The sequence below is a fragment of the Candidatus Zixiibacteriota bacterium genome (assembly GCA_040752595.1).
GTDB lineage: Bacteria > Zixibacteria > MSB-5A5 > WJJR01 > WJJR01 > JACQFV01.
In genome coordinates this window covers 57,672-159,086 of sequence record JBFMGX010000015.1, presented here as the reverse complement: position 1 = coordinate 159,086, position 101,415 = coordinate 57,672, and the positions used below count along the sequence as shown (strand labels likewise).

General features: G+C 62.0%; 73 protein-coding genes and 1 pseudogene (1 of these 74 cut by a window edge). 30 read left to right on the top strand and 44 right to left on the bottom strand.

Annotated features, from left to right (window positions below; translation table 11 throughout):
* From AB1792_05570 to AB1792_05520, 11 genes are all read right to left on the bottom strand, one after another.
* Nucleotides 1-3,139 (bottom strand): hypothetical protein (locus AB1792_05570; GenBank protein ID MEW5701680.1); only part of this gene is annotated, 3,139 nt, incomplete at its 3' end.
* Between the two features lie 242 nt (nucleotides 3,140-3,381).
* Nucleotides 3,382-4,068, bottom strand: a complete 687-nt coding sequence (locus AB1792_05565) for a class I SAM-dependent methyltransferase (GenBank protein ID MEW5701679.1) — start codon at nucleotides 4,066-4,068, stop codon at nucleotides 3,382-3,384.
* Nucleotides 4,069-4,260: 192 nt separating this feature from the next.
* The gene (locus AB1792_05560) at nucleotides 4,261-5,130 is read right to left on the bottom strand and encodes a DUF3473 domain-containing protein (protein ID MEW5701678.1); all 870 of its coding nucleotides are present in this window, start codon (nucleotides 5,128-5,130) and stop codon (nucleotides 4,261-4,263) included.
* Nucleotides 5,127-6,530: an aminotransferase class V-fold PLP-dependent enzyme gene (locus tag AB1792_05555; protein ID MEW5701677.1), complete on the bottom strand. Its 1,404-nt coding sequence runs from the start codon at nucleotides 6,528-6,530 to the stop codon at nucleotides 5,127-5,129. Before AB1792_05555 ends, AB1792_05560 begins: the two co-directional genes overlap by 4 nt.
* 308 nt (nucleotides 6,531-6,838) lie before the next feature.
* Nucleotides 6,839-7,729 (bottom strand): hypothetical protein, encoded by an 891-nt coding sequence (locus tag AB1792_05550; GenBank protein MEW5701676.1) that lies wholly within the window; start codon nucleotides 7,727-7,729, stop codon nucleotides 6,839-6,841.
* A 97-nt stretch (nucleotides 7,730-7,826) separates the two neighbouring features.
* Nucleotides 7,827-19,487 carry a PKD domain-containing protein gene (locus AB1792_05545; GenBank protein MEW5701675.1) on the bottom strand — a complete coding sequence of 3,887 codons (11,661 nt, stop codon included), beginning with the start codon at nucleotides 19,485-19,487 and terminating at the stop codon, nucleotides 7,827-7,829.
* Between the two features lie 1,146 nt (nucleotides 19,488-20,633).
* On the bottom strand, nucleotides 20,634-21,542 hold the full coding sequence (locus AB1792_05540) for a zf-HC2 domain-containing protein (GenBank protein ID MEW5701674.1): 909 nt from the start codon (nucleotides 21,540-21,542) through the stop codon (nucleotides 20,634-20,636).
* Between the two features lie 259 nt (nucleotides 21,543-21,801).
* Nucleotides 21,802-22,365 carry a sigma-70 family RNA polymerase sigma factor gene (locus AB1792_05535; protein ID MEW5701673.1) on the bottom strand — a complete coding sequence of 188 codons (564 nt, stop codon included), beginning with the start codon at nucleotides 22,363-22,365 and terminating at the stop codon, nucleotides 21,802-21,804.
* A gap of 383 nt (nucleotides 22,366-22,748) precedes the next feature.
* Nucleotides 22,749-23,390: an MBL fold metallo-hydrolase gene (locus tag AB1792_05530; protein MEW5701672.1), complete on the bottom strand. Its 642-nt coding sequence runs from the start codon at nucleotides 23,388-23,390 to the stop codon at nucleotides 22,749-22,751.
* A gap of 262 nt (nucleotides 23,391-23,652) precedes the next feature.
* Nucleotides 23,653-25,017 carry a dipeptidase gene (locus AB1792_05525; GenBank protein ID MEW5701671.1) on the bottom strand — a complete coding sequence of 455 codons (1,365 nt, stop codon included), beginning with the start codon at nucleotides 25,015-25,017 and terminating at the stop codon, nucleotides 23,653-23,655.
* A 224-nt stretch (nucleotides 25,018-25,241) separates the two neighbouring features.
* Nucleotides 25,242-26,114, bottom strand: a complete 873-nt coding sequence (locus AB1792_05520; GenBank protein ID MEW5701670.1) for a DMT family transporter — start codon at nucleotides 26,112-26,114, stop codon at nucleotides 25,242-25,244.
* Nucleotides 26,115-26,347: 233 nt separating this feature from the next.
* On the opposite strand from AB1792_05520, the gene AB1792_05515 reads away from it, so the two are divergent.
* Nucleotides 26,348-27,103, top strand: coding sequence for an SDR family NAD(P)-dependent oxidoreductase (locus AB1792_05515; protein ID MEW5701669.1), 756 nt, complete (start codon nucleotides 26,348-26,350; stop codon nucleotides 27,101-27,103).
* Nucleotides 27,104-27,228: 125 nt separating this feature from the next.
* On the opposite strand, the gene AB1792_05510 is transcribed toward AB1792_05515, so the two are convergent.
* The 7 genes and pseudogenes from AB1792_05510 to AB1792_05480 all read right to left on the bottom strand — a co-directional run bounded on the left by AB1792_05510 (nucleotide 27,229) and on the right by AB1792_05480 (nucleotide 39,944).
* A complete protein-coding gene (locus AB1792_05510) occupies nucleotides 27,229-29,955 on the bottom strand; it encodes a DNA methyltransferase (protein ID MEW5701668.1) in 2,727 nt (908 codons plus the stop codon).
* A gap of 24 nt (nucleotides 29,956-29,979) precedes the next feature.
* Nucleotides 29,980-31,917, bottom strand: a complete 1,938-nt coding sequence (gene gyrB, locus AB1792_05505) for a DNA topoisomerase (ATP-hydrolyzing) subunit B (GenBank protein ID MEW5701667.1) — start codon at nucleotides 31,915-31,917, stop codon at nucleotides 29,980-29,982.
* A 146-nt stretch (nucleotides 31,918-32,063) separates the two neighbouring features.
* Entirely contained in the window at nucleotides 32,064-32,402 is a 339-nt protein-coding gene (locus tag AB1792_05500) for a DUF721 domain-containing protein (protein MEW5701666.1), read from the bottom strand.
* 156 nt (nucleotides 32,403-32,558) lie between these two features.
* Nucleotides 32,559-33,674 (bottom strand): DNA polymerase III subunit beta, encoded by a 1,116-nt coding sequence (gene dnaN, locus AB1792_05495; GenBank protein MEW5701665.1) that lies wholly within the window; start codon nucleotides 33,672-33,674, stop codon nucleotides 32,559-32,561.
* A gap of 343 nt (nucleotides 33,675-34,017) precedes the next feature.
* Nucleotides 34,018-35,433 (bottom strand): chromosomal replication initiator protein DnaA, encoded by a 1,416-nt coding sequence (gene dnaA / locus AB1792_05490; GenBank protein ID MEW5701664.1) that lies wholly within the window; start codon nucleotides 35,431-35,433, stop codon nucleotides 34,018-34,020.
* A gap of 933 nt (nucleotides 35,434-36,366) precedes the next feature.
* The gene (locus AB1792_05485) at nucleotides 36,367-37,101 is read right to left on the bottom strand and encodes a class I SAM-dependent methyltransferase (GenBank protein ID MEW5701663.1); all 735 of its coding nucleotides are present in this window, start codon (nucleotides 37,099-37,101) and stop codon (nucleotides 36,367-36,369) included.
* Between the two features lie 141 nt (nucleotides 37,102-37,242).
* Nucleotides 37,243-39,944, bottom strand: a pseudogene (locus AB1792_05480) (protein kinase).
* 222 nt (nucleotides 39,945-40,166) lie between these two features.
* On the opposite strand from AB1792_05480, the gene AB1792_05475 reads away from it, so the two are divergent.
* Together AB1792_05475 and AB1792_05470 are read left to right on the top strand one after the other, a co-directional pair.
* Nucleotides 40,167-42,077: an APC family permease gene (locus AB1792_05475; protein ID MEW5701662.1), complete on the top strand. Its 1,911-nt coding sequence runs from the start codon at nucleotides 40,167-40,169 to the stop codon at nucleotides 42,075-42,077.
* Between the two features lie 2 nt (nucleotides 42,078-42,079).
* Nucleotides 42,080-43,189, top strand: coding sequence for a hypothetical protein (locus AB1792_05470; GenBank protein MEW5701661.1), 1,110 nt, complete (start codon nucleotides 42,080-42,082; stop codon nucleotides 43,187-43,189).
* Between the two features lie 64 nt (nucleotides 43,190-43,253).
* Here the strand turns inward: AB1792_05470 and AB1792_05465 are convergent, their stop codons facing one another.
* The 4 genes from AB1792_05465 to AB1792_05450 form a co-directional block, all read right to left on the bottom strand.
* Nucleotides 43,254-45,323, bottom strand: a complete 2,070-nt coding sequence (locus AB1792_05465) for a glycosyltransferase family 39 protein (protein MEW5701660.1) — start codon at nucleotides 45,321-45,323, stop codon at nucleotides 43,254-43,256.
* A 195-nt stretch (nucleotides 45,324-45,518) separates the two neighbouring features.
* Nucleotides 45,519-46,835, bottom strand: a complete 1,317-nt coding sequence (locus AB1792_05460) for a vanadium-dependent haloperoxidase (GenBank protein MEW5701659.1) — start codon at nucleotides 46,833-46,835, stop codon at nucleotides 45,519-45,521.
* A gap of 187 nt (nucleotides 46,836-47,022) precedes the next feature.
* Nucleotides 47,023-48,132, bottom strand: coding sequence for a quinolinate synthase NadA (gene nadA, locus AB1792_05455; GenBank protein ID MEW5701658.1), 1,110 nt, complete (start codon nucleotides 48,130-48,132; stop codon nucleotides 47,023-47,025).
* A 226-nt stretch (nucleotides 48,133-48,358) separates the two neighbouring features.
* Nucleotides 48,359-48,877, bottom strand: coding sequence for an iron-sulfur cluster assembly scaffold protein (locus AB1792_05450; protein MEW5701657.1), 519 nt, complete (start codon nucleotides 48,875-48,877; stop codon nucleotides 48,359-48,361).
* A gap of 30 nt (nucleotides 48,878-48,907) precedes the next feature.
* Here AB1792_05450 and AB1792_05445 point away from each other — a divergent pair, with 30 nt between their 5' ends.
* Nucleotides 48,908-49,558, top strand: coding sequence for a hypothetical protein (locus AB1792_05445; protein ID MEW5701656.1), 651 nt, complete (start codon nucleotides 48,908-48,910; stop codon nucleotides 49,556-49,558).
* Between the two features lie 105 nt (nucleotides 49,559-49,663).
* On the opposite strand, the gene AB1792_05440 is transcribed toward AB1792_05445, so the two are convergent.
* From AB1792_05440 to AB1792_05405, 8 genes are all read right to left on the bottom strand, one after another.
* Nucleotides 49,664-51,157 (bottom strand): NADH-quinone oxidoreductase subunit N, encoded by a 1,494-nt coding sequence (locus AB1792_05440; protein ID MEW5701655.1) that lies wholly within the window; start codon nucleotides 51,155-51,157, stop codon nucleotides 49,664-49,666.
* A gap of 160 nt (nucleotides 51,158-51,317) precedes the next feature.
* Nucleotides 51,318-51,644 carry a GIY-YIG nuclease family protein gene (locus AB1792_05435; GenBank protein MEW5701654.1) on the bottom strand — a complete coding sequence of 109 codons (327 nt, stop codon included), beginning with the start codon at nucleotides 51,642-51,644 and terminating at the stop codon, nucleotides 51,318-51,320.
* Between the two features lie 174 nt (nucleotides 51,645-51,818).
* Nucleotides 51,819-53,291, bottom strand: coding sequence for an NADH-quinone oxidoreductase subunit M (locus AB1792_05430; GenBank protein ID MEW5701653.1), 1,473 nt, complete (start codon nucleotides 53,289-53,291; stop codon nucleotides 51,819-51,821).
* A gap of 159 nt (nucleotides 53,292-53,450) precedes the next feature.
* Nucleotides 53,451-55,367, bottom strand: coding sequence for an NADH-quinone oxidoreductase subunit L (gene nuoL, locus AB1792_05425; protein ID MEW5701652.1), 1,917 nt, complete (start codon nucleotides 55,365-55,367; stop codon nucleotides 53,451-53,453).
* Between the two features lie 96 nt (nucleotides 55,368-55,463).
* Nucleotides 55,464-55,778 carry an NADH-quinone oxidoreductase subunit NuoK gene (gene nuoK, locus AB1792_05420; GenBank protein MEW5701651.1) on the bottom strand — a complete coding sequence of 105 codons (315 nt, stop codon included), beginning with the start codon at nucleotides 55,776-55,778 and terminating at the stop codon, nucleotides 55,464-55,466.
* Nucleotides 55,779-55,793: 15 nt separating this feature from the next.
* On the bottom strand, nucleotides 55,794-56,324 hold the full coding sequence (locus AB1792_05415) for an NADH-quinone oxidoreductase subunit J (protein ID MEW5701650.1): 531 nt from the start codon (nucleotides 56,322-56,324) through the stop codon (nucleotides 55,794-55,796).
* Between the two features lie 168 nt (nucleotides 56,325-56,492).
* Entirely contained in the window at nucleotides 56,493-57,530 is a 1,038-nt protein-coding gene (gene nuoH, locus AB1792_05410) for an NADH-quinone oxidoreductase subunit NuoH (GenBank protein MEW5701649.1), read from the bottom strand.
* 262 nt (nucleotides 57,531-57,792) lie between these two features.
* Nucleotides 57,793-58,185 (bottom strand): NADH-quinone oxidoreductase subunit A, encoded by a 393-nt coding sequence (locus AB1792_05405; GenBank protein MEW5701648.1) that lies wholly within the window; start codon nucleotides 58,183-58,185, stop codon nucleotides 57,793-57,795.
* Between the two features lie 269 nt (nucleotides 58,186-58,454).
* On the opposite strand from AB1792_05405, the gene AB1792_05400 reads away from it, so the two are divergent.
* A complete protein-coding gene (locus AB1792_05400) occupies nucleotides 58,455-59,528 on the top strand; it encodes an Mrp/NBP35 family ATP-binding protein (protein MEW5701647.1) in 1,074 nt (357 codons plus the stop codon).
* Nucleotides 59,529-59,929: 401 nt separating this feature from the next.
* The gene (locus tag AB1792_05395; GenBank protein ID MEW5701646.1) at nucleotides 59,930-60,250 is read left to right on the top strand and encodes a DUF971 domain-containing protein; all 321 of its coding nucleotides are present in this window, start codon (nucleotides 59,930-59,932) and stop codon (nucleotides 60,248-60,250) included.
* A gap of 91 nt (nucleotides 60,251-60,341) precedes the next feature.
* Here the strand turns inward: AB1792_05395 and alr are convergent, their stop codons facing one another.
* Nucleotides 60,342-61,553: an alanine racemase gene (gene alr / locus AB1792_05390; GenBank protein MEW5701645.1), complete on the bottom strand. Its 1,212-nt coding sequence runs from the start codon at nucleotides 61,551-61,553 to the stop codon at nucleotides 60,342-60,344.
* A gap of 479 nt (nucleotides 61,554-62,032) precedes the next feature.
* Here alr and nth point away from each other — a divergent pair, with 479 nt between their 5' ends.
* From nth to AB1792_05365, 5 genes are all read left to right on the top strand, one after another.
* Nucleotides 62,033-62,689: an endonuclease III gene (nth, locus tag AB1792_05385; GenBank protein ID MEW5701644.1), complete on the top strand. Its 657-nt coding sequence runs from the start codon at nucleotides 62,033-62,035 to the stop codon at nucleotides 62,687-62,689.
* A gap of 132 nt (nucleotides 62,690-62,821) precedes the next feature.
* Nucleotides 62,822-64,840, top strand: a complete 2,019-nt coding sequence (locus tag AB1792_05380) for a HEAT repeat domain-containing protein (protein MEW5701643.1) — start codon at nucleotides 62,822-62,824, stop codon at nucleotides 64,838-64,840.
* Nucleotides 64,837-65,658, top strand: coding sequence for a hypothetical protein (locus AB1792_05375; protein ID MEW5701642.1), 822 nt, complete (start codon nucleotides 64,837-64,839; stop codon nucleotides 65,656-65,658). The genes AB1792_05380 and AB1792_05375 overlap by 4 nt, the downstream gene beginning before the upstream one ends.
* Before the next feature lie 207 nt (nucleotides 65,659-65,865).
* Nucleotides 65,866-67,506 (top strand): site-specific DNA-methyltransferase, encoded by a 1,641-nt coding sequence (locus tag AB1792_05370; protein ID MEW5701641.1) that lies wholly within the window; start codon nucleotides 65,866-65,868, stop codon nucleotides 67,504-67,506.
* A gap of 42 nt (nucleotides 67,507-67,548) precedes the next feature.
* On the top strand, nucleotides 67,549-68,031 hold the full coding sequence (locus tag AB1792_05365) for an adenosine-specific kinase (protein ID MEW5701640.1): 483 nt from the start codon (nucleotides 67,549-67,551) through the stop codon (nucleotides 68,029-68,031).
* A 138-nt stretch (nucleotides 68,032-68,169) separates the two neighbouring features.
* Here the strand turns inward: AB1792_05365 and AB1792_05360 are convergent, their stop codons facing one another.
* Together AB1792_05360 and AB1792_05355 are read right to left on the bottom strand one after the other, a co-directional pair.
* Nucleotides 68,170-70,131, bottom strand: a complete 1,962-nt coding sequence (locus tag AB1792_05360) for a S8 family peptidase (GenBank protein ID MEW5701639.1) — start codon at nucleotides 70,129-70,131, stop codon at nucleotides 68,170-68,172.
* 223 nt (nucleotides 70,132-70,354) lie between these two features.
* The gene (locus AB1792_05355; GenBank protein ID MEW5701638.1) at nucleotides 70,355-72,553 is read right to left on the bottom strand and encodes a S8 family serine peptidase; all 2,199 of its coding nucleotides are present in this window, start codon (nucleotides 72,551-72,553) and stop codon (nucleotides 70,355-70,357) included.
* A 705-nt stretch (nucleotides 72,554-73,258) separates the two neighbouring features.
* On the opposite strand from AB1792_05355, the gene AB1792_05350 reads away from it, so the two are divergent.
* From AB1792_05350 to AB1792_05310, 9 genes are all read left to right on the top strand, one after another.
* Nucleotides 73,259-73,780 carry an Rrf2 family transcriptional regulator gene (locus tag AB1792_05350; protein MEW5701637.1) on the top strand — a complete coding sequence of 174 codons (522 nt, stop codon included), beginning with the start codon at nucleotides 73,259-73,261 and terminating at the stop codon, nucleotides 73,778-73,780.
* Between the two features lie 55 nt (nucleotides 73,781-73,835).
* Nucleotides 73,836-74,609, top strand: a complete 774-nt coding sequence (sufC, locus tag AB1792_05345) for a Fe-S cluster assembly ATPase SufC (protein ID MEW5701636.1) — start codon at nucleotides 73,836-73,838, stop codon at nucleotides 74,607-74,609.
* A gap of 255 nt (nucleotides 74,610-74,864) precedes the next feature.
* A complete protein-coding gene (sufB, locus tag AB1792_05340) occupies nucleotides 74,865-76,313 on the top strand; it encodes a Fe-S cluster assembly protein SufB (protein MEW5701635.1) in 1,449 nt (482 codons plus the stop codon).
* Nucleotides 76,313-77,668, top strand: a complete 1,356-nt coding sequence (sufD, locus tag AB1792_05335; GenBank protein MEW5701634.1) for a Fe-S cluster assembly protein SufD — start codon at nucleotides 76,313-76,315, stop codon at nucleotides 77,666-77,668. The genes sufB and sufD overlap by 1 nt, the downstream gene beginning before the upstream one ends.
* A 2-nt stretch (nucleotides 77,669-77,670) precedes the next feature.
* Nucleotides 77,671-77,994 carry a non-heme iron oxygenase ferredoxin subunit gene (locus AB1792_05330; protein MEW5701633.1) on the top strand — a complete coding sequence of 108 codons (324 nt, stop codon included), beginning with the start codon at nucleotides 77,671-77,673 and terminating at the stop codon, nucleotides 77,992-77,994.
* Nucleotides 77,991-79,268: a cysteine desulfurase gene (locus tag AB1792_05325; GenBank protein ID MEW5701632.1), complete on the top strand. Its 1,278-nt coding sequence runs from the start codon at nucleotides 77,991-77,993 to the stop codon at nucleotides 79,266-79,268. The genes AB1792_05330 and AB1792_05325 overlap by 4 nt, the downstream gene beginning before the upstream one ends.
* 173 nt (nucleotides 79,269-79,441) lie before the next feature.
* A complete protein-coding gene (gene sufU, locus AB1792_05320; protein MEW5701631.1) occupies nucleotides 79,442-79,945 on the top strand; it encodes a Fe-S cluster assembly sulfur transfer protein SufU in 504 nt (167 codons plus the stop codon).
* Nucleotides 79,946-79,948: 3 nt separating this feature from the next.
* A complete protein-coding gene (locus AB1792_05315) occupies nucleotides 79,949-80,260 on the top strand; it encodes a metal-sulfur cluster assembly factor (protein ID MEW5701630.1) in 312 nt (103 codons plus the stop codon).
* Nucleotides 80,261-80,434: 174 nt separating this feature from the next.
* On the top strand, nucleotides 80,435-80,959 hold the full coding sequence (locus AB1792_05310) for a BrxA/BrxB family bacilliredoxin (protein MEW5701629.1): 525 nt from the start codon (nucleotides 80,435-80,437) through the stop codon (nucleotides 80,957-80,959).
* A gap of 58 nt (nucleotides 80,960-81,017) precedes the next feature.
* Here the strand turns inward: AB1792_05310 and AB1792_05305 are convergent, their stop codons facing one another.
* From AB1792_05305 to AB1792_05280, 6 genes are all read right to left on the bottom strand, one after another.
* Nucleotides 81,018-81,674: a hypothetical protein gene (locus AB1792_05305; protein ID MEW5701628.1), complete on the bottom strand. Its 657-nt coding sequence runs from the start codon at nucleotides 81,672-81,674 to the stop codon at nucleotides 81,018-81,020.
* Nucleotides 81,631-82,203, bottom strand: coding sequence for an archaeosortase/exosortase family protein (locus tag AB1792_05300; GenBank protein MEW5701627.1), 573 nt, complete (start codon nucleotides 82,201-82,203; stop codon nucleotides 81,631-81,633). The genes AB1792_05305 and AB1792_05300 overlap by 44 nt, the downstream gene beginning before the upstream one ends.
* Nucleotides 82,204-82,414: 211 nt before the next feature.
* Nucleotides 82,415-83,290, bottom strand: a complete 876-nt coding sequence (locus AB1792_05295) for a hypothetical protein (protein MEW5701626.1) — start codon at nucleotides 83,288-83,290, stop codon at nucleotides 82,415-82,417.
* Nucleotides 83,291-83,331: 41 nt separating this feature from the next.
* Nucleotides 83,332-83,976 (bottom strand): hypothetical protein, encoded by a 645-nt coding sequence (locus tag AB1792_05290; GenBank protein MEW5701625.1) that lies wholly within the window; start codon nucleotides 83,974-83,976, stop codon nucleotides 83,332-83,334.
* 236 nt (nucleotides 83,977-84,212) lie between these two features.
* A complete protein-coding gene (locus tag AB1792_05285; GenBank protein ID MEW5701624.1) occupies nucleotides 84,213-84,473 on the bottom strand; it encodes a hypothetical protein in 261 nt (86 codons plus the stop codon).
* Nucleotides 84,474-84,917: 444 nt separating this feature from the next.
* A complete protein-coding gene (locus tag AB1792_05280; GenBank protein ID MEW5701623.1) occupies nucleotides 84,918-86,369 on the bottom strand; it encodes a fibronectin type III domain-containing protein in 1,452 nt (483 codons plus the stop codon).
* A gap of 451 nt (nucleotides 86,370-86,820) precedes the next feature.
* On the opposite strand from AB1792_05280, the gene AB1792_05275 reads away from it, so the two are divergent.
* Together AB1792_05275 and AB1792_05270 are read left to right on the top strand one after the other, a co-directional pair.
* A complete protein-coding gene (locus AB1792_05275) occupies nucleotides 86,821-87,231 on the top strand; it encodes a hypothetical protein (protein ID MEW5701622.1) in 411 nt (136 codons plus the stop codon).
* Nucleotides 87,232-87,233: 2 nt separating this feature from the next.
* Complete coding sequence (locus AB1792_05270; GenBank protein MEW5701621.1) at nucleotides 87,234-88,097, top strand: class I SAM-dependent methyltransferase; 864 nt, start codon at nucleotides 87,234-87,236, stop codon at nucleotides 88,095-88,097.
* Nucleotides 88,098-88,530: 433 nt separating this feature from the next.
* Here AB1792_05270 and lon read toward each other — a convergent pair whose 3' ends face one another.
* The 5 genes from lon to AB1792_05245 all read right to left on the bottom strand — a co-directional run bounded on the left by lon (nucleotide 88,531) and on the right by AB1792_05245 (nucleotide 95,580).
* On the bottom strand, nucleotides 88,531-91,023 hold the full coding sequence (lon, locus tag AB1792_05265) for an endopeptidase La (protein MEW5701620.1): 2,493 nt from the start codon (nucleotides 91,021-91,023) through the stop codon (nucleotides 88,531-88,533).
* Nucleotides 91,024-91,078: 55 nt separating this feature from the next.
* Nucleotides 91,079-91,531 carry an Hsp20/alpha crystallin family protein gene (locus tag AB1792_05260; protein MEW5701619.1) on the bottom strand — a complete coding sequence of 151 codons (453 nt, stop codon included), beginning with the start codon at nucleotides 91,529-91,531 and terminating at the stop codon, nucleotides 91,079-91,081.
* Nucleotides 91,532-91,773: 242 nt separating this feature from the next.
* Nucleotides 91,774-93,834 carry a tetratricopeptide repeat protein gene (locus tag AB1792_05255; GenBank protein MEW5701618.1) on the bottom strand — a complete coding sequence of 687 codons (2,061 nt, stop codon included), beginning with the start codon at nucleotides 93,832-93,834 and terminating at the stop codon, nucleotides 91,774-91,776.
* Between the two features lie 142 nt (nucleotides 93,835-93,976).
* Nucleotides 93,977-95,026 carry a DUF933 domain-containing protein gene (locus tag AB1792_05250; protein ID MEW5701617.1) on the bottom strand — a complete coding sequence of 350 codons (1,050 nt, stop codon included), beginning with the start codon at nucleotides 95,024-95,026 and terminating at the stop codon, nucleotides 93,977-93,979.
* A 140-nt stretch (nucleotides 95,027-95,166) separates the two neighbouring features.
* Nucleotides 95,167-95,580 (bottom strand): hypothetical protein, encoded by a 414-nt coding sequence (locus tag AB1792_05245; protein ID MEW5701616.1) that lies wholly within the window; start codon nucleotides 95,578-95,580, stop codon nucleotides 95,167-95,169.
* Between the two features lie 381 nt (nucleotides 95,581-95,961).
* Between AB1792_05245 and AB1792_05240 the strand changes: the two genes are divergently transcribed.
* The 8 genes from AB1792_05240 to yidC all read left to right on the top strand — a co-directional run.
* On the top strand, nucleotides 95,962-97,299 hold the full coding sequence (locus AB1792_05240; GenBank protein ID MEW5701615.1) for a TIGR00366 family protein: 1,338 nt from the start codon (nucleotides 95,962-95,964) through the stop codon (nucleotides 97,297-97,299).
* Between the two features lie 63 nt (nucleotides 97,300-97,362).
* Complete coding sequence (locus tag AB1792_05235) at nucleotides 97,363-98,274, top strand: NAD(P)/FAD-dependent oxidoreductase (GenBank protein MEW5701614.1); 912 nt, start codon at nucleotides 97,363-97,365, stop codon at nucleotides 98,272-98,274.
* A complete protein-coding gene (locus tag AB1792_05230; GenBank protein ID MEW5701613.1) occupies nucleotides 98,271-99,230 on the top strand; it encodes a radical SAM protein in 960 nt (319 codons plus the stop codon). Before AB1792_05235 ends, AB1792_05230 begins: the two co-directional genes overlap by 4 nt.
* Nucleotides 99,223-99,927, top strand: a complete 705-nt coding sequence (locus AB1792_05225) for a hypothetical protein (protein MEW5701612.1) — start codon at nucleotides 99,223-99,225, stop codon at nucleotides 99,925-99,927. Before AB1792_05230 ends, AB1792_05225 begins: the two co-directional genes overlap by 8 nt.
* A gap of 236 nt (nucleotides 99,928-100,163) precedes the next feature.
* Nucleotides 100,164-100,313, top strand: a complete 150-nt coding sequence (gene rpmH / locus AB1792_05220) for a 50S ribosomal protein L34 (GenBank protein MEW5701611.1) — start codon at nucleotides 100,164-100,166, stop codon at nucleotides 100,311-100,313.
* The gene (gene rnpA / locus AB1792_05215) at nucleotides 100,310-100,729 is read left to right on the top strand and encodes a ribonuclease P protein component (protein MEW5701610.1); all 420 of its coding nucleotides are present in this window, start codon (nucleotides 100,310-100,312) and stop codon (nucleotides 100,727-100,729) included. The genes rpmH and rnpA overlap by 4 nt, the downstream gene beginning before the upstream one ends.
* Nucleotides 100,726-100,977, top strand: a complete 252-nt coding sequence (gene yidD / locus AB1792_05210) for a membrane protein insertion efficiency factor YidD (protein ID MEW5701609.1) — start codon at nucleotides 100,726-100,728, stop codon at nucleotides 100,975-100,977. Before rnpA ends, yidD begins: the two co-directional genes overlap by 4 nt.
* Before the next feature lie 35 nt (nucleotides 100,978-101,012).
* Nucleotides 101,013-101,415, top strand: the 5' end (the start) of a protein-coding gene (gene yidC, locus AB1792_05205; protein MEW5701608.1) for a membrane protein insertase YidC. 1,349 nt of this gene lie beyond the right edge of the window; only the first 403 of its 1,752 coding nucleotides appear in the window; it begins with the start codon at nucleotides 101,013-101,015; its stop codon lies beyond the right edge, outside the window.

The following is a 101,415-nucleotide window of genomic DNA, read 5'->3' as shown; positions in this document are numbered from 1 at the left end:
TGACGACATCCGACACGTTCGACCGGATCCCGTCGCACTTCGGATCACCGTGGCAGTCACAGGCACAGCCGAAGGCGGCCGTCGGCGGCGTCTCGGCGATCAGGCGGATGATGTTCTCGAGGTCCGCCGGACGCGAACGGCCGTTGGCCTCCACACGGAACCACTGCGTCGTGCCCGCCAGATGCGGCGGCGCCAGGTACTCCAGCAGGAGATAGTCACCCACCGATACGTGGAGATCGCCGTCGAGATCGTGATGCGCCTTGATCCGCACCAGATAGACCACGACAACGTGCTCGGTGTCGATGATCCCGGCCACCGGCGGCGGCGCCAGCCATTCGGTTACGATGAACTGGCAGGACTCAACCACAGGCGTCAGCAGTTCATTCCAGAAGAGCACCGGGCTGATCGCGGGCCCGTGCCAATCGTCCCAATCCAAGGCGGGACGCGACGAATCCGCGTTCGCGAATAGTTGGTCAAGATAGGCATAGCGCAGGCTATCGAGAATCAGTTTCAAGCGGTCGGGTGTGTCATACCCGCCGGGTTGACAGGTCGGCCAGCCGTCGCAGGTCGGCGCAAACCGGCAGGTCGCCGAGCCATTGCAGGTCGGTTGACCGGCGCACGATGGCGCCCCCGGACAGGTTTGCACGCCGTTGCAGGTCGCCTGCGTGTTGCAGGTTGCCGTGTTGGCGCAGGTCGCCGTGCCGTTGCAGGTCGGCCATGGCGCACAGGTCGCCGACATCTTGCACGTCGGCGATCCCTCGCAAGTCGCCGCGAACGTATTGCACGTGGCGCTCTGCGGACACGTCGGATTCCCCTGACACGTGTGCGCCGCGGTGCAAGTAATGGTCCCGGCGCAGGTCGTAGTCCCAGCGCACGATACCACTCCTGCACAGGTGGCACCGCCGCAAGACGCAAACGGCGCGCACGTGACCACACCCGCGCACGATAGGTTCGGGAAGCAGGTCAGGTTTGCCGGACATGATGCCGCTCCCCAGCAGGTCGGGTTCCCCGGGATTGTCGGAGGCGGGCACTGCACCGCCAGACATGTCGCCGTACCGCCGCAACTCGGGGATGGCGCCTGGGTGGCGATGCACAACTGGCCGCCGCAAGATGCCGAACCAAACCACGTCGGGCAGATCACCGGTGAACAACTCGGATAGCTGTTGTACGTCGGCGGAATGCAACTGGCGGGCGGACAGGTAAACCCGCTCGAGACCGTGAAGCAATACAGACCGCCCTGGCAACTGATGGAACCCTGCGTGGTGGCGCAATCGGCGCCGGGACACGAGTACGCTCCCTGCATGGTCGGACAGCGTCCCGCCGGACAACTTGGCGAACCCGCCGAAGTTGGACAATGACCACCCGGACAACTGACCGCACTCTGGCTGGTCGGCGGGCAGGGCATCCCCGGGCAACTGTAATTGCATAGCGTCGGTTGACACGACGGCGCGGAAATCGTCGGCTGGTCTTCTTCACATGTCGATGTCCCCGGGCATGTCTGCGTTCCCTGGCAGGTCGAGAAGCCGATGCAGGTGTTCGTCGTATTCCCACACGTCGGCGTACCCTGACAGGAGACGGCCCCGGGGCAGGTCGCGCGATACGAACACGTCGGCTGGCGATTGCACGTCAGCTCCGACGTGCACGTGGGACTGTAGCACGTCTGGCTCGCCGCACAGGTCTGGCTGCCGCACGTGTGATTTGCCGGGCAGGTCGCCGAGCCATGGCACGACGCCCCGCCGACCATGGTCGGTTGGTTGCACTCCGGTCCCTGGTAGGTCGGCGGCGGTTCACAGGTCGGCGCCCCCGGGCAGGTGGAAGACCCCCGGCAGGTCGCCCAACCGACGCATGTTTCGGTCTCGCACGTCTCAGTACCGGAGCAGCTCGGATAGTGTGGGCAGGTCGGATTCGGCGAACATGTCGCCTCCGATCCGGCACACGACGGCTCGGCCGTGCAGGTCACCGAACGACATGTCTCAATGGCGGCACATGTCGCATGCATGCAGGTGTAATACCCGCTGCAGGTCGCCGACCCCTGGCATGAGGAGCCCCCCGCACAGGTCGCTGACCCTGGGCAGCTTTGCTCTCCCGGGCAAGTCGGTGTGCTCGGCATGGTTGGTGCCGACGCATCGCATGGACAGAATCCGAAGCTCCCGGGAATTGGTTCCGCCGTGGAGGGGAAACATCCCACCAACGACCACACAAGGCAGACGTTGCCGATCATACTGCGGACTTCGACGGCGCATGTGCTGCCGGGACATGCCGCCCCCACACGCTGAGCGCCGATGCACAGCCCCAATTGCCCCAATTCATCCGGAGTGCCGCTGGCACAGCTCAATTGATAGACGCAGACCGGCTCGGGTTCACACGGGTCACCGAACAAGATGTCAAGGAAACAGAGAAACGCCGAGGGCGGTGCGCTGATGGGATCGCTCGGATGAAAGAGCGGCACCGGCCCGCCGGCCGGCGAATACGGGGTGCCGTTCTGCGGCAACGAACTGAGTGGGCCGGAACGAACCTGCCACGGATCACGATTCACCAGCGGTCCGCCCGGATATCCGTCGATCGCGACAAACACATCAAAGAAGCTCTCCGGTGCGCTCTGGAAATTTCCCCCCATGTCGACGATCGGATTGAGGATCAGACCCTGCGTCGGCGGTGGGCTTTTCAGCGTCACAGTGATCGGGCCGGCGCTGGTCAGATTGAGCTCCAGGATCTCGATGGGAATCGGATCGAAGGGAACGTATGGCGGGCCGTTACGCCGTTGGATCAGCGTTCCCTGCAACGTCTGCGGGGGATCAGGATTCTGGCAGGCCGGATCATTCGGATTCGGCGAGATCACCAAGACCGACATCGCTTGAAAGCAGTCCTCCACTGGATCGAGAGCGCCGGCCGGTGTCGTTCGAACCGGCGAACGGTTGACCGCCCCTCCACCCGGAGCCTGGGCCAGTCCGACCGGAAGCTGTCGGTCTTGCTGGTCAAATCGCTCAATCGAGGTCTTCAGGCTGTTCTGGAACAACGGCGATGGCGATGGGTCCGCATTACCCGCCAGCGCAGACTCCGTCGGAGCGACGGCTGCCAGGAACACACCGATCAGCGTCCCCACCAACCACCGACACTGGAACACGGCCGCCTTACGCATGGAACACCTCCCGATCACATGGTGGAATCTTCAGTTTTGCGTTCTCACGCTTGCGCGCGAATGGTAGGCAAATGCGAGATGCGGCAGATACAAGACAATATCTGCCTTGCTTAGAGAATGGCACGAGGATCGGCCGTTGTCAAGCGGTAATTTGGTGTATTTTCGTTGTCATTCCCCGCCCAACCGCTAACGCGTTGGTGGCCATACGCTTAGGATGACGGGAAAAGACGACCGGGCGATTCTCAGGTCCAGAACGTCACCACATGATCCATCCCGCCCCCGGGGATGGCGGCGATTTCGATCCGCTCGAAGCCGCTGTTGCGGCCCAGTGCCACGATCTCGTGCCGATGATAGAAGAAGACAGGGCAGCGCTTGAAGCGATATCGGAGCCGCCGCAGCCGTGTCCGAAACCAATGGTGGCTGGGAAACGAGGCGATGACAGAACCATCCGTCAACGACCGCATCTTCCGCAGCATCGCTTCCGCGTCGCTTTGATAGTCGAAGAACCCCATCGCCACGACCAGATCGAAACGCTCATCACAGGACCACGTCGCGAAGTCCGCACAGATCAGGTCGATGTCGACATCCCGAACCGCCGTCAACTGTTGCCGGGCCAGCTCCAGCATCGGCGCCGACATGTCGACGCCGACCAACCGTTCCGCGCCGGCACCTGCCAATCCGGCGAGATACCGCCCCGATCCACAACCGACATCCAGCACCCGTCCGGCGCCGATCGTCTCCGCGTGCTCCAGCGTCATCATGTACCGACGCATGATGTCCGACCGAAACCGCCGATTGAGACGGCGCATCAGCCAATTCTGGTCCGAAGTCCGGTACAACCGATCGAACGCACCGGCTTTGCGCTCAAAATACCCGCGTGTCAGATCCACGCGTCCGTCAGCATTCTTCCTGTTGTCTACCATCGTCATACTCTAACAGGATGCCAAATGAGGACCATCCATGTCATTCTGAGCCCCGCCGCCCTTTGGCGGGGCGAAGAATCTGCTTTTGGTTTCATGGGGCGAAACAGCAGATCCTTCGTCCGCCGCGGCGGACTCAGGATAACAATGGTGGGACCGATCCACGTCTTCTGCGTTTTTCAGCATCCTAGAGACACCCGCTCAGGTCGTGAGATACCCCTGTTCCGCCAGCACCTCGGCCATCGTGCCGAATCTGCCGACCTGCAACAGTTTTCCCAGACGCTTCTGTCCCTCGCCCAGGCGCACATAGTGACGAAACCGTCTGGCCAAGGTCAGGTTCTCCAGCCGCAGTGCCTCCGATCCGATCTCAAAGGGGTGGATATAGAACACCGTCGGCACGCCGCGACGCGCCTGGCGCCGATAGTACCACTGTGTCCACGACAACGGGTACAGCCGGAAATAACCGCCGCCGCCGATGGGAATCGCCACGGGACCCAATCGGATCACCGGCAGGGGAAACTCGATCAGCCCGTTCGGCCAGCGAAAGACGCGCCGCGGAATGCCCGTCATGCCGTACACGTCGTGCACCTTCGTCGGCACGATGCTGGAGTCATAGGTGAACCCAGCGGCGACCAACTCATCGAGAACCCAGCGGTTCTCCCGCACGAGGGAGAAATTCGGCGCCCGGAATCCGCGCACCCGTTGCCCGCCGGCATCCTCGAGATGTCCCTTCGCCTGATAAACAGCCGCGCGGAACGCCTCTGGGCTTTGCCCTGTCAACCGCTCGTGGCGCAGGGAATGGCAACCGATTTCGTGTCCGGCGTCCGCGACCCGCCGCACCAAGGCCGGGGCAGTGTGTCCGATCCGCCCCAAGAAGAAGAATGTCGCCCGACTGTCATGATCAGCGAGCAAGGGAAGGATGACATCCAGGTTGCGGGCGATCTCGGCGTCGTTGCGCTCGGGGCGCAGTTCATCGGCCGGGACCGGAACGCTCTGTGCATGCGATTCGGCGAATCCCTCCACGTCGATGGAGAGGGCCAGGACGCGGCTTGTCTGGTTCCCGGCGATCACAGCGCGAAATAGCGGGAGAAATCGGGGGCGTACCCCCGGGGCGCATACTCTCCCCGCTCCCGGTCGATCACGTAGTCTCCGCGTACGCGACCGGCCATGATGTCCTCAAGCGCCGAAATCAGCCGGTCGATCTCCGTAGTCGTATTGTACAGCCCGAAACTGATGCGCACGGTCCCCGGCAGACGGCTGCGGTCGCGCGCCAGAATCTGGCGCTCCGTCTCTTTCGCCTCCTCATCCCCGACATGCAACAGGCACTTCACATACGTGTGGGCGCAGAAACACCCGGATCGCACGCCGATCCCGTGCTCATAGTTGAGGATCGCCGCCAACAGACTGTGGGGAATGCCGTCGACGGCCAAGGAGATTACGCCGAGACGCTCCGCAGCGCTTCCGGGATCGCGATCACCGTAGATGTGCAGACCACGGATCGAGCTCAATCGTCTCAGCGCATGAGCGGTCAACTCGGCTTCATGGGCGATGATCCGCTCCCACCCCACGCCCTGCAGAAGATCGATCGCCGCCGCCAGGGCCACGACGCCGACGATGTCCGGTGTCCCGGCCTCCTCTTTTTCGGGGAGATCGGTCCAGTACGCTTCCTCCAGCGTGACGATGTCGACCGTTCCACCGCCCACCGTGTCGGGGTCGCCACGCTCGAACGTCGGCCGCCGTCCGATCAACGTGCCCACGCCGTACGGCGCGTACAGTTTGTGGGCCGAGAAAACGAGATAATCGATGCACTCCGGGTCGGAGGCGCTACCCATGCTGATCGGACGATGAGGCGCCAGTTGCGCCGCATCAACCAAGAACTCCGCGCCCACGCGGTGCGCCCCGACGGCGAACCGCGCCAGGTCGTTGACGTACCCCGACACATTCGAAGCCCCGGTGATCGCCACCAGCCGAATCCGGCGCCCGAGACGGTTCAACTTCTCCTCAAAGTCCGCTGCCGACAACCGCCCGTCGTCTTCCAGTCCGATGTGCTCGACCTGCGCCACCCGTCGCCACGGCAACTCGTTGGAATGATGTTCCATCAGGGACGTCAACACGACGTCGCCGGGGCGCAGCTCCAGACGGTTCGCGAGCTTGTTGATCGCCTCCGTCGTGTTCTTGGTGAAGATGACGACGTGATCGGTCAGATCGGCCTGCACGAACGACGCGATCTTCGCCCGCGCCTGCTCATAGACCCATGAGGAGAGCTGCGACTTGAAACCGGTTCCGCGGTGGACGTTGGCGTACCAGCGAAGGAACGCGTCGACCTTCGATGCAATCGGCCGGAATGTCGGCGTGGACGCGGCGTTGTCGAAGTTGACGTATTCGACGTGCCGCCCATCCAGCAGCGGCACTTGCGCGTCGACGCCGATCGACTCTCTGCGGAGCTGCGACAAGTCCATCGAATGCACCATGTCGGCCTCCCCCGGAATCGAATATACCGACCCACGGAAGGGCGAGTCCATCCCCGTTGCCCTTATCACTTTCACCGCCGAAGGGGCGAAAGACCATGGCCCACGGCGTCAGTCGTCGGTTCCACGCTCGACCGACCGTCGCGCCGCCCGCGGGCAACAAGGGGCTTAAGCCCCTTGTTTACCAATCTCGGCACGTGGTCCTACATCAGGTGCCGGCCACGGCACAACGGGACCGACCTCAAAACACGAAGCCGCCCCGCGCTCCCAAAGCGGGACGGCTTCCCGTCACTCCGTGACGAATCACCGACTTAGAAATTGCCGGTCAGGCTGAAGCGGTGATTCTCATTCAAGAAGTCCTGCTGCTCGGAGACATAGGCATAGTCGAGCATGAACTGACGGAACCGCAGACCCGCACCGATCGAGAAGGCGCCGTCATCAACGCCGCCGCGAATCGCCGTGCCGTAGTCCGATCCGTCGAAGTTGTAGGCATACTCACCGCCGAGACGGAACTTGATGTGATCCCGGTGCTGCGTCTTCTGAATCTCCATGGGGAAGGTGAATCCTTCCAGCACCTCGGGCATCACCGCGATGCCGACCCGGAGATTGTACGGCACATGATCCTCACCAACCTTCAGCCCCAGCGACTGCGCCATCAGGCCGAATGTGGCCTGCTTGTCGATGTCCCACTGGAACCCGAGATCGCCGCCCACGCCGGTCGCTTCCGCCACCTTGTTGTTGGCGATCACCAAGCTGCCGCCATAGCGGAACTTGGCCGTCGAGTTGGCATACGACAGGAGGAAGTAGTTGTCCATGTAGTCTTCGGTAGTGCCGTCGCTCAAGCCGACATCCTTGATGCCGGCGTTGACCCACGAACCGGCCACCGAGCCCCATTTGAACGACCCGGCCAGCGCCAGATAGTTGAACTGGCGATCGACCGCCATGTCCGCGGACAGCATGCTGGAAAATCCCCACTTGCAGATCTTCCGCAGTCCCGCCGGATTGAAGAAGCCGGCCGTGGCGTCACTGGTGGCCGCCACGTACGCATTGCCCATACCATAAGCCCGGGCGCCCACGCCGGTCCGCAAGAACGGCAGCGCGTGGTTGTCGTCCGAGGCGCCGGCCAGCGCCGACAGTCCCACCACGAAAACCAACGCCGTGCCGAGGACCATCGCCCACCGTTTGCCCCACGTGTGGTTCATTGTCCCTTCTCCCTTTGACATTCCCAGACTCTTGTCCTCGTTATCGGTTTGGGCTCGCCCCGCCTGAAGAAGACGGGGCGAACCGCCTGTTTCGTGGTTACCTGCGCTTCACCACTACCTTGACGACTTCGTTCATCGTCGCGGCCTTGGTGCTGCTGGTCGAGAAGTGCACGAGGTAGACGCCTTCGGCCACGAAGTCGCCGTTGTCGGTCCGGCCGTTCCAGCGCGCGTGGCCCATGGTCCCGGACACGTCGACGTCGAGGTTGGCCACCTCGTCGCCGGCGAGGTCATAGACCTTGGCCGTCACGTTGGCGCTGGAGGTCACGCTGGCCGCAGCGGGCGTACCGCTCGCCTGACCGCCACCGACCTTGATGTCGAAGCCGATGCCTTCACCCGCCCACGGATCGAACGGGTTCCGGTTGTCGGGCGGAGTCGTTGTGACTCCCACTTCGGACTCGCCGACGCCGACCACGCAATCCCAGACCGTGTACAGCTCTTCCACGATCTCGGTGTGATTGCCGACCAGGTCGGGCACACCGTCGAAGTCGTGATCGTAGACGTAGTACTCGCAATAGCAGTCGTCGTTGTACCAGCTCTCACGATAGCCGTCGTAGATCACGATCTTCAACCGGCGGCCCTCGGCGAAGTGCCCGTTCAGACGGAACCGGAACTCGCCCGTAGCCGCGTTGAACTCGTGATCGCGCGGCGAGAAGACCGTCGTGTCGCCGAGGTCGATGAAGCCGTCCGAAGACTCGGTGAAGATCAACCGGCTCTTCGGGATCACCGCGAACTCGGAACCGGTGATGTCATACACGTCGACGTACACCGAATCCCAGTTCACACCCGCGCCACCCGGATCGACGATGCGGATGTTGAAGGTCGGGTTGGTGCACAGATCGGCGCCGCCCACGATCACGTTCGGCTCACTGGCATCGACGGCGAACGTGTAGGTGTTCTCGGCGCAGAAGCCCGACTTGTTGAAGGCCAGGACCGTCAGCGTATGCGTGCCGGCCGTCAGACGCGGCGCCGTGATGTTCCACTTCGTCGACAGGATCCCCGTGACCCTGTCCCACGAGGAGGTGTAGAACCCGTTCGTGGGATTCGTGGCGTCGGCGTAGATCACGTTGTTGCCGTCCAGCGTCACGGTGATCGCACTCGCGTCGATGTCGCGGTTGCTGTTGCCGAACTCGACGTTCGACTTGACCTTGGTGTAGATGTTCGGCAGAGGCGGCAGGATGTCGGTCGCCGCATCCACCCACTGCTTGGCACCCGCCGGCTCGACCGTCAGCGCGCCGGTGTTGCACACGCGGCCCGCCGAGACGACGGCGTAGATGCCGTGCAGGTCGGTGGTGGCGAAGAACGCCTTACCGTCCTTGATCGTGCTGTCGGCGATCATGCCCCACTGGGTGTTCCACTCATTGCCGTCCCACCACGCGATCGTCAGGTCCTTCGACTGCAATCCAGCCGCTGCGACCGCCGCCGCGTCATAGGAAATCTCAACGTGCGCGTAGACGCCATAGCGGAACCCGTCCTCCAATTCCTCGGTCAGACGGATCGCGGTCACCATCCGCGTGCCCGGCTTCACCGGCCACGCCTGGTAGTGCTGCTGCGCCAGGTTGACCGTCGGAATCCGCGCCGGGAAGGTGATCACGCCGTTGTCCGCATACAGGGCATCCGGCTCGAGGCAGACCTTCGCGCCCACGCCGAGGTCGCGCTTGCTGCAGCGCGCCTCGCCATCGGCCTTGAGCGGCCAGACGTTGACGTCACCGCGCTTCAGATGCGTCACCTTGCTGGTGCCGGTGCCGGTGATGAACGACTCCCAGAACCAGCCCGTACCGCCCAGCTTCACCGCGTTCGAACCGGCGAAGCGTCCGGAAGTGAAGTCCGGAACATCCGGATCGGGCACCCACATCGTGATCTTCTCAACGGTGAGGTCGCCGTGCAGATCCGCCCAGACCGCCATCATGAAGTTGTTGTACTGCTTGGAGGTCGTCTTCAGATCCACGTTGACCAGACCGAAGTTGTCGAACCGCTGATCCTCAAACCAGATCTCCGCATCCGACTGTGAGGCCTGCGAGATGGAAATGGCGCAGCCGCTGATCGTCACGTGCAGGATCGGCTGAATGTCGAAGTCTTCATTACCATTGGTATCGGTCGGCACCACCCGCATCTCGAAGTTCCCCGAGAGCAGGCAGGGGTTCCACGCCGTCTTCCACCACATGCCGGTGGTATCGGCGCCGATCGCACTCGAAATCCCGATCCCCGTCCACGCCGTCTGATCGGTGCTGCCTTCCGGACGATACTGGAATTGGACGTAATCCACATCCTTGTCGCAGGACCGTCCATAGATCCAGTACGTGTGCTCCGGACAGTTGTCGCACATGGCGTACGATTCGCCAAAGCCGGCGATCCACGCCAACGGCGGCACCTCATCGATGATGCAGATGCGGCGGCCCGGTGATTGATAGGTGTTGCCCACCTCGTCAATTACCACCGTCCACGCGCAGTACTCGCCCGCCGGGACGCCGGTCGGATTCCACAGCGCGAAGGCGTTGTCCTGACCATCCGTCAATACGACCTGCTTGCCCCAGACGATGCCGACATCGTTGCCGCCGCCGCCGGCCAGCGCGCCGATCTGAGTACCCAGCGCCGCCAGGTTGGCACCCCAGCTACTGCCGATGTCGAGCGTCAGACCGCCGGTCAATGGCGCCAGGGTCGAATACCCGGCGCTGTCGCCCGGATTGACGACCGTGCTGATGACCGCACCGGACGTTGTCAACGCCGGCAGCATGGTGCTGAGGCTGCTGAGGTCATTGTTGGCGTTCTCGTCAGTGACCAGCACGAGGATCTTCAGCGCACCTGCACGCCACGGATACCACTCGAGCGCGTGCAACAGCGCCCGTAGTCCGTTCTCCGTGCCACCGAAGCTCGTCCCCACCGCGGCCGCCATCGCGCCGAAGGTCGCCGCGTCGGTCGTGAACTCACCCGTGCCCGGGCCGCCCGTGACAATCTGGCCGCCCGTCGTGATGACCGAGGCCGTATCGCCATAGCCGATCACACCCAAACGGTAGTCGGCGCCTCCCAGACCCTGGACGAAGATCGAGGTATTGTCCTGGATCGCCTGCTGGTCATCGCCCATCGAACCGGAACCGTCGATCACCCAGACGATATCGGCTGCGCCGCCACCGACGCCGCACGAACCGCCGACAAAGAACTGCAGGTACTTCGCGCCCGAGTTCTCCCACGGCTGCTTGCCGTAGCAGGAATGATCGTCGATCGCGTTGGCGGTGAACTTCACCACCGTGGCCGTGTCCCCTGACAGGACAATGTCATGGCATGTGCCGAAGGTCTCGTCGCCGTCGATGTCCACGATCTCGGAGTATGGATCAGTCACGTCGATCATGACGTCGTACGGAACCGAGTGGCACACGTTGCCGGCCTTGTCATAGACCCACGCGACCACCGTGTAGCGACCATCGGAACAGCAGTCGAGTACTTCCTCAGGATACAGTGCCTGGAGCGTGTCGCACCAGTTGGTGAACCAGTCGGTGCACAGCGAGCCGTACACGTCGGCCCCGATCCGGACCCAGCCGAGCCGCGGATCAAGGTTGTCCTCAATCGTGACACCCGGGACCGTCGCATCGCGGAAGCCCCAGACGATCGAGTCGATGCCGACGCCGTTGGCGATCGACGAGATGCTCGCGCGATCGACGCACAGGTCGGTGCGCTCACCGACAAAGGTGAACGTCTCGCCGTTGACCGTGCGCTGGTAGCTCGGGTTCGGCGTCATCAGATTGAACGCCAGGCACCCCTTGGCCACCGTCACCGGGCAACGCGGCCCATCCACGCCGTCAACAGTGCCACCGAAGCTCTTGCCGAACAGCCAGTACTGGCCCTCGGCCACGCTGTCGAGATCCCAAGCGGTCGAGAACGCGTCGCCGGCGGCCACCGATGAGCCGATGTACGTCAGCGTGCCGTTCGTCTGCGCGGTCGACGCGAAGAACTGCACCGAGTCGACACCCGAGACCGACAGCTTGCGGGCCTCGATCACGTTGTTGCTCGGCGTCACGTACTCGCCAAAGTCAGGACCGGTGATCGCCACCGAATCCGGCCCGGCCACATCCAGAATCCACAACGGCACTGTCTGTACCGCGGAATGACCGAATACGTCGTACGCGGTCACGTAGACGTAGCCGTGCCACGACTTGCAGTTGTTCAGCGTCACGCCCGACGAATCCAACGGGTCGAAGCAGAACTCGCCCAGCGCAGCACCTTCGCCGAAGGTGTCATTGCCATCGGCCGTGCCGTAGAGGACCTCGACGACGTCGTCGCATTCCTCGGTCGCCTCGCTGTTGAAGCAGACCGAGTCATGTGCCTTGATCGTCGAGCCCGGATCCGGCACCACCGTGAAGTCGGTCACGCTGTGATCGACCCGCACGGTCATGTGGTGCGCGAACGACTCGTTGAACGTGAAGTCCTCGAAATCGCTGTCGGAGTCGTTGAGTGTCTCGTCCTCCGACCACGTGCCGTCGCTCCGCTGGAAGTACGCGCGGACCTTGTAGAGGCCCTCGACGAATTCGGGCGCAAAGGCCGCGAAGTAGTAGGTGATTGAACCGTCAGTGTTGATGACGCTGCTGTCCGGATCACCCTCGTCACCGAACTCCCATTGGTACTGATCATAGAGATCGGAGATACCCGGGGGCAGATAGACCAGATACATCTCATCGATGTACTGCGGATCGGCCACGGTCACCGTGAATGTCGCCGCCGTATCGATCGACGGATAGCCGCAGACCACCGGACCATCGACCGACAGAACAACCTCGTCCGCCGGATTGGTGATGCTCACGTACCACCAGATCGACGTGCCGGTGTTGCAGGCGCAGTCGAACACCTCGGCCCGAACCCGATACGTACCCGTCGCCCAGCCGGTGGTGTTCCAATCCGCCGTGAACAGACTGTCGATGATCTGATCCGGCGTGGCGTAGGTGCCGAACATCTTCACCGTGCCGTTCGAGTTGTACACATAGATCAGCACGCTGTCGACGCCGCAATTGTAGACCGGGCCGTATCCGGGCGGGCTGTTCTCGTTGTCGCGCGCGAACGCCGAGATCGTCACCGTCTCACCGGCCACGATCGGCGTCGGGTCGCCCGCACTGCCGTCCGAACCGTCCGAACCAACCTGAATGATCCGACCCCACGGATTCGTGTTGTCAAACCGCTTCCAGACCTTGACCGACTCGGCCGTCTTGCCGGCCTTGTTCGTCGCCTTGGCCCAGATGTAGTAGTCGCCGGACAGGGACGTCAAAGCGCCCGAGGTCCAGTGATAGTTGAACACGCCGTTGGTCGTGTAGTTGTCCGATCCGATCAACGTCGCCGTGCCGCTGGTCACCGACTGATAGTAGAACTCCACCAGAGTCACGGGGTTGATCGCGCTGGATGTCGTCGTCGCCTCCAGCTCGATCGGGCAACCCATGAACGGCGGCTCCGCCTCCGTCGGATACGTCAGCGTCACCGTCGGCGCGCTGCAGTCGAGGTAGACACGACGCGCCCAGGTCCGGGTTTGCCGGTTGAGCGAGTAGTCGACCGCCCAGCACGTCAGCTCGTAGGCGCCGTCTCCCAGACCGAGCGCATATGGGAACCAGCGGACCGTGAAGTCGTTCGGCGTGTCGTCGTGGCTGGTGATCCCGACCGAATCGAATGGAATCCACTCGGTCGCACCCTCCGCCCGGTAGGCGAAGATGACCTTGTTGGCCTGCTCATTGAGCAGCCCCGCGGCCGTCACACTAATGCCGCCGTCACCGACGCCATCCCAGCAGAACACATAGTCCTCAAGCGGGCTGATGATGACCGCCTCGGTCGTGTCGGTGTCCAAGAGCCAGAGCGTGATGCAATCCTCGGTCCAGTTGCCGCACGAGTCGTACGCCTTGACCTGCAGGATCATCTTCTGCGCCCCGGCGGTCACCTGCGCAAACGGCGCATCGGCGGGATTGAACGTGATCTTGTCGTAGGCGTGTGTCCCCTCGTTGATCTCGAGCACGAATCCGGCCGAACCGCCGAAACCGCCCAGCGATTGCGACGGAACGTAAGCGGCGGTGTCGAGGCACTTGCAGCTATCCGAGGCGCCGTCATACAGCGTCCAGATCACCCGCGCGATGTCGTCGACCTGCGCCGACGGGTAGACCCACGGCTGCACGGTCAGGTCCTGACCGTACTGTGCCCATGCCCACCCGCGCGGATCGCTCATCGTGCACGACACGTTCGGCTGAATCACCTCTTCACCGTTGATCTCAGTCCAGACGGTGTCGATCGCCACTTCCGGCGCCGCGTTGTCGATGAAGTAGGTGTTCATGTCGCAACTGGTCGAGTCGAACGTCAGCGCGTCAAACTCGCCGTTGCCGTTGTAGTCGTAGGAGTACAACCCCGTGATCGTCTTGGCGATCACCCGGAAGTCGTAGTCCACCTGGTCCACGAACGCGGTCGTATTGACCGAATCCCAGCGCCAGACCGTCGAATTGGTCCCGCCCGGGGTCGCGCTGACGCCGAAGAACCCGTTGCCCAGTGAGGTCCAGCTCGTGAAGTAGTCCGGATCGGTGGAGCGCTTGTAATACAGAATCACGCTCTCCAGATCGTCGATGTTCGCCAAATCCAGATCCAAGTCGGCGACGAACGTGACGCGTCCGTGCAGCTTGGTCTTGCCGTCCCCGTAGCACTCATCCGGCGTCCACAGGCACAGCGGCGGAATCGTGGTGTCGACGCAGACGTGGACGCACGGCGTGATGTACTTGTTGCCCATCTCGTCATAGACGATCGCCCGCAGGTAGATCATCCCGCCGCCCTCGGCGAGGATCTCGTCGGTCAGATCGTCCTTGTTGTACCACTCCGTGCAACCCCACCGGGCGCCGGCGCCGTGGTACAGCGAATCGCCGTTCTGGATGGCAAACGTGTGCCACTCGTGGCCGGGGGCGTTCTCGCACGGCGTCGTGTCGATAACCGGCACGTAGACGAGCACCGAGCATTCCGGCGTGATCGTCGTGTCACGGCAGATGATCGAATCCAACCCCGGACCGTAGTAATCCGGGAAGGTGTCGCATTTGAGGTTGTCGCCGTTGCCGGTCGTGTCGTTGCAACTCTGCCAGATGCCGACCCAGGTCGTGTCGATCAGATCGCCGATGCAGCAATCCAGCGCCCACTGATAGTCAACCTTCAGCACGCTGTCCGGATCGATGCAGTTCTCCAGCGGATTGATCTGGACACAGATGTCGACCTTGTCCAGGGTCGACCGCGAGCGACGGATGCACTTCCCGTCGACCGGGTTGGAGATGATCGCGCACGGCGCGATCGAATCCGGCACGCACAGCGTGTCGTGGTCGCTGCCGACGTGGCCGCAGACATCCCACCAGTACACGTGCAGGATGTGATCGCCCTTGGCCAGACCCGACGCGTTCAGGTTGAACGCGAAGGTCGTGTCGTAGATCTTCTCCTGATAGAGGTATTGAGCGCCGTCGACGTTCACCATGATCGTGTAGGGATCCAGACTCGGGTTGCTGAATCTCAGCACCACCGGGTTGACAGGCCCCCACACCTCGAAGCCGGCATGGCCGCAATAGGTCTGTTGGACCTGGATGCCGCCGTTGACGCTTGAGACCTCGCCCGCGATCACCTGCGTCGACCAGTCGAACCAGTACTGGCCGTTCGGGCAATCCACGGCGCGCGCCCACGCCGAATCCGGGGTCAACGTCTTTCCGTTCCAGTCGACCGTGGTGATCGCCACCTCGATCTTCTTGACGGTGTCGGGCCCCACCTGCGAGTTCAAGGTCGCCGCGTAAAGCAGCATCTTGAAGCAGATGTCGTGGGGCGACTGTCCGGCGCTGCCGATCTGGAACCAGTTTCCCGGCTGATCGCCGGCCAGACCCGGATTGACATCGGCGATACGCCCCCAGGCCGTCACGCCCACCACGTCATCGCTGTTCGAGTCGAGCGGACAGACGTAGATCGTCAGGCCGCTGGAATCGCAGTTCAGCGTCCCCGGCGGCGGCTGGAACACGCACGCGTACGCCGGCGCCCTGTCCGAACAGCAGGTGATCAGGTTCGTATCCAGGTTCTTCTGGACGAAATCACAACTGTCGTAGGTGTAGACGTTGAACTTGTAGCAGGCCTTCTCGACCAGCCCGAAGCGGGCCAGGGCCGCCTCGCTTGCGTCCTTTGTCGACCAGTAGAACCAGGAGGTGTCGTAGTCCGACTTGGTGCTGAACTGGACCGTGTCCAGAGGATACAGCGCCGGATCGTCATCACCTTCCAAGCTCCACATTATGACGTACTGCTTCGCCCAGGTCACATACTTGTTGCCCGGGTTGTGACGGCCGACCTTCCACTTCACCTGGATGTCGCCGCCCACCTGCGACGAGCAGGCCAGCGCCGACACCGGCTCGATCCGGATGATCGAGTCGCGCGTCTCCACCGCGGCGGACACGTTGCCGCACGTGTCGACGGAACGCACGCCGAAGCGGTAGATCGAATCCGGCTTGGCGATGTGCAGCCATTTCGTGAAGGTGTTCCACTCGCGCGGGCCCGGTTCGAACACCGAGTCAACAATGTAGTTGTAGTCGATCGCCGTGTCGGCGTCGTAGCGATCCCAATAGATGTAGTACTTGATCGCATTGGAATCGCCCTTGTTCCACGTCAGCTTGACGTTGGCGCACCCCGACGGCTCGACGCCGACGTTGGGTGCCACCAGACCAAGGTGGAGCGTGCTGTTGAGACTGACCACCGGCTGCGCGGTCGCGCCGCAGGTCGACTTGGCACCCAGCGGATCCCAGTTGCCGCAGTCGTCGATCGCCCGCACCTCGAAGGTGTAGGAACGGCACCGCGACGAGTAGACGGTGGAATCCGTGGTCCACGTGTACATCGTATCGTACTTGCTGGCCGAGGTGTCGAACACGACCGCCAGCGTATCCGTGTACTTCGGCGAGCCGGACCCGTCTCCGTGGTCCCAGAAGATCAGGTACTTCTGGTTGTCGAGCTCGCTGAGCGTATCGATCTTCCAGACCAGCGTGAACCTCTGGGTCCCGGCCGGCGTGGTGTCGCGGGCGCAGGTCAGATTGCGCACCGGCTTCGGCCGACGCGTATCGACGGTCTGGGCGATCGGACCGGACCAGATCGTGTCCGACCAGTTGGACGAGTTGTCGCGCCCGAAGATCTTGATCGAGTCCGCGCCGTCGACCGTCGTGTAGATGCTGTCCGCCGGATCCAAAGGCGCCTGATAGTACGGATGCAGGATCTTCAACAGCGTGTCGCCCTGCAAGAACAGCGTATCCTCATAGATCCCTGTCCCATCGGGCGCGACGCTCCGACGCGTGAGCGCGAACCGCGCCGACTTGGGATACGTCGGCGTCTTGTGAATGCCCGCCAACAGCAGGTCCGCGTACAATGTGTCGATGTCCGCGCTGACATTGGACACGCGCAGACGGACCACGTCGGGCAGGGCGCCGGCAAAGTTCTCCGGCAGACCCACGCCGAGGCAGTTGTTCGAATCGCGATCGACCACCTTCTCGTAGATGACCGTCGCCGTCAGCAGATCGGGCCGCACGTTGTCGACATTGGCCGCCAGATGGCCGTTCACCGAGTCGACGTTGCAGGCGTTGTCGGAGATGTAAAAGCGGATCGAATCCAACGCCAACGCCCCCGGATTCGGCGGCGTCTGCAGGATCCCCGGACCGACTGTGTCGTAGCCCTTCCAACGGTTGTCGTTGGCCGAGTCGGCCAGCATGACTACGCGCGGCGTGTTGTACCAGCCGTAGAGAACCGCGTAAACCTGGCAGATCTCCTTCGACCCCGGCGGATTCTGCACGATCTCGTTGTTCCGCAGATCAATGTAAAACTTCAGGACGTCGCCGATGCCGACGAATCCCGTCGTCGTGGTATCGGCATCGAAGACCCACGTGACCGAGATGGAGTCGGGCGGCAGCTTGACCTTCCGCGTGTCGACCGGGATGTTGACCTCAAGCGTGTCGAAGCCGAGGTTCCCGGCCAGGTCCTTGCTCTCGACAATGACCTTCCAGAAACCGGCGTTCACGTCGATCGGATCGGGTACCGCATACGGGATCATGAAGTAGTCATCCTGTATGCCGGCCGCGCCCGTATCGGGGAAGCACCATTCACTGTTGCTCTTCCGATACATCTGCGAGCCATCGGGAATTCCCACGCCGATCACATGGACCTTGGGCCACCCGGGGAAGATGTTGCTTGTATCGCCATCTGCGATGGTGATGCAGATCCGGACCGAATCGCCGCAACTCAGGGCCGAGTCGGTCGGCGGGGAATCCTCGCATCCCATGGTGCAGACGTTGTTCCAGTCGAAGGTGACCGTCCCCTCCGGCGGCGCCAGGTCATACCGCAACGGCTGCGTCATGCATCCGGCACCCCATACGGCCGTCCCGTTCATTGTCGAATCGGGGCCGTTGGTCATCACGACGACATTGCCACCGACAGCGTCCTTGGGCCCGACGCCGTGGTTCAGCGTCGTGATCGCTTCGGCCGTCAGGCCGGCGCCATTCAACGCCACGCCCATCTGGCCGTTGTGCCAGTTCTCGTCGATCCCGGTGTTGCCGTCCATTACTACATAATAGATGACGGTATCGTTGGGTGAGCCGATCGTCCCTGCCGCCATCGGAATCGCGAAGTCAACGTACAGACCGTTCAGATTCCCCGGCGGACCCCAGTCGAAGGCCCCCGGCGTGTACGTCTGAGCCACCACGTTGTCCTGCAGCTTGTTGAAGCTCCCCTGATGACTGACCAGATGCGTGCTGTCCGACTCGCGGTAGATCGCCAGCCGGGAAATCGAGTTGGTCAAGCTGTTGCGGCTGCGTAAACGGATGTTCGTGATCCGATCATCAGCGCCTGTATTAATGAAGCGCATGATCATCACGACCGAATCCGTGAACGTCTTGCTGACGACGTGCGGCGTATCGCACAACGGACTCAACACCGCAATCAGGTCCATCGTCAGATCGGCGTTGGTGTTGAAATAGGCCGTCGTGCTCGCGCTGCCGATCGAGACGTAGTGGACGACCGAGTCGGCTTCCGTGGCGTTGTTCGATTCGCTGTTGACGACCAGCTTCACGGCATACACGCCAGCACTGGCAAACGTATGTGTCGGATTCGCGAGCGCCGAGGTCGGCGTGCCGTCACCGAAATCCCACAACCAGGTGTTCCCCTGCCACGCCGACGGCAGCGGAGCGCAGAGCTCCTTCGTCAATTCCGTCGTGGTGTCATCGAACGTGACCAGATCACCGGCATACAATGTCGTCGGCGTCCAGACAAACCGCGCGTCGAGTGCGTTGCCGTCGGACGTTACCGTCAGCGTCACGAGCGCCGTGTCCCAGACCGCTGTCCCTGGCGGGAAGGGAGCAATGTTCTTGCCGCGAACGGCATACTCGAAGGATGCACTGCCCCAGAAGTTGGAGTCGGGGGTGTAGTAAATCTTGCCCCAATTGTTCACGGCAAAGCTGGTATCGGTGCCGATGGAGTCGATACAACCCCGAGCCCGATGGTTGCTCGAATCGATAATCACCACAACCGGCGGCAAACTGTCGTATGTGTCGTTTGCTAGGACATTGATCACCACCGACTTGGCGTCCTCGGCCAACGTCTGCCCGTCCGGAACTGCTGTCGGGACGGCCGCCCACACCGGTGCCGCCGCTGCGCCCACGACGAACAGGGCCGCCAGCAGCCATGCGCCCATTCTCCAGGGTTTCATTCGCGCTCCCCCTTCCTGAGGATAACCCGCCCCGCCTGTCCCGCAGGACGATCGCGCACTTCCGTTGTTTCGGTACATGATGTCTTGTGTTCCTCCTCCCGGAAACGAAATAAGCTCTTCTCTCATTCTCTCACGTCTATGAAAAGCAAAAAAAGGCAACCAGCTTGTCGCCGTGGAACTCTGCATGACCCCCCCTTTTTGCGAGCGATTTCTAAATCTGGTATCCGGCGCACTCCGGACCCGCGACCGCCGCACCGGCCGCAAGTCTGGGTCTTGTCACGTCATCCCCAACGGATACGACGCGCGGCGGCACGACCATCTCTGCCCAAGGCAACCACCCTGTTGCCTCCGCACCGCCCGTTGCGCCTGATCAAACTGCTTGGACCCTCCATGGCTCGCAGGTCTTATGCTCTCCCGGTCGCCACAACGACTGAACCGACCCTCACCGGATTGTCTGTCAGGGACGAGACCAGACCATCGTTCCATGATGTCTCTGCCTGCACTCGTCTGCCCGCAACAATCCCCCAACACTCATTATCATCTCAACCCGTACATCGGGTGTCCATGAGTGACGCCAACAGAAAGCACCGCGCCATCGCGATGTCAAGTCAATTGTTCCCAACGCACCTTATGGGAACACCCCCACACCCTGTAGGTGTGGGTCAATCGAGTTATCGGACCGCCGACCCCAACGGTTTAGCGGTAAGTTGGTATTGCTTCGCCCTCCCGTCCCGCGTCTACGGGACCCAACTTGGGGCGCCAATATCGGACCGACCCCTGGGGGCCGCAAGACTTTTTTTCGCCGTCCAGGAAGATTTTTTCGGTCAACTCGCGACAGTTTCTTCGGTTAGGGCCACGTGCACAAAGAGCGGCTTTAAGGTTTGCCAGTAGGGACAAGATCGGGTAGAAGTTGCGACGAACGACCACAAGATTTTGTGTCTTTTTTCACGTAAGCGGACGCGAAAAGTGGTGCCCCAAGACGGAAGGTTGATCGCGAGGGCCAGGACTCCCCCTGTCCACCCCCACCAGTGACCGCGACTTAGCCCATGAGGGATGGGTACGGCCTGGCCGCGCCCGTCAAAAACCGAGTACTAACCGATTGTGGGGGAAGAAGAGAACGCGAACCGACCGTGGCCCACGAATCGACTATCGGAGCGACCAACCAGCGGCGGCCGGCGTTTCGGCTCCGACGGCTTGCCCATGAGTCGCTTCCCATGCCTCGGCGATTGCGACGAGCCGCTCGACTTCCGTGTCGGCGACCATCACGCAATCGTAGGTGGCGCTGTCATGCCAGGACACAACCCGACAGCATCCCAGCACGGCGGTCTGGTAGGATCGGGCCGCCGTGTGGACGTCGGGTCCCATCCTCTCGGGAAGAGAGGCCGTCGGAATCACGAAAACCGAGAGCTCTTCATCATGTCCCGCCTGGCCCCCCACCAGAGTGAATTCCAGGTGCGCCATGTGGCCCGATTGCCAGGGAACGACACACGAGGCACGGACGATCAGATTCGGAGGCAGGTAGGGCGGCAGGTTCTCTGCGACGGCCGGATCCATGTGCTCGGCGAGAAACCGCTTGGCCGCAGCAAAATCCGTGGTTTCGAGCCCGTCTTCCTCCACCGGGATCAAATCATGATGATACCCGCCCAACGTGAACCAACCGCTGCGTCCACCCCGATAGTGCTGGGCCAGCCATCCTGAGCCGAGACCGAGACCGAGAACGACCGCCGCGGCCACTGCGAAACGCCACATCAGGGGGAAAAAGCCGCCGGCTTCGCGGCGGGCGTCGATCGGCGGGGCCCCGGCCACAGGAGGGGCGTTCCCCTCCTGCTCGATCCTCCGCAGAAGCTGTTCCTTGAACTCGGCCCGGGCCTGGGGACGGGGGGCACGGCGAACGACAAACTCGTGGAACAGCCGCTCGATCTCGAAACGCGACAGGCAGGGACGGCACACGTCCAGGTGAGTGGCGATCGCCTCACGATCGGAGGCACCCAACTCCCCGTCGATGTACTCGTAGAGCTTGGCCAGTGCCGCCCGACAGTCGACCTGAGTGCCCACGTTCCTACCTCTCTCCACCCGGTTGCCGGTGCGATGGTGAACCCGGAACTCAGCTCCCGTTCACCCGCTTCGACCCACCCTGCCACTCAACCGCCGCGCCGTGGGCTTGTTCCCGATTCTCACGAGAATACGCGTTTCCGACCGCAACTCCCGTAGTCGCTCTTTGAGCCGCCCGTTCTCCACGGTGCCCGGTCCGGTCCATGACAATGCGAAACCAGTCACAAACTTCGATACACTTTCTCCCGGACGCGAGTCGCCGTTACGCCGGTCCGACCACTCCCGCCTGCCGCGCCCGTTCCCAGAGCGCCTTCTGCAGCAGTTTCCGTCCGCGAAACAGACGCGACTTCACCGTTCCCATCGGCACATCCAGAGCCGCGGCGATCTCCTCGTACGACAAGCCTTCCACGAACGCCATCACCACGACGATACGAAAGTCCTCCGGCAAGTCATCGATGGCCTGCTCGATGTCCGAACCCAGGAGTCGATCGAACAGGTTCTTCTCGGGGCTCTGCCCCAACGCCGCCCCGCCGTCGACCATGCGGCTGTAAAGCTGGAATTCTCCGGCTTCATCGTACTCCACCTGCGTGGGAGCCTTGGATTCCTTGCGGTAGCGGTTGATGAACAGATTGGTCAGGATCTTGAACAACCAGGCCCGAAGGTTGGACCCTTCCTCGAAACGATCGAAATAGCGGTAGGCTTTCAGGCATGTGTCTTGCACGAGATCTTCGGCGTCCGCGGCGTTTCTCGTCATCCGCAATGCCGTGCGATACAGCGAATCCAACTGGCCTTTGACCAGTCGTTCGAACTGGGTGCGATCACCCAAGCGGCACCTGCCCGGCAGGCGAGCCCGCTATCGCTCCCGTCTGGTCAACATCAACGTGAGATTTATGTTCCACGGTTTGCGCCGTCTCCGCGTGAGTGTCAATCGCCAACACCGACATACCCCCCCGGCAAGGTTATCAAAAACCACAGACCCGGGCCAAGTGAAATCCGGCACGGAAAAAGCCCGTGAATCCCGGAAGCTCTGCCGCCCGATAAGAGATGCGGTGGGGATCACTACTATTAGTTGACTAATACGAATGGTCCGACCCCAAATATGGTATGCCGGCCCATCGATCGGGTTCCTTCGGGTATCTGCTGATGGACCGCTGTCTCACACCAGATCCAAACATCACCCGATCCATGACCCATAATGTATACACTTCATCAATGCGGTTGGAGTCCGCGCAGGAAGGGGTTCAATCGCCGCTCCACCGCCACGGTCGTCGATGCACCGTGGCCGGGATGCAGACAGGTCTGATCCGGGAGTGTCAGGATCGCCGACTCCAGTGATGCCAGGATCGCCTCGTAGTCTCCTCCCGGCAGATCGGTCCGGCCGATCGATCCGGCGAAGATCAGATCACCGCAGAACACGTCCTGCCCGACCCGGAATATGCAATGCCCCGGTGTATGCCCCGGCGTGTGCACGACGTCGATCTGGAGCGCCCCGAGCGGAATCCGGCCACCGTCGTGCAGGGCGACGTCGACCGTCGGCACTCGCGCCTCCGATATCCCGAACAGCGCCGCATACTCGACGATTCCCGGCAGATGCATCGCTTCGTCGGGATGCAAATGGAGCTTCGCGCCGAGCGCTTCCTTCACCGCCTGCGCCGCCGCGATATGATCCACATGCGCATGCGTGTTGAGGATCATCCCGACCTTCAGCCCCAGACGCTCCACCGTCGAGACAATCCGCGCCGACTCATCGCCGGGATCGATGACGATCCCCTCGCCGGCCTTGTCATCGCCGACGATGTAGCAGTTCTCCTGCAGGGGACCAACAACGATCTTCTCGATGATCATAGTCATTCGCATCATCAGGCGGGGAGGATAACGGCCGTATTCATCCGTATGGTAAACAAGGGGCTCAAGCCCCTTGTTTACCGACTCCTGATGCCGTGACCCGCTCGTAGGGCGGGCTCTGCCCGCCGAGCCCCTACCGCGAGAACTCGTCGATCAGGTACGCCGCCGTCTTGATCCCCTGGTGGAAGTCCGACCCCTCCTGTCACCCTGAGCGAAGGCCCGTCCGCTTTGGCGGACGGGCCGAAGTCGAAGGGTCTGCTTTGTCTCTCTACCGCGAGAACTCATCGACCAAGTACGCCGCCGTCTTGATCCCCCGATGGAAATCGTCCAGCGAGAATTTCTCATTCGGCGAATGCAGATTGTCATCCGGCAACCCATACCCGACCAAGAGCGCGGCAACACCGAGCTTGTCCTGGAATGTCTCGGTCACGGGGATCGAGCCGCCTTCGCGCATCAGCACCGACTTGCCGCCGAATCCCTTCTCCAACGCCGAGCGCGCCTTGGCCAGGGCAGGAGAATCATTGGGCACGATCACCGGCTTGGCGCGGCCGTGGTTTTCGATCCGCACCTGCACCCCAGGCGGACACAGCGACCGAATGTACTTCTCAAAGAGGTCGCGGATCTTCACTGGGTTCATGTTCGGCACCAGGCGCATCGAGATCTTCGCCGAGGCCTCCGACGGGATGATCGTCTTGGCGCCGACGCCCTGATACCCCGACTTGATCCCATTGACATCGCAAGTCGGCCGGGCCCACATCCGCTCGACGACGGTGAACCCCTTTTCTCCGGGCAACTCCTTTACATCGAGCCGCGCCTTCAAGCTCGCTTCGTCGAATGGCAGACGGGCCAACTCGGCGCGCTCCGCCGGCTTCAACTCGACCACGTCATCATAGAATCCGGGAATGGCGACCTTGCCGGTCGCCGGGTCGTGCAACTTCGCGATGATCTGCCCCAGCACATTGCCGGGATTGGCGACGCCGCCGCCATACTGCCCGGAATGCAGGTCCATCTTCGGACCGCGCAGGAACACTTCCATGTAACAGATCCCGCGCAGCCCATAGGTGATCGCCGGATACCCCTTCGCAAATTGCGCCGTGTCGGAGATGATGATCTGATCGCACTTCAAGAGCGGGACATTATCGGCGATGAATTTGTCCAGATTCGTCGCCGACGCCTCTTCCTCCCCTTCGATCAGGAACTTCACATTGACCGGCGGCTTCCCGGATGTCTGGAAGAATGCCTCCACGCCGAGGACGTTGGCCAGGAACTGCCCCTTGTCGTCGGAGGAGCCGCGCGCATGGACGTTGCCGTCGCGGATCGTCGGCTCAAAAGGCGGCGTGGTCCACAGATCCAACGGATCGGGGGGCTGCACGTCGTAGTGGCCATAGAACAGGATCGTCGGCTTCCCCGGCTGACCCAGCCACTCGCCATACACCAGCGGATGGCCGCCGGTGTCGACCAGCCGCGCCGTGCATCCCATGGAAATGAGCTTTGTCTTCGTCCATTCGGCGGCGGCACGAATCCCGTCCTTGTACGCCGGATCGGCCGACACCGAAGGCATTCGCAACAGCGCGAACAGTTCCTCCTGGTATCGCTTCTTGTTTGCATCGATGTGCGCCACGACCTTGTCCATGATCTCACCCCTTGCCGGTTTGATTCGCTCTAACTTCTATGCTGTGAGGACAAGGGGCTTCCGCCCCTTGCTCACCCTGCAAACCTCAATCTCGTTACCATCGCGGACAGGGGGCTTTCAGCCCCCTGATGGCGGGCGAAGCCCGCCCTACATTTCACCACGCGGACAAGGGGCTTCCGCCCCTTGCGCTTCCCTCACATGACAACTTCCCGACCGAGCGCCATCTACCCCCGCTCCGTCAGCACCACCCCGATGATAACCAACACACCCCCGACAATCAACTGCCCTCCGATTTTCTCTCCCAAGAGCCAGAACGACAAGAGCGCGGTGATCACCGGCTGCAGGTTGTTGAACACCGAGACCTTCGTCGCTTCCAATCGTTCCAGTGCCCAGAACCAGATCGTGTAGCAAATCACCGACGTCGCAATGGCGATGTACAGAAGCGACAGCCAGCCGCGCGTCGAGATCGACCCGGCATCGAATCCGCCCAGCGTGAACAGGCCGATCGGCACGAAGAAGACGGTCCCCGCCACCAGTGACATTGCCGTGACATGCACGGCCCCGTACCGCTCGCAGAGCGGCTTGCCCAGCACGGTGTAGAGCGCCCAGGCCACCACCGCCACGAGGATGAGCAGATCGCCCAGCCACGCCTTGCTCGACCACTCCAGCCCGCGCTGCGCAATCACCACAATGACACCGGCGAATGTGACCGGCACGCCAATCTTCTTGAGCAGCGTCGGGCGCTCACCGAGAAGCGGAATCGCCATGAGGAAGACCAGCACCGGCGTGGCGCCATAGAGCAACGCCGCATGTGTCGGCGAAGTGAACTTCAAGCCGTAGAGAAAGAACGCCTGATTGACCACGACCGCCAGGAATCCGAGAAGCGCGATCGACTTCCAGTCGCGGCGCGCGATGGGTTTACGCTGCGGCCACAGCCGATGGATGATGTACAGACCGCCGGCGGCGATCACGAAGCGCAGAAAAGCCAGCGTCAGTGGTGGGAACTCCAACAGCGCCCACTTCGCCGCCAGGAAGGTCCCCGAGGCGATGATCTGCTCAACAATCAGAATCGTGTAGAGCCAACGCAGCCGCATCATGGTGTGTCCGACATCCTGTCGCCCCCCCTCTAACTCCCCCCGTCAACAGGGGGAGGACCCGTCGCCTTCCCCCCGTTGACGCAACACTCCGCACCGGGCTCTGCCCCCTCCCCGTTGACGGGGAGGGCCGGGGAGGGGGTTCAAGCAGAATTGCTCCCCAGCAACAAGACCCCGTATATTGAGGTCAATCACTGGAGATTCAATCGATTTGTGGGACAATCCATGAGGGACGTATGAAGATTGACTTCACCAACCGCCTCGTGCTGATCACCGGCGCCTCACGCGGCATCGGCCGTGCCGCCGCGCTGCTCTTCGCCGAGCATGGCGCCGACCTGGCGCTCAACTGGCATGAACACAAGGACGCGGTCGATTCGCTTATGACGGAGCTGAAATCGTACCCGGTCCGCGCCCGCGCCTATCAGGCCGACGTCGCCCACGAGGCGGCAGTGAACCGCATGACCAAAGCGGTCGTCGACGATTTCGGACGGCTCGATGTGCTGGTGAACAATGCCGGCATCTGGAAGGAAGCGCCGATTGCCACGATCACTTCCGACCAGCTTGCGGAGATGATCGACATCAATCTCAAGAGTATGTTCTATTGCACCCGCGCCGCCACGCCGCACCTCGCCCGACAGGGCGGCTCGATCATCAACATCTCCTCGACCGCCGGCCAGCGCGGCGAGGCCTACCATTCGCACTATGCCTCGACAAAGGGCGCGATGATCTCCTTCACCAAGTCGCTGGCGACCGAACTGGTGAATGAGAGAATCCGTGTCAACTGTGTCGCTCCCGGCTGGGTGGCCACCGACATGTCGCAGGAGGCGCTTGCCTCCCCCGATGCCCCGATCTACCTGCGCGAAATCCCGATGCGCCGTCCCGCCCAAGCCGAAGAAATCGCCGGCGCCATCGTCTTTCTCGCCTCCGACTGGGCCAGCTTCATCACCGGCGAAATCCTCAACGTCAACGGCGGCGCCGTCCTGTGCGGGTGAGAATCCGCAGCGCCCGCGCCGAGGAAGCCGCATAGCGGGCGCGCTTCGACAGTGATTGGGATGCCTGCCGGGCGGGGACGCGGTTGCTGCTGCCTCGCTGGCGATGGGGCCGATCTGGATGAGGATTACGCGGTCGGTTGAATCAATTCTTGGAGCGACTTCCGGTCAAGTCGCGAAATGGGCCATATGGCCACCCGTCGGGAGAGTGCGGACTTGCGATTTGCGGGTGTATCAAGTTGCCGGCGGGCAAGGTCGTAATCCTGATCCTGACACACGATGACTGCCTTGATGTCGAGATTGGGAGCCGCAACAAACAGATTCTGGAACCGCGCCATTGCATGCGCGAGTGTCCCCATGCTGATCACTATCTCGAGACCCGCAACCAGCACGTTCTCTCTGAGAATGAGCAGATCGATCTCCTTCAAGATTCGGAAGACGTTCGGCGGCAGACCCAAATCCACGCCCTTGAGGGCAACACTCAACGCGCGGAGACTTTCGTCCTTTCTACGTTCTGTTTCGCCGATCTGAACCGCCAAACCAATCTCCGCAGCGGCATCGGCCACGAAGCGAATGATGTCCGTATGCCCGGTCAACTGCGGCGCGTCGAAGAGCCGACCCTGTCGTGCTTTGGCCAACTCCCGCTCCATTTGCGGGAGCACCTGGGGTTTCCACTCGAAGAAGTCTCGCTTCTCCCCCTTGACCTTGACTTTGCGGCAGCAGCGCTGGACGACCGCCTCGATTGTCTGCATCTGCGGGCGGTGTGAATTCACCAACCTGGAGTAGATCTCGATCAACAGATCGTCCAACCGGGCACGCTTCTTCTCAAGGAGATACTCGTGAATGATGACCTCAGTCTGGTGCTGAGCCGGCACATAGTCCATCGTCTTCAGCGGTCTGGCGTCGGCGTCGACCATTGACGGCGTGTACCACTTCTTCTCGGACTTGACGAAGGAAAACTCCGCATTGAAGAGGATTCGAAAATCGAATTTCGCCAGCCGGGCCAAGAGCCCCTGCTGGGAAAGGAACGGGATCAACCCTGTCATCAATGTGGTCTCGTCCGCACCGCCGTGGAATTCAATCAGCTTTCGCGCCTCTGTGATCAGCGCATCTTGCTCGCTGGTGCTCAACGTATCGCGCAGTTCTCCCAAAGCCGCCGTCCCATCCTTGGGTTCAAAGGACAGGATAAAGTCACCGAGCATTGACCCCGCGCGTTTCTGATGAATGGTCTGCGTGTAGTTTTCGATCGGCGGCTGGTAGACCATGCCGCGGTTCGCGGATACGTCGTCAGGCGGGAGCCGGAATCCGGCGCGGATGGCCGCCCGATTCAACGCCATCCAGACACCGATATCACGATTGTGAAATGTCATCACCATCCAGCCGTCCGGCTTCAGCACCCGCCGACACTCGGTGAAGATCCTGTGCAGCATTTCTTCATAGAATGTGCGATCCTTCGCACCCTCAAAACACGAGTGGCGGGTTTCAATCGCCTCGTGCTTCGTGTCGATGATCCCCTTCAATCCCAGTTGCTCCTTTAGCCAGACGAGATAGAAGTCGCTGAGCTCCGCATACTGCACGTTGCCGCCAAAGGGGGGATCGGTGATGATGGCGTCAACCGAATGATCCGGAATCGGCAACTTGTGGGACGAACGCGTCAGTAGCCAACAGGTCATCGCCTCTTGAAGCTCGGTGAACCGCGAACGATCGTTTCCGATCCGAGCAAAATCGCCGATTGTCTCCTCCTGCTCTTCCTTCCCCGCCAATAGCGCCTTGAAGCGCTTGCGGATCGGTTCCAGCGGGCTTGCCTCAAGATATGTGTAGGCCGGCCAGTACACGTGTCCCGCCCATTCAAGCGGCTTGTCGCCGCGCCAGGCTTCGCTCCGAATTACCATCTTGTTGGTGAAGCGCAGCGACGCCGAAAAGACATGGAAAAGGTGGTCGCGGACGGCAGCGGTCATTCGCGTCGCCGTCAGCCATTTCTTCAACCGGGCATTGGCGATCAGATTCCTGGCCGTGAAGTAGTCGCTGAACTTCAGGAATCCCTTGGCAAAGAGATTGTTCTCTCGAACAGAATTGGCGTCCGGAAACGGATCGTCGGGGATCTTCAGCCGTTCCTGCTTCACGATTGCATCGAACTCACGCGCAAACCGCGCCGCCCGGCGTGTGTCAGGCAGCTCGGCATTGCGAAGCTCGCGTCGCTCGCAGTGCGGACAATGGACAAGGACCGACAGCATACGATCTGCCCGTCGCTCGGCCTTATCTGCGGTGACCCGCGTCTTGCACTTGCCACATTCATACACACCGCCGCGCACCTTCTTTGCCGATCCCAGCACTATTCGTGCATGACAATCGGGGCAGATCACGACATTGGACCATTCGAACCATTCTGCACGTCCCGACTTCCCGCAATGCCCGCAGCGCGCGGCATACATCGGGCCGATCTCCTTCTCCATCCATTCGGCCCATCGCTCGAATACCTCAATCAGTGCCTCCCGATCCGCCGGTGAGACCTCCATCTTGGTAACCCATGTCGCCAAGGGGTTTAGGTCGACGCCGATCACTCGGCGCCGCAACTTCAACGCTTCGACGACAGTGACTCCACCGCCGCAGAAGGGGTCCAGTATGAGGTCACCGGGACTAGTGTAATGCTGGATCAACTTGGCGAAAACGTTGTGCGGCCGTCGGGCATAGTAGCGGTGCATCTTGTAAATCGGAGTGTGAGAAAGCGCCAGGACCGGGGATGCCAGCGGGGCAACCGGTTTCTTCTTGGCCGGCTCCCGGCCTCGTTGCCGGTCGATCTCCTCTTGGACCGACCCAGTGTTGTTGACGAGCTTCAGGCGCGGCTTGGCGATCATGGCACACGAAAGGCAGAATGGTGTCTACACATCCAAATTCCGCACATACTTCGCGTTCGCCTCGATGAAGCGGCGGCGCGGCTCGACCTCGTCGCCCATCAGCATCGTGAAGACATGATCGGCCTCGGTGGCGTCTTCCATGGAGACCTGCAGGAGGGTGCGCGTCTCCGGGTCCATCGTCGTCTTCCAGAGCTGCTCCGGGTTCATCTCGCCCAGGCCTTTGTAGCGCTGCAGGCCGACGCCGATTCCCTTCTCGCCGCCGAGTTCGCGCACCAAGCGATCCTTCTCATCATCGGAGTAGGCGTACACTTCCTTGGTCGCCTTCTTCACGCGGAATAGCGGCGGCTGCGCGATATACACCCGTCCCTGCTCGACCAGCTCTTTCATGTGGCGGAAGAAGAAGGTCAGAAGCAGCGTGCGGATGTGTGACCCATCGATGTCGGCATCGGTCATGATGATGATCTTGCCATAGCGCGACTTGGTCGGATCGAACGATTCGCCGAACCCGGCGCCGAGCGCGGTGATCATCGTGCGGATTTCTTCATTGGACAGAATCCGATCCACGCGCGCCTTCTCGACATTGAGGATTTTCCCCTTCAGCGGCAGGATCGCCTGGAATTTCCGGTCGCGTCCCTGTTTGGCATTCCCGCCCGCCGAGTCGCCCTCGACGATGAAGATCTCGCACGACTCCGGATCATCGAGCGCGCAGTCGGCCAGCTTCCCCGGTAATCCACCCGATTCCAGAGCGGTCTTACGACGGGTCAAATCGCGCGCCTTGCGCGCCGCCTCACGCGCCTGTCCGGCGGTGATGATCTTCTCGACGATCTTGCGCGCCGTCGGCGGATTCTCCTCGAAGAACTCCGACAGCGCCTCGCCGACCGCCGACTCGACAATCCCCTTCACTTCCGAATTGCCGAGCTTGGTCTTGGTCTGCCCCTCAAATTGCGGATCGGGGACCTTGACCGCGATCACCGCGGTCAGCCCCTCGCGCGTGTCCTCGCCCTGAATCGTGAAGGTGACGTTCTTGAGCAGGTTGTTCTTGGTGGCGTAGTTGTTGATCGAACGAGTCAACGCCGTCTTGAACCCGACCAGGTGCGTGCCTCCCTCGATCGTGGGAATGTTATTCACGAAGCTGAATATGTTCTCCTGATAGCCATCGTTGTACTGCAAGGCCACGTCGATCTGCACATCCTCGCGGGTCCGCTCGACCACCACCGGCTTCTTGAACAACGGCTGCTTGTTCTCGTTCAGATACTCCACAAACGCCGCCAACCCGCCGGTGTAATGAAAGACCAGCTTGCGGTCGGTCGTTTCCTCGGAGAGCTCGATTTTGATGCCGCGGTTCAGATAGGCCAGCTCGCGTAGACGCGCCGCCAGCACATCGAACGCAAACGCGGTCTTCTTGAACACCTCCGGATCGGGCTTGAAGGTGGTGCGCGTCCCGGTCTGTTTGGTCTTGCCGCCCTTCTCGACCGCGCCGGTCGGCTCGCCGCGCACATACGATTGCCGGTGGATCACGCCGTCGCGGAACACCTCCACCGTGCACTCGCTCGACAGCGCATTGACCACCGAGACGCCGACGCCATGCAACCCGCCCGACACCTTGTAGGTCTGGTGGTCGAACTTGCCGCCGGCGTGCAGCATCGTCATCACGACTTCCAGCGCCGGCTTCTTCTGGGTGGGATGCATGTCGACCGGAATGCCGCGCCCGTTGTCGGTGACCTCGACCGATCCATCGCGCTTGAGCACGACCTGAATCCGGTCGCAGAACCCGGCCATCGCCTCGTCGATCGAGTTGTCGACCACCTCGTGCACGAGGTGGTGCAATCCGCGCGGGCCGACATCGCCGATGTACATCGCCGGCCGGCGACGCACCGCCTCCAGCCCCTTGAGGACCTGGATGTCCTTGGCCTCGTAGCCGACCGTCGCCGCTGCGTTCGGTGTCTCAACTATCTCCGTCATCGAATGCCTTCCTTGCGTCAAGCGTTGCTACGGATGTCGGTGGTCTTCATAAGACAGCAGATGCTTCGCTTCGCTCAGCATGACATGCGTTTAGTGCGAGGCTGTATCCATGACAAACCCCGCCACTGGGACGCGCAGCACCGCCGTCATTCCGAGCGCAGCGAGGAATCTGCTTTTCGTCTCGCGATCTCCGGTCCGGTGAATAGAATCTCCCTGACGATCGTCTCATCCTCCCCGACATCCCGGTTCAACTTCGCGACAATCGCCTCCCTCTGGTACAACAATTCTTGCCGCCAGGCGGGCTCATCGACCGAGACAATCAGTCGGCCCGCTTCCAGTTTGGCAACGTGAGTGTGCGCCGCGATCTCCGGTCCCACCACCTCGGCCCAGCGTGTCTCGACCGACGCTTCCTTGACACGTCGCGCGACGCCCAAGGCCGCGAGACGTTGCCTGAGAATCGTGCCAATCGCCGTCGGTTTGCCCACGCCAACCCCTCCGAACGCCGCCAAGGCAGTCGGCCTAACTCTATAAGTTACAAAGAGATTCTGCCGACGGCAAGGTCAATTACCCCGCCGGCGGCCCGGTAAGTGTTTATACTACAACGGATTAACGGGCGACGGGGTGATTCCGACCGCCCCGTCTCAATCTGCCAGACGTAACGGCATCACCAGACAAAGGTACTTGTCCTTCTGGGCCTCATCGGCCGAATGAACCAGCGCTGCGGCAATCGATGTGGAAAAACGGAAAACCACTTCGCCCGGGTCGAAGTTCTTCAGCATGTCCAAGATGTAATGCGCATTGTACCCGATCTCGAGATCATCCCCTTCGTAGTGACAGGCGACCGTCTCCCGCGCTTCGCCACCCACATCCTGATTGGTGGCGGACAGCTCGATCCCGGCCGCCGACAGGGAGAAGCGTACCTGGCGCGTGAGCGTGTTCGAGAGCACGGCCACCCGTCGCACTGCCGCCGCCAAGGTCCCGGCATCGACCCGCAACAGCTTGTCGTTCTCCTTCGGAATCACCTGCATGTAATTCGGATACGGTCCCTCGATCAATCGCGAAGTGATCACGATGTCGCCGACGCGGAAGACAATGTTCTTCTCGCCAAACAGAACGATGACCTCACTGTCATTCTCCCCCACCATCTTCACCACGAGCGACAATGCCTTGGGCGGCAGAATGAGCTCATCTTTCAGCCCCGACAGGCGGTTGGCAGATGCAGTGACCCGCGCCAGACGGTGCCCATCGGTCGCCACCATGTGCATCACATCTCCCGCCGCATGCCACAGAACGCCATTCAGCGCCGGACGGGTTTCATCGCTGGAGACCGCGTATGCCGTGCGTTGCACCATCGCGCGCAGTTCATCCGTCGGTATGGCGACACCACCCCCGGCCGGGAGCCCGGGGAGACGCGGAAACTCATCGGCCGAGAGCCCGCTCATGCGATAGACACCGTGCGCGGATTTGATCTCCATGCGGTTGTTTGTGACCGTGAGGTGGATGTCCTCGTCCGCCAGCTCACGCACCATCTCTGCCAGCGTTCGCGCCGGCACCGTTGTCACACCCGGCTTCGCCACACGGGCCGGCACATGGCCGGTGATCGACATATCCAGGTCGGTGGCCGCCAGAGATAGACGCTCACCCTCTGCATTCAGAAGAACATTCCCCAAAATCGGCAATGTCGTCCGCGTGGAGATCACCGAGAGAACAGCCTGCAGTTTCTCCGCCAGTTCATCCCGTTTGACTGTGAATTTCATTGGTCTGGACCTCCTCGACCGCATCTCCAGAGAAGAACCCACAGCGGAAGAGCAGTAGAGTCATTCTCTTTCAAAATAGAGTAATAGCCATCATGCTGTTGAAGATGGGGAAATGACGGACAGCAACCTCGTATTGCGTTCTCAGTCATTAGAATCTGGGTTTCCTCTGCATGTGGATGAGCGTGTGGGTCTGCAAAGACAACGTGAAAATTCCAGCCCTGGAGACGTAGGGTATCCCTATTCTCCAACCGTCGTCAACAGAATTCTCCCGTGCTCCTGTGTGCACCTTCTGCTGCTTGCCACCTGTACGTGGAGGGACGAGGGTGATACGCGGCCGCGGCGCTCATGCGTTGGTCGCAGCGCCATGCAAGGCCGTGATCGCGTGGTCGACGCGGAGCTTCAACTCCGCGTCGGTCTTCAGGGCGTCCCGGATCACGTTCACACCATGGATGACCGTCGAATGGTCGCGGCCACCGTACTCGGCTCCGATCGCTTTCAGGGACATGCTGGTTAGGGTTCGCGCCAGATACATGGCCACCTGGCGCGCCATGGCGACGTCTTGAGTCCGCCGCTTGGAGGAGAGCACTGGCTCCTCGACGCCGAAGGAGGCGGCCACGACGCCGTTGATTGCCTTGATTGTGATCGGCTTGCGTGCCGGTGAGAGCGTGTCGCGCAGCACTGTCTGCGCCGTCTCCAGGGTAACCGGCGTCCCGCTCAGGGAACTGACCGCCAGGAGGTGTACCAAAGCCCCCTCCAGCTCACGAATGTTGGCTTGGGCAAAGCGGGCCACATGGGTCAGGACATCCGGCGGCAGGATGATGTCTTCCCCCTCCAACTTCTTCTGCAGGATCGCCATGCGCGTTTCAAAATCGGGCGGGCGGATGTCCGCCGCCAACCCCCATTGAAAGCGCGATAAGAGGCGTTCCTCCAGCCCCTTGATGTCGCGCGGCGCCCGGTCCGCCGTCAGGACGATCTGGCGCGCGTTCTGGTGCAGCGTGTTGAACGTGTGGAAGAACTGCTCTTGGGTGGACTCCTTTCCGGCGAAGAACTGAATGTCGTCGATCAGGAGTACGTCGACCGAACGGTAGCGCGTGACAAACGCCGATGTCGTCCGCCGCGACAGCGAATCAATGAAGTCGTTGGTGAACTTCTCCGAGGTTACATAGAGGACGCTGGCTCCGGGGCAATTCTCCAGCACGGCGTTGCCGATCGCCTGCGCGAGGTGTGTCTTACCAAGACCCACGGAGCCGTAGATGCAGAGCGGGTTGTAACGCGTCCGACCCGGCATCTCGGAGACGGCCAAGGCGGCCGCATGGGCCAACTGATTGGATTGCCCGACAACGAAACTCTCAAAGTTGAATCGCGGATTGAGCTGGGCTGTGGTTCTCGCCTCGACAATTGCCCGTTCCGCCGCGGCGCGATCCAAGTACTGTGTGCGCAACTCCGAATCGTCCCCGTCGGTCGACACCGGGTGACCGGGAGACTCCGCCGACCCGTCGCCGTTCCCGTTGGGACGGATCTCCAGCCGGTGACGTCGTGTGGCCCCGGTGACCTTGGCCAGCGTTTCATCGATCAGACCGCTGTAGCGTTTGCGGACCCAATCGGCGACGAATCGATTCGGCAGCGCTATGGCGGCAGTGTCGCCTTCAATTTCAATGAGTTCAGAACACGCCAGCCAGGTGTAGAAGTTCTCGGTGCCGATCTGGTTTTCAATGTGCCCCAAGCACTCCTTCCAGATCGCTGCATTCTCTATTCCCATCGCGAGCTCCCGTCAGTGAGGTCACAACGCCGACACGTTAGGCCGTGAAATGAAGACGTGCGCCATCCCGCTTGCCCACACCCTTGTCCACATGGGCAAAGCACGGATAACATTAAGAACGGTCACATGTTAGAGCGACAGGGCTTCTGGCTTGTCAACGACCTATCCACATGAAGACCGATCACGTACTCCGTTGTCTCACAAAGCAATCCGACCCATCCCCGAAGTTGCCAACATTATCATAACGCATTACGGTACAACAAGTTCTACCGACGGATGGTGTTGCGCGCCGGGTTCCAAGTCAAGCAGTTTCACGCCGTTGCCGAGTGACTCGATCTTCCCGGTTACTGATCAATGCCTTGCACCGATGAGAATCTACTTTAACAGAACGAGACACCTGCCATGGGAAGGAGGGTCAGCAGCCGGTGTGAATTGTGCCTGTGTGATTTCCGATTGAGGTGTAATCGCTTACGTACTCTGTTTTGAGACGAGACCAAATCGCCCAACCGCATGCTCCTCGTAGGAAGTTCTCTCTGCGAAGATGTACTGCTTGATCGAGCCCTGATTCTACCCCCTCTATATGTCCCGCCCCCGGGGCAATCACCCCCGCAGTGGGGATGATGTGGCTCCCCGCTCACATTGAGCACACGAACAACATCTCGCCTTGAACCAGGTCGAAACGGAGGCGTCGACCAACGGAAACGAGACGGGTAAGTTCCCTCGCAGGTTGCTGAAAAACCCAAGAAATGCGGATCTGTCCGACCATTGTCACCCCGAGTCCGCCTTTGGCGGACGAGGGATGTGCTGTTTCTACCTATGAAACCGACAGCAGATTTCCATCCGCCTGTGGCGGGCCAGCCCCGCCCAACAGCGGCGGGACTCAGAATGACATGGATTGGCCTTTTTCAGCAGCCTGCCAGGGAGACCTTCAGATCACGGCTCTTGGGCCGAGCCGCCTTGGACCGGCAGCCGTTCCCTGTAGTAGATGTCGCCGCCCAGCTCAAAGCAGTCGAAATCGCGCGGGCCGGCTTTGATGGCGATGGGAAAGCTCTCGACGTAGGGGAAGAAATGGAGGTGGAGATTCAGCGTCTCCCGATAGGGTCGTTCCCGGGGTACCACCACGATGACCAAATGGCGCGCGACGCGACGCAGTTCCGCCATCGCCAAATCGAGGTCCCGGACATGCTCCAGCGTGTGGGTCGAGACGACTGCATCGAAGGACTTGTCGGCAAAGGGCAGGGCGCCGACATCCGCCTGTTCAAAGCGGACTTGGGGGTACTTGGCCGCCAGGCCCGGCTGCAGGAAAATGTCCGCCCCGGCAACGTGCGGAACGACCTGGGCGATCTGCCCGACCAGGAAGCCACGTCCGCAACCGGCATCCAGAACACTTTGATAGGGACGAACATCGGCCAAGATCTGCCGCACACATGCTTCATTAGAGTCGGTCGGCCGGCGCATGGCACTGGGCAACTTGATACCGGCATAGACCCGCGCGAAGTCCTCCGAAGTCATCTTCACCGCATCGGCCTTGAAGTGCGCATATGTTCGCCAATTCCTGCCGAAGTACAGCCGCATCAAGGGATTGATGAACCACTTCCGGTCCCGGATCATCGCCGGCAGAAAGTTCTCCAGTACCCAGCGGATGGCATTGTTGAGTTCGCGGTTCATCGCAGGGCTTGTCCGCCTCGGGCGGGCCGGCGGACGATAAAACATCGCTTGCTGGAAGTCCACCATCGCCCTCCCCGGTCGCAAAGAAATGGCCCCGGTGGGGCCGAAGAACATAGCCCGCGGCGTCAGCCGCGGCGGGAGTTACGGCAGTCCCAGCGCCTTGCGGAAGCGGGGATCATCCTTGAGGGAATCGAATCGCGGATCGGCGGCGATGTACGCCGGCGCATACACTTTGGCGGATTGGACTTTTTGGATCGATTCCAGGGCGCCATCGGCATTTCCCACGGCCGCATGGGCGACGGCGGCGGAATAGGTGCGCAACGTAGGATCGATGGTCTTCTTGCCGACCTTCCCCAGTCGGTCCAACTCTGCCGCTGGATCGGTCAACTCGCCGAGCAGGCAGCGTGTCAGCAAAACGCGGTAGGCAACGTCGAGATCGGCCGAGTCGCTCTGCAATCTCTCCCGGTCCAGTTTCAGGCCGGTGCGAAACGCCTTTTCGGCCTGCCTATCCTTTCCATTCAGACGGTAGGCCCAGCCGAGAAAATGGAGCAGTTCGGGGTTGTTGCTCTCCTCGGCGGCGTCCTTGATGTGTTTGATGGCCAAGTCGAGTTGGCGGTTCCAGAGCTCGATGATCCCGCTCCAACCGACGAAGAGCGGCGTCTTCGGCTTCAGTTCGATCGCTCTCTGGATTTGCTGGAATGCCTGGGCCGAGTCGCCGCGGGCGAGCGCGAATCGGGCCGCGAACCAACGCAGATGGGCGGCGGCGGGGCCCAGTTCGAGCGCCTTGCCGAGGAGGCGTTCGGCGTCACGCGTTCTCCCCGCCCAGCCGGCGATCATCGCCCGCCACCAGTAGGGCTCGGGATACGACGGCAAAAGCTCGATGGCGCGCCGGAATTCCCGGTCCGCTTCATCCGGCCGCGTGTCCATGTAGAGGTTCAAGCCCAATAGATAATGCGGTTTCGGATCGAGGGGGCGTAGTCCCACGGCTCGTCGCGCCATCAGCACCGCGGCGGGGTAATCGCCGCGCAACTGGTTCAACGTGGCACGCTCGAGACAGTACTCCGGTGATGTCGTATCGATGGCGGCGCTGCGGTCGAGGATCTTGGCGGCCTCCGCCAGCCATTTCGGGTCGGTGTCGATCCACCAGTCGACACGCTGCAGGTATGTGGCCGCCAGGCCGATCGAGGCGAGGACAAAGGAACCGTCCAGAGACATCGCCTTCCGGAACATCTTCTCGGCCTGGGCATTGTCTTCCTTCGAACGCGCGTCGAGGAATTGCCGTCCCTTCAGGTAGTAATCATACGCGTCCATATTGGCGGTCGGCACACGCGTCATTTGCGCCTGCTCCGTCGCATTGATCTGCACTGCCAGGGCCGCCGCCACCGAATCGGCGATCTCCGTCTGCACCGCGAAGATGTCCGTTGCGGGTCGATCGAAGCGCTGTGCCCAAACGGTCCGGGCGCTGTCGACCCGGTGCAACTGCACGGTCATGCGAAGCTGCTTGTTCTCGCGCCGCACCGATCCTTCCAAGAGGTAGTCCGCTTTCAGGTTCTTTCCCATCTCGCCGACGCTCAGCGACTTTCCCCGGAATCGTGCCACATCGAGACGCGACAGCACACGCAGGTTGCGCAGGTTGGACAAGTCGATGATGATGTCCTCGGTCATACCGGCGGCGAAGAAATCCTCGGTCTTGTCTCCACTGAGGTTCTCCATATACAAGACCGCCACGACCGGAATCGTCGGCGCTCTGACCTCTGTGGCCGTGGCCACCGTGTCGGGCTCGCTGCCCGTCGTGGTCGAATCCTCCGTTGATGCCACTTCCGGAACGGTTTCCGGTTTCGGGGCGATCGATTTCATCACCGCCAGTGCCGCCACCACAATCACGACAGCGGCGGCAATGCCGATCCACAGGCCGCGAGATTTCTTCTTCACATGCGGTGTCGCCGGTGGTTGAGCCGGGGACTTCGGCGCGACAGCAGCCGCTGGTTCGGGAGTCATCTCCGGGGCGGGGATGGCGATCTCCGTTTTGGGGATCTCGCTCCCCAAAGCCCTCAGGTCGCTCTGCAGCTCCGCCATGCCTTGGTAGCGTTCGGCGACATTCTTGGCCAGCGCCCGCTCCACGATCTTCTGCAGCGCGGGCGGCACATCCGGCCGCAATTCGGCCAACGGCGGAAACGCCTCATGGAGGATGGAGTAGATCACCACCGCCTCGTGGTCGGCGAAAAACGGCGGGCGCCCGGCGAGCATCTCATAGAGAATGGCGCCCAAGGACCAGATGTCGGTGCGGTGATCGACCACCTCGGAGCGCGCCTGTTCTGGCGACATGTAGGCCGCCGTGCCGATCGTGCTCCCGGTCCGCGTCACCTTCTTGGAGATCCCCGATTTGGCCAACCCGAAGTCGCAGACCTTGGCGATGCCGTCGGTGGTGATCAGGATGTTGGCGGGCTTGATGTCGCGGTGATGATCCCCTTTTCGTGGGCCCGTCCCAACCCGGCGGCGACCTGCGCGGCGATGTCGACCGCCTCGCCGATCGGCAACGGCCCCTCGTGGATCTTCTCCTTCAAGCTCGGGCCGTCGATGAACGCCATCGCGATGAAGTGATGGCCGTCGGCCTCGTTGATCTCATGGATCGTACAGATGTTGGGATGATCCAGGGACGCGGCGGCCTGGGCCTCATTCAGAAACCGAATCCGATCTTCCTCGCTGTCGATGGCATAGGGCGGCAGGAACTTCAGCGCCACGATCCGTCCCAGCTTGGTGTCCTCCGCCTTGTAAACCACCCCCATGCCGCCGGCGGCGATCCGTCCGAGAATCTTGTAGTGGGCGATTGTCTGACCGATCATGCGGTAATAATACCAAATCAGGGGGATGTCTTCACAGGGAATTGCTGTGCTGTCGGGTGCCCTCACCCGACAGAAGCGCCGGGTGTGGGCACCCGGCGCCACGCAGCATGTGGCTAGGTGGCATCGTCCGTGGAGCCGATGTCGGGGACGGCTTGACTTTGTTGGCTGATCTGCTATCGTTCCAACTGCTGCGCCGACCGGCGAATGGCCGTGGGATGATCCATGTCCCCGGTCGGCGACCGTTTCCGTCCCTGCCGTCCCTCCCGTCACCCACAGATGCTGGACGAATTGCGCCAATTCCTGATCGGCAGCCCGATCCCCAGCGCGCGGGAGACGCATGAGCGCCTCTCCAAGGTCCGCGGGCTGGCGATCTTCTCGTCCGATGCGCTGTCGTCGGTCGCCTATGCCACCGAGGAGATCATGCGTGCGCTGATCGTCGCCGGCACCGCCGCGCTGGTCTACTCGCCTCCCATTGCGATCGCGATCGTCGCCGTGATGATCCTGGTGTCGATGTCGTATTTCCAGACGATCCACGCCTACCCGTCCGGCGGCGGGGCCTACATCGTGGCCCGTGCCAACCTCGGCAATGGGGCCGGGCTGACCGCGGCGGGTGCACTGCAGATCGACTACATCCTGACCGTCGCCGTCAGCACGACCGCCGGTGTGGCTGCCATCACCTCGGCATTCCCCGCGCTGCTTCCCTGGCGGGTCCTGATCGGTCTGGGCACCATTGCCTTTGTGACTTGGGGCAATCTGCGGGGCGTGCGCGAATCCGGGGCGATCTTCGCGATACCGACCTACGCGTTCATCTTCGTCGGCTTCGCCCTGCTGATCGCCGGGGCCCGCCATGTGTTGCTCTCCGGTGCCGCGACGGCTCCGACCGCCGGCGGAGAGGCGGCCGGGCTGCAGGTGCTGACTCCGTTTTTGCTGTTGCGCGCCTTTGCCTCCGGATGCGCCGCCCTCACCGGCATTGAGGCCATCAGCAACGGTACGCCGGCGTTCCGGCCGCCGGAGGCGCGCAATGCCGGACGGACTTTGATTATCATGGCCGCCATTCTCGCGACGATGTTCATCGGGATCACCTTTCTCGGACGGGCGCTCGCCATCGTTCCCCGCGCCGAGGAGACAGTGGTCTCCCAGATCGGTCGCATCGTCTTCGGCACCGGCGTGTGGTACTTCGCATTACAGGTGGCCACGGCGCTGATTCTGCTGTTGGCGGCCAACACGTCATTCGCCGGTTTTCCGCGTCTCAGCTCAATCCTGGCGGGCGACCAGTTCATGCCCCGCCAGTTCGCCAACCGTGGTGATCGTCTGGTTTACACCACGGGAATCCTCTCGCTGGCGGCCGTCGCGGCTGTCCTGATTGTTCTCTTTGGCGGCAACACGCATGCCCTGATTCCGCTCTATGCGGTCGGCGTCTTTTTGGCCTTCACCCTGTCGCAGGCGGGGATGGTCCGTCATTGGCTAAAGGCGCGAAGCCCCGGCTGGCGGATCAAGGTCGTCGTCAACTCGCTCGGTTTCACGGCGACCGGCGTCGCCCTGATCGTCTTGATTGCCACCAAGTTCCTCCACGGCGCCTGGATCGTGACGCTTCTCATCCCTCTCTATGTGTTCGTGGCACTGGCGGTGCGGCGCCACTACCGGGACGTGCAAAGCCTGATGTCGCTGGGCGGTATGGAACCGGTGCCTTGGCCCAACCCCGCCGCTCATCCGCACCAGAAGGTCGTCGTCCCGGTCTCCGGTATGCATCGCGGTACACTCGCCGCTCTGCAATTCGCCCGGGCGATGACCAGCGATGTCACCGCGGTCATGGCCGACGTCGAGCCCGGCGCGGTGGACCGTGTCCGCAAGGACTGGAAACGTTGGGGGCATGATGTCCCACTGGAGGTCCTCCCCTCCCCCTATCGTTCGACACTGACTCCGCTCCTGGAACACTTGGACCATGCCGATCAGCGCGATCCGCACCGCGGCCTGGCGGTGGTGGTGATCCCCGAGTTTGTCCCCGCCCGTGCCTGGCAGCGATTCCTGCACAACCAGACCGCCAATCTGATCAAGAAGGCGATTCTCTATCAGCGCGGCCACACCAGCAAGGATCGCATCGTCATCAACGTCCCCTACCACCTGAGCCGGTGAGCGTGTCGCGCGCCATGTTCCGCGTCGCGGTCCTCAACTCCCACCAGAGCAAGACGCCGGTCGGCGACGAGCTCTGGGTCCGGCAGACAATCGCCGCCGTTGACCACGCCGCGCGACAGGGGTGGACGATCATCTCCAGCGTCGATCTGAACACGTGGGAGCTGGTGACTTGGGCGGCGGCACGGGTGCGCGCGTCGCTCGAAATCGTCGTTCCTCATCCCGGTGATGAGACAGCGCGGCAGACAATCGTCGATGATTTCGTCCTGGATCTTGATCGGGTGCGATGGCATTCCTTGGGCACACCATCGGAACACCCTCGTCCCAAGACATGGTGGACTGCACGTGATGAGTTCATCAGTTCGCATGCCGACATCCTGCTGCCGGTCAGCGTTCGTCCGGGCGGACGGATTGACTCACTGATGGCGTATCGGTCCGCCGGCCAGACTGTCGATGAGCGCTTTCGCATCCCCTACGATCCGCGAGCACATCATGAGCGTTCCCTCGTCGATCGGGATCGCGTCAATCCCCAGTTCGATGACTGGGGTGCTGGTTTTCTCATTCATTGGACCCGCGCCCGTCACGGTCCCTGGCCCGCCGAATGCGCCGCCGACTACTATGCCGATCTCGTCGCCTCGGGCGACATATACTGCCGCTCGGCCTTGGCGACATTGACGCGCATCGTCGGTGAGGGGATAATCCGGGCCTCATCCTGGCGTGTCGGCGCCAAGCACCCGATGGTTGCCTTCACCGCATTGTCGCCGGGGCAGTCGTTGCCGCTGATGCGCTGGCGGACGCGCTGGTCGCGGTGGTCATTCGAGCCGTATGGCATCGCGATTCACCGGGATTGGGCCGGGGCCCACGGTGTTCGTGCTGTATGCTATGTGACCGAAGCGGAATGGAAGCGATTGCCGTCACACGAAAGGCCGTTCTGTCACCGCCGTGGACGCGCCGCCGACATCTGGCCGGCCGAACAGGAGTGGAGACACCAAGGCGATGTCCGCCTCAGCGATGTTCCCCTCAGCGACGTTCGCCTCATCGTGCGCCGGGAGTCCGAGGCGACCACGCTACGCGAGACCATCCCCTTCCCGGTCTGTGCATTGGAGTTGTCATGATCGATGTCTTGTGCCCCACCCGAAGGGTGGGGTTCTTCCTTGCGCCACGGCAATGCGATGAGTGTCAGTGATCGCCGGGTCGATATCCGTAGCCGACCCGATAGTAGTATTCCCGCAGCACCTGACCATTCCATCGCACCGGCAACGCATCGACCGAGCCGAGACTGTCGAACCGCGACACGACCGTCTCGGTCTCAAGCTGTGACGGTCTGCGCCCAACCAGAATCATGTTCTTGCCTTCCTGTTGGCGCGCCGGAAACCAGTCGCGATACATCAACGCGTTCTGATCGAACAGATGCCGCCCGGCGACTTGTTGCGGCCCATCCGGATGTCCATAGAAGGCCAGCTCGCTGGCGATGTTATACCGGTCCGTCCCGACAATCAACGGCTTCCGGTTCGTGGATGTCGTCAATCGATCGGCGACTGCGCTGACCTGTTCTTGCAGACTACTCCATCCGGCGACATCGGCGGTGATCGCAGGATAGCGGACCCCCGGAAAGCCGACCGCGATATAGTGCAGAAGCGCGCCGTAGAGCAACACGAGCGTGACGCAGGTCGGCGTCCACAGCCGCCGCACAATCATCCGCCATCGCCCCGACCCATTTCCACACGTCAACATCGCCGCCACCGCCGGCAGCACCGCCAGCCAGGTCGGGCCGGTCCAATTCAGCTTGGTGTGGTGTGTCAGACTGAAGATGGTGAACACCGCCAGCGGCACCAACGTGAAGCTCACCATGAACCGATGCCTTCCGGCACTCCTCCCCGCCCCTGGAATACGAAAGCGAGTGATAACCTCTCCCTCCGGGAGAGGTCGATCCGCCGCAGGCGGATCGGGTGAGGGATCTGTTCGTTCGCCCGCTTTGCCAAAGCCGGCGACCAAGGCAACGACGGCCGCCCAAAGACCGGTCGGTGTGAGCAACACCAACGCTGCACCGAGAAGCTCATGCAGCGAGAAATGCGCCGTTTCCTGCAGACGGCCCGCTGTCTGAAACAGGAACGATACCCAATCGTGCTGTGAATTCCACCAGATCACCGGCAGAAACAGCACACCGGCAAGAGCCAGTGCCAGGTATGGCTGCGGACGCCGCCACCAGAGGCGCGCCATCGCATCCCACAGCATGAACAACATAGTCGCCGGGATCAACAGAGCGATCGTGTATTTGGATAGTAGGCCCAACCCCAGTGAGACGCCGGCGCCGAGCCAGGCCGCACGGTCATTTCTGAGACAGGCGCGCGCGAGAAAGTACAATGTCGCCGCCCAGGCCGCCGTCACCGGCGCATCCGGCGTCATCACCAGCGCGGTCCCGAAGAAGAACGGCAGCACTGACACAAGAAAGAGCATCACCGTCGCCGCCGGTCGGCCGAACAACTCCCGTGCCAGCCCGAATGCAAAGCCCGCCGTCAAAAGCCAGCACAGCCAGGCGCCGATCCGCACGCCGAAGGCGGTGGCGCCGAACACGGCGCTGCCCAGCCCGATGATCCAGGCCACCATCGGCGGATGATCGAGATAACTCCAATCCAGATGTTGTGCATAGTTCCAATAGTATGCCTCTTCCGGAATGACTTCCGTACCGCCGATGTAAACCAGACGCAGAGCCAGCAGATAGACGATCGCGGCGGCCATGACCAACCGTCGCCGCGTTCGTCGCGGCAGCCGCGCCGGCGAATGCGCGGCGGCGATGAACGCCTGCCCGGAGACCGTGATTGCGGCGGCCGCCAGTGCCGCGGGAATGATGGCGAACCACGCTGTCCCCGGTTCGTGCCTCGACGCGAGGGCCAGTATGCCGCCACGGAGGAAGAGCGCGGCCAGCCCGACATACGCCAGGCGGACGGCGACGGTCGCGGGGCGCACTCCGTGGACCGAACGGCGGACGCCGGTCGATATCCACAGAGAGGAGACAAGAAGGCCGAAGGCGAAGGAGACGATGTGACTTGCGCCGGCGCTTCCTCCGCTCACCAGCGAGATTCTGTAGACGAGAACGTCGACGATGACTTGCGCCACTGCGCCCCATGTCAATCGTCGCCAGGGGGCAGATCGGCCCAGACGTTGCGTCGATGCCGCCAGGCGTCTCGCCTGCGCGGCAAAGGAACCCGCGATCCCCGATCTCTGACGGGCTTTTTCCGTGCCGTTCACCGTGTGAAGATACTGCGATCAGATGACAGTGCCAATGGCAGGGTGCGCCGGCGGTGGGGCGTGTCGAAGAAGCGGGCGGCCACAGGGGGCCGCCCCTACGAACACATCGCGATGCAATTGTAGGGGCAGACCCTCGTGTCTGCCCGACATGGTCTTTCGCCCCATTCGTTTCGACAGCGTCGATTCAGAGACCCGCTACCGACGGAATGCCAGCGCGCTGATGCGGTGGCCGATGCAGATGCCCTGCTCCTGCCCCCTGGCGATCGCGGAACGGAAGTGTATGCCGCCGTACAAACAGGAGACCGCCGCCTCATTGGCGGCATCGAAGAACGAGTTGAAGTCACGCGGCGCCAGCCCGCGACCATCGTGCGTGTGATCGACAAACGGCATGTGCCCGAACATATCGGTCAACACCTGGGCCGCGGCCGCCGACTGCACCGAGTGCTCGGACGTGTACTCCGGGAATGACGGCGTGATGAGCAGCGGCGTCCAGGTTTCATCCATAAAGTCGCGGATCGCCGTGATCGGCCGCAGCAAATTGTATTGGAACTTCGTACGCCAGCAGGAAATGAATGCATCGGCCAGCGCGATGCCCAGCCGCGCATACGCCTCGACCGCGATATCGAGCGTATAGGCGTTGGTATCGACGACCTGGCCCAGGATCGCGATCCAGTGTCCCGGCGGTGTGAAGGACGTCCCCGACTCATCGGACCAATAGAGGGCGATGTCGCGCTGATCATTCGTCAGGTTGTTCACGGTGTCGTAGACCTCACGGGTCTCGGCGTAGTACGGCGACTGCGGATTCTCATCATACGGCGGCGGGGAGATGGGCTGGCAATCCGCTGGTACATTCAGAGCGAACAGACGCAAGTCCCCCCAACAGGGAAGGAGCGCGGGAAGATACCCCGGCGGCGTCGGCACCCACAGTCCGGTTCCGACCGGCTGCACGAAGGTGCAGGTGCTCAAGAGGGCCGTGCCGTCTGTAAACGCCCAGTCGAACACCGCCGTCCCCACTGCCCGTCCAAACGAGACCGAGCGATTGAACATGGCCTGGCCGACCTGCGGACGAAACTCGGTCGTGAACCGCTCTTCCAGATTCGCGATCGCGGCGCTGTCGGCAGTGGTCGCATCGGGGAACAGGCGCCGCGTGATCTCGGCCAGGGCGCTGGACGCCACCGCCGGCCAATGGTAGGCGCTCTCCGGATTACTCAGCGGCAGCGAGTCCAACTCATTGAGCTGCCCGATCAGCGACCGGTGTGTCGACATCCCGCCCACGACCGACTCATACAGCGCCACCCCGGCATACCCATAGATGCGCGCCGCCGCCGGTGCCAATACCCCCTCGCTCTTCACCAACTCGTTCATGAGCCCGAACCAGGCGGTGGCGACTTCGGCGTCGTACTTCTTCAGTTCATTCGCCGGCTTCGTCGGCTCATCGCTGCAACCGATCAAACCGCAGGCGACACTGAGTATCAGCGCCGCCGCCACGACCATCCCATGTCCGTGTCTCATGATCAGGCCCTCCATCGACCACTTCCAGCCCTTGAGACGATACGTCTTTCATCTTTGTGCACCAAGGAAAATCGCCGTGGCGTCTGTCCAGGAGCAGCCGTGTGAGCGCCGCACCTCGGATCGCCTCAAAACCCCAACGGGAAAGGGTGGAGAGTCGATCATCGCGGAAGGCCGCTGTGTTCTCGCGCTACCGGAGTTCCAACATCCGATCCAACGCGAGCTTGGCGTCGCGGGCAATGGCAGGGGGAACGAAGATCGCTTTGTCGTGAGCGGTTCCGCCCAACTGTTCGAGGCAGGCGGCCAGGTCCTCTAATGTAGTGCGGAACATGTTCACGCACAGCGGGCAGTTCTGCCCGGACAATTCGAAGATCGTCTTGTCCGGGTATTCGTCAGCCAAACGCGCGGTCAGGTTGATCTCGGTGCCGATGGCGATGATCGACCCCGGCGGCTGGTCGGCGACATACTGCGAAATGAACGCCGTCGAGCCGACCGCATCGGCCAGATCGACGACATCCTCCATGCACTCCGGATGCACCACGATCTTCACGCCGGGGTAGTTCCGCCGCGCCGTCTCGATGTGTTCCACCGTGAAGTTGGTGTGCACGTGGCAGAATCCCTTCCACAGGATCACCTGCGCGCGACGAAACGGCTCCGGATCAGTCGGCGGCCGCAGCGGATCATAGATGACCCGATGTTCACGTGGAATCCCCAGCCGATTGGCCGTATTCGTGCCCAAGTGTTCGTCGGGAAAGAAGAGGACCTTCTCTCCTCGCGCGAAGGCCCAACGAAATGCCTTCTCAGCATTGGACGACGTGCAAATCAATCCGCCGTTGGCGCCGGTGAATGCCTTCAGCGAGGCCGACGTGTTCATATATGAAATCGGGATGATCGCCTTCGTGTCGCAGAATTCCGCCAGGAAATCCCAGGCGTCTTCAACCTGCGGGTCATCGGCCATGTCGGCCATCGGACATCCGGCGCGCAGATTGGGGAGGTAGACCCGTTGCTCGGGACGGCAGAGAATCCGCGCCGCCTCGGCCATGAAGTGCACGCCGCAGAAGATGATGTGCTTCGCGGCTTCCTGCTGCGCCGCCATCTTGGAGAGGTAGTACGAGTCGCCGACGAAGTTGCCGAACGGGACGATCTCCTTGCGCTGGTAATGATGCGTGAGAATGACCAGCCGTTGGCCCCAGCGGTCGATCTGGGCGCGGATGCGGGCGACCGTGCCCTGATCCGATTCCGACAGACCCGTTGCGCAGGCAGATGCCAGGGTGATATCTGGTTGGGTCGCGGTCTTCATGGTTGATCTGGCGATTTCGCGCCTCCGCCGGACGGTTTCCCTCTGCATTACGCTTTCGATGCGACTCTTGGTTGCCATCCATCCGGCTCTTGTAGGGCGGGCTCTGCCCGCCATTAAGGGGCTGAAGCCCCTTGTCCACGATGCTACGGCTCGCGGACAGGGAGGTCCCTCGCTTCGCTCGGGATCTTCGACTTTCAGCCCCCTGCGGGCACGGCACGCCGTGCCCCTACGATCCCCAATCCGCCATCGCCGCCCGCGTCGCCTCTTGCGCCAACACCGAACAATGCAACTTGCGTTCGGGAAGGCCCCCCAAGGCTTCCGCGACCTCGACATTCGTTATCGCTGTTGCTTCAGCGACGGTGCGGCCGATCAACAACTCGGTCAGCATCGACGACGATGCAATCGCCGCGCCGCAACCATAGGTCTTGAACTTTGCCGCCACGATCCGGCCGCCGTCGATTTTCAGATACAACTTCAGCAGATCGCCGCATTCCGAATTGCGCGCAATCCCCACGCATGACGGGTCCTCCATATCCCCCGCGTTGCGCGGGTTCTGGAAATGATCGGTCACCGTGGCGTTGTAACCGAAGTTCTCGCGGTCGGGGAGCGTCATCATCCTGCCCATAATACGCAATTCCACGCCGCGCTGAGTAGGGGCGAACCTGTGTGTTCGCCCGGCAATCCCCGGTGAATCCTTGACCTGCCCTACGCGGTACAACTTATTGGCCGAGCCGTCAGACGGCATCCATCGATCCCCAAGCGAAAGGAGACAGCCATGTCCCGGACAATCGCACGGTGGGCTGCACCGGCCCTCTGCGGTCTTGTGTTACTGTTGTCCATCACACAGACCAGCGCCGAGAATGTCGATCCCACCGACAGAATCGGCATCGGTCTGCGCATGCAGGGCGGCTGGACACGCAATTGGAGCAAGGGCGTCCTCGAGATTGATCCCGGTTTTCAGGAATACGACCAAGTGTCGTTCAGCCATCCTCTTGGCTTCCGCGACTTTGTGATCCGCTACTACGCAACCCGGGAATTGGACTACGAACTCGGCATCAATGTTCACAGTCAGGATGTATACACTTGGAGAATCTGGGATGTGCCCTTGTCGGTCGGCGCATTTCAACGTTCATCGCTGGATGACAATGCCCACGTGCGCTTCGGGGGACGTCTCAATGCCGACATCGTCCATTGTGACTGCGACCCGATCTACTGGGGCGGCACAATGCAAGATCCAGGCATTGACGATGGGACACACCTGACCTTCAGTCTTGAGCCGGCCGCCTCCATCGAGTGGTTCATCGACAAGCACTTCAGCTTGACCCCCGAGGTATTCCTCAACTTGGAACTGCCGAACGACAACACCAATGACGGCCACACGTCGCTCCACACCGGTTTTCATCTGATGATCACCGTGCTCCAGTAGGGGCGAACCTCTGTGTTCGCCCGTCGGGACGCTCGGATACAGTGAATCCCCCGTAGGGGCGTATTGCCATACGCCCCTACGGATCAATGCCACTTGTCCGGATTGTCACATCCCCGCCAGCAGCATCTGCGCGGCGTTCTGAATAAACGCCACGAACGATCCGGGGAAAATGCCGAAGAACAGGACACCGGCGGCCGAGAGAATCAATGCCACCGTCAAGCTAAGGGACAAAGCCACGCCACCCGATGGCGCCTCGGCGGGGAAGTACATGCGGCGGATCACGGTGGCATAGTAGTAGAGCGCGATCACCGATGTCACCACGCCGATGATGACCAGCCACATGTAGTCGGCGTTGATCGCCGCCAGGAAGACATAGTACTTGGCCAAAAATCCCGCCGTCGGCGGAATGCCGGTCAACGACAACAGGAACAGTGTAAAGAACGCCGCCAGCACAGGCGAGCGCTGCGCCAGGCCATCATAGTGCGCGATCTCATCCGAGCCGGTGCGTTCGGAAAAGGCGATCACGCAGATGAAGGCGCCCATGTTGGCGAACAGGTACGCCATCATGTAAAACGACATCGCCGTGGCGCCCCAGGTGTCGAGCGCCACCGCGCCGACCAGCACATACCCGATCTGCGCCACCGAGGAATAGGCCAGCATGCGCTTGATGTTGGTCTGCACGATCGCGGTGACGTTGCCGACGATCATCGCCAGCGCCGCCAGGGCCGCGATCACCTGAATCCACACCGACTGCGCCGATTCCAACCCGATGAAGAAGACCCGGATGAAGGCCGCCACCGCCGCCGCCTTGGAGGCAACCGACAGATAAGCGGTGATCGGCGTCGGCGCGCCCTCGTACACATCGGGCGCCCACATGTGAAACGGCGCCAGCGCCAGTTTGAATCCGAATCCGGCAACAACCAGAATGAGCGCCAGCGTCATCGCGGGTGGAAAAACACCTGTGCTTGTGTACATTTGCAGGACCGCCGTGCGGATCGCCGCCAGCTCGGTGGTGCCGGTCAGACCATAGAGTAAGGCGACGCCATACAGCAGGATCGCCGAGGAAATCCCGCCGAGGATCACGTACTTCAGACCCGCTTCGGCCGACTTGCGATTGGTCTTGTGGTAGGCCGCCAGCGCGAATAGGGCGATGGTCGACAGCTCGATCGATACATAGAGCAGCAGAAGCTCGGTCGCCGAGGCCATCAGCATCATCCCGACCGCCGAAAACAGGATCATGCCGTAGTATTCGCCGCGATGCGCCCGCAGCCGTCCCACTGTGCCGACAGACGACATGGCGGTCAGGATCACGGTGCCGAGCACGATCTCTTTGAAGACCACCGCCAGACGGTCGAAGACGAATGTCCCGCCGAAGGCGGTGCCATCCGCGGTCATGGCGACCCAAACGGCAGTGATCACGGCTCCGATGATCGTCAGCGCCGCAAAGAGGCCGGAACCCCCCGGCTTCTCATCGCGGGTCCCGGTCGCCCAGGCGAGAATCACCAGCGCCCAGAGAAACAGGAAGCACTCGGGGAGGATCGTGCCCCAGTCGGCGTAGAATTGGGAGAGGTTGAAGGGCATGGATGTCAGACGCCCCATCCTGTCATTCTGAGCGAAGCGAAGAATCTGCTTTTTCTCACCGTGTCGAACAGCAGATTCTTCGGCATCCCGCACTTCGTGCGAGCCGCCTCAGAATGACAGTGGATCGGTTTACGGTGAAAGAGATTTCGCATGTCGCCTCTCATCACTTCCCGCAGCGTCATTCTGAGCGAAGCGAAGAATCTGCTGTTCTTTTTCCAACGGCCACGTCGTCGGGCGCAAGATCTTCCCACGTCGGATTGATGGACTCAATCAGTGCGATCTTTCGTGCTCTCAGCCAGCCCTTGATCTGTCTTTCTCGGGCAATCGCGGCAGAGATGTTCGGTGTCGACTGGTAGTACACGAGACGGTGGGCTTTGTACTTCGCTGTGAAGCCACCCCTTGCCGCGTGCCGGTGCTCCCACACCCGTCGCGTCAGGTCGCTCGTGACTCCGGTGTACAACGTCCGTGATCGGCTTGCCATGATGTAGACGAAATACTCCTTCATGTCCGCCGATGCCCCACCCCTAGCATTCTGAGCGAAGCGAAGAATCTGCTTTTTCTCACCGTGTCGAACAGCAGATTCTCCGGCATCCCGCACTTCGTGCGAGCCGCCTCAGAATGACAGTGGGGTGGTGTGTTCTTCATTTCCAGGGTCTCAGGTCACATCCCTGTCAAGTGCCTACGCCCCGATCACGTGCACCAGGTTGACGATCGTTTCCTTGATGTAATCCGACAGCAACGTCGGATAGACGCCGATGGCGATCATCAGAATCGCCAGCGGCGCGACCGTGAAGATCTCCCGCGCGTTGATCTCGGTCAGATGCTCCGTGTGCCCGGCGACGGTCCCCAGGAACATCCGCTGGATCATGCGCAGGAAGTACGCCGCGGTCAACAGCACGCCGATCACCGACAGCGCCACGATCACCTTGAAATAGGGGAAGGCGCCCAGAAACACCATGAACTCGCTGACAAACCCCGACAATCCCGGCAATCCGAGCGACCCCAGCACGAACAACACCATGATCCCGGAGTACACCGGCACCTTCAGCCACATGCCGCCGTAGGCGTCGATGTCGCGCGTGTGGGCGCGATCATAAATCACGCCGACCAGAATAAACAGCGCCCCCGTGATCAGCCCATGCGACACCATCTGGAACATGCATCCCGATATCCCGGCCACCGAGCCGACCGCCGCCATCCCCAACAGACAGTACCCCATGTGCGAGACCGACGAGTACGCCACCAGCTTCTTCAGATCGGTCTGCGCCATGCAGACGAAGGCGCCATAGATGATCCCGGCCATCCCCAAGATCGCCATCGGCTGCGCAAAGTACTTGGTGGCCTCGGGAAACATCGGGAACGACACGCGCAACAAACCGTAGGTCCCCATCTTCAGCAGAATTCCCGCCAGCAGCACCGACACCGCGGTCGGCGCTTCCACATGGGCATCCGGCAACCAGGTGTGGAACGGCAGGGTTGGGATCTTGATTGCAAACGCGATGAAGAAGAAGACAAAGGCGAAGATCTGGAAGCCGTGCGTCATCTGCGGCGCGCGTTGGATGTGCTCGATGATCGACAGCGTGTGCGGCGTCGAGGTGAAATACAAGGCCAGAATCGCCACCAACATGAAGATCGAGCCGAAGAGCGTGTAGAGGAAGAACTTGATCGCCGCGTACTCCTTGCGCGGTCCGCCCCAGATGCCGATCAAGAAGTACATCGGCACCAGCATGACCTCCCAGAACACATAAAAGAGAAAGAAATCCAAGGCGGCGAAGACGCCCATCATGCCGGTGGTCAGAAGCAGATAGAAGGCAAAGTACTCCTTGACCCTCGTCGTGATGTTGAATGAGACGATTGCCGCCAGGAAGGACAACAGCGCGGTCAAAAACAGCATCGGCACCGAGATCCCATCCGCGCCGAGGTGGTAGTTGACGTTGAGCGCCGGAATCCACGCCGCCTTCTCCACGAACTGAAACGCCGCCGTCGAGCTGTCATACCCCGCCAGCAGGACAAACGACAGGATCAGGGGCAAGAACGTCGCCACCGACGCCACGCCGCGAATGGCGCGGTGGTTGTCCTTGGGCACAAGCATGATCACCACCATGCCGACAAGCGGCAGGAAGATCATCCACGAGAGAATGCCGGATATCATCTGTGAACCGTCCTCGGGTCTCTTGTCCTCATTCTTGAAAAACGAGCCGACCTTGTCATTCCGAGCGCAGCGAGGAATCTGCTGTTTCTTTCCAATCGGATCGGCCCGTTCGCTTCGCTCAGGATGAACAGGAGCCTCGCCCTCCCGATTCTCACCTGGTCACTGCAACAACCATATCACCACCAACGCCGCAAAGACGATGAACGCGTAGTTCTGCACCCGGCCGGTCTGCAAGTAACGAATGGTCGCGCCGAAGCCGCGCGTCAGCCAGCCAATGCCGTTGACCGCGCCGTCCACAAACGTGTCGTCGAACCACTTGTTGACCCGTCCCCACAACACGCCGAGATCGCCAAAGCCGTTGACCAGCCCGTCAATGATCTTCTGATCGAACCAGAACCAACCCCGGCACATGGCGTAGTACGGGCGCACGAACAGGACATCGTACGCCTCGTCGAAGTAGTATTTGTTCAACAGCGTTGTGTACACACCACCCGCCGCGGCACGGACACGTTCCGGATCGATCGACTTCTTGTAGTACATCAGATAGGCCAGCCCGATCCCGCTTAAGCCAATCGCCAGCGCGATCGCCGCCCATAGAATGTGAAACTCGCCATGGTGCGGATGCCCGTGATACACGACGGTCGAGAATCCCTTGTGCAGCCAGGGCAGACCGATGAATCCCGAAATCACGGACAACACCGCCAGGACAATCAATGGGACCGTCATCGTGCGCGGCGATTCGTGGGCATGGTCGAACTTGTGCTGGTCACGCGGCTTGCCGGTAAACGTGAGGAAGTACAGACGGAACATGTAGAAAGCGGTCATGAAGGCGACCAGAAGCGTCAGCACGGTGAACACCGGCCTGCCCAGCGTGGCCGCCACGATCTCGTCCTTCGACCAGAACCCCGACAGGGGGAATATCCCCGCGATCGCCAGCGCCGCGATCAGGAAGGTCGTCGAGGTCGTCTTCATCTTCGCGTGCAGGCCGCCCATGTCACGGATGTCATTGCTGTGCACGGCGTGAATGACCGACCCGGCGGCGAGGAAGAGCAACGCCTTGAAGAAGGCGTGGGTCATCAGATGGAATGTCCCGGCGGTGAAGCCGCCGAGCCCCAGCGCCATGATCATGTAGCCCAACTGCGAAACCGTCGAATACGCCAGCACGCGCTTGATGTCATTCTGCACCAGGCCGATCGAGGCCGCCATCAGCGAGGTGATGATGCCGATCCAGGCGACGACGTCGGCGGCGACCGGCGCCGCCACGAAGATCGTCAGGGAACGCGCCACCAGATAGACGCCCGCCACGACCATCGTGGCCGCGTGGATCAATGCCGACACCGGCGTCGGACCCTCCATCGCATCGGGAAGCCAGACATGCAATGGGAACTGGGCCGATTTGCCGACCGCCCCCATGAAAAGGAAGATCGCCGCCGTGGTCAGGAAGGCGCCCTGCAGCGTGCCGCTTTCGACCGCGGCAAATACGCCTTCGAACGTCAGCGTCTCGCATCCGACGTAGAGCATCAGCATACCAATGATGAATCCGAGGTCGCCGAGACGCGTGGTGATGAAGGCCTTCTTGCCGGCATCGGCGGCGGACTTCTTCTCGAACCAGAAGCCGATCAACAGGTACGACGCCAGCCCGACCAATTCCCAACTGACGAACATCAAAAAGAAGTTGTCGGCGATCACCAACGTCGACATCGCCATCGTGAACAATGACAAGTAGGCATAGTAGCGCGAGAACAGCTTGTCGCCGTGCATGTACCCCAGCGAGTAGATCTGCACCATCAGCGCGACGGTGGTGACCACGATCAGCATCATCGCCGTCAGGCCGTCGATCAGGATGCCGATCGACACATGCATCGATGGGCCCAGATTGAGCCAGTCGAAATAGAAGCGCTGCGGTTGGGGATTCCCCCAGACCGTCAATGCCACCGCCCACGCCCAGAGGAAGGACAGCGAGACCGCCGTGATCGATATTCCCGCCGACAAGGCGCGGTTCCGGTGCGTCACCAACATGATGGCGACCATCGCGACAAGCGGAAAGACCGGTATGAGCCAGGCGTATGCCAGCATGGACACTGCTCTTCTACTCTGTGAACCTGCCCCTGTCTGTCTCAGCGAATCCCCGTACTGTCATCCCGAGCGCAGCGAGGGATCTGCTGTTTCTCCCTACCACTTCATGATATTGATCCGATCCACGTCAATCCCGCGATGATGCTGGTAAATCAACAGCACGATCGCCAGCGCGATGGTCGCCTCGGCCGCCGCCACCGCGATCGTGAAGGCCGCCACCACCTGTCCGGTGGCATCCTGCGGCGTGACGAAGCGCGAGAACGCCACCAGTGTGATGTTGACCGCATTGAACATGAGCTCGACCGACATCAGCACGCCGATGGCGTTGCGTCGCGTCAGCATGCCGTAGATGCCGATGCAAAAGACCACCGCCGCCAGCGCCAGATAGTGATTCAGTCCGATCGGTCCCATGGTCGTATGCCAGCGTCAGACATTGGTGCTCTGGTCCTCAGTCGCGTCCCGCGCCGTGACGCCCCGGTCCCGCTTGGCGATGATCAAGGCCCCGATCAAGGCCGCCAACAGCAGCACGGACACGACCTCAAACGGCAACACGAACTTCGTGAGAAACAACTCACCCAACTTCTTCCCCGCGCCGGAGACCGGGGCCGCCGCGCTGACCGAGATCGGCGTCTGCCAGAGCGAATAGAGAATCACCGCCAGAAGACCAGCCGAGATGACCAATCCCAACGGTACCTGCTCGTTGGTGTGCTGCAGTGTGGCATCCGCGATGCGCGCCGTCATCATGACCGCGAAGATCATCAGGATCGCCACCGCGCCGACATAAATCAGAACCTGCGCCGCCGCCAGGAAGGGCGCCTCCAGCAGGACAAAGATCCCCGCCACGCCGAACAGCGCCAGGATCAGGAAGATCGCCGAATGGAAGATGTTCTTCGTCGTCACCACCGAGAGCGCGCTGACGATGATCAACAGGGCGAGGGCGAAGAATGCGATCGTCATTCCATCCACCGGCATCGTCCCTCTGTCATTCCGAATCCGCCCCGGCGGATGAGGAATCTGCTGTTGTCCTCAGAGGAAGAACAGCAGATCCTTCGCTTCATTCCGTCCGCTCCGACGGACGGAACTCGCTCAGGATGACAGTGCTCTGTTTCGACCACGAACATGGACTCACACCAGACTCAGCACCAATCCCGTCACCAGCAGGTTCACGAACGCCAGCGGCAGCAGGAGCTTCCACGCAAACCCCATCAACTGATCGACGCGCAGGCGCGGATAGGTCCAGCGGAACCACATCAGCACGAAGACGCCGATCAACGTCTTGATCATAAACCACATCCACGACGGCAACAGCGGCCCGTTCCAGCCGCCGAAGAATAACGTCGTCGCGATCGCCGAGACGGTGAACATGTTGATGAACTCCGCCAGGAAGAACATGGCGAACTTCATCCCGGAGTACTCGGTGACAAACCCCGCCACCAGCTCGGAGTCGGCCTCGGGGAGATCGAACGGCGTACGGTTGCATTCGGCGGTGGCGGCCACGAAATAGATGACAAAGCCGATCGGCTGCCGCCAGATGTACCATTGGTAGAACTTCCCCTGCTGGCCGACGATCTCGGCCATGGAGAAGGTCTGCGTGAACATCATCACGCCGAGCACCGCCAGCGCCATCGGGACTTCATAGGACACAACCTGCGCCGCCGAGCGAAATCCGCCCAGGAGAGTATACTTGTTGTTCGACGACCACCCGGCCATGAGCAGGCCGATCACGGTGAAAGTCGTGATCGCCAGAATGTAGAGAATGCCGATGTTGAGATCGCGGACGATCAGCCCCTTGCCGAAGGGGATGGTCACATACACCGCGGCGGCGGCGACGAAGGTGATCACCGGCGCCCAGAAGTAGACGCCGCGGTCGACATGCGCCGGGGTGATGTCCTCCTTTTGCAGGAGCTTGACCGCATCGGCGATCGTCTGCAGGACCCCATGCCAGCCGACCCGCATCGGCCCCAATCGCATCTGGATGCGCGCCGAGACCTTGCGCTCCCACCACACCAGGAACAGGACGACAACGACGATGAAGGCGAACACCGCGAGAAAGGCGACGACGGTCTGCGCCAGAGTCACCCACACCGGGCCCAAGCCGAGCGACGTCACGACCGACGCGATCAGGTCGCCAACCCAGTCGACCAGTTTCTCGAGTTCCAGCATCCTCGCTACGCCTTCACACCGCAGACGTGCCTATAGTCTCTTCCTTCATGAAACAGCAGGCCCCTCGCTTCGCTCGGGGTGACAGGCAGATTCCTGTCTCTACCAAGAGCTGTCGTTCCGAGCGGAGCGAGGAACCTGCTTTTTCACGGACGGCCCTTTTGATGTTCACATGGGTAAACAAGGGGCTTCAGCCCCTTGCCGACCAACATCGAGGACAGGGGGCTTTCGGCCCCCTGCGTCTGCACACCATGCGCCGCCATCGCTAATACCACCGCAGGAACCCCTTGCGCCACGCGTAATACAGCCCGAACAACAGGATGGCGACGAAGACCACCATCTCGACAAACGCGAACATTCCCAGCGATTGAAAGACAATCGCCCACGGGAACAGGAAGACGACTTCGACGTCAAAAATGACAAAGATCAGACAGAAGATGTAGAAGCGGACATTGAACTGAATCCACCCCGACCCGATCGGCGTCTCGCCGCATTCATAAGTGGAGAGTTTGATCGGATTGGGAGCGGCCGGACGGATCAGTCGGGACAGCAAGAAGAGAAAGAGAACCAGCGCCGCCCCGAGGACGAGAAAGATCGCGACCGCCGCAAAATCCGCCACCACAGCGTGTCCCAAGTTCGCCGGTTCACAACATCTCATTCGGCGTCACGGGGTTGTCCGGAGGAAGGCAACGACGCCGAGAGGACGACTTTACCGCCGGCTATGGCGTTCAGTCAAGTTTTTTCCCCCCTACCGGTGCGATCCGGTCTTGTTTTGACACGGTCCGCCGGAACAGAAGACTACTCTTCGCGTCGCCAGCATTTGTCAAACGGCACCAAGGATTCCGGATTCCGTGCGTATGCTATGAGCCGGTCCTGCCTGCCTATGCTGCCTGCTGGCAGGAGACCGTCGGAAAGGGAAGACTCACCGTGCCCACTCAGGAACAAGTACTGACTGCCTTGCGGCGGGTCATCGACCCCGATCTGCATCGTGACATCGTGACATTGGGCTTTGTCAAAAACGTGGCGATCTGCGATGGCGAAGTGGCCGTCACCCTCGAACTCACGACACCCGCCTGCCCGGTCAAGGACCGCTTGCAGCAGGAGGCCGAAGACGCGGTCCGTGCCCTGCCCGGCGTCGATCGGGTGCGGGTGAAGATGGAGGCGCAGGTCCGTCCCACGCTGGGCCAGATGGCCGAGACACTCATCCCCGGCGTGCGCAATGTCGTCCCCATCGGCTCCGGCAAAGGGGGCGTGGGCAAGTCGACCGTCTCGGCCAACCTCGCCGTCGCGCTGGCCCAGACCGGCGCCAAAGTCGGGCTGATGGATGCCGACGTCTATGGCCCCAGCATCCCGACCATTCTCGGCATCACCGATCTCCCTGTTCCCGGCCCCGCGGGCATCATGCCGGTGGAGGCGTATGGCGTCAAAGTGATCTCGATGGGCTTCTTCCTCAAACCCGATCAGGCGGTCGTCTGGCGCGGCCCGATGCTCACCAAGATGATCGATCAATTCCTCGGCGGCGTCGAATGGGGTGAAATCGATTATCTGATCGTCGATCTTCCCCCGGGAACCGGCGATATCCATCTCAGTCTCTGTCAACGCATCCCGCTCACCGGCGCCGCGATTGTCTCCACGCCGCAGGATGTGGCTCTGCAGGTCGCCGAGAAGGCCGTGATCATGTTCAACCAACTCAAATCGCCGATCCTGGGTTTGATCGAGAACATGAGCTACTTTTCCTGCTCGCACTGCGGTCATCGCGAGTACATCTTCGACAACGGCGGGGCGCGACGCGCCGCCGAGCGGCTCGGGGTCCCCTTCCTGGGCGAGATCCCGCTGGCCACCCGTGTGCGCGAGACCTCCGACTCCGGTGAACCGATCGTCGTCGCCGACCCGTCCTCACCGGCTGCGAACGCCTTTCAGGAAATCGCGCGCAACCTCGCCGCCCAAGTGAGCATCCGCAACGCGCTGGCCGATGCACAACCGGTGAAGATCACGTTTTGACATGGGGTTGAGAACCCTCGGAGAAGACGTCTGGAACGGGGATTGTCATGCAGCGGAGCGAAGCATCTGCTGTTACACGTTCTCCGTCGAAAAGCAGACCCTTCGCTTCCATCACACCGTTCGGGTCGGGACAAGTCGCTCAGGGCTTCTAACAAAGAGAGAATTGTGATCTATCCCGTTGATACACAAGGAAGCGTGATACGATATCCGATATGTCCGAATCCCTCACCCCGACCCTCTCCCGGAGGGAGAGGGGGATTGACAACCTCTCCCTCCGGGAGAGGTCGATCCGCCGCAGGCGGATCGGGTGAGGGTGCTCTTTTGTCCGTCCACGGTGTTGGAAATTCTCAGGTTCGAGGCGGCAATCTGAGGACGAGGGGCTTCAGCCCCTTGAGGTGACCATGACCTCCCCCACGCCCACCCCCATCGAAATCGCCCGCGCCCACCAGCACGATGTCAAGATTCGCTGGAACAACGGCCGCGAGACGATCTTTCCCGCCCGTTTCCTGCGTCTGGAATGCCCCTGCGCGTCCTGCATCGAGGAGATGACCGGGCGCAAGTTGCTGCGCGACGACACCGTCGCCGCCGATGTGCATCCGCTTTCGATCCAGCCGGTCGGCCGCTACGCCATCCAGATTCAATGGAGCGACGGCCACAACACCGGGCTCTACACCTGGGAGCGGCTTTGGGAATTGGCGGAGCGGTTGTGGCAGAGTGAATGACGCGACCGGACACGGTCGCGTTGTCCCGTCGGGATGCTTGGGACTCGTCGGAAAGGGATTGCGGCAGCGCACTCCTGCGCGGAGAAGTCGTCTATGGCACCGGGGCATGTTTGAAGACGTGGTTCTTTGGCTGTCCCGTCTCCATCCCGGTGACGATGCGCGGCAGGGCGTTCCCCAGGCGGCAGGTGATCTCGTAGGGGATAGTTCCGACCCATTCGGCCAGTTCCACCGCCGTGATCTCATCCGGCCCGTCGCGCCCCAAGAGCGTGACCACGTCGCCGATCGCGACCGGGATCTTCCCCACTTCGACCATCGTCATATCCATCCCGACCACGCCGACGACCGGCACACGGCGCCCCCGAATCAGCACCCAGCCGTTGTTCGAGAAGTGGCGTGAGTATCCCATCCCGTACCCGATCGGCAGCACCGCCACACGCATTGGCCGTTCCGCCTGGTAGGCATCGCCGTAGTGGACCCACTCGCCGGCACGCACATCCAACACGTGCAGAACCCGCGTCCTCACCGACATGACCGGCCGAATCCCGGCCAGGGCGCGCGGCGGTGTCTCGTCGCCTTCAGATTCGAGTGACGGCTTCGGAATGCTCATCCCGCCATACACGATCATCCCCGGCCGGATGCCATCCAGGCACGTCTCGGGGTGGTAAACCACGGCCAATGATGATGCCACGTGACGGAAGCCGACGTCGATCCGTCGCGCCTTCAAGCCGTCGAGCACGCTCTGGAACCGTTCCATCTGACGGCGAACCGATTCCGCACCTTCACTGTGGGCCGCGCGGAAGTGGGTGAAGATCCCGGTGATTCGCAGATGCGGCAACGTGGTGATCCGGCTGACCGCATCGACCGCCGTCTGCCAATCGAAACCGAGACGGTTGAGCCCGGTGTTGATCTCCACGTGCACCGGCAACGGCCTGTGCCCGGCCAGCCGGTTCAGGTTCATCGCCGTCGATTCATCCGATAACGTCGGCGTCAACGCAAGCTCGATCGTCGCCGGTACCTCGAATTCCAGGGGCGGATGCAACAGGACAATCTCATGGGTAATGCCGGCGTTGCGCAGCGCCGCCGCCTCCGCGACCGCCGCCACGGCGAAGTGCCGAACCCCCTCCGCGGCCGCGACCGCTGCCACGGTGACCGCCCCGTGCCCGTAGGCGTCCGATTTGACGATCAGCACCATCTCACGATGCGGGCCGATGACCTCATGGAGGCAGCGCAGGTTCGTTCGCAACGTCGCAACGTCGATCTCAACCCAGGTCTTCTGCGGGGCTTCGTTCCGTTGTTTGTTCATGTGATGTTTCGGCAATGGTTCTTCTCCTGTCCTGCGAGGCGCAAGACGGCGCGAATCTATCCCCGTCACCCATGATACACAAGAACGATCTTCTCTCGTCGTGGTTTGTTGGCGATCGTAATCGGGGGCGGAGCAGTCAACGGGCAAACTCCCTCACCCGATCCGGCCTCCGGTCGGATCGACCTCTCCCGGAGGGAGAGGTTATCATTGCCCCTCTCCCCTCTGGGGAGAGGGTAGGGTGAGGGGTGTCCAGGCAGAATCGCACATTTGCCGGATCGCGTGTGCAATGACGGGTCCCATGATTCTGAGTCGATGTGCCACGGGTCTTCAGACCCGTGCCGGTGCTTCCGCGGATTGGAGTTCACGGACGCGAGAACCCGTGGCACCAAGCCCTTGTCTCCCGTTTGCGATCATGAATCCGATTCTAACAGTGGCGTGAATCGCCGCGTATCCCAGCGTCGGATCACATTGGACCAGCGATGCCGCGCGAATCCCACAGTGACCGTTCCGCCCGCGCCCGGCGCATTGCCCGGGCTTTGGCGCGTCGTTACCCCGCCCGTTGCGCCCTGACGCACGACGACCCCTTCCAGCTTCTGGTCGCAACGATTCTCTCCGCCCAATGCACCGATGAACGTGTCAATCAGGTCACGCCCACGCTTTTTGCCCGATACCGGACCGTGGCGGACTTCGCGCATGCCGATCCCGCCGCTGTGGAGGAGATCATCCGTCCGACCGGCTTCTTCCGCTCGAAGACCCGCCACATCATCGCCGCCAGCCGGGCGTTGGTCGAACGGCATGGCGGCGATGTGCCGCGCACGTTGGCGGAGTTGACCGCCCTCGATGGCATCGGCCGCAAGACCGCCAATGTCGTCTTGGGCACCGCCTTCGGCATCGCCGAGGGGGTCGTTGTCGATACCCATGTCATGCGCCTGTCGCGCCGTTTGCGGTTGACGGCCCATCGCGACCCGGCACGGATCGAAGCTGATCTGATGCGCCTTCTGCCCCAGAGTCATTGGATCGAATTCTCGCATCGTCTGATCTGGCATGGCCGTACCCTCTGCCCGGCCCGACGTCCCCGTTGTGACGAGTGCCCGTTGGCCCCGGACTGTCCCACGGCACGAGACCATCTGACGTAGACACTCTCGCCGTTCCCTCGATCCCGTCGCCCTTGATCGCCGGGGCGACCATTCCGTATCCTTATGATTCTGGCAGCGCGGGGCTGCACCGGGACCATGCCGAACGTGTAAGAACAACGACAGGAAGCGCCCATGACCTTCATGTCTGACCACCGGTGGCTCTCCCGATTCGCTCAAGCGATCGGTGCCATCGTCTTGACCCTGGTCGTTGCCTCCTGCGGCACCGGCGAGAAGGCCACGCGCAGGAAGCTCGCCCAGATCGCCGTTTGGGAGGACCAGGGGTGGACCGCCAATGGCAAGCTTCTGAGCTACTTGTCTGATCGCAACGAGCAGGTCCGCGAACGCGCCATGTTGGCTGTTGGGCGGGTCAATGACACGCTGGCGATCGACTCCGTGCGGCGTGTCCTTCTGGACGACCCCAGCGCCAAGGTCCGGGCCATGGCGGCCTGCGCCTTCGGGATCTGGCAATGGAAATACGGCAAGGATGCCCTCCTGCAGGCGGTCGCCAGGGAGCAGGATCCCGGTGCCTTGATCGCCATCCTGCAGGGGCTGGGACGGGTCTATGCCCGGGATGAGTATCAGCGCTATATCCACTTGCTGCACCACGCCGATCCCCGGGTGCGCCTGCAGACGGCGCAGACGCTGGACTTGGTCAACCGGCGAGACGTTGTCGACTCGGTCCTGCCCCTGTGCAATGACCCGGACCCGACCATACGACGAGGTGCGATCTACTCTCTGATTCGCTGTTTGTCGAAGCCGGCGGCCGAGTGGGCGGCCGCCCATCGGCATGATCCGGACCCCACCACGCGGGGGCTCCTCTATCGTTTGGCCGCCTCCGGGCGTCTTCCATCCACGTCGGATATCATCGTTGAGGGTCTTGATGATCCCGATCCCCGTGTCCGGACCGCCTGCGCCGATGCCCTCCTGATTGCGCGCGACACCACCACCGTGTCGCGCGTGCTGCCGCGCTTGGAGACAGAGACCGATCCCGGCGTGGTCACGCGACTGACGCGGGCGATCGGGGAGCATTGGTATCCCCCGGCGCTGCCGGCGCTACGGAAACTGCTGCACCACCCGGAGCCCGCGGTTCGCCTTCAGGCGACATTGGTTCTCTGCAATCAGCGCGATCTCCCCTGCGGCGAGTCGATCGTGCCCGCCGCCGCCGACCCCAACCCGCTCGTTCGCCTGGCGTTCCTCGATGCCCTCGAGAAGGCCCAGCGCTTCGCTCCCATCGATACCACGGTGGTTCTGCCCGCCCTGCGGACACTGATCTCTGACCCATTTCCGCCCGTGCGCGCCGGTGCCGCAAAGTCCTACATCTACTCGGGCGGGTCCGGCTGGGACGTCTATCTCAATCAGATGCTGCATGACCCCGATCCCCAGGTCGTGACGATGGCGGTTGGGCTCATCGGCACCCTGAAGCTCTACGGCTACGTCGATTCACTCCATGCGCTCTTTCGCGCACATCGCCAGGACCCCAATCCCGACGTCAAATGGGCCATTCTGGCGTCGGGGACCAATCTTCTCCCCACCGTGCGCATCGATTCCATCCGTCAGGACTTCCTGGACTGGGGGATGGCCGACCCGAACCGTCTGGTACGGTGGTACACGATCGCGGTCGCCTTCAAGTTCCGCAAGGATCTCCGCGACGGGCTGGGCGTTTACAAGACCGATCTGACCGTGGACAACCTTGATTCCCTGCTGCCCCGTTACGCGACTCCTCCTCTGGCGCGGCTGGAGACGACCAAGGGGCCGATCACGATCCGTCTGGACACGCACATGGCTCCGCGCACGGTCCGGCAGTTCATTTCCATTGCCCGTGCCGGGATCTATGATCATGCTCCCATCACTGACTATCAACCCGGCAGCGTGATCCAATGCTCCGACTCCCGCGGCGATGGCGGCGGCTTTCCCCCGGCCAATGTCCGCGACGAGTATTCGCCCCGTCGCATCGGAGAAGGGTCCGTCTTCTGGAACAGCGCCACCCGCGATACCGGTCGCGGCATCTTCTCGATTGCCCTCACCCGTCTTCCGTACCAGGATTGGCGCTATGCCGTCTTCGGTGAGGTCGTCGAAGGAATGGACGTGGCGCGGTCCCTCACGCTGGCCGATTCGATTCGGAGCGTGACGATCAGCACGGCGCAACCATGACCTGCCGAACACTGCGTCTGATCCTTGCGTGTCTTGCCGCGCCGGCGGTCTTGCCGATGCCGGCATTAGGGCAGGGCATGCATGGGAGTGTCCCGGCCGATTCTGTCATTGCCGGCATCCGGCGCACCCTGACAGTGTGTGATTCGGCGTGGCGGGAGTTGGCGTACATCACCGTGACCCGCGAGCGCAAGCTGGACGGCGAAGGTCGGATCGAAAAGGAGACGACATACAAATCCCGTGTTTATGTCCGCCATGACGATCAGCGGGAGTTCCTGGAGGCCATGTGGGAGGATGGGCAGCCGGTCTCCGACAAGAAACTCCGAAGTGAACAGGACGACCGTCGCAAGCAACAACGCAAACAGCTTCAGGAGCGCCGGAAGAAGAAAGGGGAAGAACGCGAGAAGGGAACATTCCGGATGCTCGATCCCTTCCGTGAGGATCCTGTGCCCGACTACGATCTGACTGCCATCTCGCCGGATACCCTGTCGGGCGTTCCGGTCTGGAAGGTCGCGGTCCAACCGCGGCGCGAATCGGAAGATCTGTTGGCGGGAATGGCCTGGGTCACGATCGATACCTATCGGGCCATAGCCGAGAGCTATCGGTTGGCCAAGCTTCCCGGCGGTGTCAAGAGCATGGAGATGCGCTTTGAATACGGCGAAGTCATCCCCCAGTGTGCCTTCCCGCGGCATTTTCTGATGCGCGCCCACGGCCGCGCGCTCTTGGTCATCAAGTTCAACATGGAACTGGACGTGCAAATGGACTCGGTGCAGATCGACCCCGAATTGCCCGATTCACTCTTCGCCATGCCGGAGGATTGACCGCGTGCCGGGAAGAGCCCGAGGGCGCCGGGAGGACGCGTAACGCACCGCAGCATGGAGCGTACAAAAGCACGCCATCACCACGAGTCCCGACATATATTGCCTGACGCAGAGGACGTCGGGACCAACGGGGACTGATCGCCAAACCGTCCGTTCTCGGTTGAACACGGGCCACCCACCCCTGATCAGGCAGCGGGTTGTCTGTCCATGATTGCCAAGAAGCCACAGAACATCCTGCACTACGGGGACAATCTCCCGATCATGCGGGAGCATATCCCCGATGAATCCGTGGACTTGGTCTACTTGGACCCGCCGTTCAATTCCGCCCGCGATTACAATGTCCTGTTCAAACAGGCCCGGCGCGATGAGAACCAGGCGCAGGTGATGGCCTTTCAGGATACCTGGCGTTGGAGCAAGCGGGCATACCAGGAGTTCTTCGACGATCCCCGCCACGCACCCCTGTTCAATCTGATGGAATCGTTGCACCGGATCCTCGGGACCAGCGACATGATGGCCTATCTGGTCATGATGGCGCCGCGGCTCCTGGAGATGCACCGTGTCCTGAAGCCGACGGGGACTCTCTATTTGCACTGCGATCCGGTCGCCAGTCATTACCTCAAGATTCTCCTGGACATCGTCTTCGGCCCGGCCCGGTTTCGCAATGAACTCATCTGGAAACGCACGTCAGCCAAGGGTCTTGCCTTTACGCGGTTTGCTTCCAACCATGACGTGATCCTGCGATATGTCCGTTCGGAAGAAACAACCTGGAATCCGCAATACGCCGAACACGATCCTGATTACGTGAGGCAGTTCTACAAGTATGTCGAGCCGAAGACAGGACGGCGGTACGCACTGGACAACCTGGTCAATCCGAATCGTGAGCGGCCGAACCTGACCTACGAGTTCCTCGGTGTTACGCGCGTGTGGAGGTGGACGAAGAAACGGATGTTGGAAGCTCACAGGAAGGGGTTGATTGAGCAAACCCATCCTGGTGCGGTTCCCCGCCTCAAGCGATATCTCGACGAACAGGAAGGCGTTCCTGTCGGCGATGTCTGGACCGACATTCCGCCGATCGGCGCCCAGGCCAAAGAGCGCATGGGATATCCCACGCAGAAGCCGCTGGCCCTGCTGGAGCGAATCATCAGCGCCTCCACCAACGAAGGCGACCTCGTGCTCGATCCCTTCTGCGGCTGCGGCACAGCGGTCGTGGCGGCGGAGAAGCACGGCCGTCGCTGGATCGGCATCGACATCACGTTTGTCGCCATCGATCTGATCGTCTCCCGCCTCACGAGTGACTTTGGTCTGAAGCGGGCCAAACACTACAAGATCATCGGCGATCCCAGGGATGCCTACTCCGCGCGCAAGCTCTTCGAGGAGAGTCCCAAGCAATTCGAAGTCTGGGCGGTGGGGCTGGTGTCCGGAATCCCGCAACCGGAGAAGGTCAGCGACAAGGGCGTGGACGGCAGAGTTTACTTCCAGGACCTCAGCGGGGAACTCCAATGCGCCGTGGTTCAAGTCAAGGGCGGACATCTGACACCGACCATGATCCGTGACTTCGCGCACGTCATCGAACGCGACCGGGCGGCCATGGGATACTTCATCAGCTTGGAGACGCCGACCCGGGGCATGTATTCGGCGGCCGAGGAGACCGGCTTCTTCGTTTCTCCCAGCGGACGCAAGATTCCCAAGCTGCAGATTCGTACGATCAAGGAACTGCTGGAAGAGGACAAGGAATTCGACTTCCCGAAGGGATACTCGCTCAAGAGCGGCGGCCGACGCCTGCGTCGCATCACTGAGGAGAATGGCGAGCTCTTCGACTCTCCTCAGCGGGAGCATGATTTGGATTGAGGACAAGGGGCTTCAGCCCCTTGCGGCAAATCAGAGGGTGACATGACCATCGAACCCGTCCCCATCAAGTTCCCCGAAGGTGCCAATATTATCTTCGGGCAGACACATTTCATCAAGAGCGTCGAGGACCTCCACGAGGCGATGGCGACCTCGACGCCGTCCGTCAAGTTCGGGTTGGCGTTCTCCGAGGCCTCGGGCCCATGTCTGGTGCGCCATACCGGCAACGATCCGACGTTGGCTCAAGTCGCCGCCGAGAACCTCATGCGCCTCAGTTGCGGCCACACCTTCCTCATCATCATGACCGAGGCCTTTCCCATTCACGTACTGAATGCGGTTAAGGCCTGCCCCGAGGTCTGCCGTGTCTTTTGCGCGACCGGCAATCCGGTGACCGCGCTGGTCGTGCGAGATGACCATGGCGGCGGAGTGATCGGCGTGATCGATGGCGTCAAGCCCGCCGGAATCGAAACCCCGGCCGACCAGGAGAAACGCCGTTCCTTCCTGCGTCTGATCGGGCACAAGCTGTAGACTGGGCTCCAGGGAATACCTGAAGCATGTAGGGGAGAGCCCGCCTCTTGGTGCTCGGAGCCCACCATACGGGGCGGGCTGTGCGACGAAGCAATCGCCTTACCTGAGAGATCCGTTCGACGAGTTCTTCAACAACCGCTACAGACACGGGTCGCAGTAGTCCGGCGGCTGGCCGCGGAAGGCCGTGTCGACGATCCGCACCACGTCGACGACCGTGACCACGCCGTCGCAGTTGACATCAGCGCGACCGCCGGGGAAAGCGGGACAATCGACATCGAGGATCGGCGCCCCGCCCCGGAAGGCCATGTCGACCGCCTTGACGACGTCGCGCAGATCGGCAATCGCGTCGCAGATCGGATCGCCGTGGCATTGGCAGCGGCACCCATCCAGAATCGTGACGGCGACGCTGTCCGTGTCGGCCAACGCGCCGTCGGAAGCCATGATGACGAGTTGGTGAGCACCCTGTTGGTCGTAATCAGGAACGATCATCACTTCGGCGGTACCATCGCCGTGATTGACCACCGACGCATTCGCCAGCGGTCCGATGGAGAAGACCGGATACGTGAAGTTCGAGTCGGATGCCGTGACGGTGAATCGCAACGTGTCGGCTTCGGTCACTGTCTGCGGCCCCGGCACGCTCAGAATCGGCGGAAAGGCCAGAGCCAGCGACTGCAGCGTAATGCGCCCGTTGATCCGTCCCCAGCCGTGATAGACATCGAACCCGGGCGTGTCTTCTTCCGGGCGACCGACTTGGTCCTCGGCCCCCAGACGAATCACCCGCGCCACCGAATCCGGCGGCCAACCCGGTCGCAGCGCCTTGACCAGACAGGCCAATCCGGAGACATGCGGCGTCGCCATCGATGTCCCCGACAGATCGCCGTACCCGCCGCTCGGATACACGTCACAGGAAGGCCAGACCGCGAAGCCCGGCAGCGTGCTCCAGATGCGTCCGCCGGGAGCGCACACGTCGATGTAGGAACCATAGTTCGATCCGCTCTGAGGATCCCAACAGAACGGATCGGCCCGGTGATCATCGGGATCGGTCGCTCCCACAGCGATCACGTTGGGATAGGCGGAGGGGTAGTGCGGCAGGCTGTTATCATCGTTGCCTATCGCCGCAACAACCGTCACTCCCACTGAAACCGCATACAGCACGGCCAGGGACTCCACATCCGCCCCGCCCGTCGTGCTCGTGTAACCCAATGACATGCTGATCACATCGGCACCCATGTCGGCGGCGTATTCGATCGCCGCCGCGATATTGGTTGAGGTCCCTGACCCGTCGGCGCCGAGCGCTTTGAGCGGCATGATCCGGCAGTGCCAGTTTATCCCGGCGATGCCGACTCCATTGTTGCCGTTGGCGGCGGCGATTCCGGCCACATGCGTGCCGTGCTCGTGATCGTCCCGGGGCGAGTTGTTGTTGCCCACGAAATTCCAACCAAAGACGTCATCGACCTTACCGTTGCTGTCGTTGTCGATATCGTCGAATTCCTCGCCGGTATTGTTCCACAATCGCCCCGCGAACTCCGAATGGAGATAGTCGAGTCCCGTGTCAATGATCGCCAATACCACATTCGTGTCGCCGGTCGTGATCGCCCACGCCGCCTCCATCTCGCAGTCGGCGCCGGCGGTGCCGGGATCGTACGGCGGCTGTGTGCCGTCGTTGTGCAGGGCGTATTGATGTGTGGAGAAGTACGTATCATTCGGGATCATCGGCCCGGCGCAGATCCGCACGATGCGGTCGAACTCCACCTTCTCTACGCCGCTCGATTTCTCGAAACGGTATTTCAGAGCGTCGGGATCGACACCATCCGGGACGCGGACAATCACGAAATCGGCCATCCGCATCTTCTGTGCCAGATCGCGCCGGTGGGCGGGGACCTGCGTCGGCGGGAACACCTGTCGCACCGTTGCGACATCGAAGTCGGCGATGATACGATCGAAATCCGGCCGACCGCTCTGGCCCTTGGTGATCCGCCGGGCACCGTCGCTGGTGGGTGCCAACTTGACGACGAGCGTGGTCCGGTCATACTCCTCGGCCGCGTTCGCCCGTGGAACGAGTCCCCCTGCAGTCACGAGCAGGCAGAAGAGAGCACCCAACGTCCGGACGATCCGGACACGAGAAGCGACGCCGACACCAACCCGCTGCCAGAGGGAGCGGGAGAATGATAACCTCTCCCTCCGGCCTGCCCCGAGCAGGGTCGAGGGGGAGAGGTCGATCCGTCCGCAGGACGGATCGGCTTGCCCTGAGCAAAGCCGAAGGGGTGAGGGAGCCCTGTTGCCCGTTTGTCTCATCATGTACACACCACTGGGTCAGAGGTTCTCATGGCTGGCAGGGGTCGCATGGTCCCGCCCCGCCCCGGAAGGCGACGTCGACGGCGCCCACGACGTCCTGAACGCTGATCACGCCGTCACAGTTATAATCGGCACGCGTCGCATGCGGACAACCGGGATCGGTGGTGGCCGGGGTGCCGCCGCGAAACGCGATATCGACGACGCTGACGACGTCGATGATGCTGAAGAAGCCGTCGCCGTTGAGGTCGCCATGGTGCGGACAACTGCACAGCATCGGCAGAACCGTCACGCTGCCGCTGGAGAAGGCATCCGGGCGTCCGTCATCGAATGCGGAAACGAGCCGCAGCCAGGTCGAGCCCCCGAGTATCGCCGTGTCGACCGCCTTGACCTGCCCGGGGATGGCGCCCATATCGACCGTCACCCACAGTTTGGCGACCTCGCCTTGCCCCGCTTCGAGGGATGGTGATCCGCCGCCATAGTCGGCGTGGATCACGAAGGCGATCTGACCGTTGAAACGATTGTCGTATGCGATCTGCACCTTCTCGAAATACCCGGTGCGCGCCCCGCGCGTCAGCGAATCGATCATCAGCGCCGGCGCACCGGTGAACACGAACGGCAGAAAGATGCTGTTAACCGGGTGCGAGTTCGACAGCACAATCGGAATGGCCCCCGGCGAGCCCGCCGGTATGTCCACCTGGCTGTACCAGATCGAATCGATCGGATCGAACAAGGGTGCGATCGCCGCCTGCAAGTTCGGACGCGGTCCGATATGGCGCGTCAGGTTCGGCTGCTGCTGCGGCGATCCGGTCGCCACGAGCAGCGTCCGCGCCGAATCGGCGTCGATCACCGTGCCGAACAACCCCTGGAATACTCCTGACAGGCACATGACCGCGCCGGTCACAATCGGCGACGCCGACGATGTCCCCGAGAAACCGCCGGTATAGTACTCGTCCGCATCCGCGCCGTAGAGGTCGCCGTACCCGGTGGTGTATACGCTCACCCCGTATCCCTGCAGATTGACCCGCTCCCCGTAGTTGGAGAAGTTGAGCTTGGAACGGTCTCTGTCCACGCCGCCGACCGGCGGATTCCCTGCCCCGCAGATGATCGCGTGCGAGTTGCGAAAGGTCGTATCGAAGAACGACGTGTACATCGGATCGTCAAAATCCTCGCCGCCGTTTCCGGCCGCCTCGCAGACGATCACGCCCGCGGCGTATGCGTTGAGCATGGCATCGAAGTTGTCCTGCCAATATTCCATGGCCACATAACCGGCCTGATCGTCGCGCCATTCGAAATTGTAGTGCGGCCCGGGAGAGTGCAGTTCGATCAGAATGCAGTCCCCCGGTTGCGACGCGGCCGTAGCCTGCGAGATGGCATCGGCCACACTGAGCGTTGCCACTGAGGCGCCGCCGAAACTCCCACCGTGCGCAATCCCGGTCATCCCGAAGCCGTTCCGGTCGGCGACCATCTCGCCCATCACGGCGGTCCCGTGATCGGTGTCGCCCCATTGGTTCACGCCGATGACGATCGCGGTCGCGCCCTTGGACAAATCCTCGTGCGTCAATTGCCATCCGTATTCCACGTCGATGCACCGGACGCCCGTGCCGGTTCCACCCGTTAGTGTCCAGGCCGCCCGTGCCGCCACACCGCCGGGGGCTTGATCCAATTGATGCTGGGACAACTCCCAACTGGGTGTGGTTTGGACATCGGCCGTCGTCAGGACCGTTCCCGGAGGCGCTGTCGCCACCGACGGCTGCGGCTCGAAAAAGGCCGTCTCCACCTCGTCGAGCAGATTGAGCTCGCGGATGATCGTCTCCGCCAAGGGTGGGTCATTGAACGGATGACGGAAATACAACGACATGTCCGGCAGGTTCATCTTCACACGGTCTTCCGCCGCCAATCGACGCGCCTGAGTCTCCGCGACATCACCGGCGACCACCGGCTCCGGTTGGCCGAGTCCATAATCACGAAAGACCTGACGCACACGCGTTGCTGCCGCCGCCGCCAGACGCGACTTGCCCGCATGGACCGACATCCCATTGCGGAATTTCACCACGATCCACCCCGGTGGGGCCTGCGGACTGATCCGGACATCGGCCGATTTGATCACCGGACGCAACGGTTGATAGCCGGGGACCGATTTCAGCGGATCACGTCCCGCCGTTGCTCGCGTCGTCAGCACAAACGACAATGCCATCGCTGCAACGCAGCCTGTCGTCAGGCGCTTCACGCCGACCTCCGTTTCGTGCCCGTCGTCCGATCGACCGAAACGGGCTTGGGATCCTTCGGGCTCAACTTGCCGACACGCTGAAAGTGAGGACTCAACCGCGGTCGGGATCAAGAGTCACACAAGACCGTGAGTACACGAGTGCCGCGTCCGATCAAGCGCCTGTCACGAGATCGCCTGACCGCGACCGGATCACACCTAGCAATATACCACTTACTCGAAATCTGTCAATGGGTTAACAAGAACCCACGGAAGACGAGAACCGTGAAAAGGGCGCGCCACGCACCCACGGCTTGGGAATGCCAAAAGCAGCAACCACAAAGGATGTGCTAGTATGTACTTGCGAGGACCGAGAGACCCTCTGGGGCCAGTCTTGCGTGGCTTGTGTCAGGACTCATCTCGTCGCAGTAGTACCATTGGACGAGATACCTGTGGCGATTTCCTCCAGCAATATCAGCACCAACTGCTTATACGCCCAAGCAACCATGAAGTTCGAGTTGCGCCGAAGTAGGGATGTTCGTCTGACGGCGCTCAACTGCTCCTGAACCCGTGAGCATTGCCATTGAGTCCGTCCCAGCGTCGTCCTATCGTATTATACGAGAATGAATTGCACGCGAATGTCAATACCAATCTGCGTTTTATGAGAAAAATTTACATTTTCGTATACTATTTGCGTATTCGGCTCGGAAGGGTTGCGGGAATGAAAAGGTGAAGATCAGCGCCCTTGAAGAATATGGACTCCGTTGCCTCCTCCGTCTGGGGCGGTGCCAGAACGGCAACTCGTTGACAATCAATGAGATTGCAGAGCAGGAGGGGCTGACGGTCGCGAATGCCCGTAAGCTCCTGATGATCCTGCGCGAGGCCGATTTGATCAAGAGCGTCCGGGGGCGATCTGGTGGATATGCCTTGAACGGGAATCCGACCGAGATTACCCTAGGCCGGATCTTCGAATCGCTCGGCAGCCGCATCTATGATGAGGCGTTCTGCCATCGTCACACCGGCGACTTGGTGATCTGCGTGAACTCCGGCGCCTGCTCGGTCCGTTCGCTGTGGGGCATTTTGGACGGACTCGTGTCAGGCATGCTGCACCGGATTCGCCTGTCCGATCTTCTGGGCAGCGATGGCGCGGTGACTTTCAACCTCCGGTCCCATTTGGAGGCAACGACGGAGCAACTGCTGCATCGTGAAACGACGACCGACGACGAGATTGTTCCGGTTGCACCCGTATAGTCGAGAGCGTATTCCCAAGCCGTTGTGAGCATCAACCAAGGAGCGCACACGCACTATGTCGACGAATCATCCCCCGTTCGCCTGCGAGAACATCCATGTCGCCATCGGCGACAAGGAAGTGGTCAAGGGCGTGTCCCTGACCATCAAGCCCGGCGAGATCCATGCCCTGATGGGTCCCAATGGCTCCGGCAAGAGCACCTTCGCCAATGCCCTGATGGGCCATCCCGCCTACACGCTGACCGCCGGACGCATCCAGATCGGCGGCGAGGATGTCACCGAGCTTGAGCCCCATGAGAAATCCCGCAAGGGGATGTTCCTCGCTTTCCAATATCCGGTGGCGGTCCCCGGCGTCACCGTCGCCAACTTCCTGCGCGCCGCGGTGAAGGCCCGCACGTCGAATGAGGCGGCGATGAAGGGATTCCGCAAGGCGCTGTTGGCGGAGTTCGAACGTCTCGAGATCGACCCCGCCTTCGCCACCCGCTATGTCAATGACGGTTTCTCCGGCGGCGAGAAGAAGCGTCTGGAGATTCTGCAGATGGCAATGCTCAAGCCGAAGATCGCGCTTCTGGATGAGACCGACTCCGGGCTGGACATCGACGCGTTGCAGATCGTCTCACGCGGCATCAACCGCGTCGTCGGCGATCACGTGGGGGTCCTGTTGGTCACCCACTACCAGCGCATCCTGAACTACGTCAAACCCCACGTCGTCCATGTCTTCATGGATGGCCGCATCGTGCGTTCCGGCGGCCCCGAGCTGGCGACCACGCTCGAAGCGAAGGGGTACGAATGGATCGAGAACGAAGTCAAGCAGACCGCGGCGGTGGCGTGAGAGACTGTCGATGGACGTGGCCAAGACACATACACACGACTTATGTCATCCCGAGTCCGCCGCGGCGGACGAGGGATCTGCTGTTTCTCTTGAAAGGTCTCCAAGTGGAAAAGCAGATCCCTCGCTTCACCCGGCCCTTCGGGCCGTGCTCCACTCGGGATGACATTGGGAGTCCTCTCGTGGCTGTGCGCTGAACTCCAACCATGAGGACAAGGGGCTTCAGCCCCTTGCGGGTGGAACGAAGAAGGAAAACAGATGAGCGACCCAACTCAGACCAACAACGGCACATCGACCAAGCCGCAACTGAACATCCGCGAGGACTATCAGTCCCGCTATGGCTTCGCCGACCCCGAGGAGTATTTTCTCAAGGCCCCCAAGGGGATCAACCATGAAATCGTGGAGATGATCTCGCAAATGAAGAAGGAACCCGACTGGATGCGGCAGTTCCGCCATGCCGCCCTCGATACCTTCCTGGCCAAGCCGATGCCAACCTGGGGCGACACCGACCTGCTCAATTCCATCGATTTCGCTGATATCCATTACTTCCTCAAATCGACGGAGGGGGGATCGGAGAAGTCGTGGGACGATGTCCCCGACAAGATCAAGCGTACCTTCGACCGGCTGGGAATCCCGGAGGCGGAGCAGCGCTTTCTGGGCGGCGTCTCTGCACAGTACGAGTCGGAAGTGGTCTACCACTCATTGCGCGAGGATCTGACCAAACAGGGGATCATCTTCCTCGACATGGACTCCGGCCTGCGCGAGCATGAAGAGCTCGTGCGCCGCTACTTCGCCACCGTGATTCCAGCGGCCGACAACAAATTCGCCGCCCTCAACTCGTCGGTCTGGTCGGGCGGCTCGTTCATCTATGTTCCCCCCGGCGCCGACGTGAAGATCCCCTTGCAGGCCTACTTCCGCATCAATGCCCGCAACATGGGGCAGTTTGAGCGCACCTTGATCATCGCCGATCGGGGCTCGCGCGTGCACTACATCGAGGGGTGCACCGCGCCGACCTACTCCTCCGACTCGCTGCATTCGGCCGTCGTGGAGTTGATCGCTCATGAGGGGGCCTACATCCGTTACACGACGATCCAGAACTGGTCGAACAACGTCTTCAATCTGGTTACCAAGCGCGCCATGGCGCACACGGATGCCACGGTCGAATGGGTCGATGCCAATCTCGGCTCCAAGTTGACGATGAAGTTCCCCTGTGTCTACCTCGTCGGTGAACGCGCCAAGGCCGAGATTCTCTCGGTCGCCTTCGCCGGCGATGGGCAGCATCAGGACGCGGGCGCCAAGGTGATCCACGCCGCCCCCAACACCACCTCGCGGATCACCTCGAAGTCGATCTCCAAGGGGGGCGGACGCGCCTCGTACCGCGGCATGGTGAAGGCCTATCCCAATGCCGTCAACTGCAAGGTTTCGGTCGAGTGCGATGCGCTCCTGCTCGATGAGAATTCCCGCTCCGACACCTATCCGACGATGGAGATCGCCGCCGAGGATGTCCGCGTCGAGCATGAGGCGCGTGTCTCCAAGATCGCCGAGGAACAGGTCTTCTATCTGCAGAGCCGCGGCCTCTCCGATGATGAGGCGCGCATGCTGATCGTCAATGGCTTCTTCGAGCCGTTCGTCAAGGAACTGCCGATGGAGTACGCCGTCGAAATGAACCGTCTCATCGAACTCGAAATGGAAGGATCGGTCGGTTGATGCCTCCCGCCGCCGCCATGCCATCGAAAGCGAGCACCGGTCCGGCGCCGATGTCCTTGCCGCCGCATCTCGCCGCGGTTGCGGCTCTCTATCGCGAGCCCGATTGGCTGCTGGCGCATCGACGTCAGTCGCTGGCGGTCTACGGACAGACGCCGCTCCCCGATCGGGTGACGCATCTGTGGCGCTACACCGACCCGGCCGTATTCGCTGTCGGTGATGCCAGTCCGATCCCGGTGCCGCCCGCATCGGGAACACCCCGTGAATTCCCGGATGTCTTGGCCGCAGGACTGCGCAGCGAAGCGCTGGCCGCCGCGGTCTATGTCCGCGATGGCCTGGTTTGGAAGATCGCCCTCGATCAATCGCTGGTCGATCGCGGTGTCCTGGTCCAAGACCTCCATGCCGCCGCCATCGAACACCCCGACTTGGTGCAGGAACACCTCGGATCACTGGTCGGGCCGGATTTCGGCCGGCTCGAGGCCTTCGCCAATGCCTTGTGGACCGGAGGGCTGTTGATCTATGTCCCGCGCGGGGTCGAGATCGACCGACCGATGCACATTGTCACGGCACAGCCGGTCGGTGGGTCGGCGCGGGCGGGACGGCTCCTGGTGATTGTCGAGGAACAGGCATCCCTGATCTTGATCGACGAGTACGGCGAAGGCACGAACGGTTCCGGTGAATCTGTTTTCACCAACATGCTGGTCGAACTGGCCGTCGGACCGGCGGCCCGTCTCAAGTATGCCCCGATTCAGAATTGGAACCAACAGACCGTGTCCCACCTGACCCAACGTGCCCGTCTCGACGCCGATGCCCAGTTGGAGACCGTGTTGACCGCGATCGGCGCGAGCGTCTCCAAAGTCGATTGCGGCGCTCTGCTGGCCGGTCCCGGCGCCGAGAGCAACATCTTCGGGCTGGCGATCGCCGATGGCAGCCAACACTATGATCATCACACCGTGCACCATCATCTGGCCGGGAAGACCCGCAGCGATCTGCACTTCAAGGTCGCCCTGCGCGAACGCGCCGAATCGGTCTACACCGGCCTGATCCGCATCGAGGACAAGGCCGCCTACTGCGAGGCCTACCAGGAGAACCGCAACTTGATCCTGTCACCGCAGGCGAAGGCGGAGACGATCCCGGAGCTGGAAATCCTCAACAACGAGGTCCGCTGCACCCACGGCGCCACTGTCGGCAAGATCGATCCGCAGGAGATCTTCTATCTCGAATCGCGCGGTCTCGACAGCACCGAAGCGGTGCGATTGATCGTCGCCGGATTTGTCGGACCGATCATCGACCATCTGCCGTCGACCGCGCAGGATCGGCTGCGCGACGTTATCGTCCGTCGTCTGGAGGGGAGATAGTGATGGCTGACTTCGTCCGCGTCGCCCGAATAACCGACATCCCATCCGATTCGGCGCGTGTTTTCACGGTTCGAGGCCGACGACTGGCGCTGTGCCATGTCGATGGCACGATCTATGCCGTCGATGACACCTGCACCCATGATGGCGGGCCGCTCGGCGAAGGTCGCTTGGACAATCACGCCATCGAATGCCCACGCCATGGCGCCCGCTTTGATGTCCGCACCGGCGCGGTCGTGCAAATGCCCGCGGTCTTTCCCATTCGTACCTATCCCACCCGGATCGAAAACGGCGAGATCGCCGTCGATCTGGGCGATGGTGCCGTATGAACCCGACCGTTGTCGCAGCTCCCGTGGAATCCGCTGCCGCCGACATCGATGTTGTCCGCGTGCGCGCCGACTTCCCGATTCTCAAGCGGACCATCCACGGCAGCCCGTTGATCTACCTGGACAGCGCCGCGACCACGCAGAAGCCGGAGTGCGTGATCAACGCGATCAGCGAGCACTATCGCCGCACCAATGCCAATGTCCATCGCGGCATCTATGCTCTCTCGGCGCAGGCCACTGATCTATATGAAGGCGCCCGGGCCAGGGTCGCCTCGTTCATCGGCGCCGGCTCGCCCGAGGAGATCGTCTTCACCCGCAACACCACCGAATCGCTCAACCTGATCGCCTCTGCCTGGGGCGCCGCCCATCTGAAGCCGGGTGATGAGATTCTCCTGACGGAGATGGAGCATCACAGCAATCTCGTCCCCTGGTTCTTGGTCGCCAAGAGGACCGGCGCGGTCATCCGTTATCTCCCGATCGGCGACGACGGCACCCTCCTTCTCGATCGCTGGGAGGAGCGTTTCACCGAGCGGACACGCATCGTGTCGGTGACCCATGTTTCCAACGTCCTGGGCGTGATCAATCCGATCGCGGAGATCGCCGCACGGGCCCACCGTGGCGGGGCGATCATGGTTGTCGATGGCGCCCAAGGCGTTCCCCATACGACCGTCGATGTCACCGCTCTCGGCGCCGATTTCCTCGCCTTCTCCGCCCACAAGATGCTCGGGCCGACCGGTGTCGGCGTGCTCTATGGCCGTCGCGAGCTCCTGGACGCAATGGAGCCACATCTCGGCGGCGGCGACATGATCCGTACCGTCACCTTCAACGGCGCCACGTGGAATGATCTTCCGTGGAAGTTCGAGGCCGGGACCCCCGATGTCGCCGGTGTGATCGGTCTGGGTGCCGCCGTCGACTATCTGGCGGCGTTGGGGATGGACGCCGTCCGGCGTCACGAGATTTCCCTGACCCGCTATGCGTTAGAGCGGCTGCGTGAGTTGGAGACCATCGAAGTCTATGGGCCGGCCGATCCTGCGCGACGCGCCGGCGTCATCGCCTTCAATGACCGCCAGATTCACCCGCACGATCTGGCCACGGTCCTCGACCGTCGCGGCATCGCCATCCGCGCCGGGCATCATTGCGCCCAGCCGCTCTTGGAACGCCTCGGTCGGAGTGCCACGGCCCGTGCCAGTTTCTACGTGTACAATGATCGGCAGGACGTCGACCAGTTCATCACCGGGCTGGTCGTGGCCGAGAAGTTCTTCGGAAGGCGATTATGATACTCGACGTGGCTTGCCCCCCCTCTAACTCCCCCCGTCGACGGGGGGAGGACTTGCTCCCTCCCCCTGGACGGGCAGGGCTGGTCTTTATCATCTTCCGATGGCTGACACGTGCTCCCTCCCCGTGGACGGGGAGGGCTGGGGTGGGGGAGTAGTCTACAGGACCCACTGTTATGAACACACCCGAGCATACACACGACGTCGAACTCGACGCGCTCTATCGCGACACCGTGCTCGATCACTTCCGGGCGCCGCGCGGCCACAAGGTGCTTGACCGCATCGATCTGGTTCGCGAGGGACACAACCCCGTCTGCGGCGATCGCCTCACGATGTCGGTGAAGCTCGCCGGCAACGCCATCGAGGATGTGGCGGTGCACTGCAAAGGGTGCGCCATCTCGGTCGCCTCCGCCTCGATGCTGGCCGAGATGCTCCCCGGCATGTCGATCCAGGAGGCGCAACGCCTGGCGGAGGCGTTCCGTCAGATGATGCACGGCCAGCCGCCTCCGTCCGATCTCGACATCGGCGATCTCGACGCGCTCGAAGGGGTGAAGAACTTTCCGGTCCGGGTCAAGTGCGCGCTCCTGGCTTGGATGACTCTGATCGACGCCCTCAGGGCGGCAGAGTCCGGCACGAACTCCACCACGGGGATTACCAACTTGGAGCAACCGGGGAATTAGTGCATGCTGGTCAATCAGGACATCGTCATGGGGGCGCTCAAGGAGGTGCAGGATCCCGAGCTGCGTCTCAGCGTCGTCGAATTGGGGCTGATCTATGGCGTCGACGTGGAAAACGAGGGCCGGAATATCGAGGTGCGGATGACGCTCACCAGTCCCGGCTGTCCCTATGGACCGCAGTTGGTCCATGAGGTCCGTGATGCGGTCAGCGCCCTTCCCGGCGTCGACACCGCCGACGTCCGCGTGGTCTGGGACCCGCCCTGGGACCCGCGCACCATGACCTCCGATGAAATCAAGGACAAGTTGGGGATTTGGTGAAACGTGTTGCCTCGTAACCTCTCCCTCCGGCTTGTCCCGAGTGAAGTCGAGGGGGAGAGGTCGATCCGCCGCAGGCGGATCGGCTTGCCCTGAGCGGAGCTGAAGGGGTGAGGGAGTTCTTTCGCCTGCTTATTTTGTTGGAAGCCCTGAAAACAATTGGGAGGACATAAGACTATGAGTATGGCTCCCTTCTATACCACCGATGACATCCGCCGCCTGCTGCAGGCGATGCGCGATGAATTGACCTGGGTCGGCATCAAAGAACTGCGGACCGCCGATGACGTGGAGAACGCCTTTCGTGACACGACGGGCACGGTGCTGCTGGTTGTGAATTCCGTCTGCGGCTGTGCCGCGGGGAATGCCCGACCCGGAGTGGCGTTGGCGCTGCAAAACCAGCGCATACCCGACCGGCTTTATACCGTTTTTGCCGGTCAGGATGTCGATGCCACAATGCGCGCCCGCGCCTTCATGCCCGAGCAGCCGCCCTCCTCGCCGTCGTTCCTTCTCTTTCGCGATGGGAAACTGATCTGGTACATGCACCGTCACCTCATCGAAGGACGCGATGCGCAGGCGGTCGCTGCCGATCTGATCGCCGCCTTCAATGAGCACTGTTCGGCGCCGGGACCGTCGGTGTCCCCGGACATCTTCGCGCAATCGCCGACAGGCCGCTTCTGCGGCTCGCGCATCCCCATGTCGTGATCGCCGGGCACGTCTGATCTTGTTCGAATTGGGTCAGGACAGGCACAGGGGCCTGCCCCTACGGCTGTCTCACCACGTGTTCGTAGGGGCGGCCCTGTGTGGCCGCCCTCCTGTTCTTCACCGCCCGCGTATAACGCCGCGGGAAGACGAAGATCGCCAGCCAGAGCAGGATCGGCACGAACTGCTCGGCGATGATCGAGATCACGCCGCGATTGCCGATGAAATGCCAGATCGGGATAAACGGCGTCAGTCGATCCCCACTCCAATAGGGAAACTGGTTGCTGCCCTCAACGAAACCGCTGAAGAGCTGCAATAGTATCATGAACACGAAGAACGCCTGCAGCAGAATCGCGCCGGTCAGCCACCGCAGCAACCGCCGCCACCAGGTCCACCCCGGAATCGCCAGCGCCAGCGCCGCCAGCGTCACATGGCCGTACCCATACGGCGCGGGATCGACTCCCATTCGCACCCGGTACCACTCACCGTCTTTCTTCGATTGAATGATGAGAACGAATCGTATCAGCGTGCTGTCGAAGTACGTCCTCTCAACATGCGTGCGGTCCACCGTCAGCAGGGGAACGAGCGGCGCCGCCCACGCGCCCACGTGACGATGGTAAGCCGGTCGAATCGCGATCCACACCGCCACAGACGCGATGTACCCCACGATCAAGCTAAGCCAGAACCGGCGGAACCTCGGCGTTCCCCCTGCGGTCATCGCGGCTGTCCCACCAGAGAAAGACCCCCATCGTCAATACGATGACAAACGTCTGCCCGACGATGATGTGGGCGAAATCAAACCATGATCCCCCCGCCATCGCCGCCAAATACAGACCGCAGACGCGGATCTGGTTGATCAGGAAGATCGCGACCACGCCGATGCCAAGCCCGGCGAGCTTCCGCTTCCACGGCACCGCCGATGCCAGCACCGCCGCCAGATACAGCCCCGCCGCCTCGAGGCCATTGCAGCCGAATTCCACGGTCAACGCGGTCCCATTCACGCTCAAGCTTGCCCCGGCACCCTGCACCTGCGCGCCGGACAACTTGAAGATCCCGCCCGCAACGATGGATACCAGACTTGTGTACGGTCGCCATACATGTTCCAGGAGCCACTCGACATTCAAGCTCCAGAACCACACGCCGGCGATGATCGCAAACACACCGACCGCCCGTATGGCCCGCCACGGCATCGACCACCGCCGTCTGGCCGGGGCGGAGACCGACTTGCTTGTCCGTCTCTGATTCATCAGGTCCACGCCCCGGTAATCTGCATCATTGACCACTATCGCTGCAAATCAGACGGCAAACAAGGGGCTTGAGCCCCTTGTTCACCGCTCCAATGGCGATTCTCTCGTTCCATGCCAGTCGGGTTATGGGGCAGGCACGCCGTCCTGCCCCTACCATTGAACGACAACGCGTTCGTAGGGGCGGCCCCATGTGGCTGCCCTATGTCCCGCATCACGCCGGCACCAGCACCCGCCGCCGCCGCACGAAGGTCCAGACCACCCCCGCCGTCAGCAGCACCATCAGGATGATCAGCCCCCATTCGGTGAGGGTGGGGACGGCATCATTGACTTCGCCGCGACCGTTGGTGACGGCCGCTAACCAGAGTGAACTGTCCGCCGGGGTCGCATCCGGACCGGTGAAGGTGAAGTCATACGTCACCTTCCAGCCCCCTGGGATCGCCACGGTGTCGGAGAAGTTCGAGGGTGTAAACACGTTGCCGCCTGGGATCGTGGGAAAGTCCAGATGAGGATTCGCGTCTCCTGACACAGTCCAGAAGACGACCATTCCCGCTCGCAGCGCGTTCGTCTGTAGGGCCGCAGATGTGGAATCCTCGTAGACGGCCACATATAGAGTATCCATTGCCCAGTTTTTCTTCTTCGGGTCGGGGGGCGGAGCGTTGACACTTGTCATCTCACCTCTCACTCGCACCCGGAAGGTGTTTGCCGGAGGTGGAGGATCCCACTCGAGTTCTGTTTCGGTCGAATCAGAGTTCGCCCCCTGTGTCGAATCAAGCAGCGCTCCCTTGTAGCTCCACCACCATCCGTTGCCCCACCCGCACACGTGCGTCCGCCACCTCGTTCGCGCACGGGCGTGCGCATAGGCCTCGCTGTGGTGCGGGCTGTCATCGTGGCTGTAGCAGGTCCTCTCCGATGTGGCACCTGTGTTGCTTTCCGATGCGGTGCAGTTCTGTTCGTTTGCCTGAGTGTGGACGCGCACGGACGTTGAACGCCATCCGGCCGATGCCCTGGAGGACGCCCAACCGTCCGTCGCCGCCAGCGTGCCGAGGATGAAGCCGCCCACGAGCAAGACCAATAACACTTTCTTCATGTCCTCTTCCTCCCCTCTCTACCTTGAACATCCCTGTTGCTTCACCATGCCAAGCAACGCAAGAAGCACGACGACCGCGGCGGTCCCCGGGGAGGCTCCTGACTCAATAGCAGGACGGGGGTGCAACCATCCGTGCGCGGATGGAAGCACCCCGCCCACTCCGCCCGTCTGGGCCGCGCGGCGCCACGGGGTACGGCAAACCGAATCCCCGCGAGAACCCCCAACACCGAGGCGTTCGCCCACGCCACCAGAAAGGCGACAAGAACATATCCGAATAAACTACCGATCTGATGGACCAACGACCAGTCGCCCCCGGCGCCGCCCAGCAATCCCCGGTGAAAGCCGAGAGGACCCATCGCGAGCTCGGCTCCGACCCACATCAGTCCCAAGAAGAGCGGATGGAAGCCGATGCGACGTGTCAGCCATGTACCCAAACCGGCATAGGTGGCGGGAACGGCGACAATAAGGAGTGATGTCAGAAGGGGAGAGAGCGGACATGGTGCAATCGCGGTGCCAAAGACAAGCAGACAGGATCCCCAAATCCCGCCGTAAAGGACGGCACCGACACGGTCCAGCGTCCGAATGGCCAGGAAGAGCGGCAGCGGACTGAGCCAGGCCAGCCATGGCAGTGCGTCGGCGCCCGTCGAAGCCAGCAACCAGGCGCCGATCGACAGTACGGCTGCCATCGCGGCCACGCTGAGCGCCGCGTGCATACCACTCCTGTTGCGACCTCTATGGTACGACATGCTGGTTCAAGGCCGCTCTTTCCGGCCGCCCACGGAGACACATGTGCAATCCTGCCGGCGTCGAGAAACGCCAGACGGCACATCGATGTCTACTGTCGAACGCGCGGTGGGGGGATGAGGGCGCGTCAGCGCCTCAACGTGCAGGGAACCCGGCGGACATTTCTACCGGCAAAATGTCACTGTTTTTCGATCAGCCGTCGGATCTGACGGGGGGTCAGGTCAAACTGCCGCGCCAGCTCGCGCCCGTTCAACCCATTGAACAGCGAGCGAATCGTGGCATTGCGCCACGTGCGCACCCAGCGTTTGCCGGTCACGTATTTCCCGGCGGCGAGATCGACAAATGCCCGTGTCAACTCCTCAATCTGCACGGCCGAAAAGCCCGGCAGCCGACGGGCTAGTTCCTGCTCGATCTCCGCAGGAGTCAGAGCGTCGCCCATGTCTTTCCCCTCCCGCTGCGGAGAGATGCTGGGAGCCGAGGAGGGCCGGTGTGAGGAAGACAATCACATCCTGTCCGGCATGCACACCACGCAACTTCTCCGCCAGCGAAGACATACGCCAAAGGCGCCGGTGAGGGCCAATCTCCGCACCTGTCCATCGCGCCGGAGCGGAGACCGTGGAGTCTTTCCACCACAAAACCTACACGGCTCTGTTCGGGTGTCAACTGTTTTCTGCAAGAGATTACGGTGATTACCAGCGACAGGAAATACGGACCGTTGCGCAGCGTGTCTGGAGGGACCATAAGGCCATTACAGCCAATCCACAATACTATCCCATTTCCACTATCGCGCTCACCGGTGCAGTAAACAACAAGGCCCGCATCGCCTTACGATGCGGGCCTCACGCAACAGTGTCGATCGTCCCGTTCGAGATTGGCTCGTCAGTCAATCCGACGTAAACGCCGTCGCCACTTGCGACAACTGCGACCAGTTGGGCACTTCGTCCGCCGTCTTGATTGCGAAGTAGTAACGTGTGTTCGGCTTCAGGCCCGTGACCGTGTATCTCTCATTGCCACCCGGCTGTTGGAGTACCGGGAGAATGGCCGCTTGGAAGCTGGCGTCCCAGTTGGCTTCCGTAATCGACGCCTGGTTGTAACGGATATCGTAGGTCGTCGCCTGGCCCAAAGTGCCGTCGTCGCCGGGAGTCAGCCAAGTCAGTGTCACCGAGTTCCGGGTGGAATCCGCGACGTTGAGGAACAGGATCCTGATCGGAGGAACTGTGTCCGGCGCCACCAGCGTTGTGCAACTGACCAGGTTTGAGATCCCGGACATGTTGGCCACCTCGTCGAGCGTGCGCACGGCAAAATAGTACAGGGTCGAACCCTGGAGGTTGCGGACCGTGAATTCCTCGGCGGACCCGGCCGCTTTCGGTTTTGGGCGTCCCCCGATCTTGGTCGTCTCCCGCAGCCAGTTCCCCTCGGTGATCGGAATGGTCGAATAGCGGACATCGTACTGGAATGCCGTGCCCTCGTCGCCATCGTCTCCCGGTGCCGTCCACCCCAGGCGAGCGGTGCCGAACGTGAAATCCAATATGGTCAAGTCCACGATCGGCGCCGGTGGTACTTGTTCGCGGATGAGCGTGCGGGTGCTCACCACATTGGAAATCTGCGACCAGTTGTTGGCCTCATCCGCGACGCGCAGGGAGAAGTAGTACCGCGTCGTGTCGCGCAAACCGGTCACGACCAGTGACTCGGGCTGACCCGCCGCCTTCGGACGGGTGAAGTGGATCGCCTCAGCGGCCGAGCCGAAATTCGATTCCGTAATCAACCCGATAGAGAAGCGGCAATCGACGCTGTCGGGCGCGCCGGTGGTGCTGTCATCGCCGACCTCCGTCCACACCAACGTGACGGTGAAGGGCGTGGAGTCCGCAACGGCCAGATTGGTCACACGCGCGGGCGGGGTCTCGTCCGGGGGCAGCTCGGTCTGTTGTGATACGACGTTCGACAAAGGCGACAGATTGCCGGCCCGGTCGACGGCTTTGATCGCGAAGTAATACAGGGTGTTGGCATTCAGGCCGCTGACCGTGAAATTGTCCGGCTTCCCGGATGGCTCGGGTTTGCGGACTCCCGTGGCGCGTGCGGCCTTGCCGAAACTGGCCTCCGTGATCGGTGTCAGCGAGTAGCGAATGTCGTAATGGTCCGCTGTTCCGGTCAGACTATCATCACCGACCGCTGTCCACAAAAGCCCGACGGTGAACGATGTCGGCCCACCCGCCACCAGATTCTCAATTGCCGCCGGCGGTATCGGGTCCGGGTTCACAACTTTCTTGTCCTCGCTGCAGGCCAGCCCCAAGCCGGCCAAGGCCAGCACCATCAGTGCGCGCATCGCCAGTTTCATCTTGCTACCCACCTCGAAAATGGATCAAAAAGCGTCCCGGCCCACTCCCAGGCCCGAACTGTAATATTAGGCACGCCCCCCTCGGTCAGACAAGCGAAAACGACTCGGCGACCCGAACGGAGAGCCCTCCCGCCACCTGAATACCGCCCAACCCCGCACTTCTTCCCGGAAATTGACAAGTTTCAGAGATCCGCGCCCGTTCAGCAACGGCATGCTCGGATCGGAGCCTGTCGTGCTCATCTTGTCAAAGGTAGATCATTGTGCGGAGTGTCCCATTGGCGACCCGCGCCGACCTGATAACGCGTTATCTATCAATGGGTTGACTTTCAGTCTCTGTCGTCGTCGTGAGCTTTGACGGGCACTCCATGAATCTTCGACCTGCCGGTGGCGCACCTCAACGGTGACCTGTGTGCGACTCTGGACTATATTCCCCCGCCATGAGGTCCCGAACATGATCGTGGAAGACTACAGCGACCATTCCGTCCCGGCGGGAGTGGAACACAAGGCGCCGACCGTGTACGGGGGGAAATTCGTCCACATTACCGGTCCCCATGAGGAATTCCTCGTCCTGTCCCCGGTGGAGTTGACGGAGTATCATGCGCACATCGTCCAGAGGTTCAGCCGTCGACGGCGCGACATCTCCAGCATTTCCAGTCCCTCCGGAAACGACGTGCGTTTCGGCACGCCGGGGTGGAGGATCAAGGGCGGCGGTTGGTTTCGCCTCGATCACGCCGCCGGCGTGATGCATCTCTGGGGTGCATCCAAGGCCTACGGCAAATTCGACGGGGCGTACTTGCGGAAGACGCTCGCGACCACTGATGGGTGGGAGCATGTCACGGTGCGCTTGGCCGAGCCGGAGTAGCCATGTCCACCGCTGACGCGAAACGGCCGCATTGCGCCGCTTGCGGCTCGACGAGAACATCCCTCCTCACAACCCTGCCGCTCTACATCCGTGATGGGGAGATTCGGACGGACCTTCGTCGCTGTGATGATTGCGCTACCATCTGGCGCGACACGGACTTCAACGAGGTGATCCGTCAAGGTCATTTCGATGTTGCCAGCTACACCGATCCATCGCGGGAGGCGCAATGGCGCCACCAGCGCCTCGGTTTCCTGGCCTGGATCCTGCAATTGGCTCACGCCCAGCCGACAGTGCCGTCCACCGGCGCACGACTCTGCGATGTCGGGTGTGCGTTCGGCTCCTTGCTGGAACTGGCGGCCGCGCGCGGTGACATTGTCACGGGAGTCGAGATCGTCGATTCCCTTCGATCACATGTGCGGGCACTGAACTACACTGTCCACCGTTCGATCGATGACGTCCCCTTGACCCCGCCCTTTGACATCATCTCCACGATCGACAACTTCTACTACCTTAATGATCCGGCCGCAACCCTTCGCGCGTTCCATGCCCGCTTGGCCGCCCATGGTGTCCTGGTTATGCGCATCGTCAATCGCACGCCGCTCCTGCGGTTGCGACAATGGTTGCGTCTTTCGATCACCGACGCCCTCGTCGGCGACGCGAAATACAACTTCAGTTATCGCGGCATTCTGTGCCTGCTGCGGGACACCGGATACGAGGTCATCTGCGTTCGCCAGCATGAGCGCGGTCGACGGGGGCAGCCATTCCGCAAGTGGTTGTATTACCGCCTGGCCCCCTTGGCCGGATGGCTCACGCGCCGCCAGCTCGGCCCAGGGCTCGCCCTGATCTGCCGCCCGGTTGAACGCTGACGACTTTAATGAGGTCCTCGTCACCTCCTGGCCGGGTCCTGTGATTGAACCGCCTCGATTTCCTCCCAGAGTTCCGCCGCCTCGGTGGAGTCGATCGCTTTGAGATGGTTGTAGTCGGCCGCAGCATCGCTCATCCGCCCCAGCTTCAGGTGGGCCACGCCACGGCATCGATGACTCTGCTTTTCGGGGACGTGTCGGAATTGTCACCGTGCCACGAGTCTTCCTCCCCGTGCCTCTTGGCTCGGTCAATCCGCAGCACACGTGTCTTTCGACCCGTGCGAACCGCCTCCGCAGATCGGAGGTTCACGGGTCCACGGACCCATGGCACCAGATGTCCACATCTCATCGAGGGTTATGACACCCATTGTGGTGCCCACCCGCAGGGCGGGATTCTTCGTGCGACTCACGTCGGTCCCACGGCCGGCTCCGTGGGCTATCCCCTTGTGCCTCTTCGGGGCTGACGGCGGGATTTGGGGTGACGTTTGATATTGTGGGATTTGGTCCCCTCCGGTGCCTGTGCCAAGGCGTGACGAATGACCTCGGTCATTGTTGCCACCGGAATGAAGGTGACCTTCTCCTTCACTTCGGCGGGGACATCGACGAGATCCTTCTCATTGTCGCGGGGGATCAAGACCGTGTGAATCTGGGCGCGATATGCCGCCAGTGATTTTTCCTTCAGACCGCCGATGGCCAACACCTGGCCGCGCAGGGTGACTTCGCCGGTCATCGACAGACGCGGCACGACCGGTCGTCCGGTGAAGACCGAGGCAATTGCGGTCGCCATCGTCACGCCCGCCGAGGGTCCATCCTTGGGTGTCGCCGCCGAGGGGACATGCACATGCACGTCCGACTGGGCGAACACGTCCGGTTCCAGCCCTAAGAGACGATAGTTGGAGCGCACCCACGAGAACGCCGCCTGTACCGATTCGCCCATCACCTCGCCGAGTGAGCCGGTGTAGGTCAGCACCTTCTTGCCCGGCATCTTAGTGGCCTCGACAAAAATGATGTCGCCGCCCGCCGCAGTCCACGCCAGCCCCGGCACCACGCCGATTTGCGCCGCGCGCGAAATCACCTCCGGGACGAACTTGTGCGGCCCGAGGTATTCGGGGATGTCATTGATCGACACCGTCGTCTTGGCGCGCTTCCCCGAGGCCACCTCGCGCGCCACCTTGCGGCAGATCGTCGCGATCTCGCGGTTGAGGTTGCGCACCCCCGACTCGCGCGTGTAGTCGCGCATGATGTGCGCCAGCGCTTCATCGGTGATCGACAACTGCGTCCGCTTCAGCCCGTGGTTCTCCAGCTCCCGCGGCAGCAAGTAGCGCTTGGCGATCTGAATCTTCTCCAGATCGGTGTACCCCGGCATCTCGATCGTCTCCATCCGGTCGCGCAGCACCGCCGGAATCGGATGCAGCAGATTCGCCGTGGTGATGAACATCACCGCCGACAGATCGAAGCCGACGTCGAGATAGTGATCCGAGAAGGCGTTGTTCTGCTCCGGGTCGAGCACCTCCAGGAGCGCCGAGGCCGGGTCGCCACGGAAATCGGCGCCGAGCTTGTCGATCTCATCGAGCATGAACACCGGATTCTTCACAGCGGCGCGGCGCAATCCCTGAATGACCCGTCCCGGCAGGGCGCCGATGTACGTGCGCCGGTGCCCGCGGATCTCCGCCTCGTCGCGCATCCCGCCCAATGACACCCGCTCGAACTTCCGTCCCATTGCCCGCGCAATCGACCGTCCCAGCGATGTCTTCCCCACTCCCGGCGGGCCGACGAAGCAGAGGATCGGACCCTTCACCGAGTCTTTCAGCTTGCGCACCGCCAGAAACTCGAGAATGCGGTCTTTGACCTTCTCCAGCCCGTAGTGGTCTTCGTCCAGCACCTGCTGCGCGTGCGGAATGTCGAGGTTGTCGTCGGTCTTCTTGTCCCATGGCAACGACACCAGCCAATCGAGGTACGTGCGGCTCACCATGTACTCGGCCGAGGCGGTGTTCATCTTCTCCAGACGGTCGACTTCCTTGTCCGCCGTCTCCCTGGCCTGATCGGTCATGTGGGCTTCGTCGATCTTGCGACGGAACTCGGCGATGTCCTGCGCGTGATCGTCGGTCTCGCCCAATTCCTTCTGGATCGCCTTCAATTGCTCGCGCAGGATGTATTCCTTCTGCATCCGTCCCATCTCGGTCGCCGCCTGCGACTGGATCTTGCGGGACAATTCGAGGACTTCGACCTCCTTGTTGAGCAAATCGACGACCTTGTCCAGGCGCGCGCGGATCTCGAAGGTCTCCAGCACGTCCTGCTTCTGCGCGTGGGCCACATTAAGGTTGGCGGCGATCAAGTCGGCGAGCTTCCCCGGTTCCTCGGTGTTCATCGCCGTCACCTGCACTTCTTCCGACAGGTAGGGTGACAGCTCCACCGCCTTCTTGAGCAGCTCCAGCGCGTTGCGCACCGTCGCCTCGATCGGCACCGAGCGCGCCGTGTCGTCCTCGTGGGTTTCGACTTTGGCGACAACAAAGGGGGAGGTACGGATGATCTCGCGCACCGTGAACCGGATCATCCCCTGCACGAGGCAGCGCACCGAACCGTCGGGGAAGCGCAACATCTTCAGAATCGAGCCGACCGTCCCGACTTGGTACAGTCCATCGGCGCCCGGATCATCCTGATCGGGGTTCTTCTGGGCAATCAGACCGACCAGCCGTCCGCGCATCAGGGTCTGATCGATCAACCGCGCGTACTTCTGCTCCGTGACCAGAAGCGGCACCACCATGGCGGGGAAGACCACCGTCCCCTTGGTGGGAAGGAGCGCCAGTTGCTCCAACTCAGGAGTGGCTGTCGTCGTCTGCGGTTTCTCCGCCGCCGGTACCGTGGGTGTTTCCGTTGCCGTCACGTTGCCCGCCTCATTCGTATGGTATCCGCCGTCGCCGGTTGTCATCCCGGGCGACTTGTCCCGAGCGAAGTCGGGGGAAGCGAAGGATCTGCTGTTTGTTCTACTCTTCCTGCACGACAATCTCGCGCGCCGCACCCGCTTGCGGCGTCGACTTGGCGATCGTGATCTCCAGAAGCCCGTTCTTGTAGGCGGCCTTCACCCGTTCCGGATCGACACGGTCGGGCAATTGGATGTTGCGCTCAAACCGTCCGGTGGCGATCTCCAGATTGCGGAAGCAGCAACCATCCCCGATCGGCACCGCCTGGCGTTCCCCTTTCACCGTGAGGACACCATCGGCCAGTGTCACGGAGATGTCCGACAGTCTGACACCGGCCAATTCCACCAGCACCACGACCTCGTCGTCGCTCTCCCAGACGTCGGTGAACGGCCGCCACATCCGGTTGGACGTCGGCATTTTGCGCCAGCTCGCCAGTTGATTGAACAACAGATCCATCTCCTCCTGGATCTGCCGCACATCCTGGATCAGGTCCTTCTTGAATTCGGCCATGCTCATGGCAGTGACTCCATTGCGACGATTCTCCTTCGGCTTGCGCGACGCCTCAGTTCTTATTGACATTCAGAATACGTACCCGCCCGGTCCCGGAACAGCCGCTTTTCCATACCCCTTTACCCGAATGCCTCTCTCTTAGTTTCGGCTGTCGCCGCAAGACCCGTTAACCGTTAGTGCCCCACCCGCAGGGTGGGAATGCCCCGAACCGACTGTGCCACGGGTCTTCAGACCCGTGCTGACGGGAACTACGCCCCCACCCGCGCCAGCGAATCGGCCAACAGGCGGGCCTCCGGGTGACGCCCCCCCGGCGGGGTCAACTGCTCATACCGGGAAAGGAAGCTCCGCGCCGCTGTGTAGTTCTGCCGCGCCACGGCGACCCGGGCGAGATTCAGGATCACCACCGCATTGCCCGGTTCGAGGCGTAGTGCCTCACTCAGTACGGCTTCGGCCTCCGGCAGGCGTTTCAATCCCAAGTAACAAAGACCGAGGCCATTGAGGTGGTTGGCGCGACGCGGCTGTAGACGCGCCAACGGCTCCAGGTATGGGAGCGCCGCCTGCCAATCACCCAGCTCCAGATTGATGACCCCGACCTGATACTGAAAGTCGATCTCATTCGGCTGGATGGCCAGCGCCCGCAGCGCGCAATCACGTGCCTCGCCGAACCGTCCCTGCCGCTGCAACGCCAAGGACAACCCATGCCATGCCGGGGCCATGGCCGAATCGCGCGCCACGACCCCACGGTACCACAGCTCCGATTGATCGAACTTCCCCATATAGTAGTAGCAGACCGCCACGCTCATGCGGTAACGCTGATTCTCTCCGGCAAAGAGCGCCTTCTGGTAGTGTTCGAGTGCGCTCTGATAGTCATTCCGGCGCCGGTAGTAATGGGCCATGATCTCATGCCCATATCCCGCGCGTGTGGGGTCGAGATCCAGAAGCGCCTCAAACCGTCGCCGCTCGGCATTGGCATCCACGGAGAATACCAGCCATAATCCGGTCGACAGGATGGCAATGGCGGCAGCGCTGCGGCGCAATGCTCCCTTGACATTTCCCGCCAGCCAGAGTGCCATCCCCACCAGTGCCGGGGCCGACAGCACGCAGAACAAGTCCCAATCACGCCCCCAGCCGAGCTGTGGCTCCAAGACGATGGCGGCCGCCAACGGTACACCGGCGGTCAGGCACCAAAGCAGGAGATCGGACGACCAAAGCGCCCCCCGCCGTAGCGATGTCGCCGGTGAGAGCCAACCGAGACCGGCCGTCGCGACAACAACACCGATCGCCGCGAGGAACGCCGGCGCCAGTAGTAGCCAGTGATTGACGAAGTCCAACAGATGCGGCAACGAGAAAAGGCCGTACTGATGCGGTGCCTTCGAGAATGGCGGCAGCACAAAGTGCGTTCCCTTAACACCCAGCCCTGCGACTTCATACTTGAGGAAGATCCCGAGGACCGTGCCGGCCACGATGAGCGCGATCACAAAGAAAGTCGTCAGCGATGCCCGCTGCCGGCCGGGTCGCCCGCGCGGACCGACCGCAAACAGCCAGAGCGTTGCCGGAATCAGCACGACCGCCATGATGTGCGACACCATCGCCACGACCCAAAACGCCATCACCCAACCGGCCGCGAGACGTCCTCGTCGATACGCCCACGCGGCCAGAGCCCAGAGCGTCAACGCCGTAAACACCGGCATGTACGACTCGATGTACCCGGCCATCAGTCGCACCGAGCCAAAAGTGAGCAGCCAGAAGACCGGTGAGCGCCCGTCTGTTCCCGTCTTCGGGACCAACCACCACAATCCGAGCGTCAGGAGAACCGCAAAGACAATCGATATGATCCGATAAGCGTCATACCCATCGATCGCCCAGGCCGAGGGCGCATAGCGCACCAGCGTGGCGGTCAGGAATGTCGGCAACATCTCCGATGGCGCCAGGGCCGCGCCTTCACTGGCTCCGTCGGCGCGCAACGTACCGTCGCCGAGGAACGCTTCCCGCGCATGCAAAAGCGATGCGAGCACGCCGACGGCGATCGCCAGCGCCACGCCGCCACGCCAGTCCGACAGCCAACGTCCCGAGGCCCATGATTTGTGGGGAAGGACACGGGGCAGCAGAACAAGCATGATCGCTGCAATCGCCGCACCGGCAAACGCCCAACGCACCGTCGGACCGACAAACGCCAGATGATTGAGCCCCCACAGCCGCTGATGGGGGAAGAACGCGGCCGAGGCAACGACGGCAAGCCATATTAGCAGCGCCACTAATGCGGCCCAGTAGTGATCTTGATGGCTCGCAGAATCGTTGCGATCGGTCATGAACCAGCTCGTCGTGCGCAGTCTGCTTCGATTGTTCGTCCGAAGAACCGGCGGGCACAGCCCGCCCTACTGGCTCCTTCAACTTCTCAAATAGAGGACAGGGGGCTTTCAGCCCCCTGCGACATTCGCATCTACTCCATGTTCACACATTGAACCGGAACAGCATGTAGTCGCCATCCTGGACGATGTATTCCTTCCCCTCCAAGCGCGTCTTCCCGGCCTTCTTGACCGCCGCGAATGATCCCAAGGTCAAGAGGTCTTCAACCGGGGTGACCTCGGCGCGGATGAAACCCTGCTCGAAATCCGAATGTATGACTCCCGCCGCCTCCGGTGCGCTGGCGCCGCGACGCACCGTCCAGGCCCGGACTTCTTTGGTCTCATCGCCGGTGAAGAACGTGATCAACCCCAGAAGCGTGTAGCAGGTGGCGATCATGCCATCGAGCGCCGATGTGCTCAGCCCGTAATCGGCCATGAACGCCGCCCGATCGTCCGGATCGAGCGTTGCCAGTTCCGCCTCCAGCTTGGCGCGCAGTGTCCTTACCAGCGCCTTCGGTCCTGGCTGCAACAGACCGGTCCACTCTTCATCAGAATGGGAGGAGCCGTCATCGGGAGCATTGATCAACGCCAGCACCGGCATTCCGGACAGGAAGGCGTATCCCCGCGTCAGACGCTGTTCGGTCGGCGTGAATGACACCGTGCGCACCGGCCGACCGGCCTCCAAGGCATGGCGACAGCGGACCAGCGCCTCGTATTCCACCTTGTTCTCATCGCGTCCCGATTCGATCTCCTTGCTCAGCCGTCCGAGACGTTTCTCCACGACCATCAGGTCGGCCAGGATCAACTCCTCATTGATGGCGCGCCAATCCGCCGCCGGATCGGCATTCTCGCCGAATTCACGCAGGGCGATCACGAGGGCGTCCAGCTCTCTCAATGCTGGTGGCAACAGCGCCACTTCACTGGCGTCGCCGGTCAACGGCGGAAAATCGAAGTACTCGATTTCGGCGTGGACCTTCCTGGGGGGGCCAAACAGAGCAAACAAGCGATCCAATCGCCCATCCGGGACCTTGACCATCGAGCGCCGAACCTCATCGCGCCCCAGATAGGCGTCGACATCGGCATGTGCCGCGGCCACGGCGTTGTAGACCGTCGTCTTCCCCGACCGCGGCTGGCCGATGACCCCGATCTTCAGCATTGGGCGTCCCCCCCTCTAACTCCCCCCGTCCACGGGGGGAGGACATTGCCCCCTCCCCGCAGGCGGGGAGGGCCGGGCTTGCCCTGAGCGACTTGTCCCGAGCGAAGCCGAGGGAAGTCGAAGGGGTGGGCGTATACCACTCAATTCCCCGACGTTGGCGGATCGGAGAAATACCGCCGCTCCGTCGTCGCACCCGGCGTGCAGTCCACACCGTAGATCTTGCACTGCCGTTGAATGATCGCCAGGTCGCCAAGCCCCACTTCGACCGCCCGACGCAGGGTGCGGCGCACCTGCTCGCGGATGTTCCCCATCTTGAATCGCTCTTTGATCGTCACCAGCGACAGCACCTCCGGGTCCTCGTGCAGCCCGGCAGGATCGTCCTTGGTCTGAAACCCCATCGTCCGCTGCGAGGCCACCACCCGCTCGGTGAACTCATTGATCTGTTGCGCCACTTTCAACTTCTTCGCCGCCAACTCGCCCAAATCCTGCAAGACCGTCATCTGCTCGTCGGTCAGCTTCGCAATCGCTTCATCGGTCAGTTCCAATCCCGCCATCGCCGTCTCCTTTGCGGCATGATCCCCTCCGTCCGCGCCGCGCCTCTGTCGACCGATGGGGAAGATACACAAAACCCGAGGCGCCAGGGGGATCGCTCGCGTGATCGTATCAGATGCGGGGGTTCGAATCGGATTGGTCAACAAGGGGCTTGAGCCCCTTGCTTGCCATGAGTGCGCGATAGGATGGGAGTTGAAGGCACCACCATGTCATCCCGAACGAAGTGAGGGATCTGCTTTCCTCCTGTGAACGACCGACAGCAGGTGCTTCGTGTCATCCCGCCCGCCGCGGCGGGCGGGATTCGCTCAGCATGACAGTTGTAGGTTCGTGGCTGATGGTGAGAAGGCGCTTTCGCTCCCGGCTGTCGCGAGTATCTTCCCGCCATGCCTCTGCTCGAACGTGCCGCCGCCGGTCTGACTCGTTTCTCCGTACGTTGGGTTCCGAATTCGTTCATCATCGCCTGTCTGTTGACCCTGATCGTCTTTGCGGCGGCGATCACACTCACGCCGACCGGTATTTTCACCTGCGTCAACTACTGGGGTGATGGCTTCTGGTCGCTGTTGTCGTTTGCCATGCAGATGTGCCTGATCGTCTTCACCGGGTACATCGTCGCCGTCTCGACCCCGGTGCGGCGGCTCTTGGTCGCGGTTGCCCGCATCCCCAAGGGACCGAAGTCGGCGATCCTGACGATGACCATCCTCTCCCTGGCGCTGGCTTGGATTCACTGGGGGCTCTCGATCGTTGGCGCGGCCTTGATGGTGCGATTCATCGCCGCGCAGAGACGCGATGTCGATTACCGTCTGCTCGTCGCCTGCGCCTATCTCGGCATGGGTTGCACTTGGCATGCCGGCCTGTCCGCCTCGGCGCCGCTTCTGGTCGCCACGCCGGGGCATTTTTTGGAGAAAGAGATCGGCCTGATACCGATGGGCGAGACAGTCTTCGCCCCTTTCAACCTCATCCTTGTTGGGATCGTTTGCATCTTCCTCTGCTTCTTCACGCCGATGCTGCATCCCCGCCGCGAGCGCACGGTCACTGTCTCACCAGACGTCCTGCACGACTTTGCGGATTTCTCTGTGCCGGAGCCGCCCGCGACACCGTCGCCCGCCGACCGTCTGGAGCATTCCTATCTCATGAACGCCGTCTTCGGCATTCTGGGATTGATCTGGGCGGTGTGGTATTTCGCCGGGCGCCATGGTTCATTGACGCTCGATGCCTTCAACTTCACCGTGCTGTTTCTCGGCGTTTTGCTGCACCGCAACACGGCCTCATTGCTCAAAGCCGCCGGCGAGGGCGGCAAACTACTCTGGGGAATCGTCTTGCAGTTTCCGTTCTACGCCGGCATGTACGGCATCATCAAGTCGTCGGGCTTGGCCGAACGGCTCGCTGATGCCTTTGTCTCGGTGGCTTCGGCGCATACATACCCGGCCATTGTCTACTGGTATTCGGGGATCGTCAACTACTTCGTACCCTCCGGCGGATCGAAATGGGCGATCGAAGCGCCATACATCCTGTCGGCGGGCAAGACACTCGGCGTCGCCACACCCCAAATCGTCGTCGCCTACGCCTGGGGCGACATGGCGACCGACATCATCCAACCGTTCTGGGCGCTCCCGCTTTTGGCGGTGGCGAAGATCGATTTCAAGGAGATCATGGGATATGCCATCCTGATCTTCCTCGCCTATGTTGCCGTCGTCACGGCGGCGTTTCTCCTCTTTCCGTGACAAACGGCTGGGGTTCGTCCTTCCTGCTGGACTGCGCACACATCATGTTTCATTGATTCGGGGATGATGCGGAGGGACCGATCCAACCTACCTTTCGACGTGGCCGTTGCTGGCTTGGGCCCGGCGGGGATTGCCGCGGCCACCGAGCTGGTTCGCTACGGTTGGCGCGTCGTAGCCTTCGAGTGCGCCCGTGTCGGGGGATTGGCATGTGAAGCACGCCGCGTCGAAAATGCTCCCCTTGTGGGGGGACCTTGCCCCGGCGATGCCATTGTCGATGCGCTGCGGGCTCAACTGATGCGCTTCGCTCCGACGATCATTAAACAGCGCCTTCACGCCGTGACCGCGTCTGGGGGATGGTTCCGCCTCACCTCTGAAACCGGAGATATCAACACCTGGGGCGCAATCCTGGCGACCGGCACCTCCCCCCGCCGATTGGGGCTGTCGGCGGCGGGGAGTGACTGGGTACAATACCGCTGGACCGACCTGAGAAAGTGCGCCTCTGGACGTGTCGCCGTCGTGGGCGGGGGCGATCTGGCTGTTGATCAGGCACTGTCCCTTGCGGATGCCGGATTCACGGTGGAGCTGCTGGTGCGCTCGGTCCGGTTGCGGTGCAATAGTCGGCTTGCCACCGAAGCGAAGACGAGGCCGCTGATCCGCGTGCGCTACGAACATGAGACTGTCGGTTTTCGCAACGGCACACAACGTTTCGTCGAATGCCGAACACGCGAGGGCATCGTATGCCTTCCGGTTGACCACGTGCTCGTATCCATCGGTCGTGATCCTCAGATACCGCCTGTCGCGACCGTCGAGGGTCGGAACATCGGGGCTAAGATGATCTTGGACAAGGGCATACCCGGCTTGTTTGCGGCGGGTGACGTGACCGCCGGACTGAGGCGGCAGATTGCCATCGCCTACGGACAGGGGTTGGATGCCGCCATGTGTTGCGATGAATATCTCAGGGAGGAAGGACATTGAAGCTTGTCTCTTCAACCGGCAACCCCCGGCTCGCGATGGTTCACGTCGCCGCCGACGCCCGTGGACGCCGCGTGGAGTTCGTGGATTCCGTCCAGCCGCCGCGTCCCCGGTCGGAGAAGTGGGTCGTAATTGTCTCGACGATGTTCGGATGCCCGGTCGGCTGCCGCATGTGCGATGCGGGAGGGTGGACTGAGGGGCGCCTGAATGCGGCGGAGATTCTCTGGCAAGTCCGGACCGCGGTCGGATTGCGATTCCCCTCAGGACGACCCCAGACACGGATGCTGAAGATCCAGATGGCGCGCATGGGCGAGCCTTCTCTCAATCCGTCGGTTATCGAGGCGCTGGCCGCGTTGCCCGCAGAATTCCCCGGCACCCGGGTTACGGCGTCCGTCTCCACGGTGGCGCCCCGACGTGCCGAACGTTTCGTTGAACGGTTGCGTCAGATCAAGGACCTCCGGTACAGCGGCGGCAGATTCCAGTTGCAGTTTTCGATTCACTCAACCGACCCGGAGCACAGGTCGTGGCTCTGTCCCGTCGAGTCGCTCTCGTTGCATCAAATGGCAGCGATCGGAAAGGGCTTTCGGGCACCGGGAGACCGCAAGATAACATTGAACTTCTGTCTGATCGAGGGATTCCCGATCGATATGGGGGTAATCCGGGACACTTTCGATCCTGAGGACTTCGTGATCAAGTTGACGCCACTCAATCCGACGGCGGCGGCGCGGCGTTGGCGGCTGTCCTCCCTCATTGGTCCAGGAACCGAGTCGCGCGCGCGTCCCTTGGTGGACGCCCTGGCGCAGGCGGGGTTCGACGTGTTGTTGAGTATTGGCGAATATGATGAGAACACGATCGGCTCCAATTGTGGGCAATACGCGGTCCGGGGGCCGGCACTTCCATCGGTGGGAGCTGGCCGGTTCACAGCCCGGCCGCTCGTGGTCAAAGCCGCGCATGGATGACCACCACCCCATATTGGCGCCGGACCCGGATGTCATCCCGCCGAAGCAGAACTGGATGATTCGCATCACCATGCTGGTGGCTGGCCAGCTCGTGTTTCTGGCAATCGCCGGCCTCTGGCTGCACTTTCGTCCACGGCCGTTCAGCCCGGCGCGATGGCAGAGCGCACTCGGTCCGGAGCGGGGGCGCATGCTGAAGTCACTCTTCGCGCAGACCGACTTCGTCGGCTTCACGCGCGCCAACGCCGAAATTTATCTGGGCCCGCCGGACTTCGACGAGCGCCAATTCTGGTACGACTTGGGTTCCATCCGCTCCGGTGTCCCGCTCGATCCGCGCGCTGCCGTCGGCGATTCCAGCCACCTGCACGTTGTCTTCTCCTATAACCCGACCGGTGCGATCACCGATGTCCTGTACAGCCACCGTCGCCCCACGCTGGGGTCGGCACCGTTTGATTCATCCCTGTGGTTCAATCCGGATCACGCCCGCCGCGTCGACGTCATCATCAGGGCTTTGGGTCGAATCCGTGCCCGCGGACCAACGCTGACCAACGTACAGGAACTCCTCGGCCCTGCCGATGGGGCCAGAGTCCGGGCACATTATGATGTGGGATCCGGGGGTGTCGTCTTGGGAAGCCAGAAGGCGCTGATCCTGGACTACAACGCCGACGACGTCGTATCTTCTTCGCACGTCGCCGATTAGCCGCGACTCCAAAGGGCCGCAGGACAATCGGCCACTGTGGGGATCGCGGGTCGTCGTGACCGGAGGAAGAAACCCACCCTTCGGGTGGGGCACCAGAGCAAGAGAACCCCAGCGGGGCGGCAGATGATAGCCCACGGCGCAACCCGTGGGGTCACCCGGTGATCAAAGAACCTCTTTGAGGTACCAGCGCCGGATGTTATAATAAAGTTTCGTTTGGGAGAAGAGAAAGAGGTTCCATGAAAAGAACGTTTCAACCATCGAATCGCAAGAAGCTCGCCGACCATGGCTTCCGCAAGCGCATGTCGACCAAGAACGGGCGCGCCGTCTTGAAGCGGCGTCGGGCCAAGGGGCGCAAACGTCTGACGGTTCGCGCCGCCGGGAAGTGACCATCGCCCGATCACAGTCGTTCCCTTCGTACTGTCGACTGAAAAGCCCGCTTGTCATCCGTGCCGTCCTGCACAGTCCAGAGAGCCGACGCAAGCGCTTTGGTGCGTTTCGCGTGGTCGGTTCGATGGCCGCGCGCGACCGGCGACCGGCGCATCTGGCTGGCATGCCGCGCTTTGCGTTTGTCGTTTCGCGACGTGCCGGGCCGGCGCACGTCCGCAACCGCATCCGGCGGCGGCTGCGGGAATCGGTACGAACGCAGCGTGAGCTGTGGCCCGCCGCCATGGCCGTCATCTACATTACCGATTCCGGCGAGGCGGCCCGTGTTTCGTTCGCATCGCTGCGCGAACAGGTGAGGGAATCGCTCGTATGGATAGGCAATCAGGCGCACGGCAGGATCGCAACCGGTTCCGAATGAATCCGCGCACGGCCATGGCACGGCTCCTCGTTTTCGCCCTGTCGTTGCTTGTCCGTGCTTATCAGCTACTGCTGTCGCCATTGCTGATCGGCGGCTGCCGTCACATTCCGAGCTGTTCGGAGTACACGTTGGAGGCGCTGCGCCTTCATGGCCCTGGACACGGCCTGATGCTCTCCCTACGCCGGCTCAGTCGTTGCCGGCCCGGCGGCAGCATGGGATATGATCCCGTTCCCGGCACCAGAGAATAGTCGATCCTGATCAATTCACTCCTGCGGAGACTGCGGTGAGCGAGGAACAAAGACCCATCGATTTCAAGGTCGTCGCGGCGTTCGCGGTCTTGATCGCCCTGGTGTTGCTTCTGCCGGCTTACTGGGAGTGGATCGGCTACAAGCAGGCCCCGCGTCGCGCGCCGGTGACAGCGACCGCACCGGCCGATTCATCGGTTGTCGCAGCGCCTTCCGCCACGGTGGCGCCGTCGCCGCCCCCCGTTTCCGCCGACACGACACGCACGCCATTCGTGCGCGATTCGCTCTGGCATGAGGAGCTCGTCACCATCAACACGCCGCGCCTTGAAGCCCAGTTCAGCACCCGCGGCGCTCGTTTGGTCCGCCTCATCCTGAAGGGATACCACTACAACGATCCGGGCCGCAAAGGTCAGCCGATTGTCCTGCTCGATACCATGGATG

What these genes read in the sequence shown, in the direction of transcription:
- AB1792_05565 (MEW5701679.1), bottom strand. Translation starts at nt 4,068, where the DNA reads ATGACGATGGTAGACAACAGGAAGAATGCTGACGGACGCGTGGATCTG.
- AB1792_05555 (MEW5701677.1), bottom strand. Translation starts at nt 6,530, where the DNA reads ATGGTGCATTCGATGGACTTGTCGCAGCTCCGCAGAGAGTCGATCGGC.
- AB1792_05550 (MEW5701676.1), bottom strand. Translation starts at nt 7,729, where the DNA reads ATGAACCACACGTGGGGCAAACGGTGGGCGATGGTCCTCGGCACGGCG.
- AB1792_05545 (MEW5701675.1), bottom strand. Translation starts at nt 19,487, where the DNA reads ATGAAACCCTGGAGAATGGGCGCATGGCTGCTGGCGGCCCTGTTCGTC.
- AB1792_05530 (MEW5701672.1), bottom strand. Translation starts at nt 23,390, where the DNA reads ATGACTATGATCATCGAGAAGATCGTTGTTGGTCCCCTGCAGGAGAAC.
- AB1792_05525 (MEW5701671.1), bottom strand. Translation starts at nt 25,017, where the DNA reads ATGGACAAGGTCGTGGCGCACATCGATGCAAACAAGAAGCGATACCAG.
- AB1792_05520 (MEW5701670.1), bottom strand. Translation starts at nt 26,114, where the DNA reads ATGATGCGGCTGCGTTGGCTCTACACGATTCTGATTGTTGAGCAGATC.
- AB1792_05515 (MEW5701669.1), top strand. Translation starts at nt 26,348, where the DNA reads ATGAAGATTGACTTCACCAACCGCCTCGTGCTGATCACCGGCGCCTCA.
- AB1792_05510 (MEW5701668.1), bottom strand. Translation starts at nt 29,955, where the DNA reads ATGATCGCCAAGCCGCGCCTGAAGCTCGTCAACAACACTGGGTCGGTC.
- gyrB (MEW5701667.1), bottom strand. Translation starts at nt 31,917, where the DNA reads ATGACGGAGATAGTTGAGACACCGAACGCAGCGGCGACGGTCGGCTAC.
- dnaN (MEW5701665.1), bottom strand. Translation starts at nt 33,674, where the DNA reads ATGAAATTCACAGTCAAACGGGATGAACTGGCGGAGAAACTGCAGGCT.
- dnaA (MEW5701664.1), bottom strand. Translation starts at nt 35,433, where the DNA reads ATGGGAATAGAGAATGCAGCGATCTGGAAGGAGTGCTTGGGGCACATT.
- AB1792_05485 (MEW5701663.1), bottom strand. Translation starts at nt 37,101, where the DNA reads ATGAACCGCGAACTCAACAATGCCATCCGCTGGGTACTGGAGAACTTT.
- AB1792_05475 (MEW5701662.1), top strand. Translation starts at nt 40,167, where the DNA reads ATGTCCCCGGTCGGCGACCGTTTCCGTCCCTGCCGTCCCTCCCGTCAC.
- AB1792_05460 (MEW5701659.1), bottom strand. Translation starts at nt 46,835, where the DNA reads ATGAGACACGGACATGGGATGGTCGTGGCGGCGGCGCTGATACTCAGT.
- nadA (MEW5701658.1), bottom strand. Translation starts at nt 48,132, where the DNA reads ATGAAGACCGCGACCCAACCAGATATCACCCTGGCATCTGCCTGCGCA.
- AB1792_05450 (MEW5701657.1), bottom strand. Translation starts at nt 48,877, where the DNA reads ATGCCGTCTGACGGCTCGGCCAATAAGTTGTACCGCGTAGGGCAGGTC.
- AB1792_05445 (MEW5701656.1), top strand. Translation starts at nt 48,908, where the DNA reads ATGTCCCGGACAATCGCACGGTGGGCTGCACCGGCCCTCTGCGGTCTT.
- AB1792_05440 (MEW5701655.1), bottom strand. Translation starts at nt 51,157, where the DNA reads ATGGGGCGTCTGACATCCATGCCCTTCAACCTCTCCCAATTCTACGCC.
- AB1792_05435 (MEW5701654.1), bottom strand. Translation starts at nt 51,644, where the DNA reads ATGAAGGAGTATTTCGTCTACATCATGGCAAGCCGATCACGGACGTTG.
- AB1792_05430 (MEW5701653.1), bottom strand. Translation starts at nt 53,291, where the DNA reads ATGATATCCGGCATTCTCTCGTGGATGATCTTCCTGCCGCTTGTCGGC.
- nuoL (MEW5701652.1), bottom strand. Translation starts at nt 55,367, where the DNA reads ATGCTGGCATACGCCTGGCTCATACCGGTCTTTCCGCTTGTCGCGATG.
- nuoK (MEW5701651.1), bottom strand. Translation starts at nt 55,778, where the DNA reads ATGGGACCGATCGGACTGAATCACTATCTGGCGCTGGCGGCGGTGGTC.
- AB1792_05415 (MEW5701650.1), bottom strand. Translation starts at nt 56,324, where the DNA reads ATGACGATCGCATTCTTCGCCCTCGCCCTGTTGATCATCGTCAGCGCG.
- nuoH (MEW5701649.1), bottom strand. Translation starts at nt 57,530, where the DNA reads ATGCTGGAACTCGAGAAACTGGTCGACTGGGTTGGCGACCTGATCGCG.
- AB1792_05405 (MEW5701648.1), bottom strand. Translation starts at nt 58,185, where the DNA reads ATGAGATGTTGTGAACCGGCGAACTTGGGACACGCTGTGGTGGCGGAT.
- AB1792_05395 (MEW5701646.1), top strand. Translation starts at nt 59,930, where the DNA reads ATGACCTCCCCCACGCCCACCCCCATCGAAATCGCCCGCGCCCACCAG.
- alr (MEW5701645.1), bottom strand. Translation starts at nt 61,553, where the DNA reads ATGAACAAACAACGGAACGAAGCCCCGCAGAAGACCTGGGTTGAGATC.
- nth (MEW5701644.1), top strand. Translation starts at nt 62,033, where the DNA reads ATGCCGCGCGAATCCCACAGTGACCGTTCCGCCCGCGCCCGGCGCATT.
- AB1792_05380 (MEW5701643.1), top strand. Translation starts at nt 62,822, where the DNA reads ATGACCTTCATGTCTGACCACCGGTGGCTCTCCCGATTCGCTCAAGCG.
- AB1792_05375 (MEW5701642.1), top strand. Translation starts at nt 64,837, where the DNA reads ATGACCTGCCGAACACTGCGTCTGATCCTTGCGTGTCTTGCCGCGCCG.
- AB1792_05370 (MEW5701641.1), top strand. Translation starts at nt 65,866, where the DNA reads ATGATTGCCAAGAAGCCACAGAACATCCTGCACTACGGGGACAATCTC.
- AB1792_05365 (MEW5701640.1), top strand. Translation starts at nt 67,549, where the DNA reads ATGACCATCGAACCCGTCCCCATCAAGTTCCCCGAAGGTGCCAATATT.
- sufC (MEW5701636.1), top strand. Translation starts at nt 73,836, where the DNA reads ATGTCGACGAATCATCCCCCGTTCGCCTGCGAGAACATCCATGTCGCC.
- sufB (MEW5701635.1), top strand. Translation starts at nt 74,865, where the DNA reads ATGAGCGACCCAACTCAGACCAACAACGGCACATCGACCAAGCCGCAA.
- sufD (MEW5701634.1), top strand. Translation starts at nt 76,313, where the DNA reads ATGCCTCCCGCCGCCGCCATGCCATCGAAAGCGAGCACCGGTCCGGCG.
- AB1792_05330 (MEW5701633.1), top strand. Translation starts at nt 77,671, where the DNA reads ATGGCTGACTTCGTCCGCGTCGCCCGAATAACCGACATCCCATCCGAT.
- AB1792_05325 (MEW5701632.1), top strand. Translation starts at nt 77,991, where the DNA reads ATGAACCCGACCGTTGTCGCAGCTCCCGTGGAATCCGCTGCCGCCGAC.
- sufU (MEW5701631.1), top strand. Translation starts at nt 79,442, where the DNA reads ATGAACACACCCGAGCATACACACGACGTCGAACTCGACGCGCTCTAT.
- AB1792_05315 (MEW5701630.1), top strand. Translation starts at nt 79,949, where the DNA reads ATGCTGGTCAATCAGGACATCGTCATGGGGGCGCTCAAGGAGGTGCAG.
- AB1792_05310 (MEW5701629.1), top strand. Translation starts at nt 80,435, where the DNA reads ATGAGTATGGCTCCCTTCTATACCACCGATGACATCCGCCGCCTGCTG.
- AB1792_05305 (MEW5701628.1), bottom strand. Translation starts at nt 81,674, where the DNA reads ATGACCGCAGGGGGAACGCCGAGGTTCCGCCGGTTCTGGCTTAGCTTG.
- AB1792_05300 (MEW5701627.1), bottom strand. Translation starts at nt 82,203, where the DNA reads ATGAATCAGAGACGGACAAGCAAGTCGGTCTCCGCCCCGGCCAGACGG.
- AB1792_05295 (MEW5701626.1), bottom strand. Translation starts at nt 83,290, where the DNA reads ATGAAGAAAGTGTTATTGGTCTTGCTCGTGGGCGGCTTCATCCTCGGC.
- AB1792_05290 (MEW5701625.1), bottom strand. Translation starts at nt 83,976, where the DNA reads ATGGCAGCCGTACTGTCGATCGGCGCCTGGTTGCTGGCTTCGACGGGC.
- AB1792_05285 (MEW5701624.1), bottom strand. Translation starts at nt 84,473, where the DNA reads ATGGGCGACGCTCTGACTCCTGCGGAGATCGAGCAGGAACTAGCCCGT.
- AB1792_05280 (MEW5701623.1), bottom strand. Translation starts at nt 86,369, where the DNA reads ATGAAACTGGCGATGCGCGCACTGATGGTGCTGGCCTTGGCCGGCTTG.
- AB1792_05275 (MEW5701622.1), top strand. Translation starts at nt 86,821, where the DNA reads ATGATCGTGGAAGACTACAGCGACCATTCCGTCCCGGCGGGAGTGGAA.
- AB1792_05270 (MEW5701621.1), top strand. Translation starts at nt 87,234, where the DNA reads ATGTCCACCGCTGACGCGAAACGGCCGCATTGCGCCGCTTGCGGCTCG.
- lon (MEW5701620.1), bottom strand. Translation starts at nt 91,023, where the DNA reads ATGACAACCGGCGACGGCGGATACCATACGAATGAGGCGGGCAACGTG.
- AB1792_05260 (MEW5701619.1), bottom strand. Translation starts at nt 91,531, where the DNA reads ATGAGCATGGCCGAATTCAAGAAGGACCTGATCCAGGATGTGCGGCAG.
- AB1792_05255 (MEW5701618.1), bottom strand. Translation starts at nt 93,834, where the DNA reads ATGACCGATCGCAACGATTCTGCGAGCCATCAAGATCACTACTGGGCC.
- AB1792_05250 (MEW5701617.1), bottom strand. Translation starts at nt 95,026, where the DNA reads ATGCTGAAGATCGGGGTCATCGGCCAGCCGCGGTCGGGGAAGACGACG.
- AB1792_05245 (MEW5701616.1), bottom strand. Translation starts at nt 95,580, where the DNA reads ATGGCGGGATTGGAACTGACCGATGAAGCGATTGCGAAGCTGACCGAC.
- AB1792_05240 (MEW5701615.1), top strand. Translation starts at nt 95,962, where the DNA reads ATGCCTCTGCTCGAACGTGCCGCCGCCGGTCTGACTCGTTTCTCCGTA.
- AB1792_05235 (MEW5701614.1), top strand. Translation starts at nt 97,363, where the DNA reads ATGATGCGGAGGGACCGATCCAACCTACCTTTCGACGTGGCCGTTGCT.
- AB1792_05225 (MEW5701612.1), top strand. Translation starts at nt 99,223, where the DNA reads ATGGATGACCACCACCCCATATTGGCGCCGGACCCGGATGTCATCCCG.
- rpmH (MEW5701611.1), top strand. Translation starts at nt 100,164, where the DNA reads ATGAAAAGAACGTTTCAACCATCGAATCGCAAGAAGCTCGCCGACCAT.
- yidD (MEW5701609.1), top strand. Translation starts at nt 100,726, where the DNA reads ATGAATCCGCGCACGGCCATGGCACGGCTCCTCGTTTTCGCCCTGTCG.